Origin of the sequence: Saccharopolyspora sp. NPDC049357 (assembly GCF_040677225.1) — a bacterium.
GTDB lineage: Bacteria > Actinomycetota > Actinomycetes > Mycobacteriales > Pseudonocardiaceae > Saccharopolyspora.
This window is the reverse complement of record NZ_JBFAQJ010000030.1, coordinates 1-88,175: the sequence shown is the minus strand read 5'-3', so window position 1 is coordinate 88,175 and position 88,175 is coordinate 1. Positions and strand designations below refer to the sequence as shown.

The following is an 88,175-nucleotide window of genomic DNA, read 5'->3' as shown; positions in this document are numbered from 1 at the left end:
ACCAACCCCCCCCCCCCCCACCCCCCCCCCCCCCCCCCCGGGGGGGGGGGGGCCCCCCCCCCCCCCCCCCCCACCACGTCGACTACCAGGTCACGGGCAGGGAGGTGACTCCGCCGGTGATGGTCGGGCGAACCTCCAGCTCGTCCATCTCCCGAGCCAGGCGCAGGTCGGGGAGGCGCTGCGCGAGGGTTTCGAAGACGATCCGCAGTTCGGTGCGGGCGAGGCTGGCGCCGATGCAGAAGTGCGCGCCGTGCCCGAAGCCCAGGTGGGTGCGCTCCTCGCGGTCCGGGTCGAAGGCTTCCGCGTCGGCGTAGGCGGTCTCGTCGCGGTTGGCCGCGTTGACCGACAGGATGACGGCCTCGCCGCGGCGGATCGTCACGTCGCCGATCTCGACATCGGTGTGCGCGTAGCGCAGCAGCCCGAGATCACCCGGGGCGCCCAGCCGCATGATCTCCTCGACCGTGCGGTTGACCCGTCCCGACGGGTCGCCGGTCAGCGCCTTCCAGTGCTCGGGCTGGGTCAGCAGGAACAGCACGCCGAGGCCGATGCGGTTGACGGTGGTCTCGTGGCCGGCGAACAGCAGCCCGACGCACAGCCGGATCATCTCGCCGTAGTCGTAGGTCTCGTCTTCGTCCTGGGCGCGCACCAGGTCCGAGATGACGTCCTCGCCCAGGTCATCGCGCTTGGACTCGGCCAGCTCGGTCATGTAGGAGTTGAACTCCTCACGCGCCCGGTGGGGATCGTCGTCGGCGGCCAGCGTCGCCATCCGGCTCGACAGCGAGTGGAAGTGCTCGCGGTCGCTCTCGGGCACGCCGAGCAGCTGGCAGATGACCGCGACCGGCAGCGGGAACGCCAGGCCCGAGTGCAGGTCGACGACGTCGCCGGATTCGCGCCCGGCGATCAGCTGGTCGAGGTAGCTGTTGACCAGCTCCTGCACGTGGTCGGTCAGCATCCGCATCCGCTTGGCGGAGAAGGCGGGAGTCAGCAGCCGGCGCATGCGCGCGTGGTCGGCCTCTTCGGTCTCGTAGTTGCCCGTCGGACCGTCCTGCACCGCGGCGGTCGACACGCGCGACGCCCTCTCGGGTTCCGGGTGGGAGCGCCCGAACCGCTTGTCGCTCAGCAGCGTCCGCACTTCGTCGTACCGGGTGACCAGCCACGCGGGGTCGCCCGCCGGGGTGGTGACCGGAGCGACGGGCGCTTCGCGGCGCAGCACCTCGTACAGCGGAGCGAGGTCGAGAACGTTCGGCCTCGGGAAGGGAAGTCGCAGGCGCTCGGCTACTGAGCTCATGGGTCTCCTCGATGCATTAACTGGCAGTCACTGACAATAATGTTGGGCGGATTAGGGTGTGTCAACACGAACCCGGCCGGCCTGAGGGAGCTCTCAGTGGTCGAACGACCCCGCCGCGGCCGCCCGCCGGCGAGTGACCAGCAAAGACAGCAGCAGCGACTCGACATCTCCCGCCACGCGGTGCGGTTGTTCCGCGAACACGGGGTGGCGGCGACCTCGGGCGAGCAGATCGCGCGCGCCGCCGGGATCTCCGAGCGCACCCTGTGGCGCTGGTTCCGCAGCAAGGAGAGCTGCGTCGAGCCGCTGCTGTCGAAGTCCATCGACGCCTTCGGGGCGGTGCTGCGCACCTGGCCACCCGAGCTCGAACTCGCCGAGCACCTGCGCGCCGCCTACACGCCCGTGCCCGACGCGGGCGACGACATCGAAGCGGTCCTGGCGGTCATCCGCATGACCCACGACGAACCAGCGCTGCGCGCCCTCTACCTGGTTCTCCGCGAACGCGCCGAACCCGCCTTCGCCGAAGTCCTGGCCGACCGCATGGGCCTCCCGGCCGACTCCCTCGAAGTCCGCATGCAGGCAGCGGCCACGAGCGCGGCCCTCCGCGAGGCCACAGACGACCTCGTCGCCACGGCCACCTCCGACGGCATCCCGCAGCCGGTCCTCCAGGAGCACCGCGAGCACGTCGCCGACGCCCTCCGCCGCCTCACCCACCCACCGACGCCGTCGGGCTGACACTCCCAGCGGCTGAACTGCCGGTCCTGCTTCGGGGAGATCTCGCTGCCGGCCTTCATGCGCGCACGGATCCGGCGAGGAACGAGGCCGCGACCTGCCGGGCGGTCGGCTCCCGCATCGCCCGGAGCCAACCTCTACCCGGACGGAGGAGAGAACCAACTCTGAACCGGAGCAGGCGTCGGGTCGACCACTCCGTGACCGGGCGAGGCCTGCGCGAGGTGTCCGCGAGCGGGACCTCCATCGGAGGCGTGCACTAGCAGTCGGCGCGAGGATTGATCGTTTTCTGTTCGTAGGTCCGCAGGACCAGCGAGGTGTTGACGGGCCCGAAGCGAGCGATGCTGTCGACGACTGCCTCCAGACGTTCGGCGTTGGCGGCGTGCACGTCGAGGAGGAAGCAGTCCTCGCCGGTGAGTCGGTAGATGTTGATGACCTCGGGCAGCTGGGCGAAGTGGTCGAGGCACGCGGAGATGCGCGCGTGGGTCGTGCGGAGCCGAACGGTGGCGTGGATGTTCATCCCGAGCCGCGCCGGGTCGACCACCGCTCGGTAGCCGGTGATCACCCCGGACTGTTCCAGGCGCTTGATCCGCGCCGACGCGGCCGGCTGGGAGAGGTTGACCCGCCGGCCGATCTCGGTGGCCCCGAGGCGTCCTTCGGTCTGCAAGATGGCCAGGATTTCATGATCGACCGAGTCGAATGAATTCAAGGTCTCGCTGGTCATCTGCTTTTCATCCATCTGCACAAGCCCCCCTCAGGCGATCGATCGAACATCATCATGCGCGTCAAAGTCCATCGCCCGGCCCTGCGACGAGGCAGTCCGAAGCGATGCGCCAGGTGACTGGGCACAGCCCCAGGGATGTAGCGCGAGGGGAAGATCTCACGTTGAACTCGAGTCCCTTTCTGGTCTTCGCGGGTCTGGCGCTCGTGGTCGTGTTGACCCCCGGCGCGGACACGATCCTCGTTCTGCGGATGAGCAGTGCACACGGCGCCCGCACCGGCATTGCCACCGCCCTCGGGGTGGTCACCGGGCCCGTGATTTGGGGAGCGCTCTCCGGGGTGGGAGTGGCCTTGATCGTCACCCGGAACGCGACCCTGTACACGGCGCTTGCCTTGCTGGGTGCGGCGTACCTGCTGTATCTCGCGGTGGGATGCTTCCGGTCGGCGGCGGCCGCCGCGACCTCGATCGAGGCGGGTCTGGAACCCCGTGCGATCCGACCGCGCAACGCGTACGTCACGGGCCTGTTGACGAATCTGCTCAACCCGAAGATCGGGGTCTTCTACCTGGCCGTCATGCCGGGATTGTTCCTGGGGCAGCACCTGGATCTGTGGATCGGAGGTTCGCTGGGACTGATCCAGGCCTGCATCGGACTCGCGTTCTTGAGCTGCGCGGCCTGGTTCGCGACGCGCAGCCGTCGGTTCCTAACCGGGCCCAGGTCCGGCGTTCTGATGGAAACCGTGGCCGGGCTGTGCCTTTTGACCTTCTCCCTCTGCACCGCCTGGTCAGTACTGCAGGAAAGTTAGGGACAAGCGCCAGCGGGATGCGGATGCGCGAACAGCGTCGTGCTTAGCACGCCTAGAAGAAGCCCAACGCGCATGCGCGCCGAGCTGGTCGAGACCGATCCGGTGCTCCAATACGGCTTGGCGACTGATCAGATGCAGAGACCTGGCTCCTTGTGCACGCGCATTGCACGTAACTATCGGCTGACCCCGGCAGTCAGAAGCCGACAGTGACCGACGCACAAAACCGCCCCTGACCGGATATGCCTGGTCAGTGGCGGTTTTCTGAAGGTAGTGGAAAGCGCCCCCGGCAGGATTCGAACCTGCGACACCGGCTTTAGGAGAGCCGTGCTCTATCCCCTGAGCTACGAGGGCCTGATCGGAGGGTACCTGGCTGGGGGTTCGGGTTCGGCACCTGGTCGTGTCTGCGGGCCGTGTTCTCCGCTGATCGCGGTCGGCGCTTATGACCAGGTGGTCTTCACTGCTGGTGTGCTCGTGAGGTGGTCAGGTCGCGGAGAACCGTCGTTGATCACTTCGGCGCCATCGGTGTCTTAGCGGTCTTGAACGCATGCCGTCTAGAGGGTCCACATGGGACAGTTTCCAATGAAACAGGTTGCGTCAAAACCGTTTCGGCGTTCATCGGTTGGGTTCTGGTTGGTCGGTGCCGTTCTCCACTCGGTTTCGGCCTGCTCGTTTGGCCTTGTAGAGGCCGATGTCGGCGGCTGCGAACAGCTGGTCCAGGTTGTGGGGGCCGGAGGCCACGCCGATGCTGACCGTTGGTTTCTTCTCCAGCCTGCCCAGGACCAGTCGCCAGTCGTGGGCGTTGACCGCTGCGCGGATGCGTTCGGCGACGACCGGGCCGGCTTCGAGGGAATCCTCGGAGGCGTCGACCAGCAGCACGACGAACTCGTCACCGGCCCACCGGCACAGCAGGTCGCCCGCGCGGCATTCGCGGCGCAGCAGGTTGGCGACTTCCTGCAGGACGACGTCGCCCGCGGTGTGCCCGGCGAAGTCGTTGACCTTCTTGAAGTAGTCGACGTCGAGCAGCACCAGCCACGGGGTCCGGCCGGCCGAGGCGTTTCGTTCCAGCAGGACGGGGGCCATGCGTTCGAGGCCCAGGCGGTTGGCGAGGCCGGTGAGCGGGTCGCGCAGGGCTGCTTCGCGGGCCGCCATCGCCATCCGCTGCGCCTGCGTGGCGACTCTGCGCTGTTCCAGGGCTTGGCCTAGACCTTCTTTGAGGATGTCCACGGCCGACACTGCTGCGGTCACCGCGCGGCGCAGGGCCGCTGCCTCGCCCACCGGATCGCCGAGCTGTCTGCAGATCTCGGCGAGTTCGCGGGAGAACTGCATCATCAGGAACGATTCGTGAATGTTCTCGGCGCTCTCGAGCGCGCGGCTGGCGAAGGTGCGGGCCTCGGTCAGGACGCCCTGCGAGCGTCTGAGGACGGCGAGCACCCAGTTCGCCAGCGCCATCGCGTAGCCGTCGGAGGTGTCGCGACTGAGGGTGAGCGTCTCGTGCGCGACGCGCTCGGCCGCCTCCACGTCGCCCGTGCCGGCGAGCGACCGGGCCAGGCAGGCCAGGGCGCTGCGCTTGATGCGTCCCGGCTTGGCCAGCGACTGGGCTTCCTCGCAGAGCTCGCGGGCTGCGGCGAACTGGTGGGCGGCCTGCTCGGGCTGGCTCGCAGCGCGGAACACACGGGCGATGCCTTCGCGGAGCTCGCAGTGGGCCAGCGAGGGCTGGTCGCCCGAGTCGCGGGCGATCTGCACCGCCAGCGACATCAGGTCCATCGCCGGACCGCGCCGCCCGATGCCCTCCAGCAGGAAGCCCAGCATGCTGACGGTGTGGGCGGCCGATCCGCCGCTCGGCGGCTGCGTGTCGAGCTCGGTCCAGCCCTCGGCGATGAGCTCCAGGGCGAGGGGGATGCGGCCCAACCGCCAGGCCAGCAGGGCGCGGTGCACCAGGACCGTGGACCGGACCCAGCGTCCGTCGACGAAGTTCGAGCCGCCGGCGAGCAGCTCGTCGAAGGCGGCGTCGGCCTCGGTGAAGCTGCCAGCGCCGAGCAGCCGCCTGACCTGGCGGTCCTGGGCCGGGATGTGCCCGGCGAGCGGTAGTTCCTCCGGCTGCACCGCGACCTCGTCGTCAGCACGTCATCGTGGCCGCTCGGGTGAGCGACTTGTCCGAGGTTACCGGTTGCGACCGCGTCCGTACGCTTCGTAGTGGATGACGTCGTCCAGAGGCATCCGCTGGCGCCAGCCGTGCCGTTCGAGGTCCGGAGTGTCGGCGAGCTCGCGAACCGGTCCCACGCACAACCATGCCACCGGCCTGACCTCGGAGGGAACTCCGAGCAGCCGTCGCAGGAACTCCTCGCGGTAGAAGCTGACCCAGCCCACCCCGAGGCCTTCGGCGGTCGCGGCCAGCCACAGGTTCTGGATCGCCAGGCACACCGAGTACAGCCCGGCGTCGGCGATGGCGTGCCTGCCCAGCACCTGCGGTGCTCCCCGGCGCGGGTCGTAGGTGACGGCGATGCCGAGCGAGGACTCCACGATGCCCTCGACCTTGATCTTGCTGAAGGTGTCGGCGCGCTCGCCGTCGAGCTTGCTGGCGAACACGCTGCGCTCGGCCAGCACGTGCTCGCGGAACGTGCGGCGCGTGTTCGCGTCGCGGACCAGGATGAAGTCCCACGGCTGGGAGAGCCCGACGCTCGGCGCGGTGTGCGCGGCGGTGAGCACGCGGCGCAGCACCGGCTCGGGGAGTTCGGCGCCGGAGAACTCGCGGCGGACGTCCCGCCTGCGGTTGATCACGTCGTAGAGCTCGGCGGCGGGTGCGGAATCGGTCAGGCCGGGGGTGTGTCCAGGGGTCTTCATCGCGGTCAATGCTGCACCGGGGATACCGGTCACCCGGGTTCAGGGTGACCGGTATCGCACGGCGTTCGACCGGATCGTCCTATTTGTGGTGGTACGGGAGCAGTGCCATCTCGCGGGCGTTCTTGATCGCCTTGGCGACCTCGCGCTGCTCCTGCGCGGTCAGTCCGGTGACCCGGCGCGAGCGGATCTTGCCCCGGTCGGAGATGAACTTGCGCAGGAGCGTCACGTCCTTCCAGTCGACCTGGACGACGCCCTCGCGCTGCAGGAGATTCGGCTTCTTGCGGCGTTCGACGGGTCGGCGCATGCGATCACCAGCTCGACTTCGTCACGCCGGGCAGCTCGCCCTTGTGCGCCATCTCGCGCAGGCGCACGCGCGACAGCCCGAACTTGCGGAAGTAGCCGCGCGGACGTCCGTCCACGGTGTCCCGGTTGCGCAGCCGGACCCGGCTGGCGTCCCGGGGCTGCCGCTGCAGCTCGCGCTGGGCCTCGAAACGGGCCTCGGGTTCGGTCTCGGGGGAGGCGATGATCCGCTTCAGCTCGGTCCGCCGCTCGGCGTACCGCTCGACGACCTCCTTGCGCTGCTCGTTCCGAGCGATCTTCGACTTCTTGGCCACGATGTCCTCTCTGCTCTGCGTCCTCGACCGGTGGTTTCGTGATTTCAGTGGAAATCGGGGTACGGAGTTCAGTGGAAATCGGGTTCCGGACTTCCACTGAAATCCGGTCACCCCGGGGTGGGTGGTGACCTGGGGTTGGTCAGCGTTCTTCTCTGAACTCGACGTGCTTGCGGGTGACCGGGTCGTACTTGCGCAGGCGCATGCGGTCGGGGTTGTTGCGCCGGTTCTTGGTGGTGACGTAGGTGAATCCGGTGCCCGCGGTGGAGCGGAGCTTGATCACCGGTCGGGTGTCGGTGCTCTTGGCCATCAGATGCGTTCCCCTCGTGCGCGCATGTCGGCGACGACCGCGTCGATGCCGCGCTTCTCGATCGTCTTCATTCCCTTGGTCGACACCCGCAGCCGGATCCACCGGTTCTCGGCGGGCAGCCAGTAGCGCTTGTTCTGCACGTTGGGCAGCCAGCGGCGGCGGGTTTTGCGGTTGGAGTGCGAGACCTGGTTGCCGTAGCCCGGCTTCTTGCCGGTCACCTGGCAGCGGACTGACATGACCTACCTCTCGATAACGACATCCATTTTCATATAGCTGGACGGCCAGGGTAGCGTGTCGGCAGCGAAGATGAAAACCGTTGTCGATTGAGGTGGGGATGTTCACCGATCCGTCCGAGCGGACGCCGCTGCTGCTGGTGGCCGGCCTCCGCGAAAGCCAGGTCGCCGAGGCGGCCGAGGTCGCGCGCCTCCGCGACCCGTCAGGAACCGCGCTGGTGCACGCCGACCTGCGCTCGGTCGCCGAAGGAGTGGTGCGCCGCGAGGTCAGGCACGGCGACCACGTCGACAGTCACGTCCTCGAACTCGCGCACGGCTGCGTGTCCTGCACGCTGCGCGAAGACCTGCTGCCGCTGCTGCGCAGGCTCGCCGCCGCCTCCGACATCAACCGCATCGTCATCCGGCTCGACCCGGCGCTGGAGCCCGAGGCGATCTGCTGGGCCCTGCGCCACGTCGAGGTCGACGGCCGCCCGCTGCTCACCGACGTCGCCATCGAGGCCGTGCTGACCGCGGTCGACCTCGAAAGCTGGCTGCCCGACGCCTCCGGCGAGGAGGAGCTCGCCGAACGCGGACTGGGCGGCAGCGCCGACGACGAGCGCACCGTGGCGCAGGTGGCCGTCGGGCAGGCCGAGTTCGCCGACGCGATCGTGCTGGTCGGAGCCGCTGAGGACCGCTGGCAGCGGGTCCGCACCGAGGCCGTGCTCGCCCGGCTCACCCCGTCGGCACCGCTGGCTCACCTCGACGACCTGGACCTGTCCGCGCTGCTGACGCGCATCCCCGACGACTCCCGGCGCGGCGAGGTCGACGGGCCGCACGGCCGCCTGCTGCGCGGCCAGCCGTCGCTGGACACCGACGCGGGCGTGGCCACCGTCCTGTTCGAGGAGCGCCGCCCGTTCCACCCGAAGCGGCTGCACGAAGCCGTCGACATGCTGCTGGACGGCGTGGTGCGCACCCGCGGCCGGTTCTGGGTGGCCAGCCAGCCCGACGACTCGCTGTGGCTGGAATCCGCAGGCGGCGGGCTCGCCGTCGCCCACGCCGGACCGTGGCTGGCGACCGTCGACGACTGGGACGGCCTGTCCGACGACCGGCGGCTGAGGGCCGAGCTGACCTGGGACGACTACTACGGCGACCGGATGAACGAACTCGTCGTCATCGCCCACGAAGCCGACCCGCACGAGATCGTCCGCGCGCTGCGCGACGCTGTGCTCACCGACGACGAACTCGCCGCGGGAGAGCAGGAGTGGGCGCAGTACCCGGACCCGTTCGCCGACTGGCGCACCGAACCGTGCGCCGAACCCGCTGAATCCGAGTTGAAGGGAAACCAGTGAAACCCGACATCCACCCCCGCTACGAGCCCGTGGTGTTCCAGGACCGCACCACCGGCAAGAGCTTCCTCACCCGCTCCACCGCGACCTCCGACGCCCGCATCGAGTGGGAGGACGGCAAAACCTACCCGCTGATCACGATCGACGTGACCGCGTACTCGCACCCCTTCTGGACCGGCAACCAGCGGGTCATGGACACCCAGGGCCGGGTCGAGAAGTTCCGCCGTCGCTACGGCGACCGCCGAGGTTGACAGAGGCATCACTCAACTTGCTTGGCGGTGCGGGTAGCGGAGCCTCAGACGCCTCCTGGCTCCGGGATCCGAGACTCATGTATGCCAATTGCACGGCGCTACGGCTGTCCTCCCCAGAAGACGTCTGAGAACCCGCGGCGGTGCGAGTTGAGTCCCACACCTGAAGCAGCGCACTCCGAGAGAAGGACCTGACATGGCAGTTCCCAAGCGCAAGACCTCGCGGGCCAACACCCGGCACCGTCGCTCGCAGTGGAAGGCGAAGGCGCCCGAGCTGGTGCCGATCGTGGTGGACGGTGAGCGGAAGCTGGTGCCGCGCGCGTTGATCCGCCACTTCCAGGAGAAGTGAGCTCATCCGGCGCGCGTCGTCACGCCGAGTGAACGACGCGCGCCGGACCGAGACGGCCGTCACCTCGACGGGCGAGGTCGGGCGGGGGCTCTCAGCTCGTTCTCAGGGCAACGGGTAACACTGTCCGCATGCGCATCCTCGTCGTCGACGACGATCGTGCCGTGCGGGAGTCGCTGCGAAGGTCCCTGCAGTTCAACGGGTACCAAGTGGAGCTCGCCGCGGACGGTCAACAAGCACTGGACCACCTGGCCGACAACCGCCCGGACGCCATGGTTCTCGACGTGATGATGCCCCGGCTCGACGGCTTGGAGGTGGCGCGGCGGCTGCGCAGCACCGGTGACGACCTGCCGATCCTGGTGCTCACCGCCCGCGACGCCGTGTCCGACCGGGTCGCCGGGCTCGACGCCGGCGCCGACGACTACCTGCCCAAGCCCTTCGCCCTCGAAGAGCTCCTCGCCCGGCTGCGCGCGCTGCTGCGCCGCGCCACCCCGCTCGAGGGCGGCCCCGACGCGCAGCCCGCCGCGCTGCGCTTCGCCGACCTGGAGCTGGACCCGGGGACCCGCGAGGTCCGCCGCGGCGAGCGCTCGATCAGCCTCACCCGAACCGAGTTCGCCCTGCTGGAACTCCTGATGGCACACCCCAAGCAGGTGCTCACCCGCAGCAGGCTGCTCGAAGACGTGTGGGGCTACGACTTCCCGACCTCGGGCAACGCCCTGGAGGTCTACATCGGCTACCTGCGCCGCAAGACCGAGGCCGAGGGGGAGACGAGGCTGATCCACACCGTTCGCGGTGTTGGCTACGTGCTCCGCGAGACGCCGCCATGATGGGCAATCCGATGGCCGTTCCGGCACCGCCGCCGCCCGACCTGGACAACCCTCCGCCGCCCAGCAGGTTGCAGCGGGTGTCGCTGCGCAACCGCGTCACCTGGCTGGCCGCGATGTGCGTGGCGGGAGCGGTGGCGCTGGTGTCGGTCGGGGCGTTCGTGACCGTGCGCGACAGCCTCTACCAGCAGCTCGACGACAGCCTCACCGAACGCGCGGTGGAGGCGGCCGAGGGGCCGCTGGTGCGCACCTCCGACCTGCAGCAGGTTCCGGTGGCGTTCTTCGTCGCCACCAACTTCAAGATCAACGTGCTCTCCGCCGACGGCACCGTGTTCGGCCCGGAGCAGCGCCCGCCGATGAGCGTGCTGGAGCTGTCGGTGGCCAAGGGCGAGGTCCAGCGCTCGCTGCGCACCGACAAGGCGAGCAACAGCCGCGTCGTCGCGGTGCCCACCGGGCGCAACGCGGCACTGGTCATGTCGACCTCCCTGCAACCCACTCAGCGGACTTTGGCGCAGCTCAGCGTGGTCCTGGTGGTGATGGGCGGGGCCGGCATCCTGCTCGCCGCGGCCGCTGGGACCGCGGTGGCGCGCGCCGGTCTGCGACCGGTGCAGCGGCTGACCGCCGCCACCGAACGCGTCGCGCTGACCGGCGACCTGCGGCCGATCCCGGTGAGTGGCGACGACGAGCTGGCGCGGTTGACCGCGAGCTTCAACGGGATGCTCAGCGCTCTGGCCGAATCCCAGGAGCGGCAGCGACGCCTGGTCGCCGACGCCGGGCACGAGCTGCGCACGCCGCTGACCTCGCTGCGCACCAACCTGGAGCTGCTGCTCGCGGCCGCCCGGCCGGACGCGCCCGCGCTGTCCGAGCAGGACCGGCGAGAGATGTTCTCCGACGTCCAGGCCCAGGTGGAGGAGCTGTCCGCGCTGGTCGGTGACCTGGTCGAGCTCGCGCGCGAGGACACCCCGCAGGCCGTGCACGAATCGGTGGACCTGGTCGACGTCGTCGAGCGCGCGCTGGGCCGGGCCAGGCGGCGCGCGCCGCGCACCGAGTTCGACGTGCGGCTGAACCCGTGGGTGATGATGGGCGATGCGACCGCGCTGGAGCGGGCGGTGCTGAACCTGCTGGACAACGCCGCGAAGTGGAGTCCCGACGGTGGCCACGTGCGTGTCGACCTTCACCCGAAGGAGGGCACCGGGCTGGCGGTTCTGGAGGTCGCCGACAGCGGACCTGGCATCACCGAAGCCGACCGGCCCTACGTCTTCGAGCGCTTCTACCGGTCGTCGGACGCGCGGACGCTGCCCGGTTCCGGGCTGGGGCTGTCGATCGTCAAGCAGGTCGCCGAGCGCCACGGCGGGTCGGTGCTGGCTGCGGAGGCTCCCGAGGGCGGCGCGCTGCTGCGCATGACGCTGCCGGGGAACTCTCAGCAAAACGAACAGCAATGAACACCCATTCGTAGCTTCAAGCCTCAACTCCCCGGCTGTCGGGCCGGTTATCCGTCAGGTATTGTTGGTTTTTGTTGACTTGATGACGGAAAGATGACGCCCGGCCAGGGAGTGGACGTGCTCGCACGACAACGCCAGGAAGTGATCCTCGACGAAGTGCGGCGCACCGGGGCCGTGCAGGTCGGCGAGCTGGTGCAACGACTCGGCGTGTCGGACATGACGATCCGCCGCGACCTCGACGCCCTCGCCCGCCGGGGCCTCGTCGAGAAGGTCTACGGCGGCGCGACCTCCACGATCGGCAACAGCACCGACGAACCCGGCTTCGAGGCCAAGTCCGTCCGCCAGCTCACCGAGAAGGAAGCCATCGCGAAGCTCGCCGCCGACGAGATCCAGCCCGGCACCGCGATCGGCATGTCCGCCGGAACCACCACCTGGACGCTCGCGCGCCAGCTCGACGACATCCCGGACCTGACCATCGTCACCAACTCGGTCCGCGTCGCCGACGCGCTGCAGCAGCGCGGCCGCGTCGACCGGACCGTCGTGCTCACCGGTGGTGTCCGCACCCCGTCCGACGCGCTCGTGGGACCCGTCGCCGTGCAGTCGCTGCGCTCGCTGCACCTGGACCTGGTGTTCCTCGGCGTGCACGGGATGGCCCCGCGCGCCGGCTTCACCACGCCGAACCTCAACGAGAGCGAGACCAACCGGGCCTTCGCCGAAGCCGCGGGCCGGTTGGTGGTGGTCGCCGACAGCTCCAAGTGGTCGACCGTCGGCATCTCCACGATCGTCGACTTCGACGAGGTCGACCTGCTGATCAGCGACGAGGGGCTGCCGCCGGACGCGCGAGAGCTGCTGGGCGAGCACGTCGAACTGCTGCTGGCCGAGCAGCGGTCAACGGAGGAGGACGAGTGAAGCGCACCGCGCGCCGCCTGGCCGACGGTCGGGAGATCATCTACTTCGACGACGAACCGGGACGGGAACGCACCGCGGAGGACACCCGCGAGCTCCCGCCCCAGGCGCCGGCGTCGGAGATGCGGCGTGATCCGCTGACCGGGGAGTGGGTGGCCATCGCCGCGCACCGGCAGTCCCGCACCTACAAGCCGCCGGCCGCGATGTGCCCGCTGTGCCCCAGCTCCCCGGGACGTCCCAGCGAGATCCCCGAGTCCGACTACGACGTGGTCGTCTTCGAGAACCAGTTCCCGTCGTTCGCGCAGGACATCCCCGGCGAGCCGACCACCGTCGGCGGCATGCCGATGGTGCCTGCGGCACCGGCCAGCGGACGCTGCGAGGTCGTCTGCTTCACCTCCGACCACAACTCCTCCTTCGGCTCGCTGAGCGCGAAGCGGGTCCGCAGCGTCGTCGACGTCTGGGCCGATCGCACCGCCGCTCTCAACGAAACCCCGGGTGTCGAGCAGGTCTTCTGCTTCGAGAACCGCGGTGAGGAGATCGGCGTGACGCTGCACCACCCGCACGGGCAGATCTACGGCTACCCGTTCGTCACGCCCAAGACCGAGACCATGCTGCGGGTCGCCGAGCAGTACCGCGCCGAGCACGGCACGCACGTCATGGGCGACGTCCTGGCCGCCGAGCGCGCGAGCGGCGAGCGGGTGCTGGTCGACTCCGAGCACTGGACGGCGTTCGTCCCGGCCGCCGCCCGCTGGCCCGTCGAGGTGCAGATCGTGCCGCACCGCCAGGTCCCCGACATCGCCGCGCTCACCGACGACGAGCGGGACGACTTCGCCACCACCTACCTCGACGTGCTCGGCCGCCTCGACGGGCTCTACGACAAGCCGCTGCCCTACATCGCCGCTTGGCACCAGGCGCCGGTGAACACCGGGCGCGATCTGTCGTGGCTGCACCTGGAGCTGTTCTCGGTGCTGCGCAGCGCGGACAAGCTCAAGTACCTCGCCGGGTCCGAGTCGGGCATGGCGGTCTGGATCAACGACGCGACTCCGGAGCAGATCGCCGCGCGCCTCCGCTGACGTCGTCGTCGGCGGTCAGGGGCAGGTGTGGTCCGAACCGCCCATGATCAATGCCGGTTCTGCCGGGTCGGTTCGGACCAGAACCGCCAGCGGCCTCCACGTCCCTGGTCCGCATCCTGCGCTTTTGCCGGTTTGGTCGGGGTGGGTGAGAACGATCATGGGACTTATCATGCGTGCCCACAGTCAGATCTCAGGCACTTCTCAGACGCCCGGAGCACAGTGGGAGCCATGACCGAACACACCCCGGAATTCGGTGACAAGCCGGAAGAGCCGAAGCCGAGCGGAGACGGCGTCGGCGCGGGCGATACCCCTCCATCCGGGGTGCCGTCCCAGCAGCCGACCCAGCCCGCCCAGCCGCAGGGCCAGCCCGCCGGGCAGTACGGGACCCAGCAGTACCCGTACGGCATGCACCAGCAGTACGCGCAGCAGCCCTGGCCCGGGTACGCCTCCGGTCAGGCGACGCAGCAGAAGAAGTCCGGCCGCGGCCTGGTCACCGGTGTGGCCGCGCTCGCGCTGGTGTGCGGCCTGGTCGGCGGCGGTGTCGGCGGGTTCGTCGGGTACCAGCTCGGCGGTGACAGCAGCACCGGTGCCAGCGCGCTCGACGAGTCCAAGCCCGCCCGCAGCGCCAGCACCGCTCCCCAGGGGTCGGTCCAGCAGGTCGCGCAGAAGGTCCTGCCGAGCGTCGTGCAGATCCAGATCTCCAGCGCGCAGGGATCCGGCGAGGGATCGGGCATCGTGCTCAGCAGCGACGGCCTCATCCTCACCAACAACCACGTCGCCGAGGGCGGTCAGAGCGGACGGCTGACCGCGCTGTTCCACGACAACCGCACCGCGCCGGTGCGCGTCGTGGGCACCGACCCGAAGTCCGACCTCGCGGTGGTCAAGGCCGACATCACCGGGCTGACCCCGGCCGAGCTCGGCCGCAGCGATGATCTGCCCGTCGGTTCGCAGGTCGTGGCCATCGGTTCGCCGTTCGGCCTGTCCGGCACGGTGACCAGCGGAATCATCAGCGCCAAGGATCGTCCGGTGCGCGCGGGCGGCGAGTCCGGCAGCCAGGACACCGTGCTCAACGCGCTGCAGACCGACGCCGCGATCAACCCCGGCAACTCCGGTGGCCCGCTGGTCGACATGGACGGCCGCGTCGTCGGCATCAACTCCGCGATCTACAGCCCCGGCACCGGTCAGGAGCAGGCCGGCTCGGTCGGCCTGGGCTTCGCGATCCCGATCGACCAGGCCCGCCGCATCGCCAACGAGCTCAAGGAGACCGGCTCGGCGACCCAGACCACGCTCGGCGTGACGATCACCAACGCCAACCAGCCCGGAGCGCAGGTCCAGGACATCATCCCGAACGGACCCGCCCAGGCGGCCGGGATCAAGCCCGGTGATGTGATCACCAAGATCGACGACCGGGCTCTCCTCGACGCGGACGCCCTGGTCGCGGCGGTTCGCTCGCACAACCCCGGTGACCACGTCCGGTTCACCATCGGCGGCCCCGGCGGGGAGCGCACGGTCGACGTGACGCTCACCGGCCAGAAGGGCTGACCCCCTGATCGCGTCGGCCGAGTTCCCGCGGCCCATGCCCCCTTCCTGCGTCGCGGGACCGGCCGACGTGTCCAAAGCCCCTCCGCAGAACTCGTTCTGAGCAGCGGTGCGGGCGGCGGAACCTCAGACGCCGGCGGCGTCATCGTCGGGGTGGTTTTGAAGATCGATCGACACCTGGGGAGGACCATGTCCGACAAAACGACCACCATGACCGGCATCGCGCCGAAATTGGTGGAGCTCGCCGACTCCTATGAACTGACCGAACCCGACCTTGGCACTACGGTTACCGGCATGGAACGCAGCGCGCAGCGGCTGGGGCGGGCTCTCGTGGTCGTGGTGGACGACCGGGTCGCCCAAGGAGAGCAGGAAGACAACATCGGTCCACTGGTGACCGAGTTGCTGGAAGAAGCCGGATTCATCGTCGACGGAACCGTCGCGGTGGCCGGGGAGACGGTGGACATCCGCAACGCGCTGAACACCGCGGTGATCGGCGGCGTCGACGTGGTGATCACGGTCGGCGGCACCGGGGTGTCGCCCCGGGACGTCACCCCCGACGCCACCGCCGGGGTGCTGGACCGGCCGATCCCGGGCATCGCCGAGGCGCTTCGGGCCTCCGGGCTGGCCGCGGGTGCGGTCGACGCCGGGGTGTCGCGCGGTCTCGTCGGCGTCTCGGGCAGCACGCTGGTGGTGAACCTGTCCGGTTCGCGGGCCTCGGTCCGCGACGGCATGGCGACCCTGACTCCGCTGGTGGCCCACGTGATCGAGCAGCTCTCGGGGCTCGACACCCCCTGAGCCCGGAACGACAACGGTGGCGGTTCCCGCGCGGGAACCGCCACCGTTTTTCTGTCCAGCTGATCAGCCGGGCTTCGAGCCGCCGGTGGGGTCGTCCGGACCCTTGTCCTGCGAACCGCTGGGGCCAGGTCCGGGGCCGGGATCCTCCTTGGCCGAATCCCCGCTCGAGGAGTCCCGCTTGAGCACGCCCTCCACCTTGCCGCTCACCGACTCGATCCGGTCGTGGTACTTGCCGCCCGTGGCCTTGTCCAAGCTCGACTTGGCGGCATCGAGCCCCTTGGCGGCGCTGGGGCCCGCCTTCTCGGCGAACTCCTCCGCCTTGCCCTTGGCTTGGCCGGCCAGTTCCTTGGCCTTGTTCAGGAAACTCATCGCAGCCTCCCTGCGTCGCTGTCTCCCGCGACGGCGAGACACGTACTCACTGTAACCGATTTCACACTCGGTGATACCGGTCCGTGCGCGAACCGCTGCGATCGAGGCAGGATGGACAGGTGACCAGCGAATCGCCCCAGGCGAAGCCCGAACGCGAGAAGCGCCGCAGGCTCGCCGAGATCTTCGGAGACGTGCTGCCGGAGACGACCTCCGACGACCGTCCCGACCCGGCCTCGGCGAACACCCGCGAGAGCTGGTACCGCGAGAACCGGCCGCCGCACCACGACGCTCGCTAGAGCGTCAGTTGCGCGAGGCGGCCTTGCCGTTGCCGGTGCCGGTGGTGGCCTCCTCGTCGGTGGCCAGGCCCTCGATGCGCGGCAGGCCCTGCTCGGCGCGCAGCAGGTTGCGGATCTCCATCAGCAGCTCCACGTCGGTGGGCTCGGACTGGCCGTCTTCCTTGCCCTTCTTGCGGCGCTCGGAAATCTTGTTCATCGGAACGACGAACAGGAAGTAAACGACAGCCGCCGTGATGAGGAACGTGATCACGGCATTGATCACCGCGGCGAAGTCGATCGTCGAAGCCTTGTTGCCTGCGACGATCTCGATGCTCAGGCCGGTGACGTTCCCGCCGCCGGTGGCCGCGATCAGCGGCTTGATGATGCTGGTGGTGAACGCCGTGACCAGGGCGGTGAAAGCGCTACCGACGACAACCGCGACGGCGAGGTCGATGATGTTGCCGCGCATCAGGAAGTCCTTGAATCCCTTGAGCACGTGGAAACTCCTCTCGAAGAATGCGAGTCCGGTTTTCCCGGATCGATGATCGCGCCGCATTCGCCGCGGATCGGCGCGGGCGCGGGGCACAGGAGGGCAGCGTAACGGTAACCGAATGGGGGAAAGCAATTGCTCATCGCTGAACCGCTCAGGTGGCGGCTGTGGCGATGTCCACAAGGGAGTGCTGGCCGATGGCCAGGGCCAGGGCCAGGGCCAGGAGGACCGCGGCCGTGATCCGGCGCAGCCACAGCACGCCGCGCCTGCTCGGCAGCAGGTGGCGGAGCCGGTCGAGCGGCGTGGGATCGAGCCCGGAGTCTGCGCGCATGTCGCCCCCTGGTGCCTTCGGAGAGATCGGACGCGTTCGAAGTTAAGGACGTGCCCGATGCCGAGGAAGGGGGAAGCGCGAATCTGTGGATGGACTCGGCGCCTGTGGAAAACTCGCTTCACTCGAAAGAATCAACGAGTGCGATTGTCGATCACAGAATGACGCCGGAAGTCGGACTTTTCGCGCGCATGGCAAAACCGCCGGCCACATTCGAGTGACCGGCGGTTGAATTGTGCGGAATCAGGAAGCCGCGGCGGTGGTGCTGCTGCTCGACGACGAGCTCGAAGACGACGAGCTCGAAGACGACGAGTCCGACGAGGACGAGCTCGACGACGAACCGGAGTCCGAGGAGCTCGACGAGGGCGACGAGCCGCTCGTGCTCGACGAGGACGACCGGTTGTCGGTCCGGTAGAAGCCGCTGCCCTTGAACACGATGCCGACGGCGTTGAACAGCTTGCGGAGTCGGCCGTTGCACTGCGGGCACTCGGTGAGGGAGTCCTCGCTGAACGACTGCACCTGCTCGAATCGATGGTCACATTCGGTGCAGGCGTACTGATATGTGGGCACGGCCGCGAACCTCCGAAATCTGGGCTTGGCACTCAAACTACGGGAGTGCTAACCCGATAATGCTAGACAACGGGTGTCCAGTGCAAACAGTGCTACGTCACATCGGCAGCCTCACGACCCCGCGCGCGGGGGTGATGACGCTGGTCATCCGCACGTCGTGGTCCTCGCCGGGCAGCGACGGGACGAACTCGGAGTCCCGCACCACGCCCAGCAGCTCCGCCGCCGGATCGCGCAACACCAGCGACCGGTCGTAGTGACCGGCGCCACGCCCGAGCCGGACTCCCTGGTGATCGACGCCCAGCGCGGGGACCAAGATCACTTCCGCCTGGCCGATCGCCGCGGCGCCCAGCCGCTCGCCCGCGGGTTCGAGGAGTCCGAACGTGGCCGGTCGCAGCGAGTCCGGGCCGGTGTACTCGGCCCACTCCAGCGGCTGCTTGCCCGCCACGATCGGCAGCAGCACGCGCAGACCCGCCTCGCGCAGCACCGAGGGGAGATCCGCTCCCGGCTCCGGGCCGACGGGCACGTAGGCGGCCACCACGTTCAGCTCGCGCTGGGCCAACCAGCCCAGCAGGTTCGACAGAAGTGCCTGGTCATCGGCTTTCCTGGCTGGTTCGTCCAGCTCGTCGCGTTGGAGCAGGAGTCGGTTCCGCCATTGCGCTTTCGACGTACGAAATTCATCCGGTGAGCTCACGGGTTCACTGTAGGTTTGACCGATAAGCTGCGGCGTCATGAGCAGCCCGACGAGCACGCCGACCGCGTTCCGGACCGCCATCGTGCCGGCAGCAGGACTGGGAACCAGGTTCCTGCCCACCACGAAAGCGGTGCCCAAGGAGTTGCTCCCGGTCGTGGACACCCCCGGGATCGAGCTGGTGGCGGCCGAGGCGGCCGAGGCCGGTGCGCAGCGCCTGATCATCGTCACGTCGCCCGACAAGGGCGCGGTCGCCGACTACTTCCAACCCAGCCCCGAGCTGGAGCAGACCCTCAAGGCCCGCGGCAAGGACGACCTGCTGGCCAAGGTGCACCGGGCCTCGGAGCTGATCGAGGCCGAGACCGCGCTGCAGGAGAAGGCCCTCGGCCTCGGACACGCCGTGGGTTGCGCCGAGTCCGCCCTCACCGACGACGATGACGCGGTCGCCGTGCTGCTGCCCGACGACCTGGTGCTGCCGACCGGGGTGCTGAAGCGGATGTCAGAGGTCCGCGCCCGCTACGGCGGCAGCGTGCTGTGCGCCTTCGACGTCCCCCGGGACAAGATCTCCGCCTACGGCGTCTTCGACATCGCCGACACCGACGCCGACGACGTCAAGATCGTCAAGGGCATGGTCGAGAAACCCGCCTCGGCCGACGCGCCGTCGACGCTGGCCGCCGCCGGCCGATACCTGCTGGACCGGGCCATCTTCGACGCGCTGCGCCGCATCGAGCCCGGCGCCGGTGGCGAACTTCAGCTGACCGATGCCGTAGCGTTGCTGATCTCCGAGGGACACCCGGTTCACGTCGTGGTCCACCACGGTGGGCGACACGACTTGGGAAATCCTGGCGGTTTCCTGAAAGCTGCGGTGGACTTCGCGCTAGCGGATCCCGAGTACGGGCCGGACCTGCGGGACTGGCTCGCCGACCGGATCGACAGAAGCTGATGCCGAGCGCCGGGTAGGCCGACCCCGGCACCGGTGAGGAGCGGGGAAGAGGCGACAGCCATGAGGTCAGTGGACGAGCAGCTGGCGCGCGTGCTCACGGCCGCCGTCCGGCCCGCCCCAGTTCGGGTGGCGATCTCGGAGGCGCAGGGGTTGCTGTGCGCCGAAGAGGTCGTGGCCGAACGGGCGCTGCCCGGATTCGACCAGGCCGCGGTCGACGGCTACGCGGTGCGCAGCGTCGACGTGCAGACGGCCGCCGAGGAGTCGATCGTGCTCCCGGTGGTCGGGGAGATCCCGGCCGGTTCGCGGCAGCCGCGCAGGCTGCAGCCCGGACAGGCGGTGCGGGTCGCCACCGGCGCCCCGCTGCCGACGCTCGCCGACGCCGTCGTCCCGCTGGGCTACACCGACGAGCACCCCGCCAAGATCACCGTGCAGCAGCCGGTCCCCTCGGCGGCGTTCGTCCGCCGCACCGGTGAGGACGTGCAGACCGGCGACGTCGCCGTGCGGCGCGGGGCGCCCATCGGCTCCGCGCAGGTCGGGCTGCTGGCCGCGGTGGGCCGCGACAAGGTGCTGGTGCACCCGCGTCCCCGCGTCTCGATCATCTCCCTGGGCGACGAGCTCGTCGACGTCGACCGCACGCCCGGCCAGGGCCAGGTCTACGACGTCAACTCCTACGCCCTCGCCGCCGCCGCGCGCGACGCCGGAGCCGAGGTCACCCGCGTCGGCATCGCCAGCAACGACCCGCGCCGGTTGCGCGAGGTCGTCGAAGGACGGCTGCTGCTGTCGGAGATCGTGGTGATCGCGGGCGGTGTCGGCGGTGCTGCGGGCGGCGACGTGCGCTCGGCGCTGGCCGACCTCGGATCCCTCGACGACGACCGGGTGGCGATGCAGCCCGGCTCGGTGCAGAGCTTCGGCCGGCTCGGCCCGGACGAGATCCCGACGTTCGTGCTGCCCGGCAACCCCGTGAGCGCGCTCGTGGTCTTCGAGGTGCTGGTCCGGCCGCTGATCCGCTCGGCGCTGGGCAAGGAGAACCCGAACCGCCGCAGCGTCTCCGCCGAGCTGCTCTCGCCGATCACCGCGACCAAGGGCCGTCGCGGATTCCTGCGCGGACAGCTGCTGCGCGACCCCAAGAACGGCTCCTACCTGGTGCAGCCGCTGGGCACCTCCGGTTCGCACCTGCTGGCGTCGCTGGCCGAGGCGAACTGCTTGATCGTCGTGGAAGAGGACATCACGGAGGTCGCGGCGGGCGAGGACGTGCAGGTGCGGTTCCTCTCGCAGCGTTCGTGAGCGCGGATGCAGCCCACCGACTCTGATGGGTTCCCGATCGGGCGCCACCCCGGCTGGCCCGCGCGGCTCGGTCCGCTGCGGACCGAGCGCGGCACCGTGGCCCTGCGGCCGCTCCGGCTCCGCGATGCCGGACTGTGGAGCCGGACGCGCTTGCAGGACCGCGACTACCTGCAGAAGTGGGAGCCGACGGCCCTCGGCGGCTGGCGGGAGCGCAACTCGCCCTCCGCTTGGCCCGCCCAGTGGGCGGCGCTGCGCGGCATGGCCCGCCGGGGCCAGGCGCTGCCGTTCGCGATCGTCGTCGACGGAGAGTTCGCGGGTCAGCTGACCATCGGCAACGTCGTTCGCGGGGCGCTGCGCTCGGCGTGGGTCGGGTACTGGGTGGCCAGCAGGCTGGCCGGTGGGGGAGTGGCCCCGGCGGCCGTGGCGCTGGCCGTCGACCACTGCTTCGGCCCGGTCGGGCTGCACCGGCTGGAGGCCACGGTCCGCCCGGAGAACGACCGCAGCATCCGCGTGCTGGAGAAGTCCGGGTTCCGCCGCGAAGGGCTGTTCCAGCGGTACCTCGACGTCGCCGGCGGCTGGCGGGACCACTACGTCTACGCCCTGACCACCGAGGAAGTCCCCGACGGAGCCGTCGCGCGCCTGATCCGCTCCGGCGGCGCCACCCGCTCCTGACCTCCTGAGATCGAACGCACACCGTTACCACTGATCTGCGGCAACGCACCTGAGGTTGGGCCGGATGGTCGTTCGAACGAGCGCATTCGGCGGTGCGGAAGGCGACACGCCGGTGTCGATGTTGCTCGCGACTGCTCTGTTCGTGCGGTTCTGTAGTCGGAGGCACAACTGTTGCGCGGCGTGGCTGCGAGACACGAGTGACTGATGTGACTAGCGTGGCGATCGCAGATTTGTGCACTGCCGGTGGCCGGGGAGGTGGCGAGGGATGCCGAGCTCATTGATCTTCGCTGCGCTGGCGGCGGCCTGGTTGGTCGTCCTGGTGCCGATGTTCGCCCGCCGCCGGCAGGAAGTGTCCAAGACCACCGATTCCGCGCTCGCCGCCCGAGTCGTGCGGCGCGGCAGTGATCGGCGACCGGCGAGGTCGGAAGCCGCGACAACCGACAGGGTGGAGGTCGGGATGCCTGAACCCGGGCTGGACGTGGACGAGCAGGACGTGGACGACACCTTCGAGGAGCACGACGAGGACTGGCACCCCGTCAACAGCGAGGACGTCCGCGCCGGGCGTCGCTACCGTCCTGGCCGGGGCGGCTACGACCCCGAAGCCGCAGCGCTGGTCGCCCGCGCCAAGTACGCGCGCAGGCAGCGCATCGTCCTCACGATGCTGCTGCTCGCGGTGACCACCGGGCTGCTCGCCGCGCTGCTGTGGCCCGTCGTGTGGTCGGCGCACGCCGTCGTCGACCTGTCGCTGGTCGGCTACCTCACCTACCTGCGCAGGCAGGTCCGCATCGAAGAGGACATCCGGGCCCGTCGCCTCGCCCGCATCAACGGCGAGCGCGACGACGTCGAGCCCGAAGAGGACGAGGTCGACTACGACGAGCGCGACGACTACCGCCGCGACGACTACCGCCGCGACGACCGGGATGACGACTACGACTACGCCGGTGACCCGGAGTTCGACGAGCTCGGAGAGTTCGTCGAGGACTACGAGGACGAGGTCGCCGACGACCGCAGGCCGGAGCCCGTGTCCGCTCAGGACCGCGCAGCCGACATCCGACCCGTGGTCCCCGGCGTCCGCGTGGAGATCGACGACGAAGACCCGTTCTTCGACGAGCTCGACGAGCGCACCTGGGAGCCCTACCGGAGGGCAGCGGGCGAGTGATCCTCGCGAAGAGGGGGGTGCCGCAAGAGCCTGATGCAGGACTTGCTAAGCTTCCCTCACAACAAAGCCGGAGGGCTTGAACCTCTGGTGAGGGGCTGTAGCGCAGTTGGTAGCGCGTCTCGTTCGCATCGAGAAGGTCAGGGGTTCGATTCCCCTCAGCTCCACGTAACGATTGGGAACGCCCCGCTCAACGCGGGGCGTTTTCGCTTTTATCGTTCCGTCATCATTTTGGGGGAGCGACTCCCCCAAGCCCCCTACGGTGCGGTGATTACCTTTCGTTGGCTCCTCGCCTTTGCATCGTTCCCGGCCTGCGATCGACCAGCGATTCGGGGCTTGTGCCTTTCCCCTTCGTACCTCGCAGCAATGCGAATAGAGTCCCCTGCTGTGTTTTCGCAGGTAGGGGTTTCTTTTACGTGCAGCGGAGGGTGTGGGACGGGGTTACTCCGTAGTGGTTCTTGTACGCTGCGGCGAATCTGCCCAGGTGGGTGAAGCCCCAGCGGTAGGCGGCTTCGGTGACCGAATCCGCGTTGCCGCCGAGCAGGTCCGCGTGCACTCGTCGCAGCCTGATCGCGGTCAGCTCCTGCGTCGGCGTGGAACCCAGGTAGTGCCGGAAGCCCTGTTGGAGGCGTCGGATTCCGACACCGGCGGTGCGCGCCAGGTCCGAGGCCGTCCAGTCGCGGGCCGGATCCTCCTCCATCGCCGCGACCACTCTGGACACGATCCGCGGGCGGATCTCGCCCTGCATCGGCTCTTCCGGGAAGCACGCCGTGACGAACGCGGCCGACAGCGTGCCCGCCAGCCGACGGCTCACCCGAGGATCGCGCGCGAGCTCGGGGGAGACCAGCGCTTCCGCTCCGATGGAGGTCAGCAGCGCCATCCAGGTCCGCCCGCCACCGGTGCGCAGGTCCAGCTGCGCGGGCAGCCGATCGACGTGCATGCCGACGAGCGCGGAGACCTCGTCGGCGAGGTAGTCGCGGTCCACGCGCATCCCGACGATCGAGCAATCCGCTGACCAGCGAGTCATCCGGGTCGGCTGGTCCGGCGGGCAGACCGTCGCCTGGCCGTCGAGCGAGAGCACGTGCCGACCGCCGACGCGGGCTTCCAGGACCCCGCTGCGCGGCACGTTCACGGCCCAGGCACCCGGGTGGTCGGATTCGACGGCGACCTCCGAGCCCCACCCGATGCGAGCGAGCCGAATCGGGCCGAGGTCGACGGCCCGCAGCTCAGCAGGGCCCGCCGCCTGCGCTCTGATCGCCAGATCGTGGGGGAAGTAGGCGCGCGCGACCGAGGCCGAGAAGCCGTCCAGCTCCTCGGACGAGGCCGTCAACGTGCCGGTCGTGCTCATACCACTCCTTCGTGATGCACCGATCGTACGTGCTCCGGAGTGGCACGCATAACAGTTCGAAGCTGTCCGATTCGCAATCCGGCTCGGTCGTTCGCAGAGCGGATCGCCCGGGACACAGGCTGGACCTAGCGTCACCGCTTAGTTCCGGACCGCGCATTTCCGCAGGTCTTGCCACTGCGAAGGAGCAGCACATGGATCCGCGCACCTTGCGATCGACCTTCGGTCGCTTCGCGACCGGGGTCACCGTCATCACCTGCCGGACTCAGGACGGGCGCTACCACGGCGCCACGGTCACGGCCTTCACCCCGATCTCCCTCGAACCGCCGCTCGTGCAGGTCGCGCTGACGCGCACGGCGAAGGCGGCCGGGCACCTGGAGGGCGCGCCGTTCGCCGTCAACGTGCTGGCGGCCGACCAGGTCGACGTGGCCATGCACTTCGCGGGCCGTCCGAGCCCCGACCCGCTGCCGTGGCTGGACGGCGCGAGCGCACCCACGCTCGCCGGAACCGCCGCGTCGATCATCTGCGACCCGTGGCGCGCCGACGACGGAGGTGATCACGTGCTGTTCCTGGGCGAATGCGTCGAAGTCCGCGCGACCGAGCGGGCTCCGCTGCTGTTCCACGACAGCGCCTTCCACCACATCGGGCAGCGCACGTCCGACGCCGTCTGGCTCGGCTGCCAGGACGACCCGCACGCCGGCTGGTTCGACGCGACGGCGCGGTTCCACCCCGTTCCCGCGCGGTCCAGCTGAGGCCGCCGCACACCACCATCGAGATCAAAGGAGAAGCAGATGGCTGACACGCTCACCTCCGCCACCGAGGAGTCGGAGTTCGCGACGAGCGCGCCCGAGGTCAACCCGGCGCAGGACGCTCCCGCCAACCGGCAGGCGAACTTCGCCTCGCGGCCGATGACCGGGGACGAGTACATCGAGAGCCTTCGCGATGGTCGCGAGATCTACCTGCACGGCGAGCGGGTCAAGGACGTCACGGCGCACCCCGCCTTCCGCAACCCCGTCCGCATGACCGCGCGCCTGTACGACGCGCTGCACACCGGCCCGCACGTCGACGCGCTCACGGTGCCGACCGACACCGGCAACGGCGGCGTGACGATGCCCTTCTTCAAGACCCCGACCTCCTCGGCCGACCTGATCAAGGAACGCGACGCGATCGCGCAGTGGGCCCGCCTGACCTGGGGCTGGATGGGCCGCAGCCCCGACTACAAGGCGAGCTTCCTCGGCACCCTGCACGCCAACAAGGAGCTGTACGCGCCGTTCGAGGCCAATGCCGAGCGGTGGTACCGCGAGTCGCAGGAGAAGGTCCTCTACTGGAACCACGCGATCATCAACCCGCCCGTGGACCGGCAGCTGCCGCCGGACGAGGTGGGCGACGTGTACATGAAGGTGGAGAAGGAGACCGACGCCGGCCTGGTGGTCTCCGGGGCCAAGGTGGTCGCGACCGGTTCGGCGATCACCAACTACAACTTCATCGCCCACTACGGGCTGCCGATCCGCAAGAAGCAGTTCGCGCTGATCTGCACGGTTCCCATGGATGCTCCCGGGGTCAAGCTGATCTGCCGCCCCTCCTACACGGAGCAGGCGGCGAACAACGGCACGCCGTTCGACTACCCGCTGTCGAGTCGCATGGACGAGAACGACACCATCTTCGTCTTCGACAACGTGCTGGTGCCCTGGGAGAACGTGTTCATGTACGGCGACGTCGACCGGATCAACGCGTTCTTCCCCCAGTCCGGTTTCCTGCCGCGGTTCACCTTCCAGGGCTGCACCCGGCTGGCGGTCAAGCTCGACTTCATCGCAGGCCTGCTGATGAAGGCCCTCGACGCGACCGGCTCCGGCGGTTTCCGCGGCGTGCAGACCCGGGTCGGTGAGGTCATCGGCTGGCGCAACCTGTTCTGGTCGCTCACCGAGTCGATGGCGCGCGACCCCGAGCCGTGGGTCGGTGACGCCGTCATCCCGAAGCTGGAGTACGGGCTGACCTACCGGATGTTCATGATCCACGGCTACCCGCGGGTCAAGGAGATCATCGAGCAGGACGTGGCCTCCGGCCTGATCTACCTGCCCTCCGGCGCGGCCGACTTCCAGAGCCCCGAGGTCAGGCCGTACCTCGACAAGTACGTGCGCGGCTCCAACGGCGTCACCGCCGTCGACCGCGTCAAGGTGATGAAGGCGCTGTGGGACGCCATCGGATCCGAGTTCGGCGGCAGGCACGAGCTCTACGAGCGGAACTACTCGGGCAACCACGATAACGTGAAGGCCGAGCTCCTCTTCGCCGCGCAGAACCGCGGTGGCGTCGACCAGATGAAGGGCTTCGCGGAGAGCTTCCTCGACGAGTACGACCTCGACGGCTGGAAGGTGCCGGACCTGTTCTGATCCCGGCCCGGAGTGCGGGCGCCGAGCCACCGGTTCGGCGCCCGCGCTCGTGTTCGCGAGACCGCGTTGAACTCGACATCGCGCGGCGGCGTTCGATTACCGTGGCGACGTGACTCCTCCTCGCGTCCTCGTGCGGTACCTTCCTGCGTTCCTGAGGGCCGATGTCCGGTTGGAGGACGCCGAGGGGAGGGTGCTCTCGGACCTGACGCAGGTCGTCGTGGCCGCGGTGGTGGTGCTGGCGAACCTGATCGGGACCGTGGTGGTCCTCGCGCTCAACCTCGTGGTGATCCCGCTGCCGCCGGACGGGATGCTGTCCAACGGTTTCTACATCCTGGCCGCGGCCGCGTACCTGCTGTTCGCGGCGCTGATCGGCGTCGTCGCGGGGATCCGGGGGCAGCGGGGGCTCAACCGGTGGCTGGCCTCCGGTGGCCCGGCCACCGCCCAGCTGCGAGCGGCGGTGCTGCGGCTGCCGTTGCGGGTGTTCTGGCTGCAGGTGTGGTTGTGGATCGGTGGAGCCGTCGTGTTCGCCGTCTTCGAGGCGAGTCGGGACGTCGAGCGCGGCGTGTGGGTGGGCGTCATCGTGGTCCTCACCGGCGTGACCACGGCCGCGTGCGCCTACCTGCTGACCGAGCGGCTGCTGCGCCCCGCCGCGGCGCGGCTGCTCACCGGGGTCGACCCGAACGATCTGCGAGTCGGTCGTGGTGTGGCGGTGCGCAGCGTCCTGGCGTGGGCGCTGGGCAGCTGCGTGCCGATGGCGGGGTTGTTCATGCTCGGGCTGCGGACCCTGGCCCCCTCCCAGGTGACCGACACCCAGCTGGCCGTGGCGATGGTGGCGTTGGCCGGTACGGCGCTCGTGGTCGGTCTGCACACCGTGTACCTGGCCGCTCGGGCGACGGCCGACCCGATCAACGGTGTCGCCGATGCCCTGGCCGAGGTGCGGAGGGGACGTTTCGACATCCGGATCCCGGTTTACGACGGCACCGAGATCGGGCGGCTGCAGTCCGGGTTCAACGAGATGGTCGTGGGTTTGGCGGAACGGGAGCAGATTCGATCCGCATTCGGCACCTACGTCGATCCCGCCATTGCCGAGCACATTCTTCGGGAGGGCACCGATCTCGCCGGTGAGGAGGTGGAGGTGTCGATCATGTTCATCGACATCCGCGACTTCACCGGCCTTTCCGAGACGATCTCCGCGACCGAGATCGTCGGCACGATCAACCGGCTCTTCGAGCGAGCCGTACCGGTGATCCGCGAACACGGCGGTCACGTGGACAAGTTCGTCGGGGACGGGTTGCTCGCGGTGTTCGGCGCACCCCGGCGCATCACCGACCACCCGAGGCAGGCGCTGCTGGCGGCCCTGGCGATCGCGGCGGCCGTGCGCGAGGAGTTCGGCGGTGGTCTGTCGGTGGGGATCGGGGTCAACACCGGGGTCGTCGTCGCAGGCAACGTCGGTGGCGCGGGTCGGTTCGAGTTCTCCGTCATCGGTGATCCGGTGAACGTGGCCGCGCGGATCGAGGCCGCGACCCGGCAGACCGGCGACACCATCCTGATCTCGGAGCGCACCCGCGAACTGGTCGCGGACGCTGCGGCGGAGCTCGAAGAACGGCCGGGCGTGGAGCTGAAGGGAAAGTCGGAACCGGTATCCCTGTACGCGGTGCACGTATAGCGGTAGATTTCGGTTCACTCGCGAAAATCACGGATTTCAATGGGGCGATTCGAGCGCATTCACATTTATCTGTCGGAATGTCGCCCTCGTCTTGCGCATTCAACGGCGATTGTGCGGTTGCGTTGAATAATGTTCAGGTGTGATGATTTCGGTCCTTTTGGGGGTATGGAAAGACTCATTCAGAACGGCAGACTTCGGGATCGATCACGAGAGAGGATCGGCTGCCCAACGAGGTGGTCCCGTTGTCTCTGGAGGTATCCACATGGTTTCTCGTCGGCGGTTTCTCGGATATTCCGCTGCGGCCCTCACAGCACCGTTCTGGGCCCAGGCGATCAGCGCTCCATTCGCCTCGGCGGCACCGGAAAGCATGAAGTTCGTGCTGCAGAACAACTCCGGCGGTCCGGCCAACGCCTACATCGCCGGATTCTCGGACGCCGAGAAGAAGGCCGTTTTCATCAAGGCGGACGGCACTCCGTACTTCCCCGAGGCGGGCGGCCCGGAGCCGGCGCCGATCGGCGACGACGTGGCCATCCCGGTCGACGGCACCGTCGAGGTCACCGTGCCCCGCATGTACGGCGCTCGCGTGTACTACTCCCTCAACGACACCCTGGAGTTCCAGGTCGTCAAGGGCGCCGACGGCACGACCTCGGTCGTGCACCCGAACTTCGTCTCCAGCGAGGACCCGAACTTCGGCAAGGACTGGACGTTCGCGGAGTTCACCCTCAACGCCGAGCAGCTCTACGCCAACATCAGCTACGTCGACTTCGTCGCCGCCCCGATCGGGCTGCACCTGACCACCACCGGCAGTGGTGAGCAGAGCGTTCCCGGCATGCCCACCGGTGGCATGGACAAGGTCGCCGAGAGCCTCAAGGGCATGGGCGGCAACTGGGCCACGCTGGTGCAGGAGGCCGACGGCAAGGTCGTGCGGGTGCTCAACCCGAACCACCGCGCCGCCGACTTCGAGGGCTACATGGAGCCCTACGTCGACGAGGTCTACGCCAAGTACGCGGGCGAGTCGCTGTTCGTCGACACCCAGCGCGAGGACCTCGGCATCATCGAGGGCAAGGTCGAGGGCGAGGAGCTGGTGTTCGGAGCGGAGCGCTTCGCCAAGCCGTCCTCGGTGGACATCTGGGGCTGCAACAGCGGTCCGTTCGCCAACAACCCGGAAAGCGACTCGCAGGAGCGCCTGGCGATCGTGCCGCGGCTGGCGGCGGCGTTCAACCGCACGACGCTGCTGATCAACCCCAACCAGCCGCACGAGGAAGACCCGGCGACGTTCTACCAGAACGACGTCACCAACCACTACGCGCGCGTGGTGCACGAGAACCTGCCCGACGGCAAGGGCTACGCGTTCGCCTACGACGACGTGAGCTCCAACGCCGGCGAGGACCACAGCGGCAAGGTCAACGCGGGTGACCCCGAGGTGTTCACCCTGACCCTCAACGCCCTGCGCTGACGTCTGTGCGGTGGCAACGGCGGCCGATCCACGACGTGGGTCGACCGCCGTTTTCGTCGGCTGGGCTCGGAGGCCCGGTGGGCGTTGCGCAAGAATGAGCGGCGTGGACGGTTCTGTGATCAGGGATGACGCTTCGCGCAAGCGCGGTCGCAAGCAGCAGCGCCCGGACCCGCAGGAGAGTCCGGTCGCGGAGTTCGCCTGGCAGCTGTGCGAGTTGAAGGAAGCCGCCGGCGACCCGTCCTACGACCGGATGCGCAGCGAGTTCGGCGCCGCGGCGTCGAAGTCGGCGCTGTCGGCGGCGGCGCGCGGCAAGGACCTGCCCTCGTGGGAGACGACGTGGGAGTTCGTCCGCTGCCTCGCGGTCGGGGTGCTGGGCCAGGACGAGAACACCGCGCGACGGGAGTGGTCGAAGCGCTGGGAGTCGGCGCGGACCGTTCCCGAACCCGCCCCCGGACCTCCCCGGCCGGAGCCCAGACGATGGCCGAAGTGGCTGGTCGCGGGCCTCGCGGTGGCCCTCGTCGTGGCCGGTGCGGTCTGGTGGTGGATGCCGGAGGGGCGCCCGATCCCCGGGGACGCGTCGCTGATGCTCAGCGAGACCGTCCCGGACGGCACCGAGTTCGCGCTGCGGCAGAACTTCGCCAAGACCTGGGAGGTCCGCAACGTCGGCCGGGAACCGTGGGACGGCCGGTACCTCGCGCAGGTCTTCCGCGAGGGCGACGCGGCGTGCACCGCTCCGCAACGGGTCTCGGTCGGCGACGTGGCGCCCGGTGAGACCGTCACGCTCGCAGTTCCGGTCTTCACCGGGAACGAACCCGGCCGGTGCAAGATCGCGTGGAAGATGGTCGACGAGGACGGTCGGCAGTTCTTCCCGGAGGAGCTCCGTCCCGTCTTCTTCGACATCGAGATCCGGCCTTGAACCCGCGGGACTCCCCGGCACCCCCTGTCGGCCGAGGAGTCCCGCTCGGTTCGGGACCCACGTTATTCACCCGGCCGCCCGAGATCCACAGATCAATGGGCGCGCCCGCACCCCGAGCCATTTCCCGCTGTCTTCGCAGCTCACAGCTTTGGCCAACCAGACCGCTCGGCCAAAACCACGGTCTCAGGAGGGGTCGGGGGCGAGGGTTTGGGTGCCGAGGACGCCCAGGAGATCGAGCTTGTCGGCGGAGTCGGTGCCGACGGTGGGGTGAACCACAGGAGGCGTTGGCGGCAGTCCTCGCTCACGAGGTTCAGGCAGTTGACCTCGACCGTGCCGAGCTCCGGCGCAAGGACCAGGAGACGGTCGACCGGCTCGCCGCCCAGCCCCTGCTGGAGCGCCTCGGCACCCCGGCCGACATCGCCGCGGTCACGGCCTTCCTCGCCGGTCCGGACGGCCGTTGGATCAACGGCCAGATCCTGCGCGCCAACGGCGGCATCAACTGACACCCCGCCTCACCCCGGGGCCGTACGGATTACCCCAGTTCTCCGTCAACGGATTACCCCAGTTTTCGGGTGACGGATTACGGCGGTATTCGGGTGGCTGATTACGGGGGTTTTCCGGGTTGGGGAGTTGGGTGGTCGTTGGGTTGTTGCAGTGTTGCCTGGTCAGGGGTGTGCGGAGTGCGGGTAGAGTCAAGTCAACAGTGTTGACTTCGCTTGTGGAGGTGCGCGGTGGGTGACGTGCTGAGCGGTAGGAGCTCGATCGGGGAGTGGCTCAGCCACCCCGAGGGGAGGCCGCTGATCGAGGAGGTGCTGGCCGACTCCGGTCGCGACGCCGAGGCGCTGGCGCCGGTGAGCGGGCTGCCGCTGGAGCAGTTGGTCGAGCTCAGCCAGGGGGCGTTCAGCCGAGAGGCCGTCGATGACCTGGTGCTGCGGGTCAACGGCGGGGTCATGCCGGAGGTCGAGGGCGTCGCGTCCGGCTGGCAGGAACGCCTCGTGCCCGGCCGCTTCGAGGGGAAGACCGTCATCGTCACCGGCGCGGCCTCCGGCATCGGGCGTGCCACCGCCTCGCGCATCGCGCGCGAGGGCGGGCGGGTCGTCGCCGCCGACATCAGCGCCGGCCCGCTCGACGAGCTCGCGGCCGAACTGCCGGGCTCGGTCACCGTGGCCGGGGACATCTCGCGTGCCGCCGACGTCGAGCGGATCATCGCCGCCGCGGGGGAGCGGATCGACGGGCTCGCGAACGTCGCCGGGGTCATGGACGACTTCAGCCCGCTGCACGAACTCGACGACGCCGTCTGGGAGCGCGCCTTCCGGGTCAACGTCGACGGCCTGATGCGGCTCACGCGCGCCGCGCTGCCGTCGATGCTCGCGGCGGGCAGCGGCTCCATCGTCAACGTCGCCTCTGAAGCCTCGCTGCGCGGCAACGCCGCCGGGGTCGCCTACACCGCCTCCAAGCACGCGGTTCTCGGCATCACCCGCAACACCGCCTTCATGTACGGGCCGTCGGGGATCCGGGTCAACGCGGTCGCGCCGGGCGGGGTGGCCACCGGCATCAGCGCGTCGATCGGGGAGATGTCGGAGTTCGGCAGGCAGCGCACGGGCGGGTTCATGGGGCTGATGCCGCCGGTGGCGACGGCGCCGCAGCTCGCCGCCTCGATCACGTTCCTGCTCAGCGACGACGGGGTGAACCTCAACGGCGCGATCCTGCCCTCCGACGGCGGCTGGTCTGTGCAGTGATCACGGCGTGAGCAGTCGCTGCAGCAGCGCTCCGTAGCGCTCGACCAGGCCGGTGCGGTCGGCGGCCAGCCGCTGGTCGCCGACCACCCACAGCGCGTAGAGCAGGCCGCCCACCAGGGCTGCGGCCGAGCGGGCGCGGTCCTCGGCGTCGGGGCCGCGCATCCGCACCCGCAGCGGTTGCACGAACGACGTCTCGTGGGTCTCGCGCAGCCGCGCGGCGATCTGCGGGTTGCCGCTGCCCTGCACCATCGCCAGGTAGATCGCGCGGCTGCGGCTGTCGGAGTCGAGCAGCACCTCGACGAATCGCGAGCCCAGCCGCTCCAGCGGCACGTTCAGCAGCGGTTCGTCGTCGATGCTCAGGTGCATGGTGTCCAGGAACAGCAGCTCCTTGCTGCCGAAGTGCCGGATCACCAGCGCCGGATCGGTGGCGGCCAGCGAGGCGATGTCGCGGACCGAGGTGTCGGCGTAGCCGTGCTCGGTGAACAGCCGGGTCGCGGCGTCGCGGATCGCCTCGCGCGTCTGGGATCCGGACCTCCTGGCCATGTCGCAGAGGATATCGGCATGACTCTTCCGGGTGACCTCTCCCGCGTAGGATTCACGGCACCACAGTGGAGGGAGCTGGAAGCGGTGGAGATCGACATCAACACGCCGCAGTCGGCGCGGATCTGGAACTACTGGCTCGGCGGCAAGGACCACTACGCGGTCGATCGCGAGGCCGGCGACGCCGTGATCGCGCACATCCCGGACATCCCGGAAGGCGCCCGCGCCGAGCGCGCGTTCCTCGTGCGCGCCGTGCGCCAGCTCGTGGGGACCGAGGGCGTGCGGCAGTTCCTCGACGTCGGAACTGGTCTGCCGACCGCCAACAACACCCACGAGGTCGCCCAGCGTCTCGCTCCCGAGAGCCGCATCGTCTACGTCGACAACGACCCGACCGTGCTCGCGCACGCCCGCGCGCTGCTGACCAGCACTCCCGAGGGCGCGACCGACTACCTCGACGCCGACATGCGGCAACCCGCGGGCATCGTCGACGCGGCCAAGCGCACCCTGGACTTCAGCAGGCCGATCGCTCTGATGATGCTCGGCGTGGTCAACCACCTGATGGAGGACGAGGAGGCGTACCGGGTGGTGCGCGAGCTGGTCGACGCGCTGCCCGAGGGCAGCTTCCTCGTGCTCACGCACTCCTCCGCCGAGGTGCACGGCGAGCCGATGCTGCGCGCGATGCGGGAGACCACCGAGCGAGGCGGCACGCCGATCCGGGCGCGCACCGCCGTCGAGATCGAGGGCCTGTTCGCGGGCACCGAGCTGCTGGAGCCCGGTGTGGTCAGCTGCTCGCAGTGGCGCCCGGACACCGCGGGCGAGACGCCCAAGCCCGTCTACCTCTTCGGAGGCGTCGGCCGCGTCGGCTGATTCCGGGAATTCTTCTGCTCCGGGGGCGGAGTGCACCCAGAGCAGAAGAATATCTTTCGTTCATGCGGACGATCCGCTGAAGTATCTTGCTTGAACTACGGCCTTCTGTGTAATTCTTGTTGTGTGCGTGAGACCCGCGCACACGCAGCCGGGAGGCCGAAATCATGACCGCTCAGCACGAGACCGTTTCGACCGCAGTTCCCGCCCAGCGGGCCGGAACCGACCCGGTAGCCGCGCTGAAAGCGCAGGTCACCGGCGATCTGATGGACATCGTCGTGGATCTCGACGCCGGCGAGGGCTGCCGCCTCCGCGACGTGCGCGACGGCACCGAGTACCTCGACCTGACGATGTTCTTCAGCTCCGCACCGCTCGGGCACGGACACCCCGGCCTGCGCACTCCGGAGTTCGAGGCCGCCCTGCTGCGCGTCTCGCGGGTCAAGCCGTCCAACCCCGACTTCGCCACCGAGGAGCAGGCGCGCTTCGCCGAGACCTTCCAGCGGGTCGTCGGGGTCCCCGAACTCCCGCTGCTGTTCTTCATCGACGGCGGCACCCTCGCCGTGGAGAACGCCCTGAAGGTCGCCTTCGACTGGAAGACCAAGGTCAACGCGCGACGCGGGGTCGCCGTGCGCGGCAGCCGCGTGATGCACCTGGAGAAGGCGTTCCACGGGCGCAGCGGGTACACGCTGTCGCTGACCAACACCGACCCGTCCAAGATCCGCGACTACCCGATGTTCGACTGGCCGCGGATCCCCAGCCCCGCCATCGAGCCCGGCGAGCGGTGGGACTCCGCCGAACTGCTGCCCGAAGAGGTCCAGGCGCTGGACGCGGCCGAGGCGGCCCTCCGCCGCTACGGCGCCGAGATCGCCTGCTTCGTCTACGAACCCGTCCAGGGCGAGGGCGGCGACCGGCACCTCCGCCCGCAGTTCCTGCAGGCGGTGCAGCGGTTGTGCGTCGAGCACGACGTGCTCACCGTCGCCGACGAGGTGCAGACCGGCGCGCTGACCGGTCAGGCGTGGGCGCACCAGGCGCTGGGCCTGGAACCCGACCTCGTCGCCTTCGGCAAGCGGCTGCAGGTCTGCGGGGTCATGGGCGGCCGCCGGGTGCTCGACGTCGCCGACAACGCCTTCCGCGAGCCCAGCCGGATCAGCTCCACCTGGGGCGGCTCGCTGACCGACATGGTCCGGGCGACGCGGATCCTGGAGGTCATCGAGGCCGAGGAGCTGTTCGCCCACAGCCGCGCCATGGGGCAGCTCCTGCTGGGCGAGCTGCGGGATCTCGCCGCCGAGTTCCCGTTCCTGATCCACTCGCCGCGCGGCCGGGGGCTGATGTGCGCGATCAGCTTCCACGACCCCGCCCACCGCGCCCGCGCCCTGGAGATCGCCCGGGACCAGCACCGGACGCTGTTCCTGCCGTCCGGCCCGGACTCGCTGCGTGCCCGGCCGCCGCTCTCGGCCCGCCCGGAGGAGATCCTCGACGCCGTCGCGGCCCTCCGGAAGACCCTCACCTCCCTCGCCTGAGTGAACGATTCGAATTTCGCGCGAAGTTCGACCGGCAACTTTCGGATTCAAATTTCGCGCGAAATTCGAATCCCCCACGCGCCCGGGAGTGTATCCCCAGGTCAGGGGTGTCTTGGTGGTGGAGTGTTCAAACTTCGCGCGAAATTTGAACGCTGCGGTCCGGGGTCGAATTTCGCGCGAAATTCGAATCCTCCGGGTGGGGTCAGATCCAGCCCTCCTGCCAGGCCCGCCGGGCGGCTTCGTGGCGGGTGGTGACGTCGAGCTTGGTCATGGCGGCCGACAGGTAGTTGCGCACCGTGCCCTGGGCGAGGTGGACCTCGGCGGCGATGCCGGCGATGGTGCCGCCCTTGAGGGTGTGCCGGAGCAGCTCCAGCTCGCGATCGGTCAGCGGGCACGCGTCACCGGTCAGGGCCGCCGCCGCGATCTCCGGGTCGATGTAGCGCCCACCGGACTGGACGTCGCGGAGGATCGCCGCGAGCTTGGTCGCCGGCGTCGTCTTCGGGACGAAACCGCGGATCCCCGCCGCCAGCGCCCGCTTCAGCACGCCCGGCCGGGCGTGCCGGGTGACCAGCACGATCGGCAGCTCCCCGGTGAGCCGCTTGGCCGCCTCGACCCCGTCGAGCTCGGGCATCTCCAGGTCGAGCACGGCGATGTCCGGGCGGTGCAGGCGAACGGCCTCCAGCGCTTCGACGCCGTTGCTGCACTGGGCGACCACCTCCAGGTCCGGCTCCAGCGCCAGCAGCGCTGCCAGCGCGCCCCTGATCAGGTCCTCGTCGTCGGCCAGCACCACGCGGATCACAGTCCCGCCCCCGGTTCCTCGGCCGTGCCGATGAGTTCGAAGCGCTCGCCGTCGTGGCGGGAGTCCACGTGCCCGTTCAGCGTGGCGAAGCGGTGCCGAAGCCCGTCGATGCCCGAACCTCCTCGTCCACCAGCGGGATTCGCCGCGTCGTTGCTCAGGACCACGCGGGTGCGCGACCCGTCGACGGCGATGTCCAGGGTGCAGTGCCGAGCTCGGGAGTGCCGCAGGATGTTCGTCGTCCCCTCCCGCACGAGCGCCCCGAAGAGCGGCTGCAGCGGTGGCGGAACCAGCGTCGCGTCGCCGCGCACCTCGGTCTTCACACCTGCGGCCTCCAGGATCTCCCGCGCGTTGGTGAGCTCGCCGGTCAGGTTGCTGCGCCGGTAGCCCTGCACGACCGCGCGCGTGTCGCGCAGCGCCGTGCGGGCCAGCTCGGCGACCTCCGCGGCCTGCGCGCGTGCGGCGGCGTCGTCGTTGCCGACGAGGCGTTCGGCGAGCTCGGCCTTCAGCGCGATGGCCTGCAGGTGGTGGCCCTGCACGTCGTGCAGGTCGGCGGCGAAGCGCAGCCGTTCGCGGGCGATCGCCAGCTCGCCGCTGACCGACCGGGCGCGGTCCAGCGTCAGCACCATGTCCCAGAACCACACCACGCCCACCGTCAGCGCCGAGATCATCGACACGATGACGACGGCGTAGAAGGCGAAGAACATCCCGATCATCGGGTGCGGGCCGCCGAGCGCGCTGCCCACCCACGTCACCGCGGCGATGACCACCAGCGCGACGATCTGGATCGGCCAGCGCAGCCGGGGTGCGGCCAGCGCCACGTGCACGCCCACCAGGCCACCGAGCGGAACCACCCAGAGCATCCCGTACGGGTTCGTCGACACCGCGTAGCCCGTGGCGGCCAGCCCGGCGGCGAGCACCAGGCCGCGCGCGACCGGGTAGCGGGGGCCGTGACCGAAACCGCGCATCAGCAGCGTCGACAGCTGCGTTCCGTCCACCGTGACCAGCAGCGCGACAAGTCCGAGCACCACGACCTCGGGCGCGCCGTAGGCCCCGGAGGCGAGGTCGATGGCCGGGAACACCGCGTAGACCGGCATCATCGGCACGATCGACCACCACGTGTAGCGGCGCAGCCGCGCGAGCCGTCGCGGGTCGAACTCGGTCGGGTCCTCGTTCACCTCCTCAGCATCGTGCATCCGGCCGCTGCGGCGGCACCGGATCGCCGAGCTCATGACATCAGTCATCGGATCCGCTGACACCGCACCCGCGCACCGCTGACGGGACGCCCTACCGGCGCGAACCGCCGATGACCAGGCTGAACGCATGACACCAGTGATCGAAGCCCGCGGCCTGCGCTGCCGCTACGGCGATTTCGAGGCGGTGCGAGGAGTCGACTTCGACGTCCTGCCCGGCGAGCTGTTCGCGCTGCTGGGGACCAACGGGGCGGGCAAGACGACCGTGCTGGAAACCGTCGAGGGCCACCGAGCCCCGGCGCAGGGGCAGGTGCGCGTCTTCGGCGCCGACCCGCTGCGCGACCGCTCGATCCGCAGCCGCACCGGGATCATGCTGCAGGACAGCGGATTCGCCGGAGACCTCACGGTCGCCGAAACCGCCGAGCTGGCCCGCCGGATGCGCACAGCGGAGTCCGATGTGGACGGAACGCTCGACGCCCTCGGGCTCGACCCGCGCCGCGACGTCCGCGTCAAGCAGCTCTCCGGCGGTGAACGCAGGCGCCTCGACCTCGCGCTGGCCCTGCTCGGCGAGCCCGAGCTGCTGTTCCTCGACGAACCCACCGTCGGCATGGACCCCGAATCGCGCCGCACCACGTGGGAACTCGTGCGCGGCCTGCTCTCCGCGGGCACCACGGTCCTGCTGACCACGCACTACCTCGAAGAGGCCGAACGCCTCGCGCACCGGCTGGCGATCATGCACCGAGGCCGCATCGCGGTCGCCGGACGGCTCGTCGACGTCCTCGCCGACCACCACGCGCGCATCACCTTCAACGCCGCGGAAGACACCGGCCTGCCGCCGCTGATCGGCACCGCGACCCGTCGCGACAGCCGCGTCGACATCCGCACCCCGCACCTGCAGCAGGACCTGCACACCCTGCTGAACTGGGCCGACGGGCGCGTGGACCTCTCCGGTCTGCGCGCGCAGCCGGCCTCGCTGGAAGAGATCTTCCAGTCCGTCCGAGAGGAGACCCAGGCGTGAAGATGGTCCTGGCTCTGGCGCGAGCCGAGCTGAAACTCCTGCTGCGCAACAAGACCGTGGCGGTCAGCTCGTTGCTGATGCCGATCCTGGTCGGACTGTGGGCCGGCTTCAACCTGCCCGACGAGGCCTCGCCGCAGGCCTGGGCGATCACGCTCTGCCTCCAGCTGCTGATGGTCCTCGGCTTCACCGTCTACTTCGCCGTCACCGCCGCGCTGGCCTCGCGCCGCGAAGACCTCTACCTCAAGCGGCTCCGCAGCGGCGAGGCCTCCGACGCGGTGATCCTCGCCGGGCTGCTCGCCCCGGTGGTGCTGCTCGGCGTGCTGCAGTCGGCGCTGATGCTGATCATCTCGATCAGCATGGGCGCGCCGGTACCGGCACCGCTGCCGCTGCTGGCCGCCCTGGTCCTGGGCACCGGGCTCTGCCTGGCGGCCGGCGTCGCGACCAGCGGTCGCACCTCGTCCTCCGAGCAGGCCCAGATCACCACGCTGCCGCTGTTCCTCGCCTTGATGGGCGGTGTCCTGGTCGCCATCGTCGGTCCGACGTGGCTGCCGCTCCCCGGCGGAGGCGTCGGCGGCCTGATCCACCACGCGGTGACCGGCGAGGGCGACGCCCTCCTGCCCGCCGCGTCGCTGCTGGTCTGGATCGTGCTGTTCAGCCTGCTGGCCAAGGCCTGGTTCCGGTGGGAACCGCGCTGATCAGCGCCAGGACGGCAGCCACAGCTCGGCCTGCCACTGCTCGTGGGTGATGGGATCACCGTTGAGGATCGGCCACAGCCACACGAAGTTCGCGACCACCAGTCCGATGTAGAGCGACACGGCCAGCAGCCCGGTCTTGCGCCGCTCGTAGTGGTCGTCGACGGAGCCCAGCACGTGGCCGAGCACCAGCACGATCCCCAGCACCAGGAACGGGACCAGCGGAGTGGCGTAGAAGTAGTACATCTGCCGCGACAGGTTCGTGAACCACGGCAGGTACCCGGCGCCGTAGCCGACCAGGACCGCCGCGTAGCGCCAGTCCAGCCGGAACACCGCGCGCCACACCGACCACGCCGCGACCGGCAGCGCCAGCCACCACATCGCCGGGGTGCCGATCAGCATCGTGGCCTGCACGCAGCTGTTGCGGCCGCAGCCCGGCATCCCGGACTCGTAGTAGTAGAGCATCGGGCGCATGCCCATCGGCCACGCCCACGGCTTCGACTCCCACGGGTGCGGGGTCGACGGCGTGGTCAGGTGGGTGTGGAAGTCCAGCACGTTGAGCTGGTAGTACAGCAGCGATCGCAGCGCGTCGGGCAGGCCGTTCATGCCCACGTCGTCGTTGAGCAGGACCGCGTGCCGGTCGGTCGCGGTCTCGCTGGCGAACCAGCCCGACCAGGTCGCGAAGTACACCAGCAGCGGGAGGCCCACCAGCGCCCACAGCGCCGGGGCGGTGTCGCGCATGAGCGCGGCCCGCCACGGCCTCCGCACCCCGGCCGCCCGCCTGGCCAGCGCGTCCCAGATCACGCTGAGCAGGCCGAACGCCATGATGTAGTAGATGCCGTTCCACTTGACCCCGCAGGCCAGGCCCAGCATCAGACCGGCGCCCAAGCGCCACCAGCGGAAACCCAGCTGCGGGCCCCAGGTCGACGGGTCCAGCCGTCCGTCCGAGCAGACCTGCCACAGGCGTTCGCGCACCTGATCGCGGTCCACCAGCAGGCAGGAGAACGCGGCGAGCAGGAACAGCGCCTGGAAGATGTCGAGCATCCCGACGCGGGCCTGCACGTGGCTGAGGCCGTCGCAGATCAGCAGCACGCCGGCCAGCGCGCCCAGCAGCGTCGAGCGGGTCATCCGGCGGGCGATGCGCACGATCAGCAGCACCATCAGGGTGCCGAACAGGGCGGCCATGATCCGCCAGCCCCACGGCGTGTAGCCCAGCAGCCACTCGCCGATCGCGATCATCTGCTTGCCGACCGGCGGGTGCGCCACCAGCTCGTAGCCGGGGTTGTCCTCGTAGCCGCCGTTGCGCAGCATCTGCCACGCCTGCGGGACGTAGTGCTTCTCGTCGAAGACCGGAGTGCCCTCGTCGGTGGCCCGGCCCAGGTCCCAGAAGCGGACCAGACCGGCGACCAGGGTGATCACCAGGGTCACCACCCAGGCGCGCCTGCGGTCGGTGGGCATCGAGGAGTCCAGCAGTGGCAGCGGGTCGGTCTCCCCCGGTCGGCGAGCCGCCGGTGCGCGGCCTACCTGGACGAGTTCGTCGGCACCGCCGAACCTGCGGACTGGGACGCTCACACCGTCGATCGTAAGGGTCAGGCACGCCTCGACCGGGGGACGCCCCGCTAGGAGCCGTCGAGGAATCGCCTCGCTCGGAAGCCGGGCCCCGCGCTCGGAGCAACGGCCACGCCGCATCCTCGTCCGGGGTCCGGCGGCCTACGCTGTGCGGTCATGGACTCCGGCACCCTGCTGCTCGCCGCCACCCCGCTCGGTGATGCCCGCGACGCGTCCGCGCGGCTGATCGAGGCGCTCGGCACCGCCGAGGTGGTCGCCGCCGAGGACACCCGCCGGGTGCGCAACCTCGCCAGCGCGCTGGGCGTCACCCCGGCGGGCAAGGTCGTCAGCTACTACGAGGCCGTGGAGTCCGCGCGCGCTCCGATGCTGCTCGACGCGCTGCGCGAGGGCAGGACCGTGCTGCTGGTGACCGACGCTGGCATGCCGAGCGTGTCGGATCCCGGCTACCGGCTGGTCTCGGCGTGCGTGACCGAGGGACTGCCGGTGACGTGCCTGCCCGGCCCGTCGGCGGTGACCACCGCGCTCGCGGTGTCCGGCCTGCCCTCGGACCGGTTCTGCTTCGAGGGGTTCCCGCCGCGCAAGACGGGGGACCGGCGCAAGTTCTTCGGCCGCCTGGTCGCCGAGGAGCGCACCAGCGTCTTCTTCGAGGCCCCGCACCGGCTCGCCGACACCCTCGCCGACGCCGTCTCGGTGCTCGGCGAGCAGCGGCCGGCCGCGGTGTGCCGCGAGCTCACCAAGACCTACGAGGAGATCAAGCGCGGCAGCCTGGGTGACCTCGCCGAATGGGCCGCGGAGGGCGTTCGGGGCGAGATCACGGTGGTCCTCGCCGGTGCCGAGCGAGCGGCGCCGTCCGACCCGGCGGAGCTCGTGGGGCAGGTCGAGGAGCGCGCCGCGGACGGCATCCGCTTGAAGGACGCGGTCGCCGAGGTCGCCGAGCTCGCGGGAGTCCGCAAGAAGGAGCTCTACGACGCGGTCCTCGCCTCCCGGAAGTGACCTGACCTCACATGCTCGAGGAGTTGCGCGCGGAGTCCGCGGAGCCGCTCGGGTTCCCCTACCCGCACCGCCACGCAGGACGAGCAGGCGATTACGCTGACGGGCATGAGCGCCTCTGTGTTGACCGCTGTGGCCTGGCCGTATGCCAACGGTCCGCGACACATCGGTCATGTTTCCGGCTTCGGTGTGCCTTCGGACGTCTTCTCCCGCTACCAGCGAATGGCCGGCAACCAGGTGCTCATGGTCTCCGGAACGGACGAGCACGGGACCCCGATCTCCGTCCAGGCGGAGAACGAGGGCCTGACCACGCGGCAGCTCGCCGACAAGTACAACCGGGTGATCACCGAGGACCTGCAGGGCCTAGGCCTGTCCTACGACCTGTTCACCCGCACCACCACCGGCAACCACTACAAGGTGGTGCAGGACCTCTTCCTCGCGCTGCACCGCAACGGCTACGTGCTGCCCAAGACCACGACCGGCGCGATCAGCCCGTCCACCGGCCGCACGCTGCCCGACCGCTACATCGAGGGCACCTGCCCGATCTGCGGTTACGACGGCGCGCGCGGCGACCAGTGCGACAACTGCGGCAACCAGCTCGACCCGGCCGAGCTGAAGAACCCGGTCTCCCGGATCAACGGCGAGAAGCCGGAGTTCGTCGAGACCGAGCACCTGTTCCTGGACCTGCCGTCGTTCACCGAGTCGCTGGGCAAGTGGCTGTCCACCCGGGACGGCTGGCGGCCGAACGTGCTCAAGTTCGCGCAGAACCTGGTCGAGGACATGCGTCCGCGCGCGATCAGCCGCGACCTCGACTGGGGCGTGCCGATCCCGCTGGACGGCTGGCGCGACCAGCCGATGAAGCGCTTCTACGTGTGGTTCGACGCGGTCATCGGCTACCTGTCGGCCAGCGTCGAGTGGGCGCGCCGCACCGGCGACCCCGACGCCTGGAAGAAGTGGTGGACCGACCCGGCGGCCCAGGGCTACTACTTCATGGGCAAGGACAACATCACCTTCCACGCCCAGATCTGGCCGACCCTGCTGATGGGGCACAACGGCCAGGGCGACAAGGGCGGCACGACCGGCCCGTTCGGCGAGCTGAACCTGCCCGGCGAGGTGGTCTCCAGCGAGTTCCTCACCATGAGCGGCTCGAAGTTCTCCACTTCGCGCGGCACCGTGATCTACGTGCGCGACTTCCTGCGCGAGTTCGGCCCGGACACCCTGCGCTACTTCATCTCGGTGGCCGGTCCCGAGAACCAGGACACCGACTTCACCTGGGACGAGTTCGTCCGCCGCACCAACTTCGAGCTGGCCAACGAGTGGGGCAACCTGGTCAACAGGTCCATCTCGATGGCGGCGAAGAACAACGGCGCGGTCCCCGCACCGACCGCTCCCGCTCCCGCGGACGAGGAGCTCAAGGCGCAGGCCCGCGCGGCGTTCGACACCGTCGGAGCGCACCTGCGCAGCTCGCGGTTCAAGCTCGCGTCGCAGGAGGCGATGCGGGTGGTCTCGGCGGCCAACAAGTACCTGTCCGACCAGGAGCCGTGGAAGCTCAAGGAGGACCCGGACCGCCGCGACACCGTGCTGCACACGGCGCTGCAGGTCGTCTCCGACGCCAACACGCTGCTCACGCCGTTCCTGCCGCACTCCGCGCAGAAGGTGCACGAGCTGCTGGGCGGCACCGGGGTCTGGGCGGCGCAGCCGGAGATCCGCGAGGTCGACGACCTCGACGAGCCGTCGGCGTCCTACCCGGTGCTGATGGGTGAGTACGCGGCTGAGCAGGCCAAGTGGGAGTCCACCGACATCGAGGTGGGACGTCCGCTGGACAAGCCGAAGCCGCTGTTCGCCAAGCTCGACGCCGAACTCGGCGAGACCGGCCCGGAATGGGCCCCGATCCAGCAGTCCTGATGGGCAAGAAGGACAAGAGGCAGGAACTGCCGCCGGTGCCCGAGGCGCTGGCGGCAGCTGCCGTCGACGCTCACACCCACCTCGACGCCTGCGGCGCCAAGACCGCCGAGGACGTCCGCGAGATGCTCGACCGCGCGCAGAGCGCCGGTGTCGGCCGCGTCGTGACCGTCGCCGACGACATCGACTCCGCGCGCTGGGCCGTCGAGGCCGCCACCTGGGACGACCGGGTCTTCGCCGCCGTGTCGCTGCACCCGACCCGCACCAAGGACTTCGGCGACGACGACCGCGCCACGCTGGAGGAGCTGGCCGCGCACCCGCGCGTGGTCGCCATCGGCGAGACCGGGCTCGACTACTACTGGGACTACTCGCCGCCGGAACCGCAGCAGGAGGCGTTCCGCTGGCACATCGACCTCGCGAAGCGGATCGGCAAACCGCTGATGATCCACGACCGCGAGGCGCACGACGACATCCTGCGCATCCTCGACGAGGAGGGCGCCCCGGAGAAGGTGGTCTTCCACTGCTTCTCCGGCGACGCCGAGTTCGCGAAGTCCTGCGTGGACGAGGGGTACGTGCTCTCGTTCGCCGGCACGGCGACCTTCCGCAACGCGAAAGGCCTTCGGGCGGCGGCGGAAACGGTCCCGCTGGAGCAGATGCTGGTGGAGACCGACGCGCCGTTCCTGACCCCGCACCCGTTCCGGGGACGGCCGAATCAGCCTTACTGCGTCAATTACACCCTTCGTGACCTCGCCGAACTCCGTGGCGTGAACGTTGATGAGCTCGCGGTAGCCACCACGGCCACCGCTGAGCGAGTGTTCGGGCTCGGACAGGGGTAATCACAGCCCTGTAGTTCCCTACGCTGCGGTTTCTGGTAGGAGGTCTCCTCCTGCGCCCGCTTGCGGTCCGCCCGCCGACTCCTACCGTCCACAGTGGAAGCCGGAACGGGGGGACACCCCGAACTCCGCGGGGAAACTCGCTCGCGGAGGTCCTCCCACACCGGAACCATCGGTTGTGAGGATGTGCAGTGAAGTTGCATAGATTCACGAAGTGGACCGTGGCGGCGGCAGTCGCCATCAGCGGTAGCGCCCTGGTCGCGGTGGCCCCGAACGCCGCGGCAGCCCCGAATGACGATCGAGCTGTGGTGTGGGACCGGCTCGCTAGGTGCGAGTCCGGCGGCAACTGGGCCGCCAACACCGGAAACGGCTACTACGGCGGCCTGCAGTTCAGCCGCAGCACATGGGCGGCTCACGGCGGTGAGCGGTTCAACCGCTACCCGCATCGCGCGTCGCGCGAGCAGCAGATCCAGATCGCGCAGAACGTGCACGACGCCCGCGGCGGTTACGGCGCCTGGCCGGCGTGCTCGCGGAAGCTGGGACTGCCGCGATGACGTGAAGTCGCCGCAATAACGCGAAAGATCGTCGCGGGGGAAACTCGTTTCCCTCGTGCGTGGGGAGGGGAGGTCCGGCCCGAGCGCGCTTGGTGCTCGGGCCGGACCGTTGTCCGGGGCCGTTTCCGCAGGCCCGCACCCCCGTTGATCATGGGTTACAGCGCTGGTCGGGCCCGTGTTATATGTCACGCAAGCGGCTCGGGTGGCTGCTAACGAATCCTGTAGGTGCCCCCCGAATGGCCTAATTTTTACCGATCTTGACTACACATCGTGTTGGGTTGCGTGGCAAACAAGCGTAATCGGACTCACATGTCCGAATCGGGTCCTTGGCGGCCTCGCATGATCACGGTAGAGTCTCGGCCCCGTAACCGATGACAACCAGTCATGGGGAACGCCCGTTAGTCTCGCCGGTGTACGTCGGGGAAGTCTGCGGTGAGCGCAAGGAGCTCGCGGCTGACTAGGCGGCAATTGGCTTGCGGGAGTCGGATACAGACACGAAGCACGAAGGTTGTGCGCACGCGAGGAACGAGAGGGGTTGCGCGAGAAACATGAACTCGCCCAACGCTTCTCACGTTCAGTTCTTCGCGGTCGCGACTTTGCGCCTTCGGGAGGTAACGACCCTGTGAACGGACGTGGCGAGCCCAGCCATGCCGGTTTCGCGACCCCGCGGAACAACGGCTACTGGGCCGATTCCTTTGACGCGGCGACTGACTGGTTCACCCCGGTCCAGCCGACCGAGCAGCACACCGCGGTAGGCCTGCTCGACCGCCCGGACCCCCAGTGGTCCGACGAGCACCCGAGCTTCCCGCCAGGTGCTTTCGAGATCACCCCGCAGGACGTCTACGACGTGCTCGGCCCCGACGCCGAGGACGTGCTCGCGACCGCCGAGATCGACGTCGACGAGGTCATCCGGCTGATCAACGCCGAGACGACCGTCCTGCCGCCGATGGACTTCCTCGAGGCGATGCCCGAGGGCGAGGCGGGCGCTCTCCCGCCGCAGCAGGTCACCGAAGCGCTGACCGTCTGGAAGCGCCGCTTCCTCAAGGGCGCGGTCGCCGGTGTGCTGCTGAGCCTGACCGGCACCGGTGGCGCCGCCGCCGCGATGGACAAGTCGGTCACCGTCGAGGTGGACGGGCAGACGCGCACCGTCAACACCTACGACGACACCGTGGGCGAGGTCCTGGAGGACCAGGGCATCCGCGTCGGCGCGCACGACGCGCTGAGCCCCTCCCCGCAGGCCGAGGTCGGCCACGGCGAGACCATCACCCTCGACCGCGGTCGCCTGCTCAAGCTCAACGTCGACGGCGAGGTCCGCGAGGAGTGGGTCCGCTCGGTGACCGTCGAGCAGGCCCTGCGCCAGCTCGGCGTCAACGCCGACGGCGCCGTCCTCAACGCGGACCGCAACATGCCGGTGCCCGAGCAGGGCATGGAGCTGTCGGTCCGCACGCAGAAGGACATCACGCTCATCGACGGCAGTGGTGCGCCGCAGCAGCTGACCACCACCGCCGCCAACATCGACGAGCTCGTCAAGGAGCGGAAGCTCAAGCTCGGTCCGGACGACAAGGTCACCCCGGGTGCCGACGCCAAGCTGGTCACCGGCGCCGAGGTGCGCATCGACCGGCTGCAGAGCTCCGTGATCAGCGTGACCGTGCCGGTTCCGCCGCCGGTCCGCGAGATCGTCGACAACTCGATGTTCAAGGGCGAGGAGCGGGTCGAGTCTCCCGGCGAGGCCGGCGAGAAGATCCAGTTCACCCGCATCTCCACGCGCAACGGCGAGGAGTCGGATCGCGAGGTCGTCGACGAGAAGGTCACCAAGGCGCCGGTCGAGAAGGTCGTCCGCGTCGGTGGCAAGCCCGCGCCGAACAGCGATGTCTGGGACAAGCTCGTCCAGTGCGAGGCGACCGGCAACTGGGCCATGAACAGCGGCAACGGTTACTACGGTGGCCTGCAGTTCGACAAGTCCACCTGGGACGCCTACGGCGGCGACCAGTACGCTCCGTACCCGCACCAGGCCAGCCGCGAGCAGCAGATCGCGGTCGCCGAGAAGGTCCGCGACGCCCGCGGAGGCAGCTACGGCGCATGGCCGTCCTGCTCGTCCAAGCTCGGCCTGGACTGATCTCGAAATTCCACGCGGAGGGCGCCACCGTTGCATTCCGGTGGCGCCCTTCTCGCGTTGTTCGCCCTGGTGAGACGCGGGGAGAGCGGCGCAGGTAGGTTCTTGCACCGTGGACGACCAGCAGGCGACGCTGCTCGGCCCGGCCGACGTGCGTCGGCTGGCCGCCGAGCTGGACATCAAGCCGACCAAGAAGCTCGGCCAGAACTTCGTGCACGACCCCAACACGGTGCGCCGGATCGTCTCGGTCGCCGAGGTCGGTGCCGATGACGTCGTGCTGGAGGTCGGTCCCGGGCTCGGTTCGCTGACGTTGGCGATCATGCCGGTGGCCGGAGAGGTCGTCGCCGTGGAGATCGACCCGGTGCTGGCCGCCAGGCTGCCGCGGACCGCGCAGGAGTTCGCCCCCGGCCTCGCCGACCGGCTGACCGTGCTGCCCGCCGACGCCCTGCGGGTGCGCGCGGAGGACTTCGCGAAGCCGCCGACCGCGCTGGTCGCCAACCTGCCCTACAACGTCGCCGTGCCCGTGGTGCTGCACCTGCTGGCCGAGCTCCCGACGTTGCGCAAGGGCTTGGTCATGGTGCAGTCCGAGGTCGCCGAGCGGATGGCCGCCGAACCCGGCAGCCGCACCTACGGGGTGCCGAGCGCGAAGGCGGCGTGGTTCGCCGACGTCCGCCGCGCGGGTCCGGTGCCGCGCAAGGTGTTCTGGCCGGTGCCCAACGTGGATTCCGGGCTCGTGGCCTTCCACCGGGTTGATCCGCCGTCGAACGCGGCGCGCGAGGACGTCTTCCGCGTCATCGACGCGGCGTTCGCGCAGCGGCGCAAGGTCTTGCGGGGCGCGCTGGCGGGTTGGGCCGGCTCGGCGGCTCGGGCTGAGGAGCTGCTGCGCGCGGCGGGCGTCGATCCGACGACGCGCGGAGAGCAGCTGGGGATCGCCGATTTCGCCCGGATCGCGGAGGCCGCGTCATCCGGGTCGAGCAGCTGAACCACTCGTCCGGGGGCTTGCGGCCACGCGCTGCGACATCACTGAGGGTGACCAAAACGCCACCCGCTGCGGAAAAATTCCCGCTCCACCCGGTATGTGATCTGGCAAACGATTTCGGTCAGTGACCGCTATCAGCTTGCGTCGGGCCCTGTCGATGGGGTCTACTATTCGGGAAATCCATCCCGAGCGGCTGAGAGACCTGGCTTGTTGACGCCGCAGCAACCACCCCTCGCGGGCAGGTGCTAACGCCAGGACCGATGGAGTAGCTGTGGATTCCAACGCGCGGTTAGCGAACCTGCCTGCCACCGGCAACGCCCGGTTCGGGGTACCCCACATCAGGGAACTGCTCACGCAGCGACGGTTCATCGACCACGGAAGGCGCACGACCTGCGCCTGTCGTCGCGAGATGTGACCTGGCCCTTCCCTCTCTCTTCCTTTTCCCTTAGAAGTTCCCCATGGCTGCTGCCCGAACGCGGGCGCGGCCATCGCGAGCTGATGTGGAGCAGATCGTGATCTCAGTCGAGAACCTGACCAAGTCGTTCCAGCACAACGGCAGCACCGTCCGCGCCCTCGACGGCGTGTCGATGGAGGTCAACGCGGGTTCCGTGTGCGGCGTGGTCGGACCGAGCGGAGCGGGGAAGTCGACGCTGGCCCGGTGCATCGCGCTGCTGGAGAAGCCCGACGGTGGTGCCATCCGCGTCGACGGCACCGACCTGGTGGCGCTGGACGGCAAGGCGCTGCGCGCCGCCCGCAGGCAGATCGGCGTTGTGCCGCAGGGTGATTCGCTGTTGCGCCAGCGCACCGCCGCGGGCAACGTCGCGCTCCCGCTGGAGGCCGCAGGCATCGGCGGCCCGCAGCGGCGCAACCGCGTCGGTGAACTCCTCGACCTCGTCGGCCTGACCGACAAGGCGGCGGCCTACCCGGACCAGCTCTCCGGTGGTCAGCGCCAGCGCATCGCGGTCGCCCGCGCGCTGGCGGCCAAGCCCTCGGTGCTGCTGGCCGACGAGCCGACCTCCGCGCTGGACCCGTCCACCACCGACTCGGTGCTGACCGTGCTCGACCGTGCGCGTGCCGAGCTCGGCGTCACCGTCCTGGTGGTCACCCACGACATGGCGGTGGTGCGCAAGATCGCCGACGACGTCGCGGTGCTGGAAGACGGCCAGGTCGTCGAGCACGGCAAGGTCCTGGACCTCGTCGCCGAGCCCGGCAGCAAGGTCAGCGGCACCCTGCTGCCCCAAACCGACCAGGCCGAGTCGCTGCGCCCGACTTCGGGCCGCCACGACGTGGTCGCCGAGATCGTGCTGGTCGGCTTCGCCGCTGTGGGAGCGCTGCTCCCCGAGGCCTCCAACCGGTTCGCCGTCGACCTGGCGATCCTGGGCGGTGGCCTGACCCGCCTCGGCGACACCCCGGTCGCCAAGTTCAAGATCGGCCTGACCGGTGAGCGTTCCGAGGCGGCGCTGAAGTGGATGATCGAGCGGGACGCGCACGTCCGGCGCGCCCCGGTGAGCGTTGACGGAGTTGCTGCTGCGTGACTGATGTGACCCCCTGGTCGGAGGTCGGCGAACTACTGGGCGAGGCAACGCTTCAAACGCTTTACATGGTGCTGGTGGCGACCGTGCTGGCCGTGGTCGGCGGGTTGCCGCTGGGTGTGCTGCTGCACCTGACCTCTCCGGTCGGGTTGAACCCGAAACCGGTGCTGAACAAGGTGCTCGGCGTGATCGTGGACGTGGTGCGCTCGGTGCCCTTCGTGGTGCTGCTGGTGGTGCTGGCGTCGTTCACCCGGCTGCTGATCGGGACCTCGATCGGCAGCAGCGCGGTGATCGTGCCGCTGACCATCGGTGCGATCCCGTTCTTCGCGCGGCTGACGCAGAACGCGTTGCGCGAGGTCGCTTTCACCGTGGTGGAAGCCGCGATCACGACCGGTTCCAGCAGGTTGCGGATCGTGTGCACGGTGCTGCTCGGGGAAGCCCGAGCAGCGCTGGTCGGAGCCATCGGCGTCACCGCGGTGGCGCTGATCGGCTACGCCGCGATGGCCGGTGCCATCGGCGGCGGAGGTCTGGGCACGACCGCGATCCAGGACGGCTACCAGGGCTACGACGACCGGCTCCTCTACGGATCGGTCGTGGTGCTGGGGGTGCTGGCCTTCGCGATGCAGCTGATCACCGATCGCACCGCCAAGCTCGTCGATCGCCGGCGCACCGCCGCCGGCTGAATCCTCCCTCCCGCGGAGAAAACCCATCGCGCTTCCGTCCCAAAAGGACGGTGCGTTGACCCTGCCTGCCTGAAAACGGGCTGTTTGAAAGGACGCACGACATGCGTTTGCGCTTCGCCGCACTGCTCGCCTCGGCCGGGGTGCTGCTGGCCGCCTGCGGTGGTGGTTCCGCCGCCGAAGACCCCAACGCGCCGCTGAAGATCGGCGTCAGCCCGACGCCGCACGGCGAGATCCTGCAGTACGTCGACGACAACCTGGCCCAGCAGGCCGGGATCGACATCGAGATCGAGAAGTTCGACGACTACAACCGGCCGAACGAGGCCGTCGCCAACGGTGAGCTGGACGCGAACTACTTCCAGCACGTCCCGTACCTGGAGGAGTACCGCAAGGAGCGCGGCGGCGAGTTCACCTGGATCGAGCCGGTGCACCTGGAGCCGCTGGCCGTCTACTCCAAGCAGGCCAAGTCCCTGGCCGAGCTGCCCGCGGGCGCCACGGTGACGCTGTCCAACGACCCGGCCAACCAGTTCCGCGGCCTGAAGCTGCTGGAGCAGGGCGGTCTGATCAAGCTCAAGCCGGAGGCCGCCGTCGGCACCCGGCTGGACGCCGCCATCGCGGAGAACCCGAAGAACGTCCAGCTCAAGGACCTGTCCCCGGACCAGCTGCCGCGTTCGGTCGACGACGCGGCCGCGGCGGTGGTCAACGGCAACTACGCGATCAAGGCGAAGCTGTCGAACCCGCTGCTGGTGGAGAGCTCGCAGGGCAACCCCTACGCCAACGGTCTGGTGACCAGCCCGGCGCTGGCCCAGGACCCGCGCGTGCTCAAGCTCGCCGAGCTGCTGCGCAGCCAGCAGGTCAAGGACTTCATCGCCCAGGAGTGGGGCGGAGTGGGCGTCGTCCCCGCCTCCTGACGCTCACGGCGTGCCACGAATGCCGGGGCCGGTCGACACCGACCACCCCGGCATTCACCCACCCGATCCCGCCGTAGCCAGGCACACCGGATCACCCCGGTAATCGTGGGCCGGAATACCGCCGCAATCGGGGACCTGATTACTCCGGTGTTCGGGTGCCCGAATACCGGGGTGATCGGGGTTCCGGCCGGTGGGGATCGGGGGCTGGTCACCGGGAGGTTTGTGGTTGGGGTGGGGCTGTGCGCAGGGAAGTGGGCGGTGGGGTTCTTCGGCCACGTAGGCTCTTGGTGTGCTCTCCGTGGTTCCTACACCGATCACCGTCCGCGTCCCGGCGAAGGTGAACCTCCACCTCTCGGTGGGTGACGCGCGTCCGGACGGCTACCACGAGCTGGTCACCGTCTTCCAGGCCTTGTCGCTGACCGACGACGTCACGGTGGTGGCGGCGGACGATCCGGCCATCGAGGTCAAGGGCGAGGGAGCGGACGAGGTCCCCACCGGCCCGGAGAATCTCGCGTGGAAAGCGGTGCGGCTGCTGGCCGAGCACTGCGGGCGCGACCCGGAGAACCCCGGCGTGCGGATCTCGATCAACAAGGGCATCCCGGTCGCCGGCGGCATGGCCGGTGGCAGCGCCGACGCCGCCGCCACGTTGCAGGCGGTCAACCAGCTCTGGCGGCTGGAACTGGGCCGCGACGAGCTCAGCGAGCTCGCCGGGAAGATCGGCAGCGACGTGCCGTTCTCGCTGCAGGGCGGCACCGCCCTGGGCACCGGACGCGGCGAGCGGCTGGTCCCGGTCCTGGCCCGGCACACCTACCACTGGGTCATCGCGCTGGATCGCGAAGGCCTGAGCACTCCCGGCGTCTACGGCGAGCTGGACCGCCTCCGCGCGGACAACGGCAACGGCCGCATCGGTGAGGTGGAACCCCTGCTGGAGGCGCTGGCCTCCGGCGATCCCCGGCAGCTCGCGCTGCTGCTGGGCAACGACCTGCAATCCGCGGCGGTCTCGCTGCGTCCGGGCCTGCGGCGCACGCTGCGCGCGGGCGTGCAGGCGGGCGCGCTGGCCGGCGTCGTCTCGGGATCCGGCCCGACCTGCGCTTTCCTGTGCACCGACTCCGACGAGGCCGTCCGGGTCGCCGCGGAGCTCTCCGGCGCGGGCGTCTGCCGGACCGTCCGAGTCGCGCACGGCCCGGTGCCGGGCGCCAAGGTCGTCTCCGAGGAGCCGGCCCATCGCCCCACCCCGCCCCAAGTCCACGCGTGATGGAGTAGTCGAAACCTCGATGGTGAACCTGGTCAACCTGGAAACGGTCAGCAAGTCCTACGGCGTGCGCCCGTTGCTGGACGGCGTGTCGCTGGGCGTGTCGGAAGGCGAGCGGATCGGCGTCGTCGGCCTCAACGGTGGCGGCAAGACGACGCTGCTGGAAGTCCTCGCCGGTTTCGCGGAACCCGACGACGGCCGGGTCTCGCAGTCCCGCGACCTGCGGATGGCCGTGGTCACCCAGCGCACTGAGCTGGACGAGGACGCCACCGTGCGCAACGCCGTCCTCGATCCGCACGGCTTCGCCGCCGAGCACGAGTGGGCCGCCGACCCGCGGGTGCGCTCGGTGCTGGGCGGTCTGGGCATGACGCGGCTCGGCCTGGACACCCCGGTCAAGAACTTCTCGGGTGGGGAACGCCGCCGCGTGGCGTTGGCCGCCGCGCTGGTGCGCGACCTCGACCTGCTGGTGCTCGACGAGCCCACCAACCACCTCGACATCGAAGGTGTGCGCTGGCTGGCCGACCACCTGCTGGAACGCAAGTGCGCGCTGGTGATCGTCACGCACGACCGCTGGTTCCTCGACACCGTCTGCAACCGGACCTGGGAGGTCGTGGACGGCAAGGTCGAGCAGTACGAGGGCGGCTACGCGGACTGGATCTTCGCGCGCGCCGAACGCGCCCGCATCGCGCAGGCCACGGAGGAGCGTCGGCAGAACCTGGCCCGCAAGGAACTCGCCTGGTTGCAGCGCGGCGCGAAGGCGCGCACCTCCAAGCCGCGGTACCGGGTGGAGGCGGCCGAGGCGCTGATCTCCGACGTCCCGGAGCCGCGCGACTCCGTCGAGCTGCTGGCCTTCGCCAAGCGCCGGCTGGGCCGCACCGTGCTGGAGCTGGAGGACGTCGACCTGCGGATCGCCGACCGGGCGCTGCTGGAGAACGTGACGTGGCGGATCGGGCCGGGTGACCGGATCGGTCTGGTGGGCGTCAACGGTTCCGGCAAGACGACGCTGCTCAAGCTGCTGGCGGGGGAGCGCGAACCGGACGCGGGCAAGCGCGTCGAGGGCAAGACGGTGCGGATGGCGCACCTGACGCAGGAGCTGCACGACCTGCCGGGCAACTGGCGAGTGCTGGAGGCGATCGAGAACGTCGCCAAGACGGTCACCCTCGGCAAGTACGAGCTGTCCGCCTCGCAGCTGGGGGAGCGGTTCGGCTTCGGCAAGGGAAGGCAGTGGACGCCGGTCGGTGACCTCTCCGGTGGTGAGCGCCGACGGTTGCAGCTGGCGCGGCTGCTGATGGCCGAGCCGAACGTGCTGATCCTCGACGAGCCGACGAACGACCTGGACATCGACACCCTCCAGCAGCTGGAGGACCTGCTCGACACCTGGCCGGGCACGATGATCGTGGTCTCGCACGACAGGTACCTGGTCGAGCGGGTCTGCGACAGCGTCCACGCGCTGTTCGGCGACGGGAAGCTCACCCACCTGCCCGGCGGGATCGACGAGTACCTGCAGCGGCGTCACTCGCTGCTGGCGGCGGAGAGCAGCGTCGGCAAGCAGGCCGCCGACGCGCCGGAGTCGCGGGGTCTGTCGGGCGCCGAGGAGCACGCGGCGCGCAAGGAGCTCTCCCGCTTCGAGCGGCAGCTCGACAAGCTCGCCAAGCGCGAGTCCGACCTGCACGAGAAGCTCGCCGAGGCGGCCACCGAGCCCGACCGCCTGGCCGAGCTCAACGCGGAGCTCCAGTCCTTGCACAAGGAGAAGGACGACCTCGAAACCCGCTGGATGGAGCTCGCCGACCAGCTCGGGTAGTGAATGCCGACGAAGGCGGACCCCTCACTTCTCAGAGGCACCTGGCGGTTCTTCCCGGCCTGGAACGCCCTGAAGGTGTGAACGGAACCCTCCGCTGTCGACGGGGGTGACGGATTACTCCGGTAATCCGTTCCCCGATTACCGGAGTTTCCGGGTGCACGGTCGGGCGTTGAGGCGTGCCACCGGGTTGTCCGGATCGTAAGCTGCGTCACATGAGTCGGTTCGTGGAGACCTTGGTGGCGTCGGCTCGGCGGAACTCCGGTGAAGGGGCTCGCGGGCTCGTCACCGGTGAGCCCGCGGAGCCCCTGTTCCGGAGCTGGGCGCAGGTGCACGACGCGGCGTTGCGGATGGCCGGCGGGCTGGGCGAGCAGCTCCGGCCCGGGACGGCCGTCGCGATCCTGGCCGCCGATCCCGGTCTGATCGGTCCCGCCGTGCAGGCGGTGTGGCTCGGGGGCGGCAGCGTGACGATGCTGCACCAGCCGACACCGCGCACCGATCTCGGGCACTGGGCCGAGGACACGCTCAAGGTGCTGAAGATGATCGGGGCGCGGCTGGTGCTGCTCGGCCCGCCGTTCGAGCAGCTCGCGGGGGTGCTGGAGGACAACGGCATCGCCTACCGCGACCTCGCCGGTCTCGCCGCCACCGACGCGGAGCCGCTGGCCGGGCCGGTCGAGGTCGGCGAGGACGAGACCGCGCTGCTGCAGCTGACCAGCGGTTCCACCGCCGATCCGAAGGCCGTCCGGATCACCCACCGCAACCTCAACGCCAACCTGCACGCGATGGTCACCGCCGCCGAGCTCGACCCGGAGCACGACGTCGCGGTGTCCTGGTTGCCGCTGTTCCACGACATGGGGATGGTCGGGTGCCTGACCGTGCCGATGGCCATCGGCATGACCACGGTCAAGATCACCCCGTCGGACTTCCTGGCCGGACCGCTGGTGTGGCCGCAGCTGATCAGCAAGTACCGCGCCACGGTCACCGCCGCGCCGAACTTCGCCTACGCCGTCGTCGGCCGCCGGATGGCGCGCGCCGACGACGACTTCGACCTGTCGAGCCTGCGCTTCACGCTCAACGGGGCCGAGCCCATCGACCCCGCGGCGGCGCAGGCGTTCATCGATGCCGGGGCGCGCTTCGGGCTCCCCCCGGACTGCATGGTGTGCGCCTTCGGCATGGCCGAGGCGACGCTCGCCGTCTCGTTCGCCCCGCTGCACCGGGGGCTGGAGACCGATGTCGTCGACGCCGAGGGCCTGGAGAAGCGGCACGTCGCCGAGCCGGTCGATCCCGAGGTGCCGCACGCGCGCCGGTTCGCGCTGCTGGGGCACCCGCTGCCCGGCCTGGAGGTCGACGTCGTCGACGACGAGGGGGTGGAGCTCGCCGACCGGCTGGTCGGGCGGCTGCGCATCCGCGGCGAGGCCGTCACCCCGGGCTACCTCACGGTGGACGGCCCGAAGGAGGTGCAGGACGCCGAGGGCTGGCTCGACACCGGCGACGAGGGATATCTGGCCGACGGCCAGGTGGTGATCTGCGGACGTCGCAAGGACGTGATCATCATGGGTGGCCGCAACATCTACCCGGTCGACATCGAGCGGGCCGCCTGCGAGGTCTCGGGCGTTCGTCCGGGCAACGCGGCGGCGGTCCGGCTGGAGGCGGGTAGCAGGCGCGAGCGCTTCGCGGTGGTGCTGGAGTCCAAGCAGGCGGGTTCGGAGGACGCGGAGAAGGCGCTGCGCAAGGAGGTCGTGTCCCGCATCGTCGACGCCGTCGGCGTCCGTCCCGCGGAGGTCGTCGTGCTCCCGCCGGGAACGCTGCCGAAGACGCCTTCGGGGAAGCTCCGCCGGGCGGCCACCGCGGAGCTGGTGCCGACGCACTAGGGGGCGGTTCTGGTCCGAACCCGATGTCCACGGCCGTTGGCGCGGTGACCCGGCGCCGTCGCGTCAGTGGAACTCGTTCTGGGCCGCTTCCAGGCCCTTGGTGACCAGCGCTTCCACCGCGTCGGCGCAGAGGTCGATGAAGTAGGCGAGCTCTTTGCGCTCGGTGCCGGAGAAGTCCTTGAGCACGTAGTCGGCGGGGTCCATCCGGCCTGGCGGGCGTCCGACGCCGAATCGGACCCGCAGGTAGTCGCGGGTGCCCAGCGACTTGGAGATGGACCGCAGCCCGTTGTGGCCGTTCTCGCCGCCGCCCTGCTTGATCCGGATCGTGCCGTAGGGCAGGTCCAGCTCGTCGTGGATGACGATCAGCGACTCGGGCGCTGTCTTGAAGAACTTCACCGCCCCGGCGACCGGGCCGCCGGAGAGGTTCATGAACGAACGCGGCTTGACCAGCACGGACCGGGCGCCGCCCAGGCGTCCTTCGACGGCGTCGGCACCTGATTTGTGCGACTTGAACTTGCCGCCGACACGAGCGGCCAGCTCGTCTGCGACGAGGAAGCCGATGTTGTGCCGGTTGCCCTCATAGCGCGGACCGGGATTGCCCAGCCCGACGATCACCGAAACCGCGTCCGCAGTGGTCACGGAAGTAAGTCTCCCTCTTGTCGAGGCAGAACCCGCGCCGCCCCCGGCTGGGGGACGGCGCGGGAGCGCCCGACGTCGTCAGGCTCAGGCTTCTTCCGAAGTCTCTTCCTCGGCGGCCTCTTCGCCCTCGGAAGCGGACTCCTCCTCCATCGAAGCCGCGGCCTCGGAGATGTTGACGACCATGGTCTCCGGGTCGGACACCAGGGTCGTGCCCTTCGGCAGCTTCAGGTCGGAGGCGTGCAGCTGGGTGCCGATCTCGGCGCCCTCGATCGACAGCTCGATCTGCTCCGGGATGTGCAGGGCCTCGGCCTCGACCTCGACCTCGGTGAGCTCCTGGCTGACCAGGGCGCCGGAGGCGGCGTCACCGGAGACCACGATCGGGACGTTGACGGTGACCTTCTCGCCGCGCTTGACCAGCAGCAGGTCGACGTGCTCGATGTAGCCCTTGATCGGGTGGGCGGTGATGGTCTTGGTCAGAGCGAGCTCCTTGCCGGAACCCGCGACCTCGAGCGTGAGCACCGCGTTGTGGCCGTTCTCACGGATGGCGCGGGCGAACTCGACGCTGGGCAGCGACAGGTGCTTCGGGTCGGCGCCGTGGCCGTAGAGGACCGCGGGGATCTGGCCGGCGCGACGGGTGCGGCGGGCCGCTCCCTTGCCGAACTCGTTGCGCTGCTCGACTGCGATACGTACCTCGGACACGGTGGTGCACTCCTTGAAGACGTCGGGCGGAACGTGAGTTGTTCGCTGGCCTGCGGCGGTGGGGCGCGCTACTGGGGTGATCGACCGGTGCCGGTGGAAACGGCACCAGGAGAGTGCGCGACATCAGTGCGCCGGAGGAGAATTCGACCGACCGTCACCGTGCCACCGCGCCGATCACGCCGGGCGTACGTCCCGACCTCGCCGAGGCAACCTGAATAGTCTAAACGGTGCTTGCATAGCCGTTTTCGCACGGGTGGACACGACGCCCGAACGGGTCGCCGCGGTGACTCCGCTTACAGGCCCCTTCACCGGGAATCATTGACAGTTCAAGAATGTTCGTGACGTGTGGCCGGGAACCCGCCTACCGGCCGGTGAGACCGCCCGATCGCCCAGGAGTGACCCCATGACCGTGTCCCAGTCCGAGCTCGCCCTCGACGCCGAGGCCCAGGACCTGCTGTTCCGCGAGGCCCGCACCGCCAACTCCTTCAGCGACGAGCCGGTGACCGACGAGCAGGTCCAGGCGATCTACGACCTCGTGAAGTGGGCCCCTACCTCGATGAACCAGCAGCCGCTGCGGATCGTGCTGCTGCGCTCGGCCGAGGCCAAGCAGCGCCTGCTGCCGCACCTGATGGAGGGCAACCGGGCCAAGACCGAACAGGCTCCGCTGGTCGCGATCCTGGCGGCCGACACCGAGTTCCACGAGAACCTGCCGAAGGTCTTCCCGCACAAGCCCGAGGCCAAGGACATCTTCGCCGACCCGGGTTTCCGGGAGCAGAACGCGAAGCTGAACGCCACGCTGCAGGCCGGCTACTTCTTCCTCGGCGTCCGGGCCGCCGGGCTCGCCGTCGGCCCGATGACCGGGCTCGACGCCGCGGGCATCAACGCCGAGTTCTTCCCGGAGGGAGACCAGCAGACGCTGGTCGTAGCCAACATCGGCAAGCCCGGCGAGAACCCCTGGATGGACCGACTCCCGCGCCTGTCCTACGACGAGGTCGTCACCACCCTCTGACCTGCGCTTCCGCTGGGGTGACCCGATTTCAATGGAAGTCGGATCCACGATTTCAATGGAAGTCGGGAACCTGATTTCCATTGAAATCGGGAAGACCCCCGCATCGGGTGAGCCGGTGTCGAGACGGTGGTGAGACGGAGAGCGGGCCCCGGTTCCACTGGAACCGGGACCCGCTCTCGTGACCGGAGTCGGTGCTCGTCAGGCGCGGCCGTCGAAGAGGCTGGTGACCGAGCCGTCCTCGAAGACCTGGTGGATCGCTTCCGCGACCAGCGGGGCGATCGACAGGACCGTCAGGTTCGGGAACCGGCGCTCGTCGGGGATCGGCAGCGTGTTGGTCAGCACGACCTCCTTGGCGCCGCAGTTCGACAGCCGCTCCACGGCGGGGCCGGACAGCACGGCGTGGGTGGAGGCGATGATGACGTCGCTGGCACCGGCCGCGAGCAGCTGCTCGGTGGCCTTGGTGATCGTGCCGCCGGTGTCGATCATGTCGTCGACCAGCACGCACAGCCGGCCCTCGACGTCACCGACGACGCGGTTGGCGACCACCTGGTTGGGCTTGCTGGGGTCGCGCGTCTTGTGGATGAACGCCAGCGGCGTGCCACCCAGGTCATCGGCCCACTTCTCGGCGACGCGCACACGACCGGAGTCCGGGGAGACCACGGTGATGTTCTGGTCGGTGTAGGTCTCGCTGATGTAGTTCGCGAGCAGCTTCTGCGCCATCAGGTGGTCCACCGGACCGTCGAAGAAGCCCTGGATCTGGTCGGTGTGCAGGTCCACGACCATGATCCGGTCAGCACCGGCGGTCTTGAACAGGTCCGCCATCAGCCGCGCCGAGATCGGCTCGCGGCCCTTGTGCTTCTTGTCCTGACGGGCGTAGCCGTAGAACGGGATGACCACGGTGATGCGCTTGGCGCTGGCGCGCTTGAGCGCGTCCACCATGATCAGCTGCTCCATGATCGCGTCATTGAGCGGCGTGCAGTGCGACTGGATCACAAAGGCGTCGCAGCCACGAACGGACTCGTCGTAGCGCACGAAGATCTCGCCGTTGGCGAACTGGTACGCGGCCTGGGGCGTGACCGTCACGTCGAGCTGCTTGGCCACCTCCTCGGCAAGTTCCGGGTGGCTGCGGCCGGAGAAGAGCTTGAGGCTCTTCTTCGGGGTCGCAGACATGGCACTCACGGTCATCGTCCCTCCCCGTTCGACGTCTCTGCGTCATCGGTCGGTTCATTGCCCAAAGCCCGCTGTGCGGCCTGGTCGGCGGCGGTGCCCGGGCGGCGCTTGGCCACCCAGCCATCGATGTTTCGTTGCCTCCCGCGGGCGACCGCCATCGCGCCCGGGGGGACATCCTGGGTGATCACCGAGCCGGCGGCGGTGTAAGCGCCGTCGCCGATCTCCACCGGTGCGACGAACATGTTGTCCGCGCCGGTCCGGGAGTGTGATCCGATTTTGGTGTGATGCTTGTTCACACCGTCGTAGTTGACGAAGACCGTGGCGGCGCCGATGTTGGACTTCTCGCCGATCGTCGCGTCGCCGACGTAGCTCAGGTGCGGCACCTTGGTGCCCTCGCCGATCTCGGCGTTCTTGGTCTCGACGAAGGTGCCGATCTTGCCCTTCGCGCCCAGCGAGGTGCCTGGCCGCAGGAAGGCGAACGGGCCGACGCTGGCGTTCGGGCCGACCTCCGCGCCCTCGCCGTGGGTGCGCACCACCGACGCGCCGGGGTGGATCGTGCAGTTCGTCAGCGTGGTGTCCGGGCCGACGGTGGCGCCCTCGCCGACGGTGGTGCCGCCGCGCAGCTGCACGCCCGGTTCCAGCGTCACGTCGCGGGACAGGGTCACGTCGCAGTCCAGCCACACCGTGGCCGGGTCGATGACGGTGACGCCCTCGCGCATCCAGCGCGTCACCAGCCGGCGGTTGAGCTCGGCGCCGAGCCGGGAGAGCTGCACCCGGTCGTTGACGCCTTCGACCAGCCACGTGTCCGAGCAGATCAGGGTGCCGACGGTGCGGCCGTCGCCGCGCGCGATGGACAGCACGTCGGTCAGGTAGAGCTCGCCCTGGGCGTTGTCGGTGGACAGTCGCTTGAGCGCGCCGGTGAGCACCTCGGCGTCGAAGGCGTAGACCCCGGAGTTGATCTCGGTGATCGCGGCCTGCTCGGCGGTGGCGTCCTTCTGCTCGACGATGCCGGTGACCGCGCCGGAGGCGTCGCGGGTGATCCGGCCGTAGCCGGTCGGATCGGCGACGACGGAGGTCAGCACCGTGACGGCGTTGCCGGACGCGGCGTGCTCGTCGAGCATCGCGCGCAGCGTGTCGGCGTCGAGCAGCGGCACGTCGCCGTAGCTGACCAGCACCGTTCCGGAGAGGCCGTCGGGGAGCTCGGACAGGCCGCAGGACACGGCGTGGCCGGTGCCCAGCTGCTCTTCTTGGACGGCGGTGGTGATCGGGCGGCCGAGCGAGTCCGACACCGAGTTCAGGTGCTCGGCGACGGCGTCGCGGCCGTGCCCGAGCACGACGACCAGCTGATCGGGATCGATCCCCGCGGCGGCGCGGACGGCGTGTTCGACGAGGGGCCTGCCGGCGATCCGGTGCAGCACCTTCGGTGTCGCCGATCGCATCCTGGTGCCCTCCCCGGCCGCCAGCACGACCGTGCTGACCGGTTCCGGGTGCGCAGCAGCGCGCTGAGAGGAGGGCTGGGCGTTGTCGCCCTGGAGCATCAGCGCTCTCCCTTGATCTCTAGAAGCGGCCTGCCGAGTCTGGATCCGGCGCCGGCCGACGTGCCTGTTGCGTCCAAGCGGGTGAAGGGTAACCGCACGGGTCGTCCGTCACCTTCGGCGCCCCTGCCCATCTGGCAGCAGCTGCGATGGTACCGCCGTTCGGCTGGACGGTGGCGGATGAAAGGGCCCCCTAGCTGGGCCAATGTGATCTTGCCCCGACCAGTTGACACGTCGCTTCAGCGCGCGTCCGGAGGAATCCAGACAGCTTGATCGATTTCGGACGGCGGCTCGACCGGGTGAGGTTCGGTGCGATCGTTGACTCCGGAGAGTGCTGTGACGCGGTTCCCACCGTTGCGCTTCGCCTGGTACATCGCGGCGTCGGCGCGGGCGAGGACCTGCGCAGCCGACTCCTGCGGGCGCATCGCGACCACGCCGATCGACAGCGTCACCCCTCGGGACTTCTCCGGCGCCAGGCCGTCGACGGCCTCCACCGTGCGGTGCAGCGCGGCTTCGGCGGCGCTGAGCGTCGCGCCGGGCAGCAGGACGACGAACTCGTCACCGCCGTAGCGGGCCACGAAGTCGTCGGTGCGCAGGGTGTCGCGCAGGTGGCGGGCGACGGTGCGCAGCACGTCGTCGCCTTCGGCGTGCGAGCAGCGGTCGTTGACGCCCTTGAAGCCGTCCAGGTCGACCAGCGCGACCGCCAGCGGCTGCACTTCCGGTGCGCCGAGCAGGGTTTCCAGCCGGTCGTCGAGCGCGCGCCGGTTGGACAGGCCGGTCAGCGGGTCCTCGCGGGCCTGCCGGGTGATCGCGTCGTGCTTGTGGCTCAGCCGCGAGTTCTCCAGGCGAGTGGCCAATGTGGACACCCGGGCCTCGCGCATCGCCCACAGCTCGGTCTCCAGCTCCAGCGCGTAGTCGCGCAGGGCGTCCCGGGGGCGGTCCGGGGCCAGCTCGGTGAGCAGTGCGAACTCCCTGGCCAGCGAGATCCGCAGGGTCGGTTCGGAGGTGTCGTGGCTGAGGCTGGTCAGCGTCTCCGACAGCACCCGCACCGCGTCGTCGCGGTGGTCGCCGCGCACCAGGCAGCGGGACAGCGCGATCGCCATGATGATCTGCTCCCGCGGGTGCATCGAGCGGTCGAGGTGACGCATCTCCTCCAGCCGCGTGATGTGGTCGGCGGAGGGGGAGGCGAGGGCGTGCGCGGCGCCCAGCACCGGCATCTGCTCGGCGGCGGTGCGGTTGGACACGCGCGGGAACAGCGACTCGCGCCACGGCCCCTCGACGGCGACGGCGAGCGCGGAGGCGGTGGAGAACTGGCTGGCCGCCTCGTCCTGCAGGCCGACGCGTTCCAGCCGCAGTCCCCAGCCCAGCTGCATGCGGCAGCGGTTGATCATGTGCACGGCGATCTCGTGCGGCCCGCCGCTCTCGCGGATGCGCTGGTGGGCGCGGGCCATCACCTCGTCGGCCATCTCGTAGACGCCCAGCTGGGTCAGCACCAGGCCGATGTCGATCAGCGAGGTCGCCAGCAGGCGTTCCCAGGAGCGGCGGCCGAGCGTGCGGTCGGGGGCCAGCTCCTCGTCGAGCATCGCCAGGCCGTGCGCGACCTCGGTCAGCGCGTTGTCCTCGGCGCCCACGAGCAGCGCACGTCGGCCGCGCAGCGCGTGCGCGTCGGCCTGCAGCACTTCGAGGCCGTGGCGCTTGGTGTGGCTGAGCAGCTCGTCCAGCAGCATGTCGGCGCTGTCCACCAGCTCGGCGGTGGTCAGGCGCAGGGCGGCGCAGTGCCGGAGGAGCTGGGCGACGATGCGCGGTTCACCCCGGCGCTGGGCTTCGTTGAGGAGGTTGTCGGCTTCGCGGATCGTGCTGGACTGGCCGGCCGGGGCGCTGTGCTGGCCGACTGCGTTGAGTTCGCGGGCGCGACCGACCAACCACGCGTCGGATACCTCGCCCAGCGTGGTGACCGGATCTTCGCGCACGGCGGCAGTGTCGTCGCGCAGCGGCGCACACCCCCTGTTCACCTTGTCTCCCGGGAATCCCGGGCGGTGCGCGTCACCGCGCACCGCGTCGGGCCCGGGAGGGCTGCTCGCTCCGCCGCCAGGATTCGAACCTGGACCATCGGAACCAAAATCCGAGGTGCTGCCTTTACACCACGGCGGATTGGGCTCATTGGGCCCCCGGAACCGGGCGTTGCGCGCCGGCGCCGCAGCGTGAGCTTACCGGTCGGTGACAACGGCTGGCGGCACCCTGCCGAGATCGTCACGAGGCCGGTCGAATCCGAGTGCCGACCGGGGTTGCGCGGGGGTCGGGGACGCGGTGCCGGGCGGCAGGGCGGGGCGAGCGGCTGCCGTCGTTGGGGTCGAGGTGTCGCGGGAAGTCGGGGGCTGAGGCTCGGAAGCCCGCACGGCTGGTTCTGGGCAGGCACACCGGGGAGACGGAACGGGACGCACCCCGGTTGCACGGCCAGATGCGGACGATCGGGTGAACACATACGCGAGGACACGCCCGGAAAATAGCGACACGCCGCTTTTTCTCTTCGGGGGGTGACGATTTCGCATCAAACAACTTACGCTAGCGTAAGTTACGGTCCCGTAGGGTGGAGGTGTTGCGGGACCACGACCACCCGGTGCTGACAACCGTTTACCCACCTCCCCAACGCCATTCGAGGTATTGAGCATGACCGCAGCAACCGAGCGCGTCGCCGCTCCGGGCGTCGGCGCTGAATCCGGGCCGAAGCCCCTGACCACAGGGCCGCAGACGGCCGGACACTCGTCATTGGTGTACGCCTTCCTCCTGATCCCGATGACCGCGCTGGTCGCTTCCGTCCCGGTCCTGTGGGGCTGGGGCATCGGCCCGGTCGACATCGCCCTGGCGGTGGCGTTCTGGCTGATCAGCGGCCTGGGCGTGACCGTCGGCTTCCACCGGTACTTCACGCACGGCGCCTTCAAGGCCAACCGCGGCGTCAAGATCGCTCTGGCCATCGCGGGAATGATGTCGGTCCAGGGCCCGGTGATCACCTGGGTCGCCGACCACCGGCGGCACCACGCCTACTCCGACCGCGAGGGCGACCCGCACTCGCCGTGGCTGTTCGGCACCTCCGCCGTGGCGTTGACCAAGGGCTTCTGGCACTCCCACATGGGCTGGATGTTCAGCCGCGAGATGACCAACGAGGACCGGTTCGCCCCGGACCTGCTCAAGGACCGCGACATCGTCTGGGCCAACAAGCTGTTCCCGGTGTGGACGGTCGCGAGCCTCCTGCTGCCGGCGCTGCTCGGCGGGCTGTTCACCTGGTCGCTGTGGGGCGCGCTCACCGGGTTCTTCTGGGCGGGGCTCGTGCGCGTGTCGTTCCTGCACCACATCACGTGGTCGGTCAACTCGATCTGCCACATGATCGGTGAGCGGCCCTTCAAGAGCCGCGACAAGGCCGCCAACTTCTGGCCGCTGGCGATCCTGTCCTTCGGCGAGTCCTGGCACAACTCGCACCACGCCGACCCGACCTGCGCGCGGCACGGCGTGCTGCGCGGTCAGCTGGACATCTCGGCGCGCACGATCTGGATCTTCGAGAAGCTCGGCTGGGCCTGGAAGGTCCGCTGGCCCAACGAGAAGCGCCTCGCGCGCATCGCGGTCACCGACCACAAGGGCTGACCGCTCACGACCGGAGGTGCCCGTGCGGTGAGAACCGCGCGGGCACCTCGTTGTCTCGGGCCTGCACCTCGAACGCGGGTCCCTCACCTAGGGTGGGTCGAGTGGCAGGACGGAGACGCGGGCGGAACTCGCCCGAACCGGCGGCGCCGACGCGGGCTCCGGCCCGGACGCGCGCCCGGATGACGGGCAAGGAACGACGCCAACAACTGCTGGACGTGGCTCGCGCGCTCTTCGCGGAGAAGGGCTTCGACGGCACCTCCATCGAGGAGATCGCCCACCGCGCCGGGGTGTCCAAGCCGGTGGTCTACGAGCACTTCGGCGGCAAGGAAGGCGTGTACGCGGTCGTCGTCGACCGCGAGATGCGCAACCTGCTGGACCTGATCGTCTCCGCCCTCGACGCCGGGCACCCGAGGGTGCTGCTGGAGCAGGCCGCGCACGCGCTGGTCGACTACATCGACGAGAACACCGACGGCTTCCGGGTCCTGGTCCGCGACTCCCCGGTGGCCAGCAGCAGCGGGACGTTCTCCAGCCTGCTCAACGACATAGCCAGTCAGGTCGAGCACATCCTCGGGCTGCAGTTCAGCGCCCGCGGCTACGACTCCAAGCTCGCGCCGCTCTACAGCCAGGCCTTGGTCGGCATGGTCGCGCTCACCGGCCAGTGGTGGCTGGAGGCGCGCAAGCCCAAGAAGGAAGAGGTCGCCGCGCACCTGGTCAACCTCGCGTGGAACGGCCTCTCCCACCTGGAGCACAAACCCAAACCGACGATCAGGTGACGAACGTCCAGGAGCTGGTTGCTTCGCTTGGCGGTGCGGGTAGCAGAACCTGAGCGCCTCCGTGGACTCGCTAGAGCGTGATTCGCAGCAGTTCGTCGTTGGTGCCGTTCGAGGTGGTGACGTAGAGGCTGCCGTCCGGGGCTTGGCGGGCGGCGCGCAGCCGGCCGTGGGTGTTGTCGAGCACCGCGGGGATCTCCGGCGGGGACAGGGTGCCGTCGGGGTTGGGCCGGAAGACCAGGAGCTTGCTCCCCTTCAACGCCGGCACCACCAGGGCGCCGTCCAGCTCGCCCCACTGCGGACCGGTGAGGAACTCCGCCGCGCAGACCGCTTCGGTCGACGATCCGGAGGACCACACCGCGCCCACCGCGTCGGGGAAGCGCTGCAGGTCGGTCATCGGCACCGACTCGTCGTACTCGTCGGTGGTGCCGCCCCGCGACGGGTCCCAGCCGTAGTTGCCGCCGGGCCGGAGGACGTTGACCTCGTCGTCGACGTCGGGGCCGTGCTCGGCGACGAACACCCGGCCGTCGGGGTGCAGCGCGACGCCCTGCGGATTGCGGTGGCCGTAGGTGTGGACCAGCCGCTCGTTCGGATCGGGGGAGTCGGCGAAGGGGTTGTCGGGCATCGCCGCACCCGTGTCGACGTTCATCCGCAGGACCTTCCCGCCGAGCGAGGTGCGGTCCTGCGAGATCGGAGGCTGAGCCGTGTCGCCCGTGCTGACCAGCAGCGATCCGTCCGCGCCGAGCTCCGGGCGGCAACCGGAGTGCCTGCCGGAGGAGTTGATCGGCAGGCCGGTGAGCAGGTCGCCGACGCGGTCCGCGCGCGAGCCGTCCTCGGCCAGGCGCCACTTGACCAGCCGGATGTCGACCGGGTTCCCGCCCTCCTGGTGCGTCTGGCAGGTGATGAAGGTGCGGTTGTTCGCGAAGTCGGGGTGCACGAGCAGACCCATCAGCCCGCCCTCGCCCTCGGCGTGGACCGAGGCCAGATCGGCCTGCACGTCTCGGGTCTGGCCGCCGCTGACCAGCGCGAACTTCCCGGGACGCTGGCTGATCAGGGAGCTGCCGTCGGGCAGGAAACCGACGTCCCACGCGTGTTCGAGCCCGGAGGCGACCGTCTCGACCTTCAGCTGGGGTGCCGAGGCGCCGGCTGGATTCGGGGGAGCCGTCGCGCAACCGGCGGCGACCAGGGACAGGACCAGTGCTGCGGTTCTGATGCCCGACATGAAGATCAGTGTGTCACCGATCACGTCTCCGCCAACGGGTCGTCGTGTTTCCGTCATACCAGCGTCGTAGTCTGGGGTACCCACTCCCAGAGTGGCCGCCGCCTCCGGCCCATCTTTCCCGGGCAGAGGTGTGTCCGCATTCGCTTTTCTCCGCTGCGAGGTTGCTCCATGAGCCAGGCCGGTCCCCTGCGCGGACTGCTCGACAACGTGCTGCGCGATCCCGCCCTGCGGCGCCTGGTGGCCGCTGCGGACAGCCCGCGCCTGGTCGTGGAAGGCCCGGCCGCAGCGCGTCCGCTGACCGCCGCCGCGCTCGCCGCGGGAGCGGACCGCCCGGTCCTGCTGGTCACCGCCACCGGCCGCGAGGCGGAGGAAGCCGCGGCCGCGACCGCCGACCTGCTCGGTCCCGAGGGCGTGGAGGTCTTCCCGTCCTGGGAGACGCTGCCGCACGAGCGCCTCTCGCCGCGCGCCGACACCGTCGGCCGCAGGCTCTCGGTGCTGCGCAGGCTCGCCCACCCCGAGGAGCACCCGTGCGGGCAGGTGCGGGTGCTGGTCACCACGGTCCGCAGCCTCATCCAGCCGATCGCGCCCGGTCTCGGCGAACTCCGCCCGGTGCGGCTGTCGGTGGGCGACGAGGTCGACTTCCAGGAGACCGTCGAACACCTGGCGGGACTGGCCTACGACCGCGTCGACATGGTCGAGAAGCGCGGCGAGTTCGCCGTGCGCGGCGGCATCGTGGACGTCTTCCCACCCACCGAGGAGCACCCGCTGCGGGTGGAGTTCTGGGGCGACGAGGTCACCGAGATCCGCCCGTTCTCGGTCGCCGACCAGCGCTCCCTGCCCGAGGCCACCGACACCACCCTGACCGCGCCCGCCTGCCGCGAGCTGCTGATCACCGAGCAGGTCGCCGAGCGCGCGGGCAAGCTCGCCGAGCAGCACCAGGCCGATTCGCACCTCGCGGAGATGCTGGGCAAGATCGCCGGCGGCGCCCCGGTCGAGGGCATGGAAGCCCTCATCCCGGCGTTGTGCGAGGGCGAGATGCAGCTGCTCAGCGACCTCGTCCCGGCGGGCACGCACGTCGTCCCGGCCGATCCGGAGAAGATCCACGCCCGCGCCGCCGACCTGGTGCGCACCGGGCAGGAGTTCCTCGAAGCGTCCTGGATGGTCGCCGCCGACGGCGGCAAGGCCCCCATCGACCTGGGCGCCTCGGCCTACCGAGGTCTCGCCGAGGTCGCCGAGCACACCCGCGCGCTCGGCCTGCCCTGGTGGCCGCTGACCCAACTGACCAGCGAGGAAGGCGAGGACGACGAGGTCGTCCGGCTGACCCTCAAGCAGCCCGACGCCTACCGCGGCGAGATCGAGCGCGCCTACGCCGACCTGCGCGCCCACGTCACCTCGGGCGGCGCGGCGGTGCTGGTCGTGGCGGGTGCGGGCACCGCGCAGCGCGCCGTGCAGCAGCTGCGCGAAGCCGAACTCCCCGCCTCGCTGGCCGAGGACGGGCTCGCGGACGAGCCCGCGGCCGGTGTGGTCACGGTCGTGCGCGGCGGGCTCGAAGACGGTTTCGCGGCGCCGGAGATCGCACTGGTGGTGCTCACCGAGGCCGACCTGACCGGCGGCAGGCACGGGACGTCCACCAAGGACATGCGCCGGATGCCCTCGCGCCGCCGCAACGCCGTGGACCCGCTGGCGCTCAAGACCGGTGACTTCGTGGTGCACGACCAGCACGGCATCGGCAAGTACGTCGAGATGGTGCAGCGCACCGTCGGCGGCGCCACCCGCGAGTACCTGGTGCTGGAGTACGCCTCCAGCAAGCGCGGCCAGCCCGGCGACCGGCTCTTCGTGCCGACGGACCAGCTCGACGAGATCACCCGCTACGTCGGTGGCGAGACGCCGACGCTGAACAAGCTCGGCGGCTCGGACTGGAAGAACACCAAGGCCAAGGCGCGCAAGGCGGTCAAGGAGATCGCCGCTGAACTCGTGCAGCTCTACGCCGCCCGCCAGTCCTCGCCAGGCCACGCCTTCGGCGGCGACACCCCGTGGCAGCGGGAGCTGGAGGACGCCTTCCCCTACACCGAGACCGGCGACCAGCTCGCCGCGATCGACGAGGTCAAGGCCGACATGCAGCGCTCGGTGCCGATGGACCGGGTGATCTGCGGCGACGTGGGCTACGGCAAGACCGAGATCGCGGTCCGCGCGGCGTTCAAGGCGGTGCAGGACGGCAAGCAGGTGGCCGTGCTGGTGCCCACGACGCTGCTGGCGCAGCAGCACCTCAACACCTTCGCCGACCGGATGCGCTCGTTCCCGGTGAACGTCAAGGGCCTGTCCCGGTTCACCGATCCGATGGAGTCCGAGCAGACGATCAAGGGCCTCGCGGACGGCGAGGTCGACATCGTCATCGGCACGCACCGCCTGCTGCAGACCGGAGTCCGCTACAAGGACCTGGGCCTGGTGATCGTCGACGAGGAGCAGCGCTTCGGCGTCGAGCACAAGGAGCACATCAAGGCGCTGCGCACGCACGTCGACGTGCTGACCATGTCGGCGACGCCGATCCCGCGAACGCTGGAGATGAGCATGGCCGGCATCCGCGAGATGTCGACCATCCTGACCCCGCCGGAGGAGCGGCACCCGGTGCTGACCTACGTCGGCGCCTACGACCCGAAGCAGGTGGGCGCGGCGATCCGCCGCGAGCTGCTGCGCGACGGGCAGGTGTTCTTCGTGCACAACCGGGTCAGCGACATCGAGAAGGCGGCCCGCCAGCTGCGCGAGCTCGTCCCGGAAGCGCGGATCGTCACCGCGCACGGGCAGATGAACGAGGAGCGGCTGGAGAAGATCATCCAGGGCTTCTGGGAGCGCGAGCACGACGTGCTGGTGTGCACCACGATCATCGAGACCGGTCTGGACATCTCCAACTCCAACACGCTGATCGTGGACCGCTCCGACATGCTCGGCCTCGCCCAGCTGCACCAGCTGCGCGGACGCGTCGGCCGGGCGCGGGAACGCGGGTACGCGTACTTCCTGTACCCGCCGGAGAAGCCGCTGACCGACACCGCGCACGACCGGCTCGCGACGATCGCCCAGAACTCCGAGCTGGGCGCCGGCATGGCCGTGGCGATGAAGGACCTGGAGATCCGCGGCGCGGGCAACATCCTCGGCGCCGAGCAGTCCGGGCACATCGCCGGTGTCGGGTTCGACCTCTACGTGCGGTTGGTGGGGGAGGCCGTCGACGCCTTCCGCAGGCACGCCGGTGCCGAGCCCGCCGAGGGCGAGGAGGAGCTCACCGACGTGCGGGTGGACCTGCCGATCGACGCGCACATCCCGCACGACTACGTGCCCGGCGAGCGGCTGCGGCTGGAGGCGTACCGGAAGTTGGCCGCTGCGGCGGATCCCGACGACCTGGAGGCGGTGCGCGCCGAGCTCACCGACCGCTACGGGCCGCTGCCGGAGCCGGTGGAACGGCTGCTCAAGGTCGCCCGCTTCCGGCAGGTGTGCCGCGAGCACGGCGTCCGCGAGGTGACGTTGCAGGGCACGTCGCTGCGCTTCGCGCCGCTGGAACTGCCGGATTCCAAGCAGGTCCGGCTCAAGCGGCTGTTCCCGAAGGCCGTCTACAAGCCGGCGCTGCGCACCGTCTCGCTGCCGCGCCCCACCGAAGGCGCGGCAGGAGGTCGCATGGGCGCACCGCAGTTGCGGGACGAGGCGTTGCTCGATTGGTGCGCGGAATTCCTCGAAACCCTCACCAGTTCCCCTGTTCCGGCTTGATGTTCCCTGGGCGTTCTGCGTGGCGGTGCGGGTGGCGGAACCTCAGACGCCGTCTGGCTCCGGGATCCGAGACTTGAGTATGAACGGATGCGCGGCGCTACGGCTGTCCTCGCCGGACGACGTCTGAGAACCCGCGGCGGTGCCGGCTGAGTCCCACACTTGAAGCAGTCGCGTCCGTCGTCACTGCCGTGGCGGGAGTTCGACTTCGGACAGTGTTGTGGCTTCATCTGAGGGTTACTTCGTGAGAGGGTGCCCGCGTGACGATCTCGCTGCGCCGTGGCCGCTTGTTCGCTTCTCTCGTCGTTGCCGGTGTGCTGTTGTCGGGGTGCGGTTCGGGGCCCAGCCAGGTCGGAGCCGCCGCGATCGTCGGTGACCAGCGGATTCCGGTCACCGAGGTGCAGTCCTGGTTCTCCGAGGTGCTGGCGAAGGAGCCCGAGCTCAAACCGCAGCTGCGGGAGCAGGGCCAGTACGACGAGCTCGGGCGGACGCTGGCCGGTCAGCTGGTGCGCCAGGAGCTCGTCGCGCAGGCCGCTCGGGAGAACGGGCTGACCGCGTCCGAGCAGCAGGTCACCGACATGATCAACCAGTGGGGCGGTCCGCAGGCCACCGAGGGCAAGATCTTCACGCCTGAGAACCTGCACGAGATGGCCCGCACCGAGGCGCTGGTGACCGAGCTGGGCCGCCGCTACTTCGACGGTCTGGCGGTCACCTTCGACTTCACCCAGGCCACCACCCGCGCCGAGGCCGAGCGCAAGGCGCACCAGATGGCGCAGGGCGACGCGGCCGTCCGCGACCTGATCGCCGCCGACGCCAAGGCGGGCCTCCCGGCCTCCGCGGGTCAGCAGCTGCGCGCGGTGGACAGCCCGAAGCTCGCGGCCTCCACTCCGCTGTTCAGCGCCGAGCCGGGCACGGTCCTGGCCTTCGAACCCGAACCCAACTCCGGCCAGTGGCTGGTCGCGCTCATCCGCGACCGCAAGGCCGCACCGTCGGCCGGCCCGGCCGGTGGCGTGGACGACCAGACGTTGCAGGGCGTCGGCACCTACCTGCTGGGCGCCACCGCGGACCGCGTCGGCGTCACCCTCAGCCCCCGCTACGGCGTGTGGGACCCGATCGGGCTCCAACCGGTGCCGAACGAGGGCGAGACCACGGGATTCCGCATCGAGCCGCACCACCACGAGGGATCCTGAGCCGGTTTTCGGCCGACTCCTCACGGCTGTGGCGCACGTCGCTGAACCCCGGTCGTCCGCGGTTGGGACAATCGTCGTATGAGCGAGCTGCGGGTGGCCGAAGGTACTGCGATCGTCCTGGTGGACGACCGGCTCGGCGAGGCGTTGCCCCCGGCCGCGTTGCCACTGGTCCGCAAGGCCGCCGCGGTCTTCGCAGGAGCCGGCATGTCGGCGGCGGCCAAGGCCGCGCTCGACGTTCCCGAAGCGCCGCAGGACCTCGTCGAGCTGGCTGCGACCGCGCCGACCGTGCTGATCACCGGTGAGATCGACGCCGTCGCCGAATCGCTGCGCGCGGCCGGCGCCTCCGTCGTCTCCGCGCCCGCGCCCGCGGGGGTGGAGCTGCTGGACGCGGTGACCGTGATGGACCGGCTGCGTTCGCCGGGCGGCTGCCCGTGGGACGCCGAGCAGGACCACGATTCGTTGCGCCAGTACCTCGTCGAGGAGACCTACGAGCTGCTCGACGCGATCGCGGAGAAGGACCGCTCGGCGCTGCGCGAGGAGCTCGGGGACGTGCTGCTGCAGGTCCTCTTCCACGCCAGGGTCGCCGCCGAGGACTCCGAGGACCCGTTCGACGTCGACGCCGTGGCGGCGGGTTTGGTCAGCAAGCTCGTCAGCAGGCATCCGCACGTCTTCGCCGACGACACGACCGTGCTCGACACCGAGTCGCAGCACGCGCGCTGGGAAGAGCTCAAGCAGCAGGAGAAGCAGCGGGAGTCCATCGTGGACGGTGTCGCGCTCGGCCAGCCCGCGGTCGCGCTGGCCGCCAAGCTCACCCAGCGGGCCGGTCGGGCCGGAATCCCGCTGGCCGCGATGCCTTCCGGCGAGGACACGGGTTCGGCGCTGTTCGCGCTGGCCGCCAAGGCCAAGCTCGGTGGGATCGACCCGGAGGACGCGCTGCGCGGGGTCGCCCTGGAGTTCGCGGAGCGCATCCGAGCGGCCGAACGCCGCACCCGCGAGACGGGCGGCACCGCCCCCACCGCCGACGACTGGCGCGAGCTCCTCAGCGGTTCCGATGCGTGACCGCCGAGCGCTGGCGCTGCCGCTGCTGCTGGCCCTCGCCGCCTGCTCCCCGCCGCCGGCTCCCACGTCCGAACCGCCGTCGGCGTCGGCCCCGCCAGATCCCGGCGTCGCGCCTCCGGTGGTCGAGCTGCTCGCGCCGGGGGCGTCGTCGCCGGACCGCCCGCAGGCGCAGCTGATCGGCTGGTCCGAGCGGATGTCCGACGAGCTCAACATCCCCCGCGCCGCGCTGCAGGCGTACGGCTACGCGCAGCAGATGATGAACGCCTCCGCCCCGAGCTGCGGGTTGAGCTGGACTGTGCTGGCGGGTATCGGCTCGGTGGAATCCAGCCACGGCAGGCACGGCGGTGCCCGGCTCGACGAGACCGGCAGGCCCGAACCCCGCATCATCGGCTTACCGCTGGACGGCAGCGCCGGGGTCAAGGCGATCCGGGACACCGACGGTGGAGGTCTCGACGGGGATCCGGTGTGGGACAGGGCGGTCGGGCCGTTGCAGTTCATCCCGTCGACCTGGCGCAAGTACGAGGTCGACGCCGACGGTGACGGCATCGCCGACCCGCAGGACCTCGACGACGCCGCGCTGACCGCCGGGCGGTACCTGTGCGCGGTCGGCCACGACCTGCGCGACGGGGACCGGTTCTGGGCGGCGCTGCTGGACTACAACCAGTCCCGGAGCTACGGCCAGGACGTCCTCGACTACGCCGACCACTACGGGAAGACCAGCCGGTCACTGCCGGCCCAGGGTTGATTCCGGAGGGTGGTCGGAGTCCGGGAGTGCTGGAGCCGGGGCCTACCTGCAAGTAGCCTGTGCGGGTGATCAGGACCTCGCCAACGGTGCTCGCGGCCCTCGGACGCCTCGTGCTGGCCGTATCGCTGCTGGCCGCGATGGTGGTCGGAGTCGCCCTGGTCAACGTTCTCGGCGCCCCGCCGAAGGCGCCGGTGGCCGCGCCGCCGCGAGCCGAGGACCCCAAGCCGGCGCCGGTCGCGCCCGGATCGATCGCGCCACCGGTTCAGGCCCCGCAGGTGGAGACCCCGCCGCAACCCCAGCCCGGCGTCGACCCGGTGCGCGAGTGGGCGAACCAGATCTCGGCGGTCGTCGACCTGCCCGCTCGCGCGGTCGTCTCCTACGTCAACGCGGACCTGGCGATGCGCCAGCACCAGCCGAGCTGCCAGATCTCCTGGACCACGCTCGCCGGAATCGGCCGCATCGAGTCCAACCACGGCCGGTTCGGCAACCGGCAGCTGCGCGAGGACGGTCGCCCGTCGGTGCCGATCATCGGCATCAAGCTCGACGGCGGTCCCAACGTGCGGCTGATCCCGGACAGCGACGGGGGCACGCTGGACGGCGACGTCGAGCACGACCGGGCCGTCGGTCCGATGCAGTTCATCCCCTCGACGTGGCGCAAGTGGGCCACCGACGGCAGCGGTGATGGCCGGGGCGACCCGCAGAACCTCGACGACGCGGCCGTCTCCGCCGCTCGCTACCTGTGCGCGAACGGCCGCGACATGTCCACCGGCTCCGGCTGGTGGCAGGGCGTCATGTCCTACAACAACTCCGTCGAGTACGCCCAGAAGGTCTTCGGCCTGGCCGAGAACTACGCAGCAGCAGGAAACCCCCGCCGCTGACCCCACCCCGCACTTCAGGCACCGGATTTCAGTGGAAATCGGGTACGGGGTTTCAGTGGAACTCGGGACCCCGATTTCCACTGAAATCCGGTCAACCTGGTGCGGGAGGGCACCGGGGTCGCGCGGTGCGGGTGGATCAGGGGAGTGGGGTCAGGAGGAGCGGACGGCGATGTGGGCGTTGATCTCGCCGAGGGCCTCCTGGTAGGCCGGGTCCGGGTACATGGTGGCGGCGAGCCGGATCTGGGCGCGGGCCTCGGTGAGGCGTCCTTGGCGTTGCAAGGTGCGGCCCAGGACCAGGCGCGCGTAGTGGTCGGACGGATCGAACTCCAGCACGCGCAGGAAGGCGTGCTCGGCTCGGCGCAGTTGCGCCGTGAAGAAGTACGCCCGCCCCAGCAGCAGCTGCACGCTGGGCTTGTCCTGGGCGACGTCGATCACGGGTTCGAGGACTCGGAGGGCTTCCAGCGGGCGGCGCTGCGCGAGCAGTTCCTCCGCTCGCCGGAACGCTTCGACGGTGCCTTCGTTCGTCATGGCGCGGACAACGTTAATCCGCGATCGGCTGTTCCGAGACGTCCGACCGGATGGTCTTGTGGTGACGCTGAGGTATCGAGCGCCCCACGTCGAGCCGACTTCGCGGTGCCGTGACCTCCCCGAAGGCGAACGGCGGACGAACACCGGGAGCGGCGCAGATCACGGCATCGCGAGTCTGCGGCGAGCGTTGCACCCGCCCGGTTAGGCTCGTAGTCGGTTGTCGGGGCGGACAGCCGGTTCGCGGCGTGCGGGAACGTCGTGTCGGTTGCTCCCGTCCTATGAGTCCAAGCTGGTTAGGAGCACACGTGGCGATCATCGAACAGGTCGGCGCCCGCGAGATCCTCGATTCGCGCGGTAACCCCACCGTCGAGGTCGAAGTGGCATTGGAGGACGGCACGCTCAGTCGCGCCGCGGTCCCCTCGGGCGCCTCGACCGGCGAACACGAGGCCGTCGAGTTGCGCGACGGCGACGCCGGCCGCTACGGCGGCAAGGGCGTGGAGAACGCCGTCTCGGCCGTGCTGGACGAGATCGGACCCGAACTGACCGGTCTGGACGCCACCGAGCAGCGCGTGGTGGACCAGAAACTGGTGGACCTCGACGGCACCCCGGACAAGTCCCGGCTGGGCGCCAACGCGATCCTCGGCGTCTCGCTGGCGGTGGCCAAGGCTGCCGCGGAGGCGTCCGAGCTGGAGCTGTTCCGCTACATCGGCGGACCGAACGCGCACGTGCTGCCGGTGCCGATGATGAACATCCTCAACGGTGGTGCCCACGCCGACACCGGTGTGGACATCCAGGAGTTCATGATCGCGCCGATCGGTGCGGACACCTTCGCCGACGCGCTGCGCTGGGGTGCGGAGACGTACCACGCGCTGAAGTCGGTCCTGAAGTCCAAGGGCCTGCCGACCGGTCTGGGCGACGAGGGCGGCTTCGCCCCCGACCTGCCCAACAACCGCGAGGCGCTGGACCTGATCGCCTCGGCGATCGAGAAGGCCGGTTACAAGCTGGGCCGCGACATCGTGCTGGCCCTCGACGTGGCTGCCACCGAGTTCTTCAACGAGGGCACCTACAACTTCGAGGGCACCAAGCGCACCGCCGACCAGATGGCGGAGTACTACCAGGAGCTCGTCTCGGCCTACCCGCTGGTGTCCATCGAGGACCCGCTGGGCGAGGACGACTGGGACGGCTGGGTCAAGCTGACCAAGCAGGTCGGCGACAAGGTGCAGCTGGTCGGCGACGACCTGTTCGTCACCAACCCGGAGCGCCTGGAGGACGGCATCAACAAGGGTGCCGCCAACGCGCTGCTGGTCAAGGTCAACCAGATCGGCACGCTCTCGGAGACCCTGGACGCGGTCAGCCTGGCCACCTCGTGCGGCTACAAGAGCATGATGAGCCACCGCTCCGGCGAGACCGAGGACACCACGATCGCCGACCTGGCGGTGGCCACCGGCTGCGGCCAGATCAAGACCGGTGCTCCGGCGCGGAGCGAGCGGGTTGCCAAGTACAACCAGCTGCTGCGCATCGAAGAGGGCCTCGGCGACGCCGCCCGCTACGCGGGTGAGCTGGCGTTCCCGCGGTTCAACGCGGAGAGCTGAGCCATGCCGGCCGGGCGCGCATCGAATCCGCAGGGGCGCGACGAGCGGAACGTTCCGCCGTCGCGCCGGCAGGTGCGCGCCCGCCGGGACTCGGCTCAACGCAAGACGACCGGGACGAGCTCGGTTCGGGGCACCCCGAAGCGGCGCCCGGCGAGCAGGGCGAAGTCCAGCACCGGGGGAGCGTTCAAGCTCTCCTCCACGCGTCGCGCGGCGGTGCTGGCGCTGCTGGTGTGCGTGATGGCGCTGAGCGCGGCGGTGCCGCTGCGCACCTACCTCAGCCAGCGCGACGAGCTCGCCGCGCAGGAGACGCAGCGCGTCGAGCTGGAGATCCAGGTTCGCGAGCTGGAGCAGCGCAAGCAGGAGCTCTCCGATCCCGCGCAGGTCGAGGCGGAGGCGCGGGCCCGGCTCGGCTACGTCCGGCCGGGGGAGACGCCCTACATCGTGGAGGTCCCGGAGGCTCCGGCCCCGCCGCCTCCGCGGGCACCCGGTGACGACGGGGTGCCGTGGTACGAGGAGATGTGGAACTCGGTGTTGGGGAAGGAATCGTGACGGTGGATACGTCGCTGGTCAGCGAGGCGGACCGGGAGTGCGTCCGGCGTCAGCTCGGACGGCCGCCCCGGGGGCTGCACGCGATCGCGGCACGTGACGCCTCCGGTGAGCCGACGGTCGTGCAGACCTGGCCGCGGCTGGAGGACGGCACCCCGTTCCCGACGCTGTACTACTTGACGGCCCCCGACCTCACGGCCCACGCCTCGACGTTCGAGGCGGAGGGCCTGATGAAGGAGATGGCCGAACGGCTGGAGACCGACGAGGACCTGGCGGCCCGCTACCGCGCGGCCCACGAGTCCTACCTGGCCGAGCGCGACGCACTGGAGTCGCTGGGCACCGGCGTCAGCGCGGGCGGCATGCCGGACCGCGTGAAGTGCCTGCACGTCCACATCGCGCACTCCTTGGCGAAGGGACCCGGGGTGAACCCGTTCGGAGACGAGGCAGTGGACCTCATCGCCGAGCGCTGGCCCGAGCACCGCTACCTGCTCAACCGCTGAAGGTCCTTCCGCTTCGTTCCGCGGTGGCGTTTCTGGTCCGACCCGTCCATGATCGATGTCCCCAGTGCCCTCACTGACCAGGTGCGATGCGGTCGAAGAGTTGCTTGGCGCCCGTGACCGGGGTTGAACCGAAGGTTCGGCCCGCTTCCGCCAGGCGCGTCGCGATGAACGCGTCCGACACCGACGCCGGGGCGTAGCGCTGGAGCAGCGACGCCTGCAGCGTGAGCGCCAGCGACTCCGCCAGGGCTCGCGCCCGCTCCGGGCGGGGATCGGCGAGTTCCGCGCGGACGCGGCGCAGCGCGTCGTCGTAGGCGGCGTTCTCGCCGGCGGCGGCGTCGAGCTCGGCGAGGATCGCGTCCCGGCTCGTCGGCTGCTTGGCCAGCGCCCGCAGCAGGTCCAGCGCGGTGACGTTGCCCGAGCCCTCCCAGATCGACATCAGCGGCGCCTCGCGGTAGAGCCGGGGCATCCCGGACTCCTCGACGTAGCCGTTGCCGCCCAGGCACTCCAGCGCCTCGGCCACCACGTACGGGGCGCGCTTGCAGACGTAGAACTTCGTCGCGGGCAGCGCCAGCCGGAGCAGGTCGTGCTCCTGCTGCTCGACGGCTGCGGCCAGCCGCATCGCCAGCGTCGTCGCCGCCTCGGATTCCAGCGCCAGGTCCGCGACCACCTGCTGCATCAGCGGCTGGTCGGCCAGCCGGGCGCCGAACGCGCTGCGCTGCTGCACGTGGTTGGCGGCCTCGGACAGCGCGATCCGGATGTTCGCCGACGCCCCGAGCACGCAGTCGAGCCTGGTCATCGACACCATCTCGATGATGCAGCGGACCCCGCGCCCCTCCTCGCCGATGAGGTGCCCGATCGCACCGGTGTACTCGATCTCGGAGGAGGCGTTGGACTTGTTGCCCAGCTTGTCCTTCAGCCGCTGCAGACGGATCTCGTTGCGCGTGCCGTCGGGCAGCACGCGCGGGACCAGGAAGCAGCTCAGCCCGCCGGAGGTCTGCGCGAGCGTGAGGAACAGGTCGTTCATCGGCGCCGAGGTGAACCACTTGTGCCCGACCAGCCGGTACGTGCCGTCGGCCAGGGGTTCGGCGGTGGTGGTGTTGGCGCGGACGTCGGAGCCGCCCTGCTTCTCGGTCATCGACATGCCCGCCAGGAGCGCCGACTTCTCCTGCGGCGGGCGCAGCCCGAACTCGTAGCGGCGGGCGGTCAGCTTCGGCTCGAACTCGGTGGCCAGCTCCGGCGACCAGCGCAGCGCGGGAACAGCGGAGTAGGTCATCGAGATCGGGCAGCTGTGCCCGGCCTCGGCCTGCGACCAGAGGTAGAACCCGGCGGCCCGGCGCAGGTGCGCGCCCGCCCCCTGCCCCCACGGTGCGGCGTGCAGGCCGTGCGCGATCGCCCGCTCCATCAGCCAGTGCCACGACGGGTGGTACTCGACCTCGTCGACGCGGTTGCCGTAGCGGTCGTGGGTGCGCAGCTGCGGCGGGTTCTCGTCGGCGAGCCTGCCGTGCTCGCGGGCCTCGGCCGAACCGGCCTCCAGCGCGACCGGTGTCAGGTCGCCGACGGCGTAGCGGGTCAGCGCCGAACCCAGCGCGGGGTCGCAGGCCAGCGGATCGAATCCGGACAGCGGTGAAGCCTGGTTCACGACCTGGTGGGTGCTGTGCACGCGCGGCTCGTCGATGAGCGTCATGCCCCGGAGCGTAGGCACAAATCCGCGCGAGATGAATGCCTCGATCCGATGCAGCTCGATTCCCGCTGGGCAAGCTTCTCCGGCGGCTCGGTCGGGTGAAGCCGCTCGGCAAGCGCTCCTGGCGTGGTGTATCCAGGGGTTCGGCTGTTTGGCGGATGTGCTCGATTCAGGCGCGGGGGTTTGACGAGTGGGGGACCGCAGGAAGCGCATGGCCCGGCGGAACGACCCAACGGGTGTGCTGGCGCGACGCCGGGCCCGGAAGTGGCTGGCGGTCACCGCGATGGCACCGGTCCTGGCGCTCCCCGCGGCCTTGCTGAGCGCCTCGGCCCTGCCCACCGGACCGGGACCGCAGGCGTCCGATCTGCGCGAGCTGGGCGTGAGCGGGAACCTGCCGCAGGCTCCGGTGCTCAGCCCCCGGCTGCTGAACGACGCGGCCGACCCGGCGCAGCTCGCCGCCGTGCCGCAGGCCGCGCCCCGGGCGGAGCTCCCCACCGGTGAGCTCGGCATCCCCGAACCCGTGCTGGCCGCTTACATGCAGGCCGCGCGCGAGGTGGAGCAGATCCAGGCCTGCGGGCTGCACTGGTCGGTGCTGGCGTCGATCGGGCGCATCGAGTCCGGGCACGCACGCAACGGCGACATCGACGTCAACGGCACGACGGTGCACGCGATCCTCGGTCCCCAGCTGTCCGGCGGGCCGAACGTCGCGGCGATCCCGGACACCGACGCCGGGCACTTCGACGGTGATCGGGTGTGGGACCGGGCGGTCGGGCCGATGCAGTTCATCCCGTCGACCTGGCGGAAGTTCGCCGCCGACGGCAACCAGGACGGCGTCGAGAACCCGCACAACGTGCCCGACGCGGCGGCCGCGTCGGGCACCTACCTCTGCAGCGGCGGCGAGGACCTCAACGATCCGCGCGCCCTGGCGGCGGCCGTGTTCCGCTACAACCACTCCGAGAGCTACGTCCGCACGGTTCTGGTCTGGGCCGACGCCTACCGGCGCGGTGTCACGCCGACCCCGGCCGAGCTGGCTCCGGAGACCGGTGACGTGCTGGCCGGTGCGCGGGTGACCGACAGCCCGAGCGCGCTGGCGCTGCCGGAGCCCGAGCCGCTGACGATCCCGGAGATCGAGCCCGTGCCGCCGATCCCGGATCCGCAGCCGCAGGCGTTCCAGCCGGTCCCGGAAACCTCTGGGGCGCAGCCCGCCCCGGCTCCCGCGCAGCCCGAGCCCGAGCCGGAGCCGCTGGTCGATCCGGTCCAATCGGTGGTGCCGCAGGAGCCGTCGATCGATCCGGTCGTGCCGCATGAGCCGTCGATCAGGCCCGCGCCGGAAACCACCGCGCCTTCGCAACCCCCGTCGTCGGAGCCCGCTCCGCCGAGCGCGGAGCTCCTGCCGCAGAGCTCGGTTCCCGCCCCGCAGAGTCCGGAGCCCTTGCCGCAGAGCTCGGTTCCCACCCCGCCGAGCTCGGAGTCGGTTCCGCCGAGCTCGGAGCCGGTGCCGTCGACGAGTTCGCCGGAGCCGTTCCCGTCGTCCTCGACCTCCGAGGCCGGCGAATCCTGCGACACGACCCTGCTCGACCGCGGCGAGTTCGCCCTCGTCGCACCGGCTGCGGGCCACGATCTGCGGCCTGGCGAATCGCTCCCGATGCTGGCGCAGCCCGAGGTTGAGGTCTTCACCGACGCGGGTGGCGTGGCGAAGCCCTGCACCGTCCCCGACGGCTACACCCCCGAACCGCAGTAACCGCCGGACCCCGGCACCGGGCCGCGCGCGCTTCTTTCGCGAAACGCGCGCGGCCCGGCGCTTTCCTCGTCCCGGCCGCTGGCCCGATAGCGTGGAGGAGCGGCCGGAAACGCCGGTGCGCAGCTGGGCGAGGAGGGTGCGATGGCACGGGTTGCGGCGATCGACTGCGGGACGAACTCGATTCGCCTGCTGGTCGCGGACGTCACGGTGCACGAGGACGGGCGCAAGGATCTGCGCGACATCTACCGCACGATGCGCATCGTCCGGCTCGGCCAGGGCGTGGACGCCACCGGCCGGCTGGCGCCGGAGGCGATCGAGCGCACCCGCGCGGCGCTGGTCGACTACGCCGCGATGGCCGCGCGCAAGGGCGTCGAACGGGTCCGGATGGTGGCGACTTCGGCGACCCGCGACGCCGAGAACCGCGAGGACTTCTTCTCCATGGTCCGCGAGACGCTGGGGGTCGACGCCGAGGTGATCACCGGTGACGAGGAGGCGCGGCTGTCGTTCGTCGGCGCCGTCGGCGACCTCGACCCGCTGGACGGGCCTTTCGTGGTGACCGACGTCGGTGGCGGTTCCACCGAGGTCGTGGTGGGCACCTGGGACGGTGCGAACGCCGACATCACCGCCGCGCACTCCGCCGACATCGGGTGCGTGCGGCTGACCGAGCGGTGCCTGCGCGACGACCCGCCGACCGAGGAGGAGGTCGGCGAGGCGGAGAAGGTCGCGCGGCAGATCCTCGACGAGGCGTTCGCCCGGGTCGACGTCAGCGGGGCCCGGACCTGGGTCGGAGTCGCCGGAACCGTCACCACGCTCTCCGCGATCGCGCAGGATTTGCCCGAATACGATCCGCAAGCGATCCACCTTTCCCATATTTCCCAGAATCGTGTCGAACAAATCGCCGAACGACTTCTTTCCATGTCGCATGAAGAGCGTTCGGAGATCGGATCGATGCACCCGGGCCGTGTGGATGTGATCGGAGGCGGTGCGCTGGTGGTCAAGGTGCTCGCGCAGGAGTTTTCGGAGCGCAGCGGCATCTCCTCGATGACCGCCAGCGAGCACGACATTCTTGATGGCATTGCCCTGTCCATCAGCTAGTTCCCAGGTTTTGGACGCTCTGTCCCGATTGCAAAGAATGGGAACGATGAATCGATTCAGAAGGTGACGGCTTTGTGACACTGCATTGCCGCCGCCCGGTTCTCACTTATGTTTACGCACGTCTGACGCGACGGTGAAGAACCGTCGTGCGTGATGACCCCGGAAAAAACAAACCTGGGGCGCGCGTGGAAGCGGGAGGACCTACATGCGAAAGGGACGTTTGGCCGCAATGGTCGCGGCCCCGCTGGCGGTGGCGTTGCTCGCCACCGGCTGCGGCGGTGGCGGCAGCGGCTCGGGAGAGGACGGCATCGTCACCCTTGACTGGGGCGAGCCGGAGAACCCTCTTGTCCCGGCTAACACCACCGAGGAAAACGGTGGTTTCATCGTGAACTCGATGTTCACGGGTCTGGTGAACTACCGAGCCAGCGACCTCAAGGTCGAGAACGCGGTCGCCGAGTCGATCCAGACCACGGACAACCAGAACTTCACGATCAAGCTCAAGCCGGGCTGGACCTTCCACGACGGCACGCCGGTCAAGGCGAAGAACTTCGTCGACGCCTGGAACTACTCGGCCTACGGCCCCAACGGTTTCCAGGGCGCGAGCTTCTTCGAGCAGATCGACGGCTACGACCAGCTGCAGTCCGAGGACCCGGACGGTGACGAGGGCCCGGCACAGGCCCCGACGCCGCCGACCAAGGAGATGTCCGGTCTCAAGGTCGTCGACGACACGACGTTCACGGTGAAGCTGAAGGCTCCGTTCACGATCTTCCCGGTCGTGCTGGGCTACTCCGCTTACATGCCGCTGCCCGACGCGTTCTTCGCCGATCCCAAGGGATTCGAGCAGCACCCGATCGGCAACGGTCCGTTCAAGTTCCAGGACCGCTCGCCCAACGTCGAGCTGAACCTGGCCGCCTACGACAAGTACGCGGGCACCGACAAGCCGACGATCAAGGGCGCCAAGTTCAAGGTCTACGACAACCTGGACACCGCTTACCAGGACCTGGTCTCGGGCAACCTGGACTTCCTGCGCGCCGTTCCGGTCTCCGCGCTGGTCGGCGACAAGTGGAAGCAGGAACTCGGCGAGCGCGCGAAGCAGAAGCCGGGTCTGCTCACCCAGAACCTGGGCATCCCGACCTACGACGAGAAGTTCAAGAACCCGCTGGTCCGCAAGGCGATCTCGATGTCGATCGACCGCAAGACCATCACCCAGCAGGTGTTCTCGGGCGGTCGTGACCCGGCGGACGGCTTCGCCACCGCGGCGGCCGACGGCTACCGCCCCGGCCAGTGCGGCGAGGCGTGCGAGTTCAACCCGGAGAAGGCCAAGCAGTACCTGGCCCAGGCCGGCGGCTTCCAGGGCACCCTGACCCTGGAGACCAACGCCGACGGTGGTCACGACGAGTGGGTCCAGGCCGTGGCCGCGAGCATCCAGCAGAACCTGGGAATCCAGACCCAGTTCGTGCCGGTGCCGACCTTCGGCGAGTTCCGCCAGAAGGCCAACGCGTTCCAGTTCGACGGTCTGTTCCGGACCGGTTGGAAGGCCGATTACCCGAACATCGAGACGTTCCTGACGCAGCTGTACCGCACGGACGCGTCCTCGAACGACTACAAGTACTCCAACCCGGCGTTCGACGCCGCGCTGGACAAGGCGAACGCAGCTCCCACCGCGGAAGCCGCCACCGCCGCCTACGCCGACGCGGAGAAGCTGCTCGGCGAGGACCTGCCGGTCATCCCGCTGTGGACCCAGCCGGTGCAGTACGGCTTCTCGGAGCGAGTCGCCGAAGGTGAGGTCAAGGCCTACCGCGAGCTCGACTTGAGCACGGTGCGCCTGAACCCGTAAAACCGAGTGCGCGCCCGGCCCATCGAAACCCGGTGGGCCGGGCCCTGCGCTGCTGTTGATGGAGGAGGCCCGGATGGGTCGCTACGTGTTGCGGCGATTGCTGCAACTGATCCCGGTTTTCATCGGGACGACTTTTATCATCTACCTGCTGGTGTGGGCGATTCCCGGCGACCCGTTCGCGGGCAAGTGCGGCGACCGCGGCTGCCCTCCGGCCTACATCGCGGAGATGAACGAGAAGTACAACCTGGACGATCCGCTGATCGTCCAGTACTTCAAATATCTGGGAAACCTGCTGACGGGTGATTTCGGGGAGACCTACTCCGGGACCGCGATCTCCTCGCTGCTCGAACAGGCCTACCCGGTCACCGTCCGGCTCGCCATCGTCGCCCTGATCATCGAGGGCGTCATCGGTCTGCTCGCCGGTGTCCTGACCGGCCTGCGCGGGCGCGGGTTCCTGGACAACCTGGTGCTGGTGTCGACCCTGTTCCTGATCGCGCTGCCGGTGTTCGTCACCGGTTTCGTGCTGCAGATCGTGCTCGGCGCCGAGCTGGGCCTGATCAAGACCACGGTCTCCTCCGATCCCTCGATCGGCGAACTCCTCGTTCCCGGGTTCGTCCTCGGATCCCTGTCCATGGCCTACGTTTCGCGGCTGACGCGGACGAGCATGATGGAGAACAAGCACGCGGACTTCGTGCGCACCGCCGTCGCCAAGGGCCTCGCGCCCCGCCGCGTCGTCGGAGTGCACATGCTGCGCAACTCCATGATCCCGGTGGTCACGTTCCTGGGCACCGACCTGGGCGCGCTGATGGGTGGCGCGATCGTCACCGAAGGCGTGTTCAACGTCCGCGGCATCGGCGGACTGGTCTACAAGGCGATCACGATGCAGGAAGGCACCACGGTGACCGGGATCGTCACCGTCCTGGTGCTGGTCTACCTGCTGATGAACCTGCTGGTGGACATTCTCTACGCGGTGCTCGACCCGAGGATCCGATATGACTGACCCACGCCCCACCACCAGCCTCGCCGCGACCACCACTCCCGCGGCCGAGGCACCACGAGCGGACGACCAGAACGAGCAGGCCAAGAACGAGAAGCCTCGCGGTCTCTGGAGCGACGCGTGGCGCGATCTGCGCCGGCGTCCGCTGTTCCTGATCGCCTCGGCGATCATCGTCCTGCTGCTGATCATCGCCGCGTTCCCGCAGCTGTTCACGCACGCGGACCCGAACTTCCAGGACCTGACCAAGGCGCGCGACACCCCGTCGGGGGACGCGTGGTTCGGCTACGACAACCTCGGCCGCGACCTCTACGCCAGGACCATCATCGGCGCTCGCGCGTCGATCCTGGTGGGTCTGGCGGCGACGCTGCTGACGGTGCTGCTCGGCGGCCTGATCGGCATCATCGCCGGGTACTTCGGCGGCATCGTCGACACGCTGATCTCGCGGTTCTCCGAGATCTTCATGGGCCTGCCGTTCGTGCTCGGCGCGATCGTCATCCTGACCACGTTCAACGCCGACATCAAGATCCCCAGCGGCGCCCGGATCATCACCCAGGTCGTGGTGACGATCGCGGTGCTGTCCTGGCCGATCTCGATGCGCATCATGCGCTCGGCGGCGATCGCGGCCAAGCAGCAGGACTACGTCAAGGCGGCCCGCGCGCTGGGCGCGAGCCCGACCAGGATCATCATGCGGCACGTGCTGCCCAACACCCTGGCGCCGGTGATGGTCTACGCGACCATCGCGCTCGGCGGGTTCATCGGTGCCGAGGCGACGCTGTCGTTCCTGGGCATCGGCCTGCGCGAGCCGGTCGTGTCATGGGGCGTGATGATCTCCGACTCGCGCAACTACATCCAGTCGGCGCCGCACCTGCTGTTCTTCCCGGCCGGTTTCCTGGTGCTCACGGTCCTCGCGTTCGTGATGCTCGGTGACGCCGTCCGCGACGCGCTCGACCCGAAGCAGAAGTAGGAGAAACCGCTGTGTCCGCAAACGAACACGAGACCTCGGCGGAACGTCTGCTGGAGGTCGAGGACCTGCACGTCGAGTTCCGCACCCGGGACGGCGTCGCGAAAGTCCTCAACGGTGTGAACTACCACGTCGACGCCGGCGAAACCCTCGCCGTGCTGGGCGAATCCGGTTCCGGCAAGAGCGTCACGGCGCAGACCGTGATGGGCATCCTGGACATCCCGCCGGGGGCGATCACCGGAGGTGCGATCCGCTACCGCGGTGAGGACCTGCTGACCGCCACCGAGGAGCGCAGGCGAGAGCTGCGCGGCGACGCGATGGCGATGATCTTCCAGGACGCGCTGTCGGCGCTGAACCCGGTCTACACGGTCGGGTTCCAGATCGCCGAGCAGCTCCGGACGCGGCGCGGCATGTCCCGCAAGGACGCCACGAACCGGGCCGTGGAGCTGCTGGACCAGGTCAAGATCCCGAACGCCAAGCAGCGCGTGAAGGAGTTCCCGCACCAGTTCTCCGGCGGCATGCGGCAGCGCGCGATGATCGCGATGTCGCTGGCGCTGGACCCGGACCTGCTCATCGCCGACGAACCCACAACGGCGCTGGACGTCACCGTGCAGGCCCAGATCATGGACCTGCTCGACGAGCTGCGCCGGGACCGCGGCATGGGCCTGATCCTCATCACCCACGACCTGGGCGTGGTCGCCGAGGTCGCGGACCGGATCGTGGTGATGTACGCGGGCCGCATCGTCGAGGCCGCTGACGCGTACTCGCTGTACAAGGCCCCGGGCCACCCCTACACCGACGGCCTGATGCGGTCGATCCCGCGCCTGGACCTCAAGGGCCAGGAGCTGGAGACGATCAAGGGCCTGCCGCCGAACCTGATGGCGGTGCCGCCGGGGTGCCCGTTCCACCCGCGCTGCTCGCGGGCCCAGGACAAGTGCCGCACGGAGGTGCCGACCGACCACAACCTCGGGTTGGGCCGCGTCAGCGCCTGCCACTTCGCGGAGGAGATGATGAGCCGTGGCTGAGCCGATCCTCCAGGTGCAGAACCTGGTCAAGCACTTCCCGGTGCGCGCGGGCATCCCGCGCCGCACCGTCGGGCACGTGCGGGCGGTCGACGGCGTGTCCTTCGACCTGCAGCGCGGGGAAACGCTCGGCATCGTCGGTGAATCCGGTTGCGGCAAGTCGACGCTGGCCCAGGTGCTGATGCGGCTGGAGAACCCCACCGGCGGTACCGCGCTGTTCGAGGGGCGCGACATCTTCAAGATGCGCGGCTCGGAACTGCGCAAGCTGCGCCGGGACATGCAGATCGTGCTGCAGGACCCCTACACCTCGCTGAACCCGCGGCGCACCGTGGGCGACATCGTCGGCGAGCCCTTCGAGATCCACCCCGAGGTGGCGCCGAAGGGCGAGCGGCGGCGCAAGGTGCAGGAGCTGCTGGACGTCGTGGGCCTCAACCCCGAGCACATCCACCGCTACCCGCACCAGTTCTCCGGCGGTCAGCGGCAGCGCATCGGCATCGCCCGCGCGCTGGCGCTCAAGCCGAAGGTGATCGTCTGCGACGAGCCGGTGTCCGCGCTGGACGTGTCGATCCAGGCGCAGGTGATGAACCTGCTGGGCGATCTGCAGGACGAGTTCGGGCTGTCGTACGTGTTCATCGCCCACGACCTGGGCGTGGTCCGGCACCTGTCGGACCGGGTCGCGGTGATGTACCTCGGCAAGATCGCCGAGGTCGGCACCGAGGACGACATCTACGAGCACCCGCAGCACCCGTACACCCAGGCCCTGCTGTCGGCCGTTCCGGTCCCGGACCCGACCCTGCGCGGCAAGCGCGAGGTCATCCGCCTCACCGGCGACGTCCCCAGCCCGGCCAACCCGCCGTCGGGCTGCCGCTTCCGCACCCGCTGCTGGAAGGCCCAGGACATCTGCGCCGAGAAGGCCCCGGAGCTGGAAGTCCGCACGGGCACGCACCCCTCGGCCTGCCACTTCGCGGAGGAACTCCCGCACGTCGTGGTCTGACGCCGCACGCGAATCGGGCGCCCTCACCGAACTCGGGTGGGGGCGCCCTCTCGCGTGCTGCGCGGGGTCAGCGCTGTTCGGGCTGCTCGGGGTGGCTGAGGAGGAAGACCTTCGGGGCGACGCGCTGCATGTCGCCGCCGCGGGCCACGACCAGGCCGGCCGCGAAGTCGACGAGCTGAGTCGCTTCGGAACCAGGGACGTCGGTGAGATCCATCAGGACGGCGTTGCCCTGGCGGTAGTAGTCGCCCACGTAGTAGACGTCCTGGTAGTTCTGCGGGTGCAGCGTCTTGACCACGTGCTCAGTGTCGCCCACCGCCGCGCGGTGTCAATCGCAAGCGACCGCCGTGGCGCAACGAAATTTCGAGAACCGCGCGGTTCCGGAGGCAGGGGATTCGAATTTCGCGCGAAATTTGAACGCCGCGTTCCGTCGTCGAATTTCGCGCGAAATTCGAATCCC

The 88,175-nt window shown here is 69.7% G+C and carries 83 protein-coding genes, 3 tRNA genes, 1 pseudogene and 1 riboswitch; of the genes and pseudogenes, 58 read left to right on the top strand and 29 right to left on the bottom strand.

Translation table 11 applies throughout. From position 1 onward, the window contains the following. Nucleotides 1-82 precede the first annotated feature (82 nt). The gene (locus tag AB0J91_RS23270; RefSeq protein ID WP_363872372.1) at nt 83-1,288 is read right to left on the bottom strand and encodes a cytochrome P450; all 1,206 of its coding nucleotides are present in this window, start codon (nt 1,286-1,288) and stop codon (nt 83-85) included. Nucleotides 1,289-1,384: 96 nt separating this feature from the next. On the opposite strand from AB0J91_RS23270, the gene AB0J91_RS23265 reads away from it, so the two are divergent. Continuing rightward, nucleotides 1,385-2,020, top strand: a complete 636-nt coding sequence (locus AB0J91_RS23265) for a helix-turn-helix domain-containing protein (RefSeq protein ID WP_363872369.1) — start codon at nt 1,385-1,387, stop codon at nt 2,018-2,020. Nucleotides 2,021-2,273: 253 nt separating this feature from the next. On the opposite strand, the gene AB0J91_RS23260 is transcribed toward AB0J91_RS23265, so the two are convergent. Then, on the bottom strand, nt 2,274-2,753 hold the full coding sequence (locus AB0J91_RS23260; protein WP_363872366.1) for an Lrp/AsnC family transcriptional regulator: 480 nt from the start codon (nt 2,751-2,753) through the stop codon (nt 2,274-2,276). A gap of 146 nt (nt 2,754-2,899) precedes the next feature. On the opposite strand from AB0J91_RS23260, the gene AB0J91_RS23255 reads away from it, so the two are divergent. Then, complete coding sequence (locus AB0J91_RS23255) at nt 2,900-3,538, top strand: LysE family translocator (protein WP_363872363.1); 639 nt, start codon at nt 2,900-2,902, stop codon at nt 3,536-3,538. 278 nt (nt 3,539-3,816) lie between these two features. On the opposite strand, the gene AB0J91_RS23250 is transcribed toward AB0J91_RS23255, so the two are convergent. From AB0J91_RS23250 to rpmB, 7 genes are all read right to left on the bottom strand, one after another. Beyond that, nucleotides 3,817-3,889: transfer RNA gene (locus tag AB0J91_RS23250), tRNA-Arg, on the bottom strand. A gap of 261 nt (nt 3,890-4,150) precedes the next feature. Continuing rightward, nucleotides 4,151-5,641 carry a GGDEF domain-containing protein gene (locus AB0J91_RS23245; protein ID WP_363872361.1) on the bottom strand — a complete coding sequence of 497 codons (1,491 nt, stop codon included), beginning with the start codon at nt 5,639-5,641 and terminating at the stop codon, nt 4,151-4,153. A 57-nt stretch (nt 5,642-5,698) separates the two neighbouring features. Then, the gene (gene bluB, locus AB0J91_RS23240; RefSeq protein WP_363789362.1) at nt 5,699-6,379 is read right to left on the bottom strand and encodes a 5,6-dimethylbenzimidazole synthase; all 681 of its coding nucleotides are present in this window, start codon (nt 6,377-6,379) and stop codon (nt 5,699-5,701) included. Between the two features lie 79 nt (nt 6,380-6,458). After that, a complete protein-coding gene (rpsR, locus tag AB0J91_RS23235; protein WP_363872358.1) occupies nt 6,459-6,683 on the bottom strand; it encodes a 30S ribosomal protein S18 in 225 nt (74 codons plus the stop codon). A gap of 4 nt (nt 6,684-6,687) precedes the next feature. After that, a complete protein-coding gene (rpsN, locus tag AB0J91_RS23230) occupies nt 6,688-6,993 on the bottom strand; it encodes a 30S ribosomal protein S14 (RefSeq protein WP_363872355.1) in 306 nt (101 codons plus the stop codon). 139 nt (nt 6,994-7,132) lie between these two features. Continuing rightward, nucleotides 7,133-7,300, bottom strand: coding sequence for a 50S ribosomal protein L33 (rpmG, locus tag AB0J91_RS23225; protein WP_363872352.1), 168 nt, complete (start codon nt 7,298-7,300; stop codon nt 7,133-7,135). Beyond that, a complete protein-coding gene (gene rpmB, locus AB0J91_RS23220) occupies nt 7,300-7,536 on the bottom strand; it encodes a 50S ribosomal protein L28 (protein ID WP_363872349.1) in 237 nt (78 codons plus the stop codon). The genes rpmG and rpmB overlap by 1 nt, the downstream gene beginning before the upstream one ends. Before the next feature lie 98 nt (nt 7,537-7,634). On the opposite strand from rpmB, the gene AB0J91_RS23215 reads away from it, so the two are divergent. From AB0J91_RS23215 to AB0J91_RS23175, 9 genes are all read left to right on the top strand, one after another. Continuing rightward, nucleotides 7,635-8,861: a GTP-binding protein gene (locus AB0J91_RS23215; protein ID WP_363872396.1), complete on the top strand. Its 1,227-nt coding sequence runs from the start codon at nt 7,635-7,637 to the stop codon at nt 8,859-8,861. Beyond that, nucleotides 8,858-9,109: a type B 50S ribosomal protein L31 gene (locus AB0J91_RS23210; protein ID WP_363872346.1), complete on the top strand. Its 252-nt coding sequence runs from the start codon at nt 8,858-8,860 to the stop codon at nt 9,107-9,109. Before AB0J91_RS23215 ends, AB0J91_RS23210 begins: the two co-directional genes overlap by 4 nt. Nucleotides 9,110-9,302: 193 nt before the next feature. Next, nucleotides 9,303-9,455, top strand: a complete 153-nt coding sequence (gene rpmF, locus AB0J91_RS23205) for a 50S ribosomal protein L32 (RefSeq protein WP_132673836.1) — start codon at nt 9,303-9,305, stop codon at nt 9,453-9,455. Nucleotides 9,456-9,583: 128 nt separating this feature from the next. Then, nucleotides 9,584-10,279, top strand: coding sequence for a response regulator transcription factor (locus AB0J91_RS23200; RefSeq protein WP_363789367.1), 696 nt, complete (start codon nt 9,584-9,586; stop codon nt 10,277-10,279). 11 nt (nt 10,280-10,290) lie between these two features. Beyond that, nucleotides 10,291-11,718 carry a HAMP domain-containing sensor histidine kinase gene (locus tag AB0J91_RS23195; RefSeq protein WP_363872393.1) on the top strand — a complete coding sequence of 476 codons (1,428 nt, stop codon included), beginning with the start codon at nt 10,291-10,293 and terminating at the stop codon, nt 11,716-11,718. A gap of 117 nt (nt 11,719-11,835) precedes the next feature. Continuing rightward, on the top strand, nt 11,836-12,627 hold the full coding sequence (locus AB0J91_RS23190; RefSeq protein WP_363872391.1) for a DeoR/GlpR family DNA-binding transcription regulator: 792 nt from the start codon (nt 11,836-11,838) through the stop codon (nt 12,625-12,627). Further along, nucleotides 12,624-13,697, top strand: coding sequence for a galactose-1-phosphate uridylyltransferase (gene galT, locus AB0J91_RS23185; protein WP_363872343.1), 1,074 nt, complete (start codon nt 12,624-12,626; stop codon nt 13,695-13,697). Before AB0J91_RS23190 ends, galT begins: the two co-directional genes overlap by 4 nt. 228 nt (nt 13,698-13,925) lie before the next feature. After that, complete coding sequence (locus AB0J91_RS23180) at nt 13,926-15,239, top strand: trypsin-like peptidase domain-containing protein (RefSeq protein ID WP_363872340.1); 1,314 nt, start codon at nt 13,926-13,928, stop codon at nt 15,237-15,239. A 291-nt stretch (nt 15,240-15,530) separates the two neighbouring features. Next, nucleotides 15,531-16,031 carry a MogA/MoaB family molybdenum cofactor biosynthesis protein gene (locus AB0J91_RS23175; RefSeq protein ID WP_132619691.1) on the top strand — a complete coding sequence of 167 codons (501 nt, stop codon included), beginning with the start codon at nt 15,531-15,533 and terminating at the stop codon, nt 16,029-16,031. A 63-nt stretch (nt 16,032-16,094) separates the two neighbouring features. On the opposite strand, the gene AB0J91_RS23170 is transcribed toward AB0J91_RS23175, so the two are convergent. Next, complete coding sequence (locus AB0J91_RS23170; RefSeq protein WP_363872337.1) at nt 16,095-16,400, bottom strand: antitoxin; 306 nt, start codon at nt 16,398-16,400, stop codon at nt 16,095-16,097. Between the two features lie 119 nt (nt 16,401-16,519). On the opposite strand from AB0J91_RS23170, the gene AB0J91_RS23165 reads away from it, so the two are divergent. Beyond that, complete coding sequence (locus tag AB0J91_RS23165; protein WP_363872334.1) at nt 16,520-16,696, top strand: hypothetical protein; 177 nt, start codon at nt 16,520-16,522, stop codon at nt 16,694-16,696. A gap of 4 nt (nt 16,697-16,700) precedes the next feature. On the opposite strand, the gene mscL is transcribed toward AB0J91_RS23165, so the two are convergent. From mscL to AB0J91_RS23145, 4 genes are all read right to left on the bottom strand, one after another. Next, a complete protein-coding gene (gene mscL, locus AB0J91_RS23160; RefSeq protein WP_363872331.1) occupies nt 16,701-17,171 on the bottom strand; it encodes a large conductance mechanosensitive channel protein MscL in 471 nt (156 codons plus the stop codon). Between the two features lie 148 nt (nt 17,172-17,319). After that, nucleotides 17,320-17,496, bottom strand: coding sequence for a hypothetical protein (locus tag AB0J91_RS23155; protein ID WP_363872328.1), 177 nt, complete (start codon nt 17,494-17,496; stop codon nt 17,320-17,322). Nucleotides 17,497-17,736: 240 nt separating this feature from the next. Beyond that, on the bottom strand, nt 17,737-18,063 hold the full coding sequence (locus tag AB0J91_RS23150; RefSeq protein ID WP_363872326.1) for an FmdB family zinc ribbon protein: 327 nt from the start codon (nt 18,061-18,063) through the stop codon (nt 17,737-17,739). Nucleotides 18,064-18,160: 97 nt separating this feature from the next. Continuing rightward, nucleotides 18,161-18,754 (bottom strand): 5-formyltetrahydrofolate cyclo-ligase, encoded by a 594-nt coding sequence (locus AB0J91_RS23145; protein ID WP_363872323.1) that lies wholly within the window; start codon nt 18,752-18,754, stop codon nt 18,161-18,163. Between the two features lie 37 nt (nt 18,755-18,791). Here AB0J91_RS23145 and AB0J91_RS23140 point away from each other — a divergent pair, with 37 nt between their 5' ends. The 5 genes from AB0J91_RS23140 to AB0J91_RS23120 all read left to right on the top strand — a co-directional run bounded on the left by AB0J91_RS23140 (nt 18,792) and on the right by AB0J91_RS23120 (nt 22,973). Beyond that, the gene (locus AB0J91_RS23140) at nt 18,792-19,694 is read left to right on the top strand and encodes a UTP--glucose-1-phosphate uridylyltransferase (protein WP_363872320.1); all 903 of its coding nucleotides are present in this window, start codon (nt 18,792-18,794) and stop codon (nt 19,692-19,694) included. A 60-nt stretch (nt 19,695-19,754) separates the two neighbouring features. After that, nucleotides 19,755-20,978: a gephyrin-like molybdotransferase Glp gene (gene glp, locus AB0J91_RS23135; protein WP_132681167.1), complete on the top strand. Its 1,224-nt coding sequence runs from the start codon at nt 19,755-19,757 to the stop codon at nt 20,976-20,978. A 6-nt stretch (nt 20,979-20,984) separates the two neighbouring features. After that, nucleotides 20,985-21,650, top strand: coding sequence for a GNAT family protein (locus AB0J91_RS23130; RefSeq protein WP_363872316.1), 666 nt, complete (start codon nt 20,985-20,987; stop codon nt 21,648-21,650). Nucleotides 21,651-21,915: 265 nt separating this feature from the next. Then, a complete protein-coding gene (locus AB0J91_RS23125; protein ID WP_363872313.1) occupies nt 21,916-22,809 on the top strand; it encodes a hypothetical protein in 894 nt (297 codons plus the stop codon). A gap of 91 nt (nt 22,810-22,900) precedes the next feature. Beyond that, nucleotides 22,901-22,973: transfer RNA gene (locus tag AB0J91_RS23120), tRNA-Ala, on the top strand. A 245-nt stretch (nt 22,974-23,218) separates the two neighbouring features. On the opposite strand, the gene AB0J91_RS23115 is transcribed toward AB0J91_RS23120, so the two are convergent. Then, nucleotides 23,219-24,154 (bottom strand): AraC family transcriptional regulator, encoded by a 936-nt coding sequence (locus AB0J91_RS23115; RefSeq protein WP_363872310.1) that lies wholly within the window; start codon nt 24,152-24,154, stop codon nt 23,219-23,221. A 191-nt stretch (nt 24,155-24,345) separates the two neighbouring features. Between AB0J91_RS23115 and AB0J91_RS23110 the strand changes: the two genes are divergently transcribed. The 7 genes from AB0J91_RS23110 (at nt 24,346) to AB0J91_RS23080 (ending at nt 32,315) form a co-directional block, all read left to right on the top strand. Continuing rightward, complete coding sequence (locus AB0J91_RS23110; RefSeq protein ID WP_363872308.1) at nt 24,346-24,903, top strand: flavin reductase family protein; 558 nt, start codon at nt 24,346-24,348, stop codon at nt 24,901-24,903. 156 nt (nt 24,904-25,059) lie between these two features. Then, the gene (locus tag AB0J91_RS23105) at nt 25,060-26,538 is read left to right on the top strand and encodes a 4-hydroxyphenylacetate 3-hydroxylase N-terminal domain-containing protein (RefSeq protein WP_363872388.1); all 1,479 of its coding nucleotides are present in this window, start codon (nt 25,060-25,062) and stop codon (nt 26,536-26,538) included. Nucleotides 26,539-26,647: 109 nt separating this feature from the next. Continuing rightward, the gene (locus tag AB0J91_RS23100; protein WP_363872306.1) at nt 26,648-28,204 is read left to right on the top strand and encodes an adenylate/guanylate cyclase domain-containing protein; all 1,557 of its coding nucleotides are present in this window, start codon (nt 26,648-26,650) and stop codon (nt 28,202-28,204) included. A 262-nt stretch (nt 28,205-28,466) separates the two neighbouring features. Then, a complete protein-coding gene (locus AB0J91_RS23095; RefSeq protein WP_363872304.1) occupies nt 28,467-29,660 on the top strand; it encodes a glycoside hydrolase family 64 protein in 1,194 nt (397 codons plus the stop codon). Between the two features lie 103 nt (nt 29,661-29,763). Beyond that, nucleotides 29,764-30,576: an NBR1-Ig-like domain-containing protein gene (locus AB0J91_RS23090; RefSeq protein ID WP_363872302.1), complete on the top strand. Its 813-nt coding sequence runs from the start codon at nt 29,764-29,766 to the stop codon at nt 30,574-30,576. 284 nt (nt 30,577-30,860) lie between these two features. After that, nucleotides 30,861-31,079: an SDR family oxidoreductase gene (locus AB0J91_RS23085; RefSeq protein ID WP_363872299.1), complete on the top strand. Its 219-nt coding sequence runs from the start codon at nt 30,861-30,863 to the stop codon at nt 31,077-31,079. Between the two features lie 228 nt (nt 31,080-31,307). Continuing rightward, nucleotides 31,308-32,315, top strand: coding sequence for an SDR family NAD(P)-dependent oxidoreductase (locus AB0J91_RS23080; protein WP_363872297.1), 1,008 nt, complete (start codon nt 31,308-31,310; stop codon nt 32,313-32,315). Here the strand turns inward: AB0J91_RS23080 and AB0J91_RS23075 are convergent, their stop codons facing one another. Beyond that, nucleotides 32,316-32,858: a TetR family transcriptional regulator gene (locus tag AB0J91_RS23075; protein ID WP_363872294.1), complete on the bottom strand. Its 543-nt coding sequence runs from the start codon at nt 32,856-32,858 to the stop codon at nt 32,316-32,318. It lies immediately after the preceding gene. Between the two features lie 18 nt (nt 32,859-32,876). Here AB0J91_RS23075 and AB0J91_RS23070 point away from each other — a divergent pair, with 18 nt between their 5' ends. Next, nucleotides 32,877-33,722, top strand: coding sequence for an SAM-dependent methyltransferase (locus tag AB0J91_RS23070; protein WP_363872291.1), 846 nt, complete (start codon nt 32,877-32,879; stop codon nt 33,720-33,722). 164 nt (nt 33,723-33,886) lie between these two features. Beyond that, entirely contained in the window at nt 33,887-35,239 is a 1,353-nt protein-coding gene (gene lat / locus AB0J91_RS23065) for an L-lysine 6-transaminase (protein ID WP_363872288.1), read from the top strand. A gap of 202 nt (nt 35,240-35,441) precedes the next feature. Here lat and AB0J91_RS23060 read toward each other — a convergent pair whose 3' ends face one another. Together AB0J91_RS23060 and AB0J91_RS23055 are read right to left on the bottom strand one after the other, a co-directional pair. Beyond that, nucleotides 35,442-36,038 carry a response regulator transcription factor gene (locus AB0J91_RS23060; RefSeq protein WP_363872285.1) on the bottom strand — a complete coding sequence of 199 codons (597 nt, stop codon included), beginning with the start codon at nt 36,036-36,038 and terminating at the stop codon, nt 35,442-35,444. Then, the gene (locus AB0J91_RS23055) at nt 36,035-37,213 is read right to left on the bottom strand and encodes a histidine kinase (RefSeq protein ID WP_363872282.1); all 1,179 of its coding nucleotides are present in this window, start codon (nt 37,211-37,213) and stop codon (nt 36,035-36,037) included. The genes AB0J91_RS23060 and AB0J91_RS23055 overlap by 4 nt, the downstream gene beginning before the upstream one ends. A gap of 145 nt (nt 37,214-37,358) precedes the next feature. On the opposite strand from AB0J91_RS23055, the gene AB0J91_RS23050 reads away from it, so the two are divergent. Together AB0J91_RS23050 and AB0J91_RS23045 are read left to right on the top strand one after the other, a co-directional pair. Then, complete coding sequence (locus AB0J91_RS23050) at nt 37,359-38,246, top strand: ABC transporter ATP-binding protein (RefSeq protein WP_363872279.1); 888 nt, start codon at nt 37,359-37,361, stop codon at nt 38,244-38,246. Nucleotides 38,247-38,248: 2 nt separating this feature from the next. Next, nucleotides 38,249-38,941, top strand: coding sequence for an ABC transporter permease (locus AB0J91_RS23045; RefSeq protein WP_363872385.1), 693 nt, complete (start codon nt 38,249-38,251; stop codon nt 38,939-38,941). Here the strand turns inward: AB0J91_RS23045 and AB0J91_RS23040 are convergent, their stop codons facing one another. Then, complete coding sequence (locus AB0J91_RS23040) at nt 38,942-40,396, bottom strand: phospholipid carrier-dependent glycosyltransferase (RefSeq protein WP_363872383.1); 1,455 nt, start codon at nt 40,394-40,396, stop codon at nt 38,942-38,944. Nucleotides 40,397-40,663: 267 nt separating this feature from the next. Here AB0J91_RS23040 and rsmI point away from each other — a divergent pair, with 267 nt between their 5' ends. From rsmI to AB0J91_RS22980, 12 genes and pseudogenes are all read left to right on the top strand, one after another. Then, on the top strand, nt 40,664-41,500 hold the full coding sequence (rsmI, locus tag AB0J91_RS23035) for a 16S rRNA (cytidine(1402)-2'-O)-methyltransferase (protein ID WP_363872276.1): 837 nt from the start codon (nt 40,664-40,666) through the stop codon (nt 41,498-41,500). A gap of 105 nt (nt 41,501-41,605) precedes the next feature. Beyond that, on the top strand, nt 41,606-43,402 hold the full coding sequence (gene metG / locus AB0J91_RS23030; protein ID WP_363872273.1) for a methionine--tRNA ligase: 1,797 nt from the start codon (nt 41,606-41,608) through the stop codon (nt 43,400-43,402). Then, nucleotides 43,402-44,235 (top strand): TatD family hydrolase, encoded by an 834-nt coding sequence (locus tag AB0J91_RS23025; protein WP_363872270.1) that lies wholly within the window; start codon nt 43,402-43,404, stop codon nt 44,233-44,235. The genes metG and AB0J91_RS23025 overlap by 1 nt, the downstream gene beginning before the upstream one ends. 305 nt (nt 44,236-44,540) lie before the next feature. Next, nucleotides 44,541-44,786: pseudogene (locus AB0J91_RS23020) on the top strand (transglycosylase family protein); the annotation flags it as partial. A gap of 622 nt (nt 44,787-45,408) precedes the next feature. Further along, complete coding sequence (locus tag AB0J91_RS23015; RefSeq protein WP_363872267.1) at nt 45,409-46,902, top strand: transglycosylase family protein; 1,494 nt, start codon at nt 45,409-45,411, stop codon at nt 46,900-46,902. A gap of 109 nt (nt 46,903-47,011) precedes the next feature. Further along, complete coding sequence (gene rsmA / locus AB0J91_RS23010; RefSeq protein ID WP_363872264.1) at nt 47,012-47,881, top strand: 16S rRNA (adenine(1518)-N(6)/adenine(1519)-N(6))-dimethyltransferase RsmA; 870 nt, start codon at nt 47,012-47,014, stop codon at nt 47,879-47,881. Between the two features lie 174 nt (nt 47,882-48,055). Next, a riboswitch (SAM riboswitch) is annotated at nt 48,056-48,145 on the top strand. Nucleotides 48,146-48,390: 245 nt separating this feature from the next. Continuing rightward, nucleotides 48,391-49,413, top strand: coding sequence for a methionine ABC transporter ATP-binding protein (locus tag AB0J91_RS23005; protein WP_363872261.1), 1,023 nt, complete (start codon nt 48,391-48,393; stop codon nt 49,411-49,413). Then, entirely contained in the window at nt 49,410-50,093 is a 684-nt protein-coding gene (locus tag AB0J91_RS23000; protein ID WP_363872258.1) for an ABC transporter permease subunit, read from the top strand. Before AB0J91_RS23005 ends, AB0J91_RS23000 begins: the two co-directional genes overlap by 4 nt. A gap of 101 nt (nt 50,094-50,194) precedes the next feature. Beyond that, nucleotides 50,195-51,001: a MetQ/NlpA family ABC transporter substrate-binding protein gene (locus tag AB0J91_RS22995; RefSeq protein WP_363872255.1), complete on the top strand. Its 807-nt coding sequence runs from the start codon at nt 50,195-50,197 to the stop codon at nt 50,999-51,001. Nucleotides 51,002-51,299: 298 nt separating this feature from the next. After that, a complete protein-coding gene (locus tag AB0J91_RS22990; protein WP_207920084.1) occupies nt 51,300-52,256 on the top strand; it encodes a 4-(cytidine 5'-diphospho)-2-C-methyl-D-erythritol kinase in 957 nt (318 codons plus the stop codon). Nucleotides 52,257-52,275: 19 nt separating this feature from the next. After that, complete coding sequence (locus AB0J91_RS22985) at nt 52,276-54,054, top strand: ABC-F family ATP-binding cassette domain-containing protein (RefSeq protein ID WP_363872252.1); 1,779 nt, start codon at nt 52,276-52,278, stop codon at nt 54,052-54,054. A gap of 212 nt (nt 54,055-54,266) precedes the next feature. Continuing rightward, nucleotides 54,267-55,922, top strand: a complete 1,656-nt coding sequence (locus AB0J91_RS22980; RefSeq protein WP_363872249.1) for a fatty acyl-AMP ligase — start codon at nt 54,267-54,269, stop codon at nt 55,920-55,922. Between the two features lie 63 nt (nt 55,923-55,985). Here AB0J91_RS22980 and pth read toward each other — a convergent pair whose 3' ends face one another. Together pth and AB0J91_RS22970 are read right to left on the bottom strand one after the other, a co-directional pair. After that, a complete protein-coding gene (gene pth / locus AB0J91_RS22975; protein ID WP_132679364.1) occupies nt 55,986-56,561 on the bottom strand; it encodes an aminoacyl-tRNA hydrolase in 576 nt (191 codons plus the stop codon). A gap of 84 nt (nt 56,562-56,645) precedes the next feature. Continuing rightward, complete coding sequence (locus AB0J91_RS22970) at nt 56,646-57,260, bottom strand: 50S ribosomal protein L25/general stress protein Ctc (protein ID WP_363872246.1); 615 nt, start codon at nt 57,258-57,260, stop codon at nt 56,646-56,648. A gap of 403 nt (nt 57,261-57,663) precedes the next feature. Between AB0J91_RS22970 and AB0J91_RS22965 the strand changes: the two genes are divergently transcribed. Continuing rightward, a complete protein-coding gene (locus AB0J91_RS22965) occupies nt 57,664-58,269 on the top strand; it encodes a malonic semialdehyde reductase (RefSeq protein WP_363872243.1) in 606 nt (201 codons plus the stop codon). 198 nt (nt 58,270-58,467) lie between these two features. On the opposite strand, the gene AB0J91_RS22960 is transcribed toward AB0J91_RS22965, so the two are convergent. The 4 genes from AB0J91_RS22960 to AB0J91_RS22945 form a co-directional block, all read right to left on the bottom strand. Beyond that, nucleotides 58,468-59,439, bottom strand: a complete 972-nt coding sequence (locus tag AB0J91_RS22960) for a ribose-phosphate diphosphokinase (RefSeq protein WP_235874753.1) — start codon at nt 59,437-59,439, stop codon at nt 58,468-58,470. A gap of 11 nt (nt 59,440-59,450) precedes the next feature. Beyond that, nucleotides 59,451-60,977, bottom strand: coding sequence for a bifunctional UDP-N-acetylglucosamine diphosphorylase/glucosamine-1-phosphate N-acetyltransferase GlmU (gene glmU / locus AB0J91_RS22955; RefSeq protein WP_363872240.1), 1,527 nt, complete (start codon nt 60,975-60,977; stop codon nt 59,451-59,453). A gap of 236 nt (nt 60,978-61,213) precedes the next feature. Further along, entirely contained in the window at nt 61,214-62,986 is a 1,773-nt protein-coding gene (locus AB0J91_RS22950) for a diguanylate cyclase (protein WP_363872237.1), read from the bottom strand. A 68-nt stretch (nt 62,987-63,054) separates the two neighbouring features. Beyond that, nucleotides 63,055-63,125: transfer RNA gene (locus AB0J91_RS22945), tRNA-Gln, on the bottom strand. A 516-nt stretch (nt 63,126-63,641) separates the two neighbouring features. Here AB0J91_RS22945 and AB0J91_RS22940 point away from each other — a divergent pair. Beyond that, nucleotides 63,642-64,610, top strand: a complete 969-nt coding sequence (locus tag AB0J91_RS22940; protein ID WP_363872234.1) for an acyl-CoA desaturase — start codon at nt 63,642-63,644, stop codon at nt 64,608-64,610. Between the two features lie 179 nt (nt 64,611-64,789). After that, nucleotides 64,790-65,383 carry a TetR/AcrR family transcriptional regulator gene (locus AB0J91_RS22935; RefSeq protein WP_363872381.1) on the top strand — a complete coding sequence of 198 codons (594 nt, stop codon included), beginning with the start codon at nt 64,790-64,792 and terminating at the stop codon, nt 65,381-65,383. Between the two features lie 70 nt (nt 65,384-65,453). On the opposite strand, the gene AB0J91_RS22930 is transcribed toward AB0J91_RS22935, so the two are convergent. Then, entirely contained in the window at nt 65,454-66,602 is a 1,149-nt protein-coding gene (locus AB0J91_RS22930) for a PQQ-dependent sugar dehydrogenase (protein WP_363872231.1), read from the bottom strand. A 168-nt stretch (nt 66,603-66,770) separates the two neighbouring features. On the opposite strand from AB0J91_RS22930, the gene mfd reads away from it, so the two are divergent. From mfd to AB0J91_RS22905, 5 genes are all read left to right on the top strand, one after another. Beyond that, complete coding sequence (mfd, locus tag AB0J91_RS22925) at nt 66,771-70,355, top strand: transcription-repair coupling factor (RefSeq protein WP_363872228.1); 3,585 nt, start codon at nt 66,771-66,773, stop codon at nt 70,353-70,355. Nucleotides 70,356-70,612: 257 nt separating this feature from the next. Continuing rightward, nucleotides 70,613-71,542: a SurA N-terminal domain-containing protein gene (locus tag AB0J91_RS22920; protein WP_363872225.1), complete on the top strand. Its 930-nt coding sequence runs from the start codon at nt 70,613-70,615 to the stop codon at nt 71,540-71,542. A 78-nt stretch (nt 71,543-71,620) separates the two neighbouring features. Continuing rightward, nucleotides 71,621-72,601 carry a MazG family protein gene (locus tag AB0J91_RS22915; protein WP_363872222.1) on the top strand — a complete coding sequence of 327 codons (981 nt, stop codon included), beginning with the start codon at nt 71,621-71,623 and terminating at the stop codon, nt 72,599-72,601. Next, nucleotides 72,594-73,346, top strand: coding sequence for a lytic murein transglycosylase (locus AB0J91_RS22910; RefSeq protein WP_363872219.1), 753 nt, complete (start codon nt 72,594-72,596; stop codon nt 73,344-73,346). The genes AB0J91_RS22915 and AB0J91_RS22910 overlap by 8 nt, the downstream gene beginning before the upstream one ends. A 65-nt stretch (nt 73,347-73,411) precedes the next feature. Further along, on the top strand, nt 73,412-74,224 hold the full coding sequence (locus tag AB0J91_RS22905; protein WP_363872216.1) for a lytic transglycosylase domain-containing protein: 813 nt from the start codon (nt 73,412-73,414) through the stop codon (nt 74,222-74,224). Between the two features lie 150 nt (nt 74,225-74,374). Here AB0J91_RS22905 and AB0J91_RS22900 read toward each other — a convergent pair whose 3' ends face one another. Next, entirely contained in the window at nt 74,375-74,752 is a 378-nt protein-coding gene (locus AB0J91_RS22900) for a tetratricopeptide repeat protein (protein ID WP_363789413.1), read from the bottom strand. A gap of 305 nt (nt 74,753-75,057) precedes the next feature. Between AB0J91_RS22900 and eno the strand changes: the two genes are divergently transcribed. The 3 genes from eno to AB0J91_RS22885 are packed head-to-tail and all read left to right on the top strand — an operon-like array spanning nt 75,058 to nt 77,390. Continuing rightward, the gene (gene eno, locus AB0J91_RS22895) at nt 75,058-76,344 is read left to right on the top strand and encodes a phosphopyruvate hydratase (RefSeq protein WP_210971054.1); all 1,287 of its coding nucleotides are present in this window, start codon (nt 75,058-75,060) and stop codon (nt 76,342-76,344) included. A gap of 3 nt (nt 76,345-76,347) precedes the next feature. Then, nucleotides 76,348-76,893 (top strand): septum formation initiator family protein, encoded by a 546-nt coding sequence (locus AB0J91_RS22890; protein ID WP_363789414.1) that lies wholly within the window; start codon nt 76,348-76,350, stop codon nt 76,891-76,893. Nucleotides 76,894-76,895: 2 nt separating this feature from the next. Beyond that, a complete protein-coding gene (locus tag AB0J91_RS22885) occupies nt 76,896-77,390 on the top strand; it encodes a DUF501 domain-containing protein (protein WP_363872378.1) in 495 nt (164 codons plus the stop codon). Between the two features lie 70 nt (nt 77,391-77,460). On the opposite strand, the gene AB0J91_RS22880 is transcribed toward AB0J91_RS22885, so the two are convergent. Beyond that, nucleotides 77,461-79,050 carry an acyl-CoA dehydrogenase family protein gene (locus AB0J91_RS22880; RefSeq protein WP_363872375.1) on the bottom strand — a complete coding sequence of 530 codons (1,590 nt, stop codon included), beginning with the start codon at nt 79,048-79,050 and terminating at the stop codon, nt 77,461-77,463. A 232-nt stretch (nt 79,051-79,282) separates the two neighbouring features. Here AB0J91_RS22880 and AB0J91_RS22875 point away from each other — a divergent pair, with 232 nt between their 5' ends. The 7 genes from AB0J91_RS22875 (at nt 79,283) to AB0J91_RS22845 (ending at nt 87,718) form a co-directional block, all read left to right on the top strand. After that, complete coding sequence (locus AB0J91_RS22875; protein WP_363872213.1) at nt 79,283-80,812, top strand: lytic transglycosylase domain-containing protein; 1,530 nt, start codon at nt 79,283-79,285, stop codon at nt 80,810-80,812. 141 nt (nt 80,813-80,953) lie between these two features. Further along, nucleotides 80,954-81,907: a Ppx/GppA phosphatase family protein gene (locus tag AB0J91_RS22870; RefSeq protein ID WP_363872210.1), complete on the top strand. Its 954-nt coding sequence runs from the start codon at nt 80,954-80,956 to the stop codon at nt 81,905-81,907. A 205-nt stretch (nt 81,908-82,112) separates the two neighbouring features. Continuing rightward, the gene (locus AB0J91_RS22865; protein WP_363872207.1) at nt 82,113-83,744 is read left to right on the top strand and encodes an ABC transporter substrate-binding protein; all 1,632 of its coding nucleotides are present in this window, start codon (nt 82,113-82,115) and stop codon (nt 83,742-83,744) included. A gap of 73 nt (nt 83,745-83,817) precedes the next feature. After that, a complete protein-coding gene (locus AB0J91_RS22860; protein ID WP_363789418.1) occupies nt 83,818-84,744 on the top strand; it encodes an ABC transporter permease in 927 nt (308 codons plus the stop codon). Continuing rightward, nucleotides 84,737-85,705, top strand: coding sequence for an ABC transporter permease (locus AB0J91_RS22855; RefSeq protein ID WP_363872204.1), 969 nt, complete (start codon nt 84,737-84,739; stop codon nt 85,703-85,705). Before AB0J91_RS22860 ends, AB0J91_RS22855 begins: the two co-directional genes overlap by 8 nt. Before the next feature lie 11 nt (nt 85,706-85,716). Then, complete coding sequence (locus AB0J91_RS22850; RefSeq protein WP_363872201.1) at nt 85,717-86,727, top strand: ABC transporter ATP-binding protein; 1,011 nt, start codon at nt 85,717-85,719, stop codon at nt 86,725-86,727. Further along, nucleotides 86,720-87,718, top strand: coding sequence for a dipeptide ABC transporter ATP-binding protein (locus AB0J91_RS22845; protein ID WP_363789421.1), 999 nt, complete (start codon nt 86,720-86,722; stop codon nt 87,716-87,718). Before AB0J91_RS22850 ends, AB0J91_RS22845 begins: the two co-directional genes overlap by 8 nt. A 67-nt stretch (nt 87,719-87,785) precedes the next feature. Here AB0J91_RS22845 and AB0J91_RS22840 read toward each other — a convergent pair whose 3' ends face one another. Next, on the bottom strand, nt 87,786-88,031 hold the full coding sequence (locus tag AB0J91_RS22840) for a cell division protein SepF (RefSeq protein WP_363872198.1): 246 nt from the start codon (nt 88,029-88,031) through the stop codon (nt 87,786-87,788). Between the last annotated feature and the right edge of the window lie 144 nt (nt 88,032-88,175).

Coding starts and splice junctions, on each gene's coding strand:
- metG (WP_363872273.1), top strand. CDS start 41,606: ATGAGCGCCTCTGTGTTGACCGCTGTGGCCTGGCCGTATGCCAACGGT.
- AB0J91_RS23140 (WP_363872320.1), top strand. CDS start 18,792: ATGAGCAGCCCGACGAGCACGCCGACCGCGTTCCGGACCGCCATCGTG.
- AB0J91_RS23050 (WP_363872279.1), top strand. CDS start 37,359: ATGACACCAGTGATCGAAGCCCGCGGCCTGCGCTGCCGCTACGGCGAT.
- AB0J91_RS23215 (WP_363872396.1), top strand. CDS start 7,635: ATGTTCACCGATCCGTCCGAGCGGACGCCGCTGCTGCTGGTGGCCGGC.
- AB0J91_RS23115 (WP_363872310.1), bottom strand. CDS start 24,154: ATGAGCACGACCGGCACGTTGACGGCCTCGTCCGAGGAGCTGGACGGC.
- glp (WP_132681167.1), top strand. CDS start 19,755: ATGAGGTCAGTGGACGAGCAGCTGGCGCGCGTGCTCACGGCCGCCGTC.
- AB0J91_RS23195 (WP_363872393.1), top strand. CDS start 10,291: ATGGCCGTTCCGGCACCGCCGCCGCCCGACCTGGACAACCCTCCGCCG.
- AB0J91_RS22890 (WP_363789414.1), top strand. CDS start 76,348: ATGCCGGCCGGGCGCGCATCGAATCCGCAGGGGCGCGACGAGCGGAAC.
- AB0J91_RS22870 (WP_363872210.1), top strand. CDS start 80,954: ATGGCACGGGTTGCGGCGATCGACTGCGGGACGAACTCGATTCGCCTG.
- AB0J91_RS23130 (WP_363872316.1), top strand. CDS start 20,985: ATGCAGCCCACCGACTCTGATGGGTTCCCGATCGGGCGCCACCCCGGC.
- AB0J91_RS23025 (WP_363872270.1), top strand. CDS start 43,402: ATGGGCAAGAAGGACAAGAGGCAGGAACTGCCGCCGGTGCCCGAGGCG.
- AB0J91_RS23260 (WP_363872366.1), bottom strand. CDS start 2,753: ATGGATGAAAAGCAGATGACCAGCGAGACCTTGAATTCATTCGACTCG.
- AB0J91_RS23045 (WP_363872385.1), top strand. CDS start 38,249: ATGGTCCTGGCTCTGGCGCGAGCCGAGCTGAAACTCCTGCTGCGCAAC.
- AB0J91_RS23070 (WP_363872291.1), top strand. CDS start 32,877: ATGACTCTTCCGGGTGACCTCTCCCGCGTAGGATTCACGGCACCACAG.
- AB0J91_RS23175 (WP_132619691.1), top strand. CDS start 15,531: ATGGAACGCAGCGCGCAGCGGCTGGGGCGGGCTCTCGTGGTCGTGGTG.
- AB0J91_RS23180 (WP_363872340.1), top strand. CDS start 13,926: ATGACCGAACACACCCCGGAATTCGGTGACAAGCCGGAAGAGCCGAAG.
- AB0J91_RS23170 (WP_363872337.1), bottom strand. CDS start 16,400: ATGAGTTTCCTGAACAAGGCCAAGGAACTGGCCGGCCAAGCCAAGGGC.
- AB0J91_RS22965 (WP_363872243.1), top strand. CDS start 57,664: ATGACCGTGTCCCAGTCCGAGCTCGCCCTCGACGCCGAGGCCCAGGAC.
- AB0J91_RS23110 (WP_363872308.1), top strand. CDS start 24,346: ATGGATCCGCGCACCTTGCGATCGACCTTCGGTCGCTTCGCGACCGGG.
- AB0J91_RS22995 (WP_363872255.1), top strand. CDS start 50,195: ATGCGTTTGCGCTTCGCCGCACTGCTCGCCTCGGCCGGGGTGCTGCTG.
- AB0J91_RS22855 (WP_363872204.1), top strand. CDS start 84,737: ATGACTGACCCACGCCCCACCACCAGCCTCGCCGCGACCACCACTCCC.
- rpsR (WP_363872358.1), bottom strand. CDS start 6,683: ATGCGCCGACCCGTCGAACGCCGCAAGAAGCCGAATCTCCTGCAGCGC.
- AB0J91_RS23155 (WP_363872328.1), bottom strand. CDS start 17,496: ATGCGCGCAGACTCCGGGCTCGATCCCACGCCGCTCGACCGGCTCCGC.
- AB0J91_RS22960 (WP_235874753.1), bottom strand. CDS start 59,439: ATGTCTGCGACCCCGAAGAAGAGCCTCAAGCTCTTCTCCGGCCGCAGC.
- rpmF (WP_132673836.1), top strand. CDS start 9,303: ATGGCAGTTCCCAAGCGCAAGACCTCGCGGGCCAACACCCGGCACCGT.
- bluB (WP_363789362.1), bottom strand. CDS start 6,379: ATGAAGACCCCTGGACACACCCCCGGCCTGACCGATTCCGCACCCGCC.
- AB0J91_RS22915 (WP_363872222.1), top strand. CDS start 71,621: ATGAGCGAGCTGCGGGTGGCCGAAGGTACTGCGATCGTCCTGGTGGAC.
- AB0J91_RS22910 (WP_363872219.1), top strand. CDS start 72,594: ATGCGTGACCGCCGAGCGCTGGCGCTGCCGCTGCTGCTGGCCCTCGCC.
- AB0J91_RS22865 (WP_363872207.1), top strand. CDS start 82,113: ATGCGAAAGGGACGTTTGGCCGCAATGGTCGCGGCCCCGCTGGCGGTG.
- glmU (WP_363872240.1), bottom strand. CDS start 60,977: ATGCTCCAGGGCGACAACGCCCAGCCCTCCTCTCAGCGCGCTGCTGCG.
- lat (WP_363872288.1), top strand. CDS start 33,887: ATGACCGCTCAGCACGAGACCGTTTCGACCGCAGTTCCCGCCCAGCGG.
- AB0J91_RS23095 (WP_363872304.1), top strand. CDS start 28,467: ATGGTTTCTCGTCGGCGGTTTCTCGGATATTCCGCTGCGGCCCTCACA.
- AB0J91_RS22900 (WP_363789413.1), bottom strand. CDS start 74,752: ATGACGAACGAAGGCACCGTCGAAGCGTTCCGGCGAGCGGAGGAACTG.
- mfd (WP_363872228.1), top strand. CDS start 66,771: ATGAGCCAGGCCGGTCCCCTGCGCGGACTGCTCGACAACGTGCTGCGC.
- AB0J91_RS23125 (WP_363872313.1), top strand. CDS start 21,916: ATGCCGAGCTCATTGATCTTCGCTGCGCTGGCGGCGGCCTGGTTGGTC.
- AB0J91_RS22875 (WP_363872213.1), top strand. CDS start 79,283: ATGGCCCGGCGGAACGACCCAACGGGTGTGCTGGCGCGACGCCGGGCC.
- AB0J91_RS22980 (WP_363872249.1), top strand. CDS start 54,267: ATGAGTCGGTTCGTGGAGACCTTGGTGGCGTCGGCTCGGCGGAACTCC.
- AB0J91_RS23040 (WP_363872383.1), bottom strand. CDS start 40,396: ATGCCCACCGACCGCAGGCGCGCCTGGGTGGTGACCCTGGTGATCACC.
- AB0J91_RS23200 (WP_363789367.1), top strand. CDS start 9,584: ATGCGCATCCTCGTCGTCGACGACGATCGTGCCGTGCGGGAGTCGCTG.
- AB0J91_RS23105 (WP_363872388.1), top strand. CDS start 25,060: ATGACCGGGGACGAGTACATCGAGAGCCTTCGCGATGGTCGCGAGATC.
- AB0J91_RS23270 (WP_363872372.1), bottom strand. CDS start 1,288: ATGAGCTCAGTAGCCGAGCGCCTGCGACTTCCCTTCCCGAGGCCGAAC.
- rsmI (WP_363872276.1), top strand. CDS start 40,664: ATGGACTCCGGCACCCTGCTGCTCGCCGCCACCCCGCTCGGTGATGCC.
- AB0J91_RS22930 (WP_363872231.1), bottom strand. CDS start 66,602: ATGTCGGGCATCAGAACCGCAGCACTGGTCCTGTCCCTGGTCGCCGCC.
- AB0J91_RS23075 (WP_363872294.1), bottom strand. CDS start 32,858: ATGGCCAGGAGGTCCGGATCCCAGACGCGCGAGGCGATCCGCGACGCC.
- AB0J91_RS22935 (WP_363872381.1), top strand. CDS start 64,790: ATGACGGGCAAGGAACGACGCCAACAACTGCTGGACGTGGCTCGCGCG.
- rpmG (WP_363872352.1), bottom strand. CDS start 7,300: ATGGCCAAGAGCACCGACACCCGACCGGTGATCAAGCTCCGCTCCACC.
- AB0J91_RS22985 (WP_363872252.1), top strand. CDS start 52,276: ATGGTGAACCTGGTCAACCTGGAAACGGTCAGCAAGTCCTACGGCGTG.
- AB0J91_RS22940 (WP_363872234.1), top strand. CDS start 63,642: ATGACCGCAGCAACCGAGCGCGTCGCCGCTCCGGGCGTCGGCGCTGAA.
- rpmB (WP_363872349.1), bottom strand. CDS start 7,536: ATGTCAGTCCGCTGCCAGGTGACCGGCAAGAAGCCGGGCTACGGCAAC.
- AB0J91_RS22860 (WP_363789418.1), top strand. CDS start 83,818: ATGGGTCGCTACGTGTTGCGGCGATTGCTGCAACTGATCCCGGTTTTC.